Genomic DNA, 115,343 nt, shown 5'->3' with positions numbered 1-115,343 from the left:
TCAGTCTCCTGTTTTTGTTGTTTCGCCTTAACCTCAACAACGGATTTATCCTTGATTCGGCGTAGCCAGTAGGTATTGCGCGGTTTCACTTCTCCCGCAGCTTTCAGCGGTTGTCTGGTTTCAGGGTCTCGAACCAGTAAGCCTTTGCTGCTCGGCTTAACCTTAAATGTTCGCATTAGGTTGCATCCTCTAGTGCAAAGTGTTCTGCAGCCATCGCCAACAACTCTTTTTCGAGCTGTGGCGTCCAGCCGATAAACGTACGTTTGGGCATGTGATAGCTTCGTTTAGTGAGTATTCCCCCCTGCCACTGTCCCACCTTCGAGTCGAAGAAGCCGTTTACCCTTGTGGTGAAAGAGAGCTGAGCACCTTCATTGTGCTCACGGCCAATGACACCCACAGTGCCCTTTAGACCAACCTCAAATCCTTTGTCGCTCGCTCGTGTACGTAATGCCTGAGCAAAACCCAGCAGCATGTCTTTGTTGTTGGCTCCATCATCAAGCTGAGTCTTTGGCCTTCGGCTTTGATATGGGTTGTTGTTAATGTCTCGCTGCGCTCTGACTTGCTGCCTGAAAAACTGCCGAGCTCGGTTTGCCATTCGGCGGTTTAAGTCATGCTTTTCAGACGCTTTTATGACCAACGTATCTACTAGTTGAGTTAGCTGCTCTGGGCTTTCCAGCGTTTTCATGGCAAGTCCTTGGTATGGCCAACGAAGTAAACCAGCTCATTCAGTTCATCCGCCTGCGCAGCCGCCTCAAACTCGCTGATACACTCATATAGGATCCCTTGCTGCTTCCAGTTTCCTTGCTCACTTTCTGCCAGTGAATAGCTTTCTCTCAGGTCGATTTTTATCTTGATGTCACATTTGCCATCATCGAGCATCTGAGTCGCAAACGTCGGTGCTGGTAAGCCTTTCTCTGTTCGTTCCGGATCATGATTGTTGAGCCAATTCACCAAATGCATAAACAGAATGTGCGGTTTTAGTCTCGCGTTCTGAACAAAAACAATGGCGGTGTATTCCAGCTCATAACCGTCGACTAGTGGTCCTTGACCACAAAACAGAGCACCATCTTCTACCCAGATATCTAAGCTCTTCGAATCAGTAATGTGGCTTTTAAACAGCTCAGTCAGGCTATGCAGGGCTTTCATCACACCACCTCAAAGCAGTAGGTTTCGTGACCATGAACGAGCAGATCGATAGCCTGGCGATACTGGACTTCGCAATGCTGCTTTTTGTCTGTTAACGCTTCTTGTCGCTGCGCTGCTTCCGCTGTCGCATCCCCACTTAACTGAATACCGATCAACTCACTGGCGGTTAAAGCAAACACCGCTTGCTTGTAGAGCGTTACGCCTGCTTCTGCATCTTCAAACTTATCCTTAGAAAGTGCGTTTAGGTCATCGTAAGGCGCCATGACGCACTCCAACTCTTTGTGTACTTTGATACGCGACACGCTCGCTTGATGCAGAATGCCTGCCTCTGTTTCATTGCTCAAGAAATGAAACAGAGACTGAAACTCTGCCAGCTTCAACGCCGGATACTTTGCCGTAGCTGGTAGCTCTGAGTCGTAGGTTTCGCTTTTATCACCGACAAATTCCATCATGGTTCCTCGAGAGAAATGCGGGCAGACAAACACTGAACTCTGCTTCTGCCAAGGCTTCACAGATTAAGTGTTAGAGCCCGCATTGAGGGGGTGGTCGTTTAAGGGCTATACCCAGTTTTCGCCAATCTTCAGTTTGACGTTCTTAAATTCCATCGCGGCTGCTTTGCCGATTTCTTCAATGACGTAAGCCATGTTCATCGACTCGAAGTTTTCGATCTGATCTTTCTCGTCGTTCTTCTTACCCATTGAGCGACGAATCGAGCCTTCCTGAATGTAGATAGACAGGTTGTCGTAGCTGGTCACCATAATGCCGGTTGATGGGAAACCCGGAACCTTCACCGCAGGCAGACCGCCGTAGGTTCCAATGACCTGCACTTCCTGAATCTTGCTCTTCTCGCTTGGTGTATTGCCATGCGCTTCGTAGAACTTCGCTTTGTCGTAAGCCAGCAAGTCAGAGCCGATAATCGCAATCAGGTTTGAATCGTTTTCACACGCATCGTGAAGCAGATTCTTGGTGTTGAGCACCGCTAAATCGAGATTAATGAAGTCACCTCCTTCACCGATTCGGATCTCACCGGAATTCGGCTCGATTTCAGTAATGTAGCGCTCAGCGTTATAGTCACGCATCGCCTGAAACCAACCTTTATTGACGTCTTCACCGTTTGGGTTCGAACTCGCATTGGTGTTCTTCTCTACGCGCTCACCGTACCAACCAATGGTGATTTTGTTAGCGTCAATCTGCTCACGCGTATGAGCTGAGATGATTGAGTTGAAGCGCTTGTCGTGCGCCCAGGCATCAAGTTTGTCGTAACGAATAGCGGTATCAAAGTTAGTCTGCTCACACATGTACGGCATCGCACCCATGCCTGAGTAGTCTTTCGGTACACGGCGACCTTCACCGGAAGTATCGGTGCGACTGGCAATCATGCCCGTTACACCCAGACCGATGGATTCGCCTTTCTGGTTCTTCACCGGAATGATGTTGATCTTCTTCAGGAACCAGTTGCTCTCTCGCATCTGGCCAATGATTTTCTGCGTGCCGTTTGGCGTGACGTTAAACTTCTGGGTCGCGTCATCCACTTCATTTTGCTCAGCGACTTTCTTCACGTAAGCATTGAGCTTGATTTGCGTTTGTTTCTGCATAGTTTTACCTGTATCTCTTCGTCAGACTGGCGTTATAGGTACTGCTCTTCTTCGCTGTCCTGACCTGCTAGCTTGCGCGGTGTTTCGTCAGTGATTTGGCTAAGCGTTGTCGTCATCTCCGACATCTGAGTCGACAACTGCTCCACCTGACCTTTGAGTTCATCGAGCTGATTGCTTTCAGGCTCCTCTTGATCAACCTCTGGTTTTTTCTGTGCGGAAAGGCTTTCGACCAACAGGCCTAAGTTGGTACTGAGTACCTTGTTCTGCTCGATGCTTTGTTTGAGCAGCTCTTCAGTTTCTTTACTCATTTCGCTTTCTTCCTCTTGTTGCGAGAACTGCTCAGGAGACTTTTCACCGCTGAGCCAGCTTTTGAATTTCTGGAATAAGGAGGCATCACTTTCCGGTTCTTCTTGCGACAGCGCTTGAGGTTCGATAGTAAACTTTGAAAGTACGTGAACCTTGCCATCGTCCTTGCTAGAGAGATGGATTTGAGTTGTACCCAGTGATGCGGGTTTATCGGTCAGAGCCAGTCCGGTTAAATAGGCTTTCTCAGTGTTAGAAAACTTCTCAATGAACTCACAGGATGTATGAAGTAACTGGCCTTGTTCCGTCATGCGTAGCAAATGGGAGTTAGGTTTAATAACCGCAAACAGTTTGTCTTCACGCTTCTCTACCGACAGCACCGAACCGAATTTGTAGCTCCAGTCATAGTGCTCTTCATTAATGCGTGCGGTATACACCTCTGGGTTGTAGGTCTCTGCGATTTCATCAATGATTTTCTGTTCAATAACGCGACCATCAACGGTTGTCCCTGCCTGCAAAATACAAATCGGCTCTGACTGAAACATGTCTAAACTCTCCTGAATTCGATGATTTCAATCTAACGAAAGCCTTCCTCTTTTTGTATTCATCCTGATTCTAGATACCCGATATAGAACTCTCGCAAGCTGAGTAATGGCGGGCTCTGTAGCACTATGCTGGCATGGAGACGAATGCAGTAACCAATCTGAACCAGCCGCTATACACGCCAACGCAAACTCAAGCGTTTGGTTTGTTCTTACGCCAGCAAAAGCCGGCTGAAATCGCGGATAAAATCGGTGTTGCCACCCGAACGGTTCAGCAATGGGTATCAAAGTTTGGCTGGAAGGAAATGCGGGATGATTTGCCCGTAGAGCTCATGCTGCGTCAGAGGATCACGTATCTGATGTGGGTTGACCAAAAACTTGAGTGTCAGGAACGCGAGCTGAAGATGCTACTCGATCAGCACTACAAACGTGTTGAAGCGGAGAATAAGCGAAGCAGACCAGGCACATCCGTCGAAGGCAAAAGCCCTAGAGGTCGCAAACCTAACAAAGTTAAGAATGACGTTTCGCAGATCACCAAAGAGATGCTTGATGAATACCGTGAGCGTACTTTCTTTGAGTACCAGAAAGAGATACACGCTCACAAGCTCAATGATGACATCAACGAAACGCGTTTCTATCTGAAGTCGCGCCAGATTGGTCTCACCTTCTATTTTGCTTATGAAGCTTTCGAAGACGCTGTGCTTAATGGTGACAACCAGGTCTTTATCTCTGCGTCGAAAAAGCAGGCGTATATCTTCAAGAACTACATCCGTAAGTTTGCTCTCGAGATTGGTGAAGTCGACCTTAAGGGCAAAGATGACATCGAGTTAAGTAATGGCGCCAAGCTGGGCTTTATGTCGACCAACGTTTCCACTTCTCAAGGTTTCAACGGCCACATGTATTGGGATGAAGTGTTTTGGATACCCCGCTTCGCTGAGCTGGATGACTACGCAGGCGGCATGTCGATACAAGCTAAGTTCCGCACCACTTACATTTCGACGCCGTCCACGATGGCTCATGAAGCTTATCCGAAATGGGAAGGTAAGAAAGAGCACAGCATTGATATCAGCCACACCGCGCTGAAAGATGGGGCGCTAGGTCCTGATTTTATCTTCAGGCAGATGATCACCGTTGATGATGCGATGAAGAAAGGCGCGACCTTCTTCAACATGGAGAAGCTAAAGCGTAAATATCCAGTTAAGGAAATCTTCGACAACCTACTGCGATGCAAATTCTTGGATGACAGTGCTTCGTTCTTTTCACTAAAAGCTCTTCTCGCCTGCAAAGCGGATTCCTCTCTATGGAAAGAAATTGATCACAACAAGCCACGCCCCGTCGGTGACGCGGAAGTGTTAGTCGGTTATGACCCAAGAGGTGGTGGTCAAGGAGAAGGCTCAGATGATGCGGGTTTAGTGGTCTCACTCAAGCCAAAAATGAAAGGCGGGGTTTTCCGCTTCATCGAGCGCTTAAGACTCAAAGGTTCGAGCTATGAGCAGCAAGCTGAAGCTATTCGCGGGATCACCGAAAAATACAATGTAGTGCACCTCGCCATCGATACCAGTGGTGTAGGTTCTGCCGTGGCTGAATTGGTTAGAAAGTTCTATCCGTCTTTGCTCGAACTGAACTACTCACCAGAGGTAAAGCGGATGATGGCCTACAAAGCGCGAGAGATCATCGGCAATGGTCGACTGCAGTTTGATGCCGAATGGGATGACCTTGTGCATTCCTTCCTTATGATTCGCCAGCAGACCACCAACATCAGTAACCAGGTTACGTTTGTCTCTAACCGTAGCAAGATAGGGTCGCATGCTGACCTCGCCTGGGCTTCAATGCATGTTATGTGCTGGGAGCCAATTGATATTAACAATGACGACGATACCACCGTTGAAATTTTCTAAGCCAAAGAGCGGAGAAACGAAGTGATTGAGATTGAATTTTCTAACCCTGTCAGCGTGATGAACAGCGACATCCTAAGTTACCTTGAAACGGCTTTGGTTGATGGCTTGTATGAGCCACCTATTCCTTTCGACACCTTGGCCAAAGCGCTGCGCGTTAATCCGATGCACTCGAGCGCGATTGAGTTTAAGCGCAATACCCTCGCCTATGCTGTGAACGTTTCGCCAATATTATCCCGTCGCGACCTTAAGCGGTTTATCCAAGACTATCTCACCTTTGGCAACGGCTATTTTCAAATTGTTCGCTCACACGCGGGCAAAGGTCCTATCGTTCAGGTTAAACACATTCCCGCTTTGTATATGCGTCGCCGCGAGGACTTGGGTTATACCTACAAGCCTAAAGCTTACGAGGATGATGGCAGAGTTGATTTTAAGGAGGGGCAAATCTTTCATCTCTCTGAATACGACGTTGCTCAAGAGATCTATGGGTTACCCGGTCACGTAAGTGGGCTCACCTCCATCTGGCTTAATGACGATGCCACCTTGTTCCGCCGCCAGTATTACCGCAACGGCCAACACGCGGGTTACCTGCTTTATATGAATGAACCTAGCATGACGAAAAAGCAGGAAGACGAAATTAAAACCAAGCTTCAGGCAAAAGAAGGCATGGCGTTTAAGAATATGTTTGTGAATGCTCGAGGCAAAGACACTAAGGCACCAGAACTTAAACCGATTGGCCAAGTAGAAGCAAAGGATTCATTTAAGGAAGTGAAGAACCAAACTATGAATGATGTACTGGCTCTTCATCGCGTTCCTATTGAGCTGATGAGCGTTCGCCGAGAGAGTATTACCTCTCTCGACCTCAACAAGGTTGATTGGCTATTCCACAAGAATGAATTGCTGCCGATGATTGATGCACTTCAGGAGTTGAATGAGTTTGTGGGGCAGAAGGTGATGGCTTCTGAGCCGTATAAGAGAATCGATGAAGTGTAAGTAAAGCAAGTGTCAGCAGGTAAGATGCTGACACTTGTTAGGTAACCTAGATGCAGTCTTATCTGGATAATAAACTCACAACATCATAGATCGTCCAGACGATTGTCAACTAGTAACCTAAACGTGTAGCTGTAAAACTCACTTGCTCACTTTGCTCAATACCATTGCTGGTACAGGTCATTGTTCCGACGATGTAGTTTCGAGAGACGTATGTTAGTTCATAAGCCACATTACTAGCTTTTGCAGTGACTTTGTCATTTTCTAAACGCATAGTAGCACTACAGCTTGTCCTAGTACGATTTCGGTGTATGGAAATTCGACTGTTGCTCCCAATAGTTAGCCGTGTATTCCTGTAGTTATCTCCATTTAGCGAGATGCTCATCTCGAAAGTTCCAGGACTATTTTTCAAACTTTCAAACGCATTCGGATCAATTAAGCCATTTCCAAGGCCAATAAGCTGAGAATACTTGAGTTGACCGCTAGCCGTTACAAACAGGAGTTCATCGACACCATCACCGTTGAGATCTGCCATCGCGAAGCTTGTAACATCCTCTCCTGGTAAGAGAACTTTTGGATCACTGACAATGTAATCTGAAGCGAAGGCACTTGCTGAAAAAAAAGCGGTAACTGACAGGGCAAATATTGATTTTTTCATATTGAATACTCTATTTATTGATACAACACTCTAATGAGCATTCAGTATCATAACAAATCCAAATTAATCAATGAAAATATATGTATATCAGACACCTACAATTGGGACCGAATCCATGTTTGTAGCGATTGGAGTTGTTGCGCGTTTTCAGCACATATTTGAAGGTTCGCTACATCTTCGGCTAAGACTTCGGCATCTCGCTCATAACCTGAAGCGGCTGCGGCGGAACCATCAGAGACGGTGGTGGGTTGCTGAATACTGAGCGCTCTATTATGCGCTCGCACTGCGTTGGATCGGATGCGCAACCAGTCAGAGTCATTAACAACACACTGCTTATCACTGTTCTTTTGAGCATACTTGATCACCTCTTTTTCTATCTCTCGAAACTCAATTCGAATATCAGGCTTTTGGTTAGCCAGTTTTACGGCTAGTTGAAAAGCCTCGTCTTGTTTCTGTTCTACTTTGTCCCATAAGGCGTTTTGCGCTTTTAGGGCCTTAGTTTCTGTAGTCGTTACGCCGTAGTCGTAAGAAAGGTAAGCAACACCACCAAGAACGGTAGCAAAGGCAACGGCTTTAAACAGAGTTAGATAACTACTTAACATGGTTACTCTCCTTGCCAACCGTTTAGACAAACGTCTTGCTCTTTGCTTCGGCGCTTAGGAATACCGGCACAGTTGCTTTTTTCTAGTCGGCAATCTTTACCATTCACAAACACCCACCGCGGATACTCATTACAAGCACCAGTGCGATCACCGAGGTTAAATTTTTTCAGCAACGTAGAGCGAGCGAAGTTACCTGCACCAAGGTTATAAACAAAGCTCACCATCATGTCGTACTCGCCTTGGTTTGGTGTTTGGGTTATTCGCTTGTTAACTACACGTTCAGCAGCAGATACGCTTTCAACAAAGCTTTCAGCGGCTTGCTTTTCGGTAATATGTGTATCCTTGGTCACGCCTTTGGTATGACCTAGACCGACAGTCCAAACGTTCGCACTGCATTGGTAGGACTTAAGGCGGCAACCTTCCTCGTTAGCAATATGGCGTAAACCGTTTTCACTGACGTTTATCTCTGAGTCGATAGCAAAAACAATGGCAAGAACTGAAGTAACAGAGCACACCACCGCTTGTATTGCTTTGTTTTTTAGGCTCATGTTGCTCCGTCCTCTTGAGAGTTCAGTTTGTTGAGCTTGGCTTGATTGAGTTTGGTGGCAACGGCATAGTGGCGAATAGCCATAACACCTGAAACGATGCCTACTGAGATTGCGATAAGCTGTGCAATATCGTTCACACCAAAGCTGATTAGGGTTGCACTAACAGACGTTAGAATTTTCTTTAGCCCGGTAATATCTAGCAAAGAAACCACTAACGCTTTTACCTCTGTTTGATTCATTGATTTTTCTCTCGTAACTAGTGATTAGTGCCCCACAAAACCAGTTTATAGAGCTGAGGTTTAAAGGGTACTTATGGCATTTCTAGCGTGGAGATATAGAACTTTGGGAGGTAAAAAGAACAAACCCAGCGGTTGGGCTGGGTTTGGTAGTTAGTTGGTTGGCGCTTCCGGGTATGGGCTCTCTGCTTTGATTTTGGCTTCTAGCTCGTTGATGCGTTCAGAGAGCATTTGTACTTCATCGGTTTTACCTTGCCGCTGTTTACGCGCTAGCTCACTTTCTAGTGGGTCCGTGAGTTGGGTATAAAGCGCTGAGCGTGTTGCGTCCACTTGCGCATAATCATGAATGTATTTATTGCTTAGGTTAGTTACCCATACACCTTCAATGCGCTCATCAAATTCAGTTAGCGGTTTATCAGGTGTGAAGCCTTCTTTGATAGGGCCTAGTTCGGATACTACCTCTGACTTGGTGCAGTCTGATTCATCATAAATCGTTACACCTCGATGGTCTTCGATGTATTCCGAATCAATCGCTTTACCTGACTCATCTAGAACCGCTACCACTGCAAAGCTTTGTTTTGGTGGTAAAGGTTCTGATTGAAGTGCGTCTCTCGGTATGTGGTACATACCACCACGATATTCAGCCCTAACAGGTGCAAGAACTTCGTTAGTTTGCTTATCTATTGGATAGTAATACTTAGCTGCTTTACTCACACATCCCCCTTAAATTGCAATTGCCATTGGACGCGCAACATTCCTGCTTCGAGTTTCAGAACCAAAACGAACGTTACCATTAGTGCCATCACTCATAAGGTCACCAGTTTCGTGAGTGTTTTCTGAGTTCACTCCCATTGCATTTAACCCACCCGGAGAACAGTAAGACATACGCGGATCACCATAAGTGTGTTTATGACCTTGCATTTGGTCTAACTGAGGACTGTTTATCACTCGATTAGCATCAACACCTCTACCTTGATCAAGTACACGTAAGAACTCTGCCCGAATGTCACCAGTATTGATGGTATTGCCACTGACTAAATGCGGATAACGACGAGCCAAACGCCAGTACACAGCTACGGGTAAATCAACATTTATCTCCATCACAGCCCACTCTGGCGCGGAGGTATCCAGCCAGTAAAACGGCATACCAACCTGATCACCAGTGTACGGCACCCAATAAAACGGTTTGGTGTTATCTGACCAACCAATATGACGGTTAGCCTCTAGCAATGGTGACTTTCCAGCAATTGATTCGACATTTGAGTACCACTGCCAATAGGTTAGTTCATCAGTGGTTTGGTCTTTGGTGTAGCAAGTTTCACCCACGGAATAGATACGCTGTGGATCATAGGGAAAAAACTGAGCTATATCTTTGAGTGTGTATTTTGTGAGGTGTAGCTCGATCAATTCCGTTTCAGTGACAAACTCACTGTGTTTGAAAATGACTTGTCCTGCTTCACCCGAAATCGCCGCTTTGAGTGTTACCATGCCGCCAATGCCTTTCGGTAGGGCGACTTTCGGTGTCGAGCACTCGATCACGGATTGATTACTGCTATCAAGCACATGGATTTGATGTAGGTACTCATCAAAATGCTGCTCAATTGGCAGATTTAAGATAAAGGTTAAAACGCCATTGTCATCGTAGTAACTGGTTTCAATAGTGTTTTCATAAAATGAATACAGTGATTCACTTGAGGCGTCATGAGTTAACGCGCCAATGAGCCGATACTTGGTTACAGTATTTTTCAGCTCACTGTTTAAAATATCTATCCCGTGCTGAGTCGGAATAGCTTGCAGTGTGCTCATTCGGTGTCTCCTATTTCAAGTTGCCAAGTAATGGCAGTGCGGCACAAGATTTGAGTTTCAGCGTCTATTTCTAACTGTGAGCTCAACTCTGGCTTTATCGTTAAGGCGGTTGCCTGTTCTAATTGGGTTTCGGCTTCCAATGGGTAAAGCCAATGAAACTCGGTATGAGGCAATCGAACGTTTTCAAATGCGTTAATGGCTGTGCCATTGTCATAGCTGAAGAGGTCAATCAATATTAGATTGGGCCTTTTCACATCGTCATACACCAAGCCGTTTGAGCCCTTTGTCCCAAGCAGGCTTTGATAATCTCGAATCTTCCAGCCAAACCCTTGCTCTTCAAACTCCGTTAATAGTGATAATTCAATATCGTCATGGGTTTTCTTAAAGTCTTTCGCTATACCGTTAATGGTATTGGTCAGCTCTGCGTTCTCGGTGTCTTGCCAGTATTCGCCTTGAGGAAGTAACCCACGGTACGCATCTGCAAAATCACCTTCGCTGTATTCAATGATTAAGTCGGAGGTGTCCATGTGACGGCTCCTAGTACATGAATCTGGTTATTGTCGATAGCAACTTCGCCTACTGGGGCTTTGACAATAAAGTTGTTGGTCACGGTTGAAATGACTAACACAATTTCAGTGTTGGTGATGGATTCAGGCTTTTGGGTGTTTGGATCTATCTTGCCCATTTTCCCTTTGACAAAGTTTTCAAGGGCCGTGACCACATCATCACGAATCGCTAGGTCTTCAATGCCTTGAATCTCTATAGAGAGCGGCGCTTTTTCTGGGAGATGAGCAAACGGATGACAACCCGCGAGTCGGTTAGTGTCGAAGGTCTCTTGAACAAGATTGACCACTTCACCGCTTAACGTTGGGTCGTTCTCACGTGCGCCAATGTAGACCTCTACCATGCCGCGCTCTGGTGTGTTATCGAGTGCCCAAGCAAAATCAACATCAGAGTGAGCCGACACTGCCCACACTTCGTAATCTTCTGACTTGCCGATCAGCTCGTTCTTCTCGAATGCCACGATTACTCGCGCTCGCCAGTGCTCTAGCTCTTCGATATCTGCACCACCTTCAATACCAAGCGATAGGATATTATTAGGGTCGATACCGCTTAGCCCTTCGGTTAGGGTGAGTTTAGCGCCGTTTGGTAAATTGCTTGCTGTCCCTGATTCCAGTGCAATGACGTCTACAGGCACATTGCTGTACTGCTCCTTAGTGGTTTCGTACTCTCTATCACCGTAGATTAGGCGAGTACCTTTGGCGATCACCACGGTTCCACCTAGCTCAGTAAACTGCACTGTACCTTTTGCAAAGGTAGGTAACAGGCGTGGTGTTTTGTGGCGATTGGCATGCAGGTATAGCCACGCCTCAGAGCAGGTTTCAGGGTGCAATTGTCTGAAAAGCAAATCTTGATAGCCATATTGCCCATAGCTGACGCCAGCAATGGCAGAGGCTATGGATTTGGTGGCTGGATTACTTTGCCCTGTTGCTGCCGTCAGGTTGGCTTCAGCACGAGCGATTAAGCTCTCAAGGCTCACTTGTGTACTCATTTATCTACCTTCGATAGTGGAACATCAAATGTGGAGCCGTCCGTTAGGGTTATCATGACATTACGGCCCATTTGGTTTGGTTTCTCTCTCCAAACAGTGACGTCAATGGTTTTCGCGTGACCTTGTTGAATTAACCAGGCTAGTGCTTCTTCATAAAAACGTTTAGCAAGCCTTAAGGTTTCGTCAGTCAATTTGGCTCGTTTGAGAGTCCAATCACGTGAGCCAACAATCTCTATCAGTTCATTACTCCAAGTACCGCCGCGCTCATTGTTGTCCATTCGTGCGCGATCATTCTTGGTCGACTCGGCGTAGTTGTAGACGCTTTGCAATACCGCATGAGTCATGCCTTCTTTGGAACCCACCGACTCGGTAAGCGCGTTCAATTTAAAATGGCTCATGCTTTGTTGGGCTCCCGTGTCGTTTTGATTTCGCTATCGTCTTCATAGTCGTGGGCGTGCGTCTCGACTTTAACGCCGCCGAACGTACCAGACTGACCACCAACAGAACCTGCAACTTCTGCATTCTTCGCTACACTCAAATTGCCGCCTATATTTACATCTTTAGAAAACGTGGTTTTGTCAGCGATCACGTTCACCTGTGGCGCTTTGATAGAGACTTCATTCGCGGCTACAACATCGACCTTACCTTGGGTTGCGTAGACCTTAACTCCTTCGTTGGTTTGATGGATTAAATTGCCCTTGTCATCGAGCATGGCGACCTCACCGGGCTTTAAGTCGATTTGGTAGCGCTCATCTTCCACATTGACGGTAATACCACGCGCAGCCACACCACCGATAAACAGGTTGTAAGCCTTGGCCTCTGGTAGTGGTCGGCTCATAAAACCGTAGTTGTGTACGCGCTTAATTCGGTCATTGGTGCGGCCTGTTGCCGTTCTGATTTGCAACATGCCCGTGGTTGCGCCTGTCACTGTTCCTGTTCCAATCACGTTCTTGATGCGAGCCATTAATCGCTGTTGTTGCTGACGTTGAGCACTAGACATGACTTTGCTCCTTAAACGGTCTGACCAACTCAACGGAAGTGCTCGCGGCGCTTTCGGACACCGATAGGCCAAGAGACTTGATAACAAGCATTTCGCTAAAACTCTGCTCTTTGTCGATCACTCGAATCACTCGGTTTAATCCATCAATCGCAAGCTGAGGAAAGATATCTGCGACAGACGTTGAAGCGGTCAGGCTTTCCGCTATCGCTAAGTCACGTTCATAGTTGGCGCGAGATAAACACGCATCACTACTTTGCAGCTGGTCACAAGTAATCACCATAGTGCGCGAGCTATCAATGCTTGGGTTAGTGACTTGAGCGCTGGCATCATCCCACTGGCCCTGCACATCAATGGTATGAAACTGCGTATTGAAGGCGCGTTTTATCTTTAAGCTGTCTATGTTGTTGCTTGTTTCAAGGCCAACATTGTTAATCGTTGCATGCGCCGTGTTCTCTATAGTCAGCACACCATTTCGCTCAATGAGCATGTAACCTTGTTCACGGATTAGCTGAGCAACATTTTCAACCGGAGACTCGGCGTTAATCTGAAACTCTTCAATCTTCGGCATGCCTTTAACGAGGCTCTTTACCCCTAAACCAAATGGCTTTGCCAGTTTTCTAAGCAGCTCTTCAACATTGAGGTTGTAAAGCGCATCCATACTGATGCGCGAGTCAATCATGTTGGCGCTCTTGGAACGTCCGACTATTGGCATAGTTAAAGAGCTTGCACCTGTCTCGTTTTCTGCCTCATCTATCTGACCGATTAAGATGGATTGGTCATTGAGGAAGAACTCTACCGACAACGGGCGATCAATGTTCATGGGCTCAATAGAGCAGTTAAATGTGTGGGCCAGTTGCTCTGTTGAGTAGTTCAAGTTGGCTTGGTAGAAAGTATGCTGCTTGCCGTCAATGTACATCGTGAGTTGATTCATCGTGCATCCCTCACCGCGATATCACCACGGATAAATAAAGGGTGCTGAAGTGCATTCATTTTGGTAATGATGTTCTCATTGGTGTATTCGTCATGGGCAATCGTCAGCGCTGACTTAAAATGAGGGGATTGCACGGTTCTGTGTGCTTTGGTTCCCTCTGCTACTTTGTCGTACTGAGTCTGCACATTGCTTTTTAAGGAAGTGAGTGCGTCATAGAGCTCTATGCTTTCTTGCGTAGAGACTTGAGTCGTTTCCTTGATGCGGTCATCAACGTTGGCAGTTAGAGTTGAGAGATCACTTTGAATAATCTCTGGTTGCTTTTGGACTAAGGTGAGCTCAAAGCTGTCATGGGCTTCTAGGTCAGCAACGTCTTTACTCATCTTCACCGCACCCGTCACCATTTGTACATTGTGGTGTTTGGTTGGGCTATCGGTTTTTACTTCTCCAAGCATCAAAGCTTGAGCACTACGTGAGTTATCTACCGCTTCACTCTCGGAAGCTGGCTCTGATTGAACACCTTCAGACACCGTATCAACAGCGCTCGAAAACAGATCAGCGAACTCAGCAGGGTTAGTGCTCAAGCCGCTCACGGCTGAGAAGGCTCCATTTATCGCTAGGTTAATATCTTGCAGCGAATCATCGGCTAGGTTCAGGCGGTTAGTAATATCAACCAACGCATTGAGCGCACTGGTTGCGTTGTTTTGTACTTCGTTGATTTGAGAAACATCCAGCCCTTTCACCTCTTCAACAAATGATTGCTTAGACAGGCTTTCTACTATGTCAGCTTGTGCTTTGGTGCGTACTGTTGTCGGTGCAGTGATGGAAGACGAAGTGCCGGCACGGACAAACTTCAGGCTCAGTGTCACTACACCTTTCTTGGTGTTAATACTGAGGGAATGTTCCTCGAACACTAGCACCAACTCTCCTAACCAGGGATGCTCGAGTTCTCCTTTTGGTTGCTGCTCCAGGCTTTCAATGAATGCATTGGCGTCAGCTAGTGAGCTTGCACCTACGAATATAGATTCGATAGTAAATGTTCGGGCTTTGGTACCCATGACTTTGATGTGTGGTAGGTCTGCGTATGGGATTTCACTCACTTGCAGACGCTTACCACCATCAAAGGAGGTAGACAGGATGTTGAGCTTCAGCCCATTCCACCTAGCGTGCTCGTGTTGTCGTTCCCACATCAATAGCCTACCAATCGAAGAAGAGGTTTGGAGTTTAAAGAGCAGAGATTATTTAGGCGGTGAAAGTGGGCTTCCAGCCCTTGTTCGGACTCACCCCTCCCCCCGCGCTAAAATTCCGCACTGTAATTTTGCGCAATCAAGTGCGCAAACCGTTTCGGTGTAGACATTGGAACACAGCCCCCGCGCGCAGGACATCTAAGACTCTTTTAGATAGGCAATATAGAGATCCTCCCAGATCGTTTTTATGCGTTTTTCGCTTCGAAAACGATCAATCAGAAAACCGTGCGTGATAGTACTCCCAGTTTGCTGACCAATTTGCACAGCCTTAAGCAATTGATTTTATAATCACGCCCTTATTTCAATAATGAAAACGTTAGCTATATGGCAACTTTGGGAAATTGTTACATCGGCACAACCAAGCTTACACAGAAGAGTAAAAGAGCCGTTGCAGAAATTCGCGGAATAATGGAGAGCGGTAGTTGGTTTTCAGCTGCACTTGCGTCTGTTCCGGTTTACCAAATATTTTTTAGTCCAGGCGTTACGAAAAGCGCTTTTGAAACTGGTATTAACATCCGAGAGTATGACTGGGAACAGTACGCTAAAAGCATGGGTGCAGCCCCGAAGGTTGTTAGAGATAGAATTAGAAAGACCGCAGAGCCAATGACTTGGTATACATCAGGCAATGAAAATAAGTTTTGGAGGTGTGTAAGTGAAGCAGCTTTGTAACGCGATACTCATCGCTTCACTGCTAGGATGTACTTCGCCTAATGAGAATGCAGAACAATTGAGTGCAAACTGGGAGCAACACTACAATCAATGTGTTGACCTCGAGACAGCCAGCCAAGATGAGTTTGCTACTAATCAATGGTTCAACGAACTGCCTTTGGACGAAAAGAAATCCGTTGCTCTATACGTATACCAGAGCAACTTTTACGAGTGTCATAAAGGCGAGACCGAAGCATTCAAGTCGAAGTTAGTTAGTCTCAAAGCAGAAGAGCAATACTATTATTACAAGGGCATTGGGGCCTTTGACCTACCAGATGCTTCACTTATTTCAAACGTTGATAAGGCCAAAGTCGACCAGTTGATAAAACTACAGCCTGAGTCATTGAACTTAAGAAACTTGGGTTATCAACTAGGATTTGTGCAATAAACTCTTTAAACCAAAAGGCGCCATTTCGGGCGCCTTACTCAATTCCACTAAACATCTCCATCTGATCCAAATCCCCCTTGCACAACTCAGGCTGCAACTCTGGGTCAGGTTTATCACCGCTAGGCTCAATGATTCGATGTACTGAGGTGTAGGTTACAAAGACGGTACCGCAGTTTAGATTAAGGCACTGACAATACGCTTCTCGAGTTTCTTTACTCATCGCCCGGGAGGTAGCTATCCGGGCTTTGCTTTCACATTTTGGGCACGTGATTAACATGGCAACTCCTTTTCAGTAATTGCACTTAAAGCCTGAATTGCGGGCTTTCGACTTCATCAGCCATTTCAATAATGGCCTTAATCGCTTCTACTTTTTCGCTATCAAGCTCGCCTTGATTGTCAGCAACAACTAATCCCATTAAGTAAGCACCTGCCTGGGCGCGGTTTTCACCGTTAGTACTCAATGCGACCCCGTCGAGAATTAGCTCCAGTGCTTGCTGGAAAAGCTGTTTTTTATTAGACATATCAATATCCTTACCAATGACACTCAAAATATACTGTATATTTATACAGGTTTCTACCTACGTTTTGATGTCTATGTCACTGAATAAGACTCTTAGAAAACTGTTCAATCAACTCAATTGCTATTAAAAGTTCTATTCTCTCATCTGTCATACTGCTTTCAACGAAGTGAAACACAACTGTCACAATCCAGTCCTAAAGTGAGCACCGTTCAGCTAGATGTGTGTCTAACTCATAAGGAAAATGAGATATGAAAAACGTCAAACTCTCTATTGTCAGTTGGTTACGTAGCTTCTCGAAAAAGCTAATAGACCAAGCTTTGGACAAACTTGCGGTAAAGATACTTACTGTAGCAATCCTTTCTGTAGTCGAACTAATAACCAGCGCAGATCCTGAAAGTCAGCTCGCCGAAGTGTTAGGCAACATCATCGCCTACACTGTCTAGCTATATGGGTAGTCTGCATATATCAGACTACCCTTTGACATCTTTATGACTTTTGATAGGCATCCCACTTAAAGCGTCAATCTTTCCCATATCGATTTAGCCATAATTACACTGTTGAGTTTCCTTTAAGTATAAACATCCAGCTAGATAATCTGTCGATATACTAAGCCAGTAACTACGTTCTCTATCACTTGACTCTTGTATTGGTACTGACGAAGACAGAACGCTCTTCCAATAACATTTTTTATCAACAAACCGCTGGTATTCAAATTGATATCGTTCGTCTGCATGGCTTTTGATATCACTCATATCAATATCACGACACTCCATCGACCACCCTCTCGATCCCGCAGCCCAGAGCATAAACTTATCTACCTTTTGTCTCGCATCCTTCCCGTCGAATGTAATGCAGAACCTATTGTTTGAACTGGCATGCACTCCCCGCTCTTGAATTACTTGATGAAGCTTCTCAGCTTGCTTTTCTAGTCGTATGATCCGATTGTATAAGCGGTTCTGGTACTCCTCAGGTTTGTTCTGATTGATAGCAATCGACTTAGCTTTAATGGTTTGAGCTTTGGCCGCCTGAAGTTTCCGTACTTGTCTTTTAATCGGCTTCTTCCATTGCTCAAGCTTGTACCCCAACTCTTTTATGATTGCAGTCATGTTGTCGGCTTCAAAACTTGCTAACGTTTCCCAAGAAGGAGCTCTCGAGCATTTAGCAATCGAATACCGGTTTCCTTTAATTAATCCTTGGCTCTCATTGGCACCTTTTGCTGCATAGCCAACTGCCTTGATGATGTATGAGCCTGCAGCTTTAGGTTTTTTAATTCTCTCGAGCTTTGCGAATCCATGCCCCCATATTTTCTCAAGTCGTTTCGACCAGGAACTAAATAGATGCTCTGGTACAGTCCACCGGAGTAACAAATGCACGTGAGGATTTGGTTCGCCATCCTCATTGGCCGGACACTCAGCTACCCAAATATAGTGAAAGTCTGCCGGTGTGTTCATTGGTCCAATATCACTGGGTTGAACGTACTTTGGAACTTTAGTTTTGGTTAGGTCGCAATACTTGTAGCCTGACTCTGGATCAGTCTGAATCGTATGGTCTGCAAGCCACCCTCTTTGGTACATTTTCTTAGCTGCATCTAGAAACCTTGAAACTTCATGTCCAATCGTTGTCTCTAGAGTTTTTTCCATCGAAAACTCCTGCTCAGGCTTCTGCTTCAAATCACAGTATGCTCCAGCGATTACACCATCTGGGTTCATCTTTCTTGGTAAGGGGTTATCTTTGGTTGGCACCGTCCAATACTCACCACCGATATCAGTGATTGGATGCCAGATTTTCTTCTCAAGAGCGCGCGGATGAACAGTCACCATGTTCCGCTTATAAACAATTGGATGGTTAGCCCCCATTGAACGGCACTCATCTTCATCAAGCATTCCCCCAAACATGGCCAAACGCTTAGCTTTAGTAAACGTTAGGGTCAGGAACGTGGAAAAGCCACCATGACAGGCAGCAGTATAAGCACCCGCTTCAAAAATCTTAGTCACGGACCGAGAAGTTAACTTCTCTGAAAACCGCTCGCCCACATTGGCAGTTGGCGCTGCACTTGAGGGCGTCTCTGTTATTGCCTGAAACTTGTATGTATCGTTCCAAGCACGATGCATCAACTGCATTGAAATAGGTATTCTGCTCGTTTCTCCTCTCGCTCGTCGCCCATTCTCATTTAACACAGCTGGTTTGGAGCGCTCAGTAGTCTCATACAGTGCAGAATGGTTGAAGTAAGCCTCGGGAGAATTGAGCACTGACTTGGCTCTAAGAGACTTATTCAGAGTCCTGATTCTCTTAATTTGGCGCTCTTTCCGATCGCGAAATTTCTTTGTCGGACTTTTGCGCCCTTTGACTAGACTAAGCCTTTCGGCGATTCTCGCCGCCGCTTCGCGGTTGTGTTCTGAGCGTCGATTCCTGGATTTGTAGAAGTCGGTGCGCTCCTGAAGATCCCTTTCTCGTTTCGGTTTCCGGTCAGACACCTGATCATAGATCGGAATCTTTTTAACAATACCTTGGGCAAGGAGCTCTAGCTCCTGAATGCTATGTCCGGTAGGTTTGGGACCAAAAAAACCAGCATTAAAGCTGGCATCATTCCTTTGAATTCTGTCGAGGGGCATTACCGCCCCTGCAACATAGAGCAAATCACTATTTTTCATAAATCAAATGCAGTCTACCTAGTTAAAAACAACATCTCTGTAAATCCAGCACCATAAATTACTTAGCTTGTCTTGTTTCCATTGAAACTGTTGACAAAAAATTACCAGCCTCTTCCGCAAAGAATCGGCAATCCGCGATTTGACGTTCTAGGTCTGATGTTGTTAAACCTGCATTTTTTGTAATGTCGATACCCGTTTCCAAGCAGTCGGCGGCTTCGACTAAACGATCGCGCAAAAAGCCTAACAACGTAACGCTTTGAGTGAATGGGTCTTCTTGTGTTATCTGATTTGGTTTAAGTTGGTTATCCATGATTCCTTCCTTCGCTAAGACCAATTGCGTTTGATTCGTTTAGCGCGTTGATTGATAAGTGCTCGTTGATAGGAGCTTTCTGCCTGTTCATATTCTTTACGCAGGCTTGAAAGCATGCCCTCTCTCACTTGCGCTCGAACTTGTTGCAGCTTCTCAAGCCCTCGTTCTTTGTCTTCCTTTGACAAAGAGTGATGCGGTAGATCCGGGCAAGGCATATGGCATGGGTCGCTATAAACTGGAATGGTCATATTTGAACTAGCTCCTGTGTATCTACTACAATAAATCCCCCCTGCCCTTCGCCTTCGCTTAGTACTCCGTGGCGAACGTGGTTGCATTTCAGTTGCTCACAGGCTTGGCCAACGGCATCGTCTAGGGACTCAAACTCTCCAAGAGCCGTTGTTTCGGGCTCTTGAGTTTCTTCGTGGCGCTTCATCGCACCATCACCAAAAAGGCGGATTGCTACGTATTGCATGAAGCGTTCTCCTTCTTGGCGATAAGCATCTTCAATACATCGCCTGCTTGCGCGTGTATGTCTCTCCACAAACGAATGTGGGTGCTTTGGAGGTGTTGCTGCCCTTCAACAGGGTTATTTTTGTATTTACCAATGTTCAGCGCAGCGACATTTTGGAGGTGTAAAGCTTCTTCAGGGGTGTTAATTTCAATTGTAATCATTTCGAAACTTCCTATCTGTTTTCTTCAGTTAACTCAGCCCAGGGACTGGCGCACCGTTGGCAACAAAATCCACTCCCATAGCGAGGAAGGGAGACACGCCTTTAGTGCGTTCTTCGAGATCACTAATCAAAAGCACAAGGTTGCCGATACTGGCTTGCGCTTTCTGAATAATATTGTGTTTGTTGGTACGGCTTAGCCTTGTGTTTCCAGCCTGGTCCAAAGCCATTTGAGATAAGTCACCCGAGTGGATCGAGTTCTCTAAAGCTCGTTTGATGAAGGTTTCTTCACTCGCATTGAGTGGCACATGCGCCGTTACAACCCCTAACCCAAGTAAAAGGCTATTCACTATGGTGTGATTACCACTCACTTTGGTTATGGCGATAAGCTCAACACAAGTCAGAACATGAGGTTGCTCTGGATTGAGCTTGTTACGAAGCATCGTTGGGCTCATACCTGTGCTCTCGGCCAGCTTGGTCATATTCTCTGACTTCGCAAATGAACAACACGCTTCGTTAAATGCCAATTGTTTCGTGCCAATAAATTCGCACATTGAGTCACTTTCGTTCATAACCAATACTCAATTGCATACCAAGGAGATGAGAATGAAACCCCAACCGACGATATTGAGCCATAACGGGCAATACTCTTTGGTTGGAACCAGAGACGAAAAGCGCATGGTTTAACCTAAGTTCTGCATTGCTTCACGTGTAGCCATTTCTAACAATGCAACCATGTTGATCAGCGGTGTTTCCTTAGGTTTTGACTTGGCTTTGATAGGCAGACGACCATCAGATACCCAGTCCATAATGGTGCGTTTAGGCATACCCGAAAATTGCGAGTATTGGTCATAGGTCATGAAAGGCGTGTTTAGGACTACTTGATATGAAAGCATGGTGGTATCCTTGTAAGTTATTGAATGTGTATATAAGTAGTCAGAAGTTGCAGCTCGCTGACTACGCTTTAGCAAAGATTATTGATCGCTTATGCCAACTAATCAAGAAGAAATATCCGCTTTTGCGTATTTAAGTGGTAAGGACTTTGTTCAACGGTTGATCCAAGTAACAGAATCAAAGAGTCAACGAGTCCTTTCTGAGAAGCTAGGTGTGCCTACTTCAACTATTTCCACATGGGTTAAGCGTGGCTTAACTCCCCATGAAATTGCCGTTAGAGCTCATTTGCATACAGGCGTATCACTTAAGTGGCTTTTATTGGGTGAAGGAGAGGCATTTCCGAACAGAAGTTCGCACAAACATGACTCAGAGAGCGTGCAAACTAAGTTTCTGTTCGATGTCGACTGCTATAAAATCCTCAATGGCGAATTAATTGAGTCTAGAACGCTTACGTTCGACAAATCCTTGCTGGATGATCTTTCTGTTGTAAACGCTATAGCGATTCGTGAAGGCGACTTAACATCAATCATCGACAAAGGAGTTCACCAAGCCGTAAGCGGCACATATCTAGTTGATATGGACGGTCTACTTTCGCTAAACGAAATTCAACGCCTACCAGGTAAAAAACTGGCGATCAGCTTTAATGGTTCAACTCTGACTGTTGAAGAGGATGAGGTTAAGGTTGTGGGTAGAGTTGTGTTGGTGGTGGGGAAGAAGTGATGTTTACTGACTAAAAAGCACGAGTCGTACATTAGGCACTGTTTAGAAAATGGATGCGAAACTAAAAAACAGTTCGAGATTATCTTAAAACTGGCTAGGTATTAAAGCATACTTAAGCCATTAACCTTGTGGTTGTGAGTTTGAAATGGATTGATTCTTTCAACCCATTTTGAGTGGTATTCGTGTATCATTACCTTCAAGAAGTAACTAACTAATTTTTTTATGCTCGATAATTACAAAATTGTAGATTTATTCTGTGGCTGCGGTGGTTTTGGCTTAGGTGCAGAACTAGCAGGGTTTAACTCAATCGCGGCAGTAGATGTAGATGAAACTCTACAATCAGCATACAAGCTCAACTTTCCAAATGCGCGTGTTGTTAAAGGTGACTTAGCAACTATGGATAAGGATAGCTGGAAGCTAATTCTTCAAGACCAGCAAATAGATGGCGTTATTGGCGGGCCCCCTTGCCAAGGTTATAGTCGCATGGGTAAAAGAGAGTTAGGCGACCCTCGCAACGAGCTACTTCATCATTACTTCAGACACGTAAACATACTAAGACCCAAGTTCTTTGTTATGGAGAACGTTGAGGGCTTGCTCGATGAATGTTATCGCGACTCTTTCTTTGCTGCTTTGGATTCAGTTACAGACAACTACACTGTCCTAGAACCTGTTTTGGTAGACGCATCCGATTATGGCGCTGCTACAAAGCGTAAGCGTGTGATTGTTTTTGGGTACAAGCCAGAGTTCTTTGGTGAACTGACTCATAACGATATTTTTTCACCCTTAAATGATAACGCTAACGTTACTGTAAAAGATGTTATCGCTGATCTGCCCGAGCCGATACCTCAAACCAAAGACAAAACAGATTTTGGTTGGGCACAATATAATCGGAAAAGGAACCTATCTTCCTACGCACTCAAAATGAGAGCATTGCCACCAGAGCATCTAGGTTCGCAATTAGCGGTTAATAATTTAAAGAAAAAAATGCTGTCAGGCTTTTTTGATACTGTTCATACACAAAACGTGATGGATCGATACCTTGCTCTTGAGCCAGACTCTGTAGACAAAATTAGCCGTTCGAAGAAACTTGCCTGGGATGGCGTTTGCCCTACTCTAAGAGCTGGTACTGGTTCCGACAAAGGTAGCTATCAAGCTGTTCGACCGATACATCCAAGTAGCCCTCGGGTAATTACAGTACGTGAAGCTGCAAGACTCCAAGGTTTTCCTGATTGGTTCTGCTTCCACCCGACGAAATGGCATAGCTTTAGAATGATTGGCAACAGCGTATCGCCACTTGTGTCTGAAAATATAATGACAAACATCAAAAATCATTTGGATGGTGTTAGACAAGAGCAAGAGGCTTTGTTAAATAACTAATAATAAAAGAGTTAAGGGTAGATTAAATCTACCCTTATTTATTTGGCTAGGATTAAAAATGACTAAAGATAACCAACAAACAGCTATCGAAGCGTACCCTGCTAAACGATTCTTTGTAGATATGCTAACCAGAGATATTGAACTACTCGATGCCGTGCTTGACCTCATTGATAACTCTTTAGATGGAGCAATGAGAGAAGCCACTCGCAATGGAAAACAAGATGCTCCAGACAAATATAAAGGCTATAAAGCAGAGATAACATTCAACAGAGAGCATTTTTGTATAAAAGATAACTGTGGTGGGATTCCAAGGACTGTCGCAATCAATTCAGCCTTCCGAATGGGAAGACCAGCATCGGACATTGATGTAGATTTACCAACGGTTGGTGTATACGGAATAGGCATGAAACGCTCAATATTTAAGATGGGCAGGAAATGTAGTGTAATTAGCAAGACAAAAGAGACTACTTTAAAAGTCGATATGACTCCTGAGTGGATGTCTAACGACGAGAGTTGGACAATACCTTATAAAGAAGAAGCCCCAACACCGGACGACGTAGGTACAGAAATAATAATTGAAAACTTAGTACCTGGCATAAAAACGAGCTTTGATTCTGGCCCCTCATTCTTCCATGATCTCAAGGATGCAACCGAAGTTTACTACTCATCTTTTATCGAACGTGGCTTTCAAATAGTTATTAACGGGCAAACAATAACGCCTAGTGCTGACGTACTGGCTATTGAAGATAACTTTGATACTAAAGATGAAGCGATATCGCCTTACGTGTTTGTCGATAACATTGATGGTGTTGAAATATCTGTAATGGTTGGATTTTATCGAACATTTGCTTCTCAAGACGAAGAAGACAATGCCATGGAAGGTACTAGTAGTAAAGCAAGTACGTCTAAAGCAGGTGTGACCATCATTTGTAATGACCGCATCGTCATCCACGCAGATAAAACAAGAATGACTGGCTGGGGAGAAGCTGGCGTTCCAAGTTACCACACACAGTTCATATCTATAGCCGGAATCGTCAAGTTCCAATCGAACGATCCCGCGAAGCTACCTCTGACAACAACCAAGCGCGGTATTGAAGGAAACTCTGAATTATACTTGAAAGTCAAAGATCGCGTACGTGAAGGATTAAAACTATTCACATCCTTCACAAACCGCTGGAAAAGTCGTGATGGTAAGGAACAACTAAGCATACAATCTGGTGGCTCAAAAAACGTACCACTTACTGAAGTAGTCAATCTAATTCCTCAAGATAAATGGAAACCGGTTAGAGGAGCTGGTAATGAAAACGCTAAAAGGTTCGTTCCAAATCTGCCTATGCCCCCAAAAGAGTCTACAGATCAAAGAATTAGTTTTACTCGTCCAATAGAAGAGATCAAAACAATATCACAGTTCTACTTTGAGCATGATTTGGCATCACCTAAAGAAGTAGGTGAGCGCTGTTTTGATGAGGTACTACGGAGGACCAAGTAATGTCTTCCGGTTCAACTATTCCATATCATTTGAGACAAAATAAAGCGGTAGAGCGCGTTTTATTTGAGGAGCAATTAAAGCTGCTTTCTCCTTGGCTATCTAATAACGGCGCTCAGCCAATAGAGAATTATAGGTATATTGGATTTGGTGGTCCATTTCTAGAGGATTTTAAAAGTATTCATCGAAATCTAAAAATCCAAGATATGACTTCAATTGAGTATGATGAAAACACTTTAAAACGACAAGAGTTCAACAAACCTGTTTCTTGTATAAAGTTACTAAACAAACCTATGAGTTCAACTGAGTTCATTAATAAAGACGAATTCGAGAAAGAGTCTATCCTCTGGCTTGATTATGTAAACGTAAACTATGTCTCTCAGCTAAATGATATAAAAAACGCCATACAGAAGATGGCAGATTATGACATTTTGAAAGTTACATTTAACGCAAATGTAGCTAACCTTAAGCAGCAAGGGACCGGCAGTTTACAACAGCAGCGTTATAGATATTTCGATAGCTTGATTTCGAATGAATACTTGCCAGTAACTTTAGATCCTGATGACTTTACATTCAAAAGATTCCATAGAGTTCTTGCTGAAACAATAATAAACGCGATAAACAGTGGCCTTCGTAGCTCTTCAACTTTAAAAGCTAAAATCCTAAGTTCATTCTTATACAAAGATGGACAACAGATGCTTACGGTCAGTTGTATACTATTACCCACCGCTAAGATCGATGATTTTGAACTCAACTGTGACATAGTAAACTGGGACTTTTATTATGATCGAGATAGTATATTCGACATATCTCTTCCCTCACTATCAGTTAGGGAACGGGTCGAGTTAGAGCGATTGTTGCCACAAGGTGACCTACACGCAATAAAAAGCTGCTTAGGCTATCAAATTTCTAATGATGTCGTCGAGAATGATATTTTATTGAAGAACTTCATTGAATACCATGCTCGCTTCCCTTGGTTCGGCAAAATCGCAATCTAGTACACAAGCGGTCTTAAAATAGACCGCTTTTTCTTGCTCATGGATTGTTTGAGCAAATGAATTTTATAAGCTTAAAGGGACACACTTCAGGCTTCAAGGAGTAGGCTTTCCACAAGTCAAAGACTTCCCCCCTGCCTCAAAAATCACACTCTTCCTTATACAATGTGGCATTAGTTAAATAACTAATTGATTAATTAGGTGATATCCTAGATGAGAAATCCCATTGTGGTAGAACACATTAAACATCCTAAAAAGGCTTCTAATGAGTTCTACCACATAAGAATTTCTATATGTTCAAATATAAAATGGTGCAAGTTCTACCCAACATTTCTGTAGACATGAAAAATCACACAGGAAGCGAAGCGGCTGTTTACTTGGAGAATGTTGTCAACGAGTACGCCGAGGATGGATGGGAGTTCCACCGCATCGACAGGATTGGTGTAGAACTCCAGCCTGGATGTTTTGCTGCCTTGGGAGGTCAAAAGGCTGAGACCAACATTTACTATGTTATTACCTTCAGAATGGAGGTCTAGATTGGTCTGGTTCTCAATACGCTTTGACTGCGCTTAACACCCTAGCGCAGTTTGCGATTTCGCTTCCAGCATCCTTGCAACCAACGTCCGACCTTAAGCGCTAGACTTCCCACATGTTCGTTTTTCAACATTCAAACATTGCCTCCAATAGCGCCACCTATTAACCTGTATGAAAATACAGTATTGATATATTTTACCTATGTCTATTCGAAACCTAAAAGATGGCTCAAAAAAACCATGGCTATGTGAGTGCTACCCAAATGGCCGCTCTGGAAAGCGAGTCAGAAAGCGATTCGCGACAAAAGGTGAAGCTGCTGCCTACGAGCGTTTTGTCATGCGTGAAGTCGAAGACAAACCGTGGGCGGGCGACAAGCCTGATCACAGGAGGTTATCTGAGATCATCGGTCTCTGGTTTCAACTGCACGGTAAGTACCTGAAATCCGGGAATCATACAAAGGGAAGAATGCAGCATATCGTCAGCGCTTTAAATGACCCTATCGCGTCAAACTTAGCGGCTAAACACCTTGCACACTATAGAGCTAATAGAAAATCCCTATCTCATATCCACAGCCAAGCCAACAAAGAGATAGCCGTTAGCTCAAGCAACCGTGACATGACTTGTTTAAAGTCAGTCTTCAACAAGCTCATTGAGTTAGGCGAATGGTCTTTGCCAAACCCTGTCGAAAGTATTAAGGCAGCCAAAACTCCAGAATCCGAGCTGACGTTCTTGAGAGAAGCGCAGATTTTGACGTTGTTCAATACCATTAAAGGGACGCCTTTTGCTGATGAGCTTAGGCTTGTTTACAAAATATGTCTTTCTACAGGTGCGCGTATAAACGAAGCGATTCTGCTTAAAGGCGAGCATGTTTACGACAACAAGATCACTTACGTTAATACTAAGGGCAAGCGAAATAGAACACTCCCCATCTCACCTTATTTGTATAAAGAACTCAACCCTAGTTGCTCGGGAAGGCTTTTCAGCGTCAGCTATCAGACCGCACATAAATGGCTATCAAGGGCGCTGCCTGAATTACCTGACGGACAGGCAACTCACGTGCTACGCCATACGTTTGCTACTGCCTTTATGCGCAGTGGCGGAAACATCCTAGATTTGAAGGAAGCACTAGGCCATTCGAAGATAGAGCAAACGATGGTTTACGCGCATTTCTCCCCCCATCATTTGAAGTCGGTTGTTTCGCTTAATCCTATTGCTAACCTGCAACTCTAATGACGAATATTTTTAGTCGACATTTGCTTAGCGATAATTGTCGACCGAAGATAAACAACTACCAAAAATATGAGAACACAATCAGCTCAACGAGACATAAAAGTGGCGACAAAGTGGCGACAGCCAATGAAAAACACCGTTAAAATTCGATAACTATCGTGTTAGCTGATTTTCGTAAGATACTGGAAGAAAAGGGAATAGCAGGTCTCACGGGGTATAGAAGAAGAAAGGATAAGTCATGAACTGGAACATAGCCGAACACTCCTTGCTAATGACTTTCAATAGAGTGCCTTGAAGCGGGAAGAATTAAATTGACACAGTGCAATTTGTGATGATTAACCTCATAAAAAATCAGACTTTCGCGAGCAACTCCACGAGTTAATTATGTCGCTTATTTGGTAAAATTGTATAGATTACAGGCAAAAATCAATCAATAGATTTTACCTATCAAACCAAGAGGTAATTGCGACTTTATTTCCGACTTTGATTCGGGCATAGTTGCACGTAACAAAATAAAGGAGAAAGACAATATGTTCGTAGTTATCTTTGGTCGCCCAGCTTGCCCATACTGTGTACGCGCAAAAGAGCACGCAGAAACACTAAAAGCAAAGCGTGACGACTTCAACTACCGTTACGTTGATATCCACGCAGAAGGTATCTCAAAAGCTGACCTTGAAAAAACAGTAGGTAAGCCAGTTGAAACTGTTCCTCAAATCTTCGTAGATCAAGAGCACATCGGTGGCTGCGATGACTTCGAAGCTTATGCGAAAGAGCACCTAGGTCTTTTCGACGAGTAATCGTTCCAAATTGAAAGAAAGCCGCTGTAATAAGCGGCTTTTTTTTACTTTAAATTAAATCAATGTTGTGAATTCGTAGCCCAAGTCAGCTAATAGTAAATTATAAAATTTTTCACTTATCATTTTGCAATATTCAGATACAATTCGCACACTTAACTTATCCTCTGGCACTGACATAAGAGCTGCCCCGTGAACATCGACGTTGTAAATTTGCTTGAGCAAAACCCCATCCTCCTCATCTTTGTAGTACTCGCCACTGGCTTAGCTATCGGAAAAATTCGTTTTGGAAATCTGCAGCTTGGCAACTCAATAGGTGTTTTACTTACCTCTCTCATCATGGGACACCTTGGCTTTACGTTTAATGCCGATGCTTTAACCATTGGGTTTATGCTCTTCATTTACTGTGTCGGTATCGAGGCAGGGCCAAACTTCTTCGGTATTTTCTTCAGGGATGGTAAACACTACTTCATCCTAAGCATGGTGGTGCTAACGACCGCGTTATGTATCACTTATTTCGCTAGCCACAGCATGGGATTAGATTTTGGCTTGTCAGCAGGGATGATGGCAGGCGCGCTAACAGCGACCCCTGTATTAGTAGGTGCGCAAGATGCGCTCAACTCCGGTTTAGCCACCACTCCGCGTGGTATGGATTTTTCACAAGTTATTGAAAACTTGTCCGTTGGTTACGCTATGGCGTATCTGATTGGCTTGATCAGTATGATCACATTCGCCAAGCTGCTACCAAAACTTCAAAAGCAAAATCTATCCGATTCTGCTCAGCAAATTGCTCAAGAGCGTGGTTTAGGCAGTACTGGGCAACGAAAGGTTTACTTACCAATCATTAGAGCTTACCGCGTCGGTCAGGAATTGATCGACTGGATTGACGGTAAGAACCTACGAGAGCTCGGTATTTACCGACAAACTGGCTGTTATATTGAGCGTATTCGTCGAAACGGCATTCTCGCCCACCCAGATGGGGACGCCATTCTCCAAGAAGGTGATGAGATTGCACTGGTTGGCTTCCCAGATAGTCATGCGCGACTAGACCCTAGTTTTAGAAACGGCAAAGAGGTGTTCGACCGTAATCTACTGGATTTGCGGATTGTCGAAGAAGAGATCGTCGTAAAAAGTGATTCCATCGCGGGCAAACGCCTGTCAGACCTGAACCTGTCCGAATATGGCTGTTTTCTTAACCGGGTAGTACGCGCGCAGATAGAAATGCCGATGGATTTAGACATCGTCCTAGCTAAAGGTGATGTGCTGCAAGTGAGTGGCGAGAAGAGCCGCGTTCACGGCTTAGCAGAAAAAATCGGCTTCATCTCGATTCACAGTCAGATGGCAGATCTGTTGGCTTTCTGCAGCTTCTTCATCCTTGGTATCATGTTTGGCCTTATCACCATGACCTTTGGTCAAGTTTCGTTTGGCTTAGGTAACGCGGTTGGCCTTCTACTCTCTGGTATTACGCTAGGCTTCTTAAGAGCTAACCACCCTACGTTCGGCTATGTTCCTCAGGGCGCGCTGAATATGGTCAAAGATCTCGGCTTGATGTTCTTTATGGTCGGTATTGGCCTAAGTGCTGGCGGTAAGATGTTTGAGCACTTAGCGCAGGTTGGCCCACAGGTCATCGGTCTATCATTCCTTGTGAGTGTGGTTCCTGTCGCACTTGCTTACCTTGTGGGTGCTTATATTTTGAAAATGAACCGAGCACTGCTGTTTGGTGCCATTATCGGTGCTAGAACCTGCGCACCAGCGATGGATATCGTTAACGATTATGCTAAATCGACCATTCCAGCACTGGGTTATGCAGGAACTTACGCTATCGCAAATATTCTGATGACACTCGCGGGAACAGTGTTGATTATCCTCAGTTGATGAGTTCCAGATACAAAAAAGGCTTCCAATCGGAAGCCTTTTTAGGTTTTGAACCACGATTAGCTCAGCGGTCTCAAGTACGCTAGGAATCGCTTCTCAGCTAACTTGAAGCACCAGAGAATCATAAACGTCAGTGCCATGTAGAACAGTCCTGCAGTGAGGAAAGATTCGAACGGCGCATAATAGCGAGAGTTTACCAAGCGTGCTGCACCGGTAAGGTCAACAATCGTGACAATACCTGCAACGGCACTACCGTGAAGCATGAAAATGACTTCATTACTGTAAGCTGGTAATGCACGGCGTAATGCACTCGGCAAAATGATACGGCGGTAAGTCATAAATGTTCCCATACCATACGCTTTAGCGGCTTCGACCTCACCTTTCGGTAAGCCGTTTATCGATCCTCGAATGATTTCTGCTGTATACGCTGATGTGTTAAGCACAAACGCCACAAGCGCACAGAACCATGCGTTCTCCCACAAAGTATCTTTAACTGGGAAGAACTGATCCATACCGTAGTAGATCAGGTAGAGCTGAACCAGCAACGGTGTACCACGGAAAAAGTAGATAAATGCCCAGCTCGGTCCATTAATTAAGTAATTTGTGCTATTACGCGCCACACCAAGAGGAATCGCGACGCAAAGGCCAATAATCAGAGCTAAGCCCACCAGCCATGCCGTCGTCCATAACCCATCAAGATAAATTGGCAAACTTTCGATAATCAGTGAAAAGTCCATTTCTTACCTCGCATGAATACTGAATTTGCGTTCGACTAGCTTGAGTAAGCCCGTTGAGACACTGGTGAAGAAAAGGAAAATGATTGCAACAGCCATGTAGAAAGTGAATGGCATTTTCGTTGAGCCTGCGGCAAGCGAACTCATACGCACCATATCTTCCAGCCCGATAATGGAAACCAGTGCGGTTGTCTTAAGCAGTACCAACCAGTTGTTACCAAAACCCGGCAGCGCGTGGCGAATCATCTGCGGCAATAAAATGCGTCGGAATGCCAGTACTGGACTCATGCCATAAGCTTTCGCTGCTTCTAGCTCGCCCTTGTCTACTGCCATAATCGCACCGCGGAACGTTTCCGCCATGTACGCACCGAAAATGAAGCCAATGGTCAAAACACCAGCAACGAATGGGCTCACATCAATGTAATCTGGTAGATAAGACGTCCATTCATGATTTGGGTCGCTTGAAGCAAACCACTCATTCAAAGATTCATTAATGGCATACAAGCCGTTGTTGAGAAGAATTTGTCCGCCGAAGAAAATCAGCATCATTAAAACTAAATCGGGAATACCACGAATCACTGTGGTGTAAAGCGTTGCAATTGCGCGTGCCCAGCGGTACGGCGCCATTTTTGCCAATGCGCCCAGCATGCCTAAAACCATCGCAAGTAGCAGCGAGAGCAGCGCTACTTCTATGGTCACTATGGCCCCTTTAAATATAGAGGCTTCGTATCCTTGTAAATCCAGCATAGGTGAGTTCCTGATCCCTAGACTCAAAGCTTGCTTACTGACTTAAGAGCAATCAACAAGCCATAGATATAATTCGACCGCTGGCTACTTCTAGGAACTAGAACCAGCGGTCGCTTTCCGATGATTACTGACCGTAAACGTCGTAGTTGAAGTACTTAGCAGCAATCTCTTGGTAAACACCTTTCTCACGTAGAGACAGGATTGCAGCATCTAGCTTCTTAGTAAGATCTTTATCTTGCTTACGTACTGCGATACCAAAACCTTCACCGAACCATTTTGGATCCGTTAGTGACGGGCCAACAAATTCGTAAGCTTCACCACCAGCTTTATTTAGTACGCCTTCTTCAAGTGCAGATGCATCGCCAAGAACAGCGGCAACACGACCGTTTGCTAGGTCAAGGTATGCTTCGTCGAAAGAACCGTAACGTACGATCTCAACTTTGTCACCGTAGTTATCAGTTAGGTACTTATCGTGAGTTGTTGCACGTTGAACCGCGATTTTTTGACCATCTAGGTTGTCAAAATCTAGACCGGCGCCTTTTTTCGCGATGAATTTGTTAGGGATCAGAGCGTATTTGCCCGTGAAATCAACTTTCTTCTTACGCTCTTCAGTGATAGACATTGCTGCGATGATGGCGTCGTATTTACGCGCTAATAGAGAAGGAATAATGCCATCCCAGTCTTGTGCAACAATCTTACATTTAACCTGCATTTCCTTACATAGAGCATTTGCCATGTCTACGTCGAAGCCTTTAAGAGAACCATCAGCCTCCGTCCAGCTAAATGGAGGATACGCACCTTCAATACCAAAACGAACTGTCTTCCAATCTTTCGCTTGAGCTACACCTGTTGCTGCCGTAGCAGCCAAAGCTGCAACTACTAACCACTTTTTCATTTCCATACTCCTGTGATTGTGATTTTTATCTTGTATTGTGTCTGTCTTTCGCCTGCTATAAGAGCAAGCTTAGTAAATTGATGAGATGAACTGCTGTAGACGTTCTGAGTCTGGGTTAGTGAAGAGCTTAGCAGGGTCTCCCTGCTCTTCCACTAGACCTTGGTGCAAGAACATGACATGGTTAGAAACATCGCGTGCAAACGCCATTTCGTGCGTTACAACCAGCATGGTTCGACCTTCTTCAGCCAGATCTCGCATTACACCTAGCACCTCACCGACTAATTCTGGGTCAAGTGCTGAGGTAGGTTCGTCGAATAGCATGACTTCAGGATCGACAGCCAATGCACGCGCAATCGCTGCACGTTGTTGCTGGCCGCCAGATAAATGGCCTGGGTAGTAATCTTTACGCTCGTAAAGACCTACTTTCTTGAGCAGAAGTTCAGCATTTTCCAAAGCCTGAGCTTTTGGTACGCCTAGCACATGCACGGGTGCTTCTATGACATTTTCAAGCACCGTCATATGTGACCAGAGATTAAAACCTTGGAATACCATGGCAAGTCTGGAACGGATACGCTGTACTTGTTTTTCATTGGCAGGAACAGCCTCACCTTGGCGATTATTTTTCATTTGAATCAACTCACCGTTAACCCAAATTTCACCTTCAGTAGGCGTTTCAAGAAGGTTGATACATCTTAGGAAGGTACTTTTACCTGAACCTGATGAACCAATAATGGAGATAACGTCCCCTTTGTGTGCCTCAAGCGAGATACCTTTAAGGACTTCATTTTGCCCGAATGTTTTGTGCAGTTCCTTTATGTCCAGCGCTGGTACATCATTCATGCGCTAATACTCCCTGTCTTTATTATAATTGCCGACTCGATAAACGGCTTTTCCGCCGGCTAATTGCTGGGTTCCACCCACATTTCGCTACAAACTAGCACTCCCCAGACCAACATGCAACAAATTATTAACCTTCATTTTAGGGATATATAGCCACTTTATATGAGTAAACATTCATTTTATAGAGTAATTCGCTCCATAATACGCATAAATCATTTTAATAAACATATTATCTACCGAAGTGATAAATTAACATTTTTATAAAAACCAGATCTATCTCAACAATTCTCTCAATAATGGAAATTGAAGTGCTGTTTTTCCTCCAATCGAAAGTCATAAAACTCACAATGTGAAAATAATTTTCACTTTACAATTCAACGACTCGCTTATACGGCCTTAGCTGTGTAGTTTTCTTTCACATTCTTTCATAAAGTGATCTAAATCAATCACTCCTTAGGGGTAGCGCGTTACACTCGCGTCAAAGATAAAAGCCTCAATAAGCGAATTTTTGTCTTTTCTATCGTCTATGCTTAAGCACGTAAAATGCGCTCCACAGACGATAGCTCAAGGACCCAAATGCAGGACGCTAAGTCAGGTTTTTATAAGATCGCCCACCCACAATAATTACGGGCGACTCTTTGAAGAATCATTAACTTTTTAGAATATGAGGAATCTATGTCAGACGCAGTCAATAAACCGCACTCTGATTCGGATATCGAAAACAAGAGCTATCGTGAGCTGCACCGCCCAGCTTCCGAATTTGAGAGCCGTTCAGATTATCTAGATCATGAACTTCAGATCATGAAGCCTCGTCGCTTCGGTTTAAACTTACCTGGTCGTGACTTCCGTTTCGAGCTCGAAGACTTAGTACCCGCGCTAGCCGGCACTATCGGTATTATCGCGATGTACTCAGCGGTAATGATGTCTTGGGCTGAAGGCCTGACCGCTGCTTGGGATCACATCAACCTAGGCAAGGACTTCGCTATTGAGGTGGCACGAGTAGAAATGCTCATCCCTGCCCTTCTATTCTGTGTATTGGCGTCTGGTTTCATCAACCCGAAAGCAAACCTCGCAGGTAACCACGGGCCAATGATCCCTCTTATCGGCACCATCGCTTTAGCTGGCGCACACCCTCTTGCATTGGCTATCCTGATCGGTGTTTTCGGTTTACTGCTGAGCTTCCTGAAAGGCGGCTCCAAATTAGTAAACCTCACGTCAGAAGGTACTGCAGGTGGATTACTGATATTCCTAGGCCTCACCGGCACTATGAGCCAGATAAACTCTATCCAAGCTTGGGCTGTAGGTCTTCAATCGGACACAGTAGCCGCAGGTAGCATGGGCTATGTTGGTCTGATTGTCTTGGCCGTAACCATCGCTCTATATGCGTTTTTGGCAAAAGTAAACAAACGTTGGCTTGCTATTCCCGTTTGTGCATTTACAGGCTTAGCGATTGCACTCGTGCTTGGCGCAGGCTTTGACATCAAGTTCGTCACAGAAACTGGCTTACCGAACCTAAACCCAGTTTACTGGTGGGGCAGTACCGAAGAAGGTTGGATGCTTGGGCTACCAAACATGGAGCACTTCATTGCGTCACTACCTTTCGCCATTCTGGCTGTCGCTATGTGGTCTCCTGATTTCTTAGGTCATCGTATCTTCCAAGAACTGAACTACCCTAAAAAGACAGAAAAAGTACTGATGGATGTAGACGACACTATGACCATGTGTTCTGTTCGTCAGATGGTTGGTACAGCCGTGGGTGGCGGTAATATTACGTCATCTTGGGGCACTTACATGATCCCAGCTGCGATTGCGAAACGTCCTATCCCAGGCGGTGCAATCCTTCTTGGCCTATTAGTGATGATCATTGCAATTCTTGGCTTCCCGATGGACATCGCTGTATGGCCACCTGTGATGCGTGTAGCATTGCTTGTTGGTGTATCGCTGCCTCTACTTGAAGCAGGTATGCAGATGGTTAAAGACTCGAAAGACTCCCAAGCCGCAGGTATCTGTATCTTTGGTTCTGCTGTCGTTAACCCAGTATTGGCTTGGGCATTGACTATGCTTCTGGATAACAATGGCTTGATTGGTGATAAAGAACGTGCAGCTCGCTTGTCTTTCGTCGATAAAATCGTCATTCCAGTGGGCGTGCTTGTAATCTGTCTGATTGCGATGCTGGCAGTCGGTATGCTTGAAGGCCAATACGGCATTAAAGCCTGGCTATAGAAATTCAAAAAATTTGTGGGTGGCAAGCTATGCCACCCTCTTTTTATCGACTTTTTTGAGGATTTATTGATTTAGTTTAAGGTTTGCAATTTTTTTTTAGTTTAACCTTGAAACCAAGTTAATAAGAAACCATGTAAAAGTTAGTGACAATATTTATAGTTTAAAACGCACACAATGATCGATTTTAGAGACTATACATATTGTTATTCATAAAGAGTGTACCGCTCCTGTAAAGGAAAACTAACTAGCTCAATGGTTAGAAAGGTACGTGTTTTTTCTACTAAAAAGGTAGGTATGTCATGGCAGAGCAATTTGCTAAAGCTTGGGAAGGTTTTGCTGAAGGTGACTGGCAAAACGAAGTAAACGTTCGTGATTTCATTCAAAAGAACTATGCACCTTATGAAGGCGACGAATCTTTCCTTGTTTCTGAAGGTACTGAAGCAACAAATAAGCTTTGGGAAAAGGTAATGGAAGGTATTAAACAGGAAAACGCGACTCACGCACCTGTTGATTTTGATACTTCAGTTATCTCTACCATCACTGCTCACGATGCAGGCTACATCAACAAAGATCTGGAAACGATCGTTGGTCTTCAAACTGACGCCCCACTAAAACGCGCTATCATCCCTAACGGTGGTATTCGTATGGTGGAAGGTTCTTGTAAGGTTTACGGTCGTGAGCTTGATCCTAAGATCAAAGAAATCTACACAGATTACCGTAAAACACACAACGCGGGTGTTTTCGATATCTACACTCCAGACATCCTAAAATGTCGTAAATCTGGTGTTCTGACTGGTCTTCCAGATGCATACGGTCGTGGTCGTATCATTGGTGACTACCGTCGTGTAGCTCTGTACGGTATCGACTTCCTAATTAAAGACAAGCTAGCTCAATTCGCTTCTCTACAAGAGAAATTTGAGAATGGCGAAGATCTTCAAATGACTATGCAGCTTCGCGAAGAAATCGCAGAGCAGCACCGTGCACTTGGCCAAATGAAAGTGATGGCTGAGAAATACGGTTGTGACATCTCTCGTCCAGCTGAAACTGCACAAGAAGCTATCCAGTGGACTTACTTTGGCTACCTAGCGGCTGTTAAGTCTCAAAACGGCGCGGCTATGTCTCTAGGTCGTACTTCTACGTTCCTAGATATCTTCATCGAGCGTGATATTGCTGCAGGTAAGATCACTGAAGAACAAGCTCAGGAAATGATCGACCACTTCGTAATGAAACTACGTATGGTTCGTTTCCTACGTACTCCTGAGTACGATGACCTATTCTCTGGCGATCCAATTTGGGCAACAGAATCTATGGGTGGTATGGGTCTTGACGGTCGTACGCTAGTTACTCGTACTAACTTCCGTTTCCTAAACTCTCTATACACTATGGGTCCTTCTCCAGAGCCGAACATCACTGTTCTATGGTCTGAGCAACTACCTGAAGGCTTCAAGAAGTTCTGTGCGAAAGTATCTATCGATACTTCTTCAATCCAGTACGAAAATGACGATCTAATGCGCCCAGACATGGAGTCAGACGACTACGCAATCGCTTGTTGTGTATCTCCAATGGTTGTTGGTAAGCAAATGCAGTTCTTCGGTGCTCGTGCTAACCTTGCGAAAACTATGCTTTATGCAATCAACGGTGGTGTTGATGAGAAGCTGAAGATGCAAGTTGGTCCAGAAATGCCTAAGATCACTTCAGAAGTACTAGACTTCGACGAAGTGTGGAACAACCTAGACCACTTCATGGATTGGCTAGCGAAGCAGTATGTTGCTGCCCTAAACAGCATCCACTTCATGCACGACAAGTACTCTTACGAGTCTGCGCTTATGGCTCTACACGATCGCGACGTTTACCGCACTATGGCTTGTGGTATTGCAGGTCTATCTATCGCAGCAGACTCACTATCTGCAATTAAACATGCGAAAGTGAAGCCAATCCGTGACGAAGATGGTGTTGCAGTCGACTTCGAAATCGAGGGCGATTACCCTAAATTTGGTAACAACGATGCTCGCGTAGATGACATTGCTTGTGAACTGGTAGAAGTGTTCATGAACAAGATCCGTAAGCTTAAGACTTACCGCGATGCTGTTCCTACTCAGTCTATCCTTACTATTACATCTAACGTTGTATACGGTAAGAAAACAGGTAACACGCCAGACGGTCGTCGCGCAGGTGCTCCGTTTGCTCCAGGTGCAAACCCAATGCATGGCCGTGATGAAAAAGGTGCGGTAGCCTCTCTGACGTCTGTTGGTAAACTGCCGTTTGCTCACGCGAAAGATGGTATTTCTTACACCTTCTCTATCGTGCCAAACGCACTGGGTAAAGAAGAGACGTCACAGCGTGCTAACCTTGCTGGCCTGATGGACGGTTACTTCCACCACGAAGCAGGTATCGAAGGTGGTCAGCACCTAAACGTGAACGTACTTAACCGCGATACTCTAGAAGACGCTGTTAAGCACCCTGAAAAATACCCACAGCTAACTATTCGTGTTTCTGGTTACGCTGTACGCTTTAACTCTCTGACTGCAGAACAGCAACAAGACGTTATCGCGCGTACTTTCACCGAATCACTATAAGTTTGGTTGATTGACTTTAAAGCCCCGCTTAATTAAGCGGGGCTTTTTTATTGCGAAGCAAATCAAAAGTTAGACTCAAGCCACATTTATATTTCAATTTTCTTTCTTTCCTCTCTGATGAATACGATATGGAGTAATATCTAGGCTCCATTCAGAAATGATGTATTGAAATGAACCTATTACGCACTCTTCCTTTGATACTGTTAGCCTCAAGTGCTGTAGCTTCCGAGCGCTCAACCGTATCGTTTTCAATTGATAATGATGGCGTATTTGGTGTCGATCAGGATTATACCAACGGACTGTTTCTCACCTATACCTCGGGCGCTGTTACACCCAATTGGTTGACTAACCCCATGAGCTTATCATTCTGGGGCGGCGCCTCTCTGGACAAGTACGAATTTACACTTGGCCACAAAATGTATACACCGTCAGACATTAATGCCACCACACCAATGGTAAATGACCGACCTTATGCTGGTTATCTCCATGCTGAATTTAACTACATCAGCCTTCATCCTCAGCAAGCGCAACGTTTCAATCTTACACTAGGTACGACAGGTGAAAGCTCACTCGCGGATCAAGCACAAGATATCGTTCACGGCATTACAGGATCTGATGAACCTCGCGGTTGGGCATATCAGGTTGATGACGAGTTTGTTGGTAGCCTTGGTTACCTTAGCCACTTCAATCTTTGGCGTGAACGCGCCATCGCAAATACAGACTGGGAGATTTCAAACGTTTCCGAAGTGAACGCTGGTAATTTCCGCAGTGATGTATCAACAGGCTTCATGTTCCGTTGGGGAACGGACTTAGCGGGAAGCATGGGAGCGGCAAACATTGATAATGAAAACCCATTCCGCGCAGGTATGCTAGGCGCTTCACAAGGTGGTTGGTTTATATTTGGTGGTATTGAAGCTCGCTACCGCTTTAACGACATCACAATTGAAGGCGACCGCTCGGGTGTGGTCGACTACGCTAATCGCAACGGTGATAACCCAAGTATCTATGATGTAACTCTAGAAGAGAAACAAGCCAGCGCGGTGGCTGGCTTTGCTTGGTATAACGAGCATTTTGGTGCAACCGTTACGGCTACAGCGAAAACTCCTGACTACAAAGAAGCAAAAGATTCAATGTACGGCACAGGTGGCCTCGCATTATATGCTTTCTTTTAAATCGTAAACCTCTGGCAGTCACTATTAAGGCTGCCAGCTCTCTGCTCCACTACCTGACTGACAGAGCGCAGTTGTTCATTGTTTTCTTCTAACTCTTTCATTGCACTGGAAATCTGAGTCATACTGTCTGCCATAGATTGACTGGTCGTTGCTAATTCTTTAATGGACGCAAAGATGACGTCTGTCTGGTGCGAAGCTTCATCGGCTTTTTCTGTAATGGTGCGCAGTGCTTGCATCGCCTCATGGCCTTTTTCCTGCCCTGTTCGCATCGACGTTTCAGATTGACCAATGTACTGGATAACTTCAGCACTTTCTTTTTTCATCGTGTCTATGGTTTCAGAAATTTCGGCAACCGCATCAACGGTTCTTACCGCCAAACTACGAACTTCATCTGCCACGACGGCAAACCCACGTCCCTGCTCACCTGCTCGCGCCGCTTCTATTGCCGCATTCAAAGCCAGAAGGTTGGTTTGCTCTGCAATGCCGTTGATAATGTCCATGACCGAATCGACTTTGGAAGACGCTTCTTCCAACTGCTGAATATGTCCAGCCGCGGATGTAAGTATCGAACCAACTTCTTCAAGCGAGCCAATCGCGGCTCCAATGATTTGTGCCCCTTTCTCGGCTGAGTCAGTAGAAGAACGACTGATTTCTGATACAAATTCCAGTGAATTAGACACCTCTTGTGTCGTCACACTTACTTCTTCTGTAGCAGATGCCAATAACTGAGTCTGCCCCAGTACTTCAGACTGGTGATGAGCCAGCATATCTAGGCCTTGGTTAAGTTCAACTGCATTGCCAGACAACGCCTGCCCGCTGGATTGCACACCAGAGACCAGCTCACCCAAGTTTTCACAGCTTTCATTTATACTGATTGCCAGTTGGTTAAACTCATCATTGGGGTTCTTAGTCAAAGCCATCCGTTTCGACAAATCACCTGCCGAGACATTGTGCAAAATCTCACGAGTCTTGGTCAGAGATCGAGATAAGGAAGTGCTCTGCATGATGAAAATAGCTATAGTGAAGACGGCAAGAATGATACAAGCGACTAAGATGGACCATAACGTTTGCTCAGAAGACTTTTCTGCAGACAGTTGGTACTGTGAACTGATACCACCTAATTCACTTGTGACGGCTGCAATCAGTTGAGTCAATTGCATCTTGGTTGAAATTAGCTGCTGCTCGACACTGCCTAATTGTTTGGAAAGCTCACTCACTCGGACGAATGTCGCTTTGTATTGCTCTATCTCTTTCTCATACAAATCCAACATGGCGTAAACATTGGACATGCTTTCGAATGCACCCATGGCACGATTGAACAGCTTTAGGTTTTCTTCGTTCGGTTGTAGTAAGTAGTTTTGTTGTGACTTAACCATCGCTTGGAAATCTGAGTTGAGCGTTACCATCCCAGTTTCAGCAATTTTCTGCTCGATAATATTGGCAAGCTTTTTCAATTCCCCTAGCTTGCCTTCATCGATATTAAAACCGAGTTCTTGCTTGAGCTCTAACCAAGGATTAGCTGCAGCTTGGAAGTCTCCTATACTTTGTTCCAGTTCGTTGGCATAGCTCTTTAGGTTCAGTACATTGAGGAAAGCGACATCATTGTTAACGGCTTCAACAATATCGCTAATATCTTGTTTTGCTTTCGCGACCTGAGCGCCCTCTAGATTATCCAGCTCACTACTTAAGGTAAGAATTTTACTTTGGGTCTGATAGATTGAAATGGAGCCAGAAGAAATATCACCACTGGAATGATACTGCTCACTCATTTGAGTAAGCCTAGAGGAGGTAAACACTGCGAGTATGACAAATCCTATTGTCAGTACAATTAAAAACAGTGTGACTTTCTGTTTTTGCGATAGCGCAAGCATATCCATAAGAAATCCTTAAACATCAATCGGATGCAATTAAAACTTGCCTAGCCTGTTTGTTTATTAATTATTATAAAAACCATATTTGGCAACATTTTTATAACATACATTTTAGTCTATGTGCGCTTTTTTTATTAGTCAGTAAAATCTTGATGATAAAAACCTGAAATGCTATTTAAACCCTACTTTTTGTAATAAAATAACGAACAAATCACTAATTAGAGATGAGCACATGTCAGCAACCGGTCGTATCCATTCTTTCGAGTCCTGTGGAACAGTTGATGGCCCAGGAATTCGTTTTATTGTCTTTATGCAGGGATGTTTAATGCGATGCATGTATTGCCACAATCGCGATACATGGGACACTCATGGTGGTAAGGAAGTCACGGTTGAAGAGATCATTAACGAAGCGAAAAGCTATCGTCACTTTATGAATGCATCTGGTGGTGGTGTTACTTGCTCAGGTGGTGAAGCGATGTTACAGCCTGAATTTGTCCGCGACTTTTTCCGTTCCGCCAAAGCAGAAGGAATCCACACCTGTCTCGATACCAATGGCTATATTCGTAAGCATACTGAAGTCATAGATGAAGTACTTGAAGCCACAGATCTAGTCATGCTGGATCTAAAGCACATGAAAGACGAAGTGCACCATGACTTTATTGGCGTTTCTAATCGACGCACCTTAGACTTTGCCCGCTACTTGCACCGTATCGGCCAAAAAACATGGATTCGCTACGTCGTAGTACCTGGTTATACCGATGATGAAGAAGCCGCACATATGCTTGGTGAGTTCATCAAAGACATGGACAACATTGAAAAGCTCGAACTTTTGCCATACCACAAGTTAGGAGCCCACAAATGGGAAGCACTAGGGTTGGATTATCCACTAGAAGGCGTTAACCCGCCGTCCAAAGAAACCATGGACAATATCGTTTCAATCCTTGAGCAGTATCACTCAAACGTAAAATATTGATACCATCTACTAAACATTTCATAAAAAATACCAACCAGATCGCGGTTGGTATTTTTTTAAGAGGCCATTTTGCTACTTCCCGAACTCTTTGCATTGTTTTTCATACTGCTCTCAGTGAATTTTATCTGGAAGGATGTATTTCGCGTATTACTTCCGAAACTCTCGGCTGAAAGAGGATTTCAGCACCTGACATTTGCCGTAATCTTTGCACTGTTCGCTTTGTGGTCAGCACAAGCAGGGGTGAAGGAAGGTTTATCAATCCATTTTCTGGCACTGACATCTTTAACGTTAATGTATGGTTGGCGAAGCGCTTACGCCATCTCAATCGTCGTTGCGCTGCTGCTGGCCGTCTTTGGACAATTAGCATTTAGCGAGTTACCTGAATACATCTTACTTTCTTGCTTACTCCCAATATCAATCAGCTACTTAGTTTTTCTGGTAAGTTATCAATACTTACCGAGAAACATCTTTGTGTTCATCTTCGTTGCTGGATTTTTCAATGGAGCCTTCACAGGTAGTGCTCACCTTATTATCAACTCTGTCTATCATGTCGTTCAAGGCACTCACGACTGGGAAACCATATTCGACAATTATATGGTTTTTGTTCCTCTTCTAGCGTTCCCAGAAGGTCTACTCAATGGAATGACGATGGCAATGTTTGCGGTATTCAAACCAGAGTGGTTACGTGTTTTCTCCGACCGCGATTACATCTACAACCACTACCACAAGAAGTAACCATTTAAACTGAAATTTCTTTACATTTTTCATAATAAACATGTGTTGAGATCATGTTTCAGTGCGTAATGAAAAGATAACCTAAGCACATTAAAGATGTATTAGATTATTTTAGTGAGGCCACCATGGAAATGACCAACGCACAGCGCTTGATCCTATCTAACCAGTACTACTTGATGTCTCAAATGGACCCAGAAAACGCGGCAAAATACAGTCGTTTACAAACCATCGTTGAGCGTGGTTACGGGCTTCAGATGCGTGAACTGGACAAAGAATTTGGCTGTCTGAAAGAGGCAGAATGTCGCGAAATCATTGATATCATGGAGATGTTCCACGCAATGCAAGAATCTACAAAGATGCTATCCGAGGTGGAGCAAGCCGACGTAGATCAACGCCGCCTAATGTTCTTAGGTTTTGACATTGCAACAGAAGCCCAGCATGTAAATTACGTACGATTTCTTGTCGATTCTGAAGGTCTATATTCACAATTTGATAAAGGCGACCACCATTTTAATGCCCAGATGCCGATGCTGGAGAAGTACCGCCGCATGCTAACCACTTGGCGTAACTGCCCTCGTCAATACCATCTGTGCAACAACGAGTTAAAACAGATATTCAATGCTTAATCAGAGCGCATACAAAAAAGGGTTGCTCTTGAGCAACCCTTTTTATTATTCACATATTAACTCACTAAAATACGTAAGCGATGCCAATGTTGGCTGATGTTGTCACTCCACTTTCAATAAGAGGACTGCTCTCAATCGACCCTTCTAAGTTGGTATAACGAACCCCACCTGTTACTCGTACACTCGGCGTAATATGCAAATAGGCAGAAGCACTAATAAAATACTGACCATCCCAATCTGCTTCAAATGCACTAAAAGTTGGGTCGTATGCCTGTGCTCTTGCCGCTTCTGCTGCGCTTACACCGTATAAATGGTCATTGATCTTGTCACTGTTATACGCATATCCGATTGATGGAGTAATTCCCCACCCTTTTTGGCGAAACGGCAACCGCCAAGCAGCTTCAGCGTATAATCCATTATGAGTACCACCTAAATCCGTCCCAGCTGTAGCCTCCAGTACACCTGCCAAAGTGATTAACTGGTAACTAATTCCACCTAAAACAGTCGCTTTACGTTCATCCATTTGTTGGATAGCGCGATTATCAGAATCACTCGGTTTTAACGTTCGTGGATCGTAAGCTGCGCGAAAGATGATGTTTTGAGGCGAACCAGCAGGAAAAAGACGATAACCAGCACTAAACCCACGTAAGAATAAGTGCTCACCTTCATAACCCACTAGAGGGATCACGGTTTCATTGGACGGCGTGTCTTTGTACACCGCAGGGGAATAAGAAGCCGCAACACCTAAAGACCATTGAGAAATTTTTGCATGGGCAAGCGGAGCGATCGTAAGAGCAGTGACCGTCGCTAGTTTAAGCCAGGAAGTTTTCAATTTAATACCTAATTTATGATGGGATTGGACATCTGGGTGGCATTATACGAAACGACATACACCAAAACAACACCCTCTTGAGTGATTAATCACCTGTTTTAATGAGCAAAAACTATACCAATAAGAAAATACATTCACACCAAGGATATCAACTTATTTGCATTTAACAGGGCTCAAATTCCGCTTATCGTCAACAAGTGGTCAAACATCACAATTTGCAAATAAACACATATTTTTTAAGCAAAATTCTAAAAACCAACTAGTCTTTAATAGGAAAGGATTTGTTTTTTCTATGCGGGTTGATTGTCTATAAAGACAGGTTCAGAGGGGAATTCATTATGAGTATTTTCGACCATTACCAAGCGCGCTACGAAGCTGCCAAGGATGAAGAATTATCTTTACAGGAATTCTTGACGCTATGTAAAGATGATAAAAGTGCTTACGCTAATGCCGCAGAGCGTCTACTGATGGCTATCGGCGAACCAGAGCTAATCGATACTGCGCAAGATCCATGCTTAAGCCGAATTTTTTCAAATCGGGTCATTTCCCGATATGAAACCTTCAAAGACTTCTATGGCATGGAAGAAGCGATTGAACAAATCGTTTCTTACCTAAAACATGCCGCACAAGGCTTAGAAGAACGTAAACAGATTCTTTATTTGCTCGGCCCTGTAGGTGGCGGTAAATCCTCCCTTGCAGAGAAGCTCAAAGCGCTGATGCAACAAGTGCCTATTTATGTGCTTTCAGCAGACGGCGAACGAAGCCCAGTAAACGACCATCCGTTCTGCTTATTCGACGTCGGTGAAGATGGCGAACTGCTCAAACGCGAGTATGGCATCGAAAAACGCTATTTGCGTTCAATTATGTCGCCATGGGCGGCAAAACGTCTCCACGAATTTGGCGGCGATATCACTAAGTTTAAAGTAGTGAAAGTGCGTCCTTCTATTTTGGATCAGGTCGCTGTGGCGAAAACAGAGCCGGGTGATGAAAACAACCAAGATATTTCATCACTAGTCGGTAAAGTCGATATTCGTCAGCTTGAGCATTATTCTCAGGATGACCCAGATGCATACAGCTACTCAGGTGCTCTGTGTCGTGCAAACCAAGGCTTGATGGAATTCGTAGAGATGTTCAAAGCACCGATCAAAGTGCTTCACCCTCTACTAACTGCGACTCAGGAAGGTAACTACAATGGTACCGAAGGCCTATCAGCCTTGCCTTTCGATGGCATGATATTAGCCCACTCAAACGAATCTGAGTGGCAAACTTTCCGCAATAACAAGAACAACGAAGCATTCCTTGACCGTGTTTACATCGTCAAAGTGCCTTACTGTCTGCGTGTTGCGGAAGAAGTTAAGATCTACCAGAAACTGTTGGATCACTCTGAACTAGCAAAAGCTCCGTGTTCACCTAGTACGCTAGAGTTGTTGTCGCAGTTCAGTATTCTTTCTCGACTAAAAGAGCCTGAAAACTCATCTATCTTCTCCAAGATGCGTGTTTACGATGGTGAAACCCTGAAAGATACTGACCCTAAAGCGAAGAGTTACCAAGAGTATCGAGATTTCGCTGGTGTCGATGAAGGTATGTCAGGCCTATCAACACGTTTCGCGTTTAAGATCCTGTCTCGAGTCTTCAACTTCGATCAAACCGAAGTCGCAGCGAACCCAGTTCATCTGTTCTACGTTATTGAGCAGCAAATCGAACGTGAGCAGTTCCCTCAAGAAACCGCTGAGAAATATTTGGAATTCTTGAAAGGCTATCTGGTTCCGCGCTACGTCGAGTTCATCGGAAAAGAAATTCAAACCGCTTACCTCGAGTCTTACTCTGAATACGGACAAAACATCTTTGACCGTTACGTCACTTATGCCGATTTCTGGATTCAAGATCAGGAATATCGTGACCCAGAAACAGGCCAACTATTCGACCGTTCTGCGTTAAATAACGAACTTGAGAAAATCGAAAAAACAGCAGGCATTAGTAACCCTAAAGATTTCCGTAATGAGATTGTGAACTTTGTTCTTCGTGCTCGTGCTAACAACAATGGACAAAACCCAGTTTGGACTAGCTATGAGAAACTTCGCACTGTCATTGAGAAGAAAATGTTCTCAAATACGGAAGAACTATTACCCGTTATCTCCTTCAATGCGAAAACCTCTTCTGAAGACCAGAAGAAACACGACGACTTTGTCGCTCGTATGATGGAGAAAGGCTATACCGAGAAACAAGTCCGCTTGCTATCGGAATGGTATTTACGCGTACGTAAATCATCTTAATAGCTGAGACAACCTTCCTCTGAACGAGAGAGGAGAGCCAATGAAGTACCTGCCGGAGCATATTCTCTGGCAGGTTATTGGATGCGAACAAGATGCATGCGCTTGATAAGTGCATGTACCAAAAGAGGGGTGACTCATGGCGCAATTTATTGACCGACGACTGAACGGAAAAAATAAGAGCGCGGTAAACCGCCAGCGTTTCTTACGTCGTCATAAAGAACAAATCAAAGAATCTGTCGCAGACGCAGTCAATCGCCGTTCAATCACGAATACCGAGACAGGCGAGGATGTCGCGATTCCTCACAAAGACATCAAAGAACCAATCTTTCACCAAGGCAAAGGTGGTGTAAAAGAACGTGTCCACCCTGGTAACGATCAGTTCATTACTGGCGATAAAATCGAACGCCCTAAAGGTGGCGGTCAGGGCGGTGGCTCCGGTGAAGGCGACGCCAGCCCAGATGGCGAAGGTCAGGATGAATTCGTTTTCCAGATTTCAAAAGATGAGTATCTGGATATCCTGTTCGAAGATTTGGAGCTGCCAAATCTAGAGAAAAACCAAATCAACAAGATTACAGAGTGGAAGACTCACCGTGCGGGTTATCAAACCGCGGGTGTGCCAGCCAACATCGCGATTGTAAAATCCTTACAGCAATCTCTTGCGCGTCGGACGGCAATGACCGCGGGTAAAAAGCGTATGTTGAGAGAGCTGGAAGAAGAACTCGATCAAGTGAAAATGAGCGAACCTGCTCAACTACTGGAAGAAAAAAGACTCAAGAAGGAAATTAAAGATCTCAGACGAAAAATCGACACCGTCCCTTTCATTGATACCTTTGACTTAAGATTTAAAAACTACGAACGACGCCCAATTCCATCCAGCCAAGCTGTAATGTTTTGTCTGATGGATGTATCAGGCTCAATGGACCAAGCAACCAAAGATATCGCCAAGCGTTTCTACGTATTGCTCTACTTATTCTTGACCCGTACTTATGAAAACGTTGATGTCGTATTCATTCGCCACCACACTCAAGCAAAAGAAGTCGATGAGCATGAGTTTTTCTACTCTCAAGAAACGGGTGGCACAATAGTATCCAGCGCCCTAAAACTGATGAAGGAAATCGTTGAAGATCGTTATCCTGTCGGTGAGTGGAACATTTATGCGGCACAAGCATCTGACGGCGACAACTGGGCCGACGACTCTCCACGTTGTCGTGAGTTGCTTACCAAAAATCTATTACCAAATTGTCAGTACTACTCCTACATCGAAATCACACGACGCTCTCACCAGACCTTGTGGCATGAGTACGAGAAACTGGAAGGTGCCTTCGACAACTTTGCAATGAAGAATATTCGCAGCGTTGAAGACATATTCCCAGTATTCCGAGAGCTCTTCAGAAAAGAAACTGCTTAGGGAGGCCACTATGACAACAAAAACCAAAAAGCCAACCAAGAAAAAGACACTGCCAGATGGCCCAGATTGGACATTTGATCTCCTCGAACGCTATCACGTTGAGATAAAGCGTGTTGCAGAGCATTATCGATTAGATACTTATCCTAATCAGATCGAAGTCATTACTTCTGAGCAGATGATGGATGCCTATTCAAGCATTGGTATGCCAATCAATTACAATCACTGGTCATTTGGCAAGAAATTTATCCAAACCGAGCAGGGTTATAAGCATGGCCAAATGGGCCTAGCCTACGAGATCGTGATCAATTCCGATCCTTGTATCGCATATCTGATGGAAGAAAATACCGTCACCATGCAAGCTTTGGTGATGGCGCATGCTTGTTACGGACACAATTCATTTTTCAAAGGCAATTACCTATTCCAAACTTGGACAGATGCTAGCTCTATCATCGACTATCTATTGTTCGCCAAAAAGTACATTGCGGATTGTGAGCAAAAATACGGCGTAAAAGAAGTAGAAGAGCTTTTAGATTCCTGTCATGCCTTAATGAATTTCGGCGTAGACCGATATAAACGCCCAGAGAAAATCTCTATTGCGGAAGAAAAAATGCGTCAGGAGGAGCGCGAAGCGTATCTTCAATCCCAAGTGAACGATCTATGGAGAACCGTCCCTAAAGGTAAAGTCGAACAGGAAGAGTCCAAGATTCGCTTCCCTTCTGAACCTCAGGAAAACATCTTATACTTCATTGAAAAACACGCACCGCTGCTAGAATCATGGCAACGAGAGATCGTACGTATCGTTCGCAAAATCAGCCAATACTTCTACCCTCAGAAACAAACTCAGGTAATGAACGAGGGTTGGGCTACATTCTGGCATTACACCATTCTTAACCATATGTACGATGAAGGATTGGTGACAGAACGCTTCATTCTTGAGTTCCTACATAGCCACACGAGTGTTGTCGCGCAACCTGCGTACAACAGTCCTTATTTCAGCGGTATCAACCCTTATGCTCTTGGGTTCGCGATGTTCCGTGATATTCGTAGAATTTGTGAAGAGCCTACGGATGAGGACAAAGAGTGGTTCCCAGAACTGGCGGGGACCGATTGGTTAGAAGCAGTTCATTTTGCAATGAAAAACTTTAAAGATGAAAGCTTCATCAGCCAGTACCTATCTCCTAAGCTAATGCGCGACTTTAAACTCTTCGCTATTACTGATGATGACAGAAAGAACTACATCGAAGTCACCGCGATTCACAATGATCTGGGTTACCGAGAAATCAGAGAGAAGCTGGCAGGCCAGTACAACCTCAGCAGTTTAGAACCGAATATTCAGGTCTTTAACGTTGATGTACGAGGTGATCGCTCACTGACACTTCAATATGTCCCACATGATCGTATTCCACTCGATGATAGCTACGACGAAGTATTAAAGCACATGTATCGGCTATGGGGGTTTGACGTCATACTAGAAGAAGTTAAAGAGTCAGGGCGACGTGAAATTCTGGGTACATGCCCAAAACGTAACGACTATGATGGAAAGATATAGCAACTAAAAAGGCCCTAACGGGCCTTTTCTTTATTGATGAGCAATGAGCTTCCTCACTACTTCTAAATCTTCTGGAGTATCAACGCCAGCAGGTGGCGCTTGCTTAGCCACCTCGACATGAATTTTCTCACCATACCACAATACTCGAAGCTGCTCTAAACTCTCAATTTTCTCTAGAGCAGTTGGTTCCCAGTTGATATAGGTATTGATGAACCCCGCGCGATAAGCATAGATACCGATGTGACGCATCAGAGGTTGAGCAATCACCTTGCCACCATTGGCAAAGTTATCTCGATCCCACGGGATAGTCGCACGACTAAAGTACATCGCATAACCATCTTTATCTGTCAAAACTTTCACTGCATTCGGGTTAAAGACTTCGTCTTCATGGGAAATTTCAACTGCTAACGTTGCCATAGGAGCTTGGCTGCTCGCTAGATTACTCGCAACTTGCGTGATAATTGCTGGCGGAATCAGTGGCTCATCGCCCTGTACATTCACGATCACATGATCGTCCGGAATGTTCATGACTTTCACAACTTCAGCTAAACGCTCAGTTCCCGATTCATGTTCAGAGGATGTCATGCAAACCACACCACCGAATGCTTGTACCGCACTCTCCACTCGCGCATCGTCAGTCGCAACGACAACTTTCTCAGCACCAGCCTGCAGTGATTGCTCGTAGACCCACTGAATCATTGGTTTACCACCAATGTCAGCTAATGGCTTACCTGGTAAACGTGTTGATTCATAACGTGCAGGTATAACGACGGTAAATGACATTATCGCCCCTCTTCCATGCTCATTTGGCGCGCTTCAGGCTCCAGTAGGACCGGGATACCTTCTTTAATCGGGTAAGCAAGGCGGTCCAACTTGCAGATCAGCTCTTGTTTGTCTTTGTCGAACGTAAGCTTACCTTTGCATACAGGGCAAGCTACAATCTCAAGCAGTCGATGGTCCATACTTTTCTTTAACCTCTTTAATCTTACTTAAAATGCGCGTCTCATCTTGGGGACTAAAGCTAGCAGTCACTGGAAGATACCACCAGTTTTCTTCTGCGTAACTGGCACATTTTACTGCATCTTTTTCTGTCATGATCAGATGTTGTCCGCGGCTAGCCAAGGTTTGCAACTCTGATGGTTCAAAATTTTTATGATCGGAAAAGCCTTGAGTGACGACTGGGCTCGCACCGAGACTTTCTAATGTGTTAAAAAACCTCGGTGGATGACCAATGCCGGCCATAGCCACCAGCTGTTCAAGTTGACTGACAGGGGCTTTCTCTCGGGTTTTTAAGTTCACTGCCAAACTCGGTGTCAGAGCCATGGCGGCTTCGTTCTCGTGAGCTTTTCCACCATTAGTAATGATGAAATCGACTTCGCTCAACCGTTTCGTTGTCTCACGTAAGGGCCCAAGTGGTATCAGTTGCTCACTGCCAAAGCGACGATTACCGTCTACCACTGCGATTTCAATGTCTCTTTGTAACGCATAGTGCTGTAAGCCGTCATCTGTAATGACAATATCAACGCCAAGAGGCAATAAAGCTTTGACTGCATCACTTCGTACCGGAGATACCGCTACAGGAGCTGCCGTTCGTTTGAAAATTAACTTGGGCTCATCACCACAGTGCTTGGTCGGTGTTTGTTCTTCAACAATGAGTGGATAGCTCGGCGCTTTAGCACCATATCCACGAGACACCACCCCGGGGTTGTAACCCATGGATTGTAATTGCTCCACCAGCCAAATAACGACAGGAGTCTTGCCATTGCCACCAGCGGTAATATTACCGACCACAACAACAGGAACTGGTGCTTTGTAACTGGATTTACTCCCAGATACAAATGCCTGGCGCCTCGAACGACTGATAACTCCAAATACTAAACTGAGTGGCCATAACAATGGCCACAAAACATAGCGTAAAGGATGGTTTTCAAACCAGATTTTTTCAATCACGGTTTAAGCACCAAACTGTATCCGATGAAGCTGTGCGTAGGCGCCATCTTTTTCGATCAAAGTGCTATGGTCACCGCGCTCAACGATTTCACCTTCATCAACTACCAAAATCTCGTCAGCGCTTTCAATCGTTGACAGCCTGTGTGCGATAACAAGTACCGTTTTATTTTTCTGCAACTCATCCAACGCAGATTGAATCGCTTTTTCAGATTCAGTATCAAGTGCAGAGGTTGCTTCATCCAAGATCAAAACTGGCGCGTCACGTAACAAGGCACGCGCGATAGCGATTCGTTGGCGCTGGCCACCTGAGAGACTAGTACCATTTTCACCAATAACGGTATCAAGCCCATCGTCCATATTGTCGATAAAGTCCATTGCATAAGCTAAGCGAGCAGCTTCTTCAATCTGCTCTCGGCTGTATTCATCCGTCGCGGCATAAGCGATGTTGTTGGCAATGGTATCGTTGAATAAGTGGACATTTTGCGACACTAGAGCGAAATGGCTGCGTAGGTTAGTCAGTTTGTAATCACGTACGTCATGTCCGTCGAGCTCAATGTTGCCTGAATCTACGTCATAGAATCGAGTAAAGAGATTCGCAATGGTACTCTTACCGGAACCTGAACGACCAACAAGTGCGACCGTTTTTCCTTTCGGTATGTCAAAGCTGACATTACGCAGCGCTGGTGCTTCTTTGCCTTGGTAGGTAAATGTGACATTTTTAACTGCAACTTCACCACGCACGGCCTTAGCTTCGTACTTACCGTTATCTTGCTCTGTTTCCAGATCCATCAACGCAAATAAGGTCTGGCTTGCAGCCATACCACGCTGAAACTCCGACGTAACATTGGTTAGTGCTTTAAGTGGGCGCAGTAGACCGAACATCGCAGAGAAAACCACAGTAAACGTACCAGGAGTCAGTTGCTCTTTGATTGAATCAACACTCGCTAGAAACAAAACAACAACAAGAGCAATCGATGCGATTATCTGAATCACCGGATTTGCAATCGCCTGAGCCGCGACCAGCTTCATCGATTGCTGACGCATCTGGTTACTCACGGTATCAAAGCGCTCGCGTTCAACGTTCTGTCCACCATAGCTAAGCACCACTTTGTGCCCTTTAAGCATTTGCTCAGCGGAGGCCGTCACATGCCCCATCGTATCCTGCATACTCTTAGAGATCTTACGGAAACGTTTTGACACGATACCAATAGCCCAAGCGACGACAGGCGCCACAATGAAGAGCACTAATGAAAGCTGCCAACTGTTCCAGAACATTAGAACCAGTAAGCCTATGATACTCGCGCCTTCACGTACAATACTCACTAAAGCTCGGCTAGTCGCCCCTGCAACTTGCTCTGAGTCATAGGTAATGCGAGATAGCAATCCACCAGTCGATTCTTTATCGAAATAAGACACTGGCATGTGCATGAACTGGCTGAAAATTCGTCGACGCATCAACATCACAACATTACCTGAAACCCAGCTCAAACAATAAGAAGAGACGAAACCACTCAGCCCTCTAATAACCATCATACCGAAGACAATGAAAGGCAAAGTGCGAAGAAAATTAGATTCGGTATCGCCAAAACCTTCATCTAACAAAGGTTTTAGGAGTGACACCATATATGTGTCGGCTACCGCATTGATAATGAGAGCAACGACCGCTACAGCCAAACCTGCTTTGTACAAGCGAATGTAAGTCCATAAACGCTTAAAAGTTTGCAGGGTCGTTTCATCTTGATTAAGAGACATAGAACTGCTTATTTTTCTTACAATATTCGGTCTATTCTACTCCCTTACGTAGCATCTGCCTATACCAAGCCAGCCCTTTCCACTCTCTTATCGCGTCAATTTTCCAATGGTTTGAATAGAAATTGACACTAACTTGACCGTAAGACCCCGTATCAAACCATTGTACGTCTCTGTCTGTATAACGTTTGACCACATTAGGAGCTGGGAGTCGCCACTTTCCATACAACGCAGATGAAGCGATGGCCACCTTGGGGCTAACCGCTTCAATAAACCGCGGTATGGAAGACGTTTTACTGCCATGATGTGGGACAACCAAAACATCGCTACGAAGCGCATCAGGTTGTCTGACAAGAAGCCATTCGACAATCGCGTCGATGTCTCCGGGCAACAGAGTTGATTGTTTGTATTCTGGGTGGGACACTCTCACCACGCACGAATGAGGATTATAGGCACGTTGCACTGATTCAACCGGCCACAAAAACTCCAATGTTAACTCGCCCCATGCGAGTATATTCCCCTTTAGGCACATTTGAGCTCGGGTAAGTTGCTGGCTAGCCATTAGAAGTTCCGGCTGCCAGTCGCGTAGCAACACCTCTAGGCCACCTGCATGGTCACCATCGGTATGAGATATAATTAACATATCCAGTTTACTGACACCGTGATAATGAAGGAAAGGCGTAATCACCTGCGCAGCAATGCTGCTCCTCTCCCAAGCAATTCCGGTATCGTAGGCTATGGCTCGTGAACCTTGCTTCACTACAATAGCCAAGCCATGACCAACATCCAAAACGAAGACTTGCCATACCGGCTTCTCTTTCCAGTCGATAACCCAAACCAACGCACACAATATAAATAGCGCTTTCCCTTGGATGCTAAGAAAAGTAGAGAACAACAGCAGCAACAGCGCCCCGACGAACAAAACCGTCAGAAAGTGGCTTAATGGAACCCAACTGCTGTCAGCGAAAGAAAGTGCATAGAATACGGGCTCAATAGTGATATCAACCCATTGCCAGAACACTGATACATTAAAAACGGTTTCAGCCAGTAGTGCCAAGAGACTTAGCGGCACGACAACGAAGCTGAACCAAGGGACGAAGATAAGGTTGTATGCGAAACTGGCTAAGCTCAGGCCTTGAAACGATATTGCCACTATTGGTGTCATTCCAATAACCAAAGTCAGTTGCAGCACGAGCGCATTTACCCAAGGTGACCACAATCTATTCTGCAACGAAACAAACACCAAAATTATCGCGACTGCCCACATAGACAGCCAAAGACCTGATGATGCCGCTGCAAACGGGTCAGTCAGTAAAAGCCAAGATAGGATAATTAGCCATTTATAACTTGCTGGGAGGCGCTTAAATGAGCGGAGCAACAACACTGCCAGACAACACGTCCACAATGCTCGTTGGGTGGGGATAGAGAATCCAGCTAACCAAGCATAAAAATAAGCACACACTAATGCTATAACAAACGGAGCAGCTAATGCTGTGGGAAAAAGCCTAAGGAGTAATTTGCCAAAGCACCAGCCAAGGTAAAACACAATGCCAATATGCAAACCGGATATCGCGATAAGGTGACTCAGTCCGCTCGCTTTTAGCTGCTCTTTCAGCTCGAAAGACAAACTCTCTCGTACGCCAAACGTCAGTGCTAAAATCAAACCTTTACTTGGCAGAAACTCTACCGAGTTCAACACTTGTTGATACAGTTCATAACGCGTAGAATCAGCATGACGAGTCCAGTAAGGCGTTTTGATTACAACACTCGCTCTACCCACTACTCGCTGCTGTAATGCATATTTTTCTGCATCAAAGCCAACATCATTGAGTAGACCTACAATAGGCTTAAGCCTGACTCTGGCCCCAATCTCATCACCGGGAGAAAGCATCATTGGAGAAGCAAGCCTTATTCGCGGCTGAGCAAACGTGTTTAATTCTTCACCATTAATTGATCTCACCACTACTTCCCCTTGAAAGCCGTGACTTATTTGCTTAAAAAAGCTGTCAACCTCCGCATTTATGGTAATATCCTGACCTGCTTGGAAAAGCATTGCTTGCTGATGGCGTAAAAGGTTACTGTGTATCACTAGTATCAGGCATGCGAACACAGGACCAACACACCACCTTAGCGATTTTGACCTTATACTGAGTATCAGGGTCAAGATACAGGGAAACAACCACTCCCATGCTGGCATATACCACCAGAACTGAGCGGTTGATATAAGGAAAGAGAACGATATAAGCGTCCAGTAATTTAAGTAGAGAGTCATATTTCCCTATGCCAAGAAAATTCATCAAACGCTTTATGCCTGACCACGAAGTAATAAAGCGTCAGAAAGCACTCAAAATTTTTGGCAACGTGCTGTACAACCCAAATCTTTGGTGTCTCAATCGCCGTTCGGCTTCTGGGGCATTTGCCGTAGGCCTGTTCATGGCTTTCGTTCCTCTACCCAGCCAGATGATTATGTCTGCGGGTTTAGCCATTCTTTGTGGCGTAAACCTTCCGCTCTCCGTCGCCTTAGTATGGGTGAGCAACCCCATTACCATGCCTGTACTGTTTTACTTTGCTTATAAAGTTGGCGCTTGGGTGATGCATATCCCACCTCAGCCATTTCACTTTGAGCTTTCTTGGGAGTTCATCATGCACCAAATGAGTACCATTGGACCTCCTTTCCTACTTGGTTGCATGATTTGCGGTATCGTATCGGCTATTGCAGGCTACTTCGGTATCAAAGCTCTGTGGCGCTATTCCGTTGTTCGAAGCTGGCAGCAAAGAAAGATCAGATTAGGTGGACTACTTAAAAAGTAAAAATCGAATTGTTTAGCGTTCGACGGGGCAATCAAACAATTGCAATAGTGATGTTATTTAAAAATGAAAAAGGACCATAAAGGTCCTTTTTTGTTTTTAGCGGAAGTGTTATTTCGCACTAAGCACGCTCGCCGGATTGAGTTTGCTAGCACGCGATGCGGGGTACCAAGTAGCAAGCAAACTTAGCACTATCGCCGTCCCCGACACTAAGCAGACGTCTGATATGTTGACTTGAGAAGGAAGAAAGTCGACAAAGTAAATATCACCTGACAAGAACTGGTGACCAATTAAACTTTCTAGCCCTTTAATCAGCTTGGTTAGATTCATGGCAACCGCTACGCCAAGAATACTACCTACAACGCTGCCTAAAACACCAGAAAACACACCTTGCCAAACAAAGATCCGCTTAATTAGCCCATCGGTACCGCCCATGGTCCTCAATATCGCAATCTCTGAGGCGCGATCTTTCACCGCCATCATCAACGTCGACACAATATTGAAGCTAGCAACACCAATCACCAGAACCATCACCAAATACATAATTGTTCTGACGAGCTGTATATCTCGATATAAGAAGCCATAGTTTTGCTGCCAACTGCGTAAGTAGACATACACATTCAGCGTGTTTCCGGCCTCTCGCACAATTTGCGTCGCATTCAAAACGTCAGACACTTTCAACGACACACCTGTAACAGCCTCACCCAATTTGGCGTATTGCTGAGCATCTTGCAGAGGAACTAAAGCGAGGTTATGGTCAATCTGACCATTGAGTTTTAGCAACCCAGCGACTCTCACACGCACCCTCTTGGGAGCCTGAACTTTAGTTGCTGAACCCGAAGTTGGGATCATCAAGGTGATGTAGTCACCTCGCGACACCCCAAGCAAGTCAGCCACACCTTGCCCTAGTATCACTTGCTTATCGCCCGCTTTAAACTGAGACCAGACCGCTTTATCGATATACTGGCTCATATTCGAAACGGCAGATTCTTTATCTGGATCTATCCCTCGAACTTCAAGCGCTTTAAGTTGTTGGCCTTTCTCAGCCAATGCAGTGATCTTAACGTAAGGTGCTGCGGCTTCAACTTTAGGGTGCTTCTCTGCTTGCTCAATAACCGACTGCCATTCCTCGATCGGGCCACGAACCCCCTCAAACTCTCCATGAGCAATGACGGACAATACTCGGTCTTTGAGTTCACGTTCAAAACCATTCATCGCAGACAAACCGATGATGATCACCGCTACACCCACCGCGATACCAATCGTTGAAGACAGTGAGATGAAGGACACCATTTTATTACGCTGCTTAGCACGACTAAAACGGCCGCCAATAAACAGTGAAAGTGAAGAGAACAAATTACGCCTCCTCAACATTTAGCAACAGGCCATCTTGCATATGCAGTTGGCGATCCATCTTGCTCGCCAGTTCTCCATCATGTGTGACGACTAAAAATGCGGTCCCGGATTGTTCATTAAGCTCACGCATCAAATCGTAGATTGCCAACGCGGTCTTATGATCCAAATTACCGGTCGGCTCATCGGCCAATACCAAATCTGGGCTGTTAACCAATGCGCGTGCGATAGCAACACGTTGACGTTCACCACCAGACAGCTCAGACGGGCGGTGATCCGTGCGATGACTCAAGCCGACTTTATCCAGCAGTGCTTTTGCCGCCTCTTTCGCCTTAGCTGTTTTAGTTCCGCCAATAAGCAGTGGCATGGCAACATTTTCCAGCGCACTAAAGTCCGCCAAGAGATGATGAAACTGATAAACAAAGCCAAGATGCTGGTTGCGAAGCTTAGCTTGCTTATTCGAATTCAACTGGGCAAGGTTTTGGCCAAGAAAAGTAACTTCACCCTGAGTAGTATCATCCAAGGCACCCAAGATGTGCAGTAATGTACTTTTTCCTGAACCCGACGAGCCAATGATCGACACCAGCTCCCCCTTCTTTAAATCAAAGCTCACGCCTTTTAGCACTTGAGTATCAAGAGAGCCCTCGCGGTATGTTTTACATATATTGTGACATTGAAGCAGGTTACTCATATCTCAAAGCCTCAGCTGGTTTAACGGAAGATGCACGGTAAGAAGGGAAAAGTGTTGCTAATAGGCTTAGTGCAATAGCCAAAGCAACTACGATACTGATTTGAGTAGGGTTGATCACAATCGGTAGTTCGCCTCCTACGGCAAACAAAGCAATGCCCGCGCTCTCAAGTAGCGCATTAATATTACTGGCTAGCAGCACGCCTAAAGTGCCACCAAATATGGCACCAATGACTCCACTGCTTGCACCTTGAACCATAAAAATCGCTAAAACTTGTCTATCTGTCATTCCCTGCGTTTTCAAAATCGCGACTTCAGACTGCTTTTCCATCACGACCATAATCAGAGCTGAAATAATGTTGAATGCAGCAACACCCACAATCAAACCTAGCATTAAGCCCATCATATTTTTTTCCATACGGACGGCTTGAAACAGTTCGCCTCGCTGATCCCTCCAGTCTTGCCATTGCCAACCTTCGGGCAATGGCTGCTTACTCAGTTCGCCCACCACAAATGGGTCATCGAAAAACAAGCGCCACCCAGTGATGGTGTCCTTCTTGAAACGCAATAAGCGCGCGGCGTCATCAATATGAGTTAGCATGAGTTGACCATCAACATCTGAGCCTGTGTTGTAAATGCCTGCCACAGTAAAGATACGCTGACTAGGAATACGCCCCAGCGGTGTAAACTGACTCGCACTGGTCACCATCAGACGCACTTTATCACCAAGCGACACGTCCATCGCTCTTGCGAGGGTGTGACCAATGAACACCTGATACTTGCCAGCCTGAAGAGAAGACAACCGGCCTGCAATTAAATGGGATTCAATCGGGTCATGATCACTAGGCTTGATGCCAATAAGTAGACCCGCAGAAAGGTTGTCTGAGCTTTGAATCACCGCTTCACTTTGAACAATAGGCTCAGGATGCGCCGCAGTAGACAATTGTTTGGCAAAGTCAGGGATTGCGGTATAAGGCGTTTTGCTATCCGCTTCAGACACAATAGCCTGAGGCAGTACGCCCAAAATGCGACCTTTGAGCTGAGCTTCAAAACCGTTCATCACTGAAAGAACCGTCACCAGAGACATCACACCAATTGTGATACCTGCGGTCGACATATAGGAAACAAAACGACTAAACCTGTCACCGGAACGCCCGCGCAAGTAACGCAGACCGATAAAGGTGGAAACCGGATGGAACATATATAAAACCAATAACGTTTGATAGGCGTTACTGTAACGATTTATAGCAGGCGGTTGTAGCCCCTAATTGCTAATTAGGCGTCAAAATGTGTGATAAACAATGACATACCTTGATTAGTTGCTTCTTATAGCGATAATCAAAGGATAACTTAAAGGAATTTCCGCATGTCTGATCAAGAATACTTTACTGTACACCACAAAATGACCGTGAATGTTGAGCCTCTCACTCAAGATCAGGCATTTCCAAGCTTTGATCAGTTTGAAGGGGAAATTCCAGCACCGTTTTTGGTGGCCAGCGAGTTTAGCCATCTTGATCTTCTTAATGACAATGCACGTACTGAGTTGAAAAACAACGACTTCAGACATGTTATCGAACTGCTTGATACTCAAAATGCCAAGCTGAACTTGTTGCTGACGTTTATGCTGTCTCAACAAGATGATGAGCAGTATCGACACCTCACTCAGTCATTTGGTGCCAGCAAGTTCAGCTATACCGCTGACAGTGCACTGGCAGTCGATACCAAAACACGAGTCAAAATGTTTATGGAGCACCCATCAGCCGCTATTTATTGCTATGGCCATGTTGAAAGCTGCGAACAACAAGATGCTCAATACATTATTACGGTTAAATACGATTTATTGCGCGATCAGGATGAAGACCTCCTGATCAAAGCCGCTCTCTACCAGCAACAAAAATTACTTCGTCAGCGTTCACTAAATCGCGACAAACAATAATTCCATTATGTCTAATACATCGCTTTTTAATCTGGCTAACCCATCCGGAGCCGGAGACAAAAAACAGGTTGGCAATTTACAAGGGGCAAGTTTAGCCCTTGCGATTGCTGAACTTGCTAATCAACATTCTAGCCATACTCTGCTCGCTGTTGCTGACCCACAGACAGCCTTAAAACTGTTGCAAGAAATCGAGCAGTTTACTCAGCAGGAAGTTTCCCTTTTCCCTGACTGGGAAACCTTGCCGTACGATAACTTTTCTCCTCACCAGGAGATCATTTCGGATCGTATCGCACGTTTGTACCAGCTCCCGACACAAAACAGTGGGATTACCATCGTTCCCATCAACACATTGCTCCAAAGACAGTCTCCTAGAGACTTCCTAATGCAGCATACCTTGATGGTCAAAGTTGGCGACCTCTACTCGCTGGAAAAACTGCGTATTCAGCTAGAGAAATCTGGATACCGACACGTAGATCAAGTCTTTGGACCTGGAGAATATGCCAGCCGCGGTTCCATCTTAGACCTCTTTCCTATGGGGGCCAGTGACCCATTCCGCATCGATTTCTTCGATGATGAAATTGATACGATTCGTACTTTTGACCCAGAAAACCAACGTTCAATTAACGATGTAAAGGAGATCAGGCTGCTGCCAGCTCATGAATTCCCGACTTCAGAGAGTGCGATTGAAGACTTCAGGATCCGCTGGCGTCAGAGATTCGAAGCCAGACGTGAGCCCGAGTCCGTTTACATGCAGGTGTCTAAAGGAACTTGGCCTGCGGGTATTGAGTACTGGCAACCGCTGTTTTTTGGGCACACCGAAACCTTGTTTGACTACATTGCCGATGACAGCCAATTAATCACGGTCGGTGATTTAGAAGCAGCCATCGACCACTTCCTCAGTGATGTCGACTACCGATACGACCAACGCAAAGTGGATCCACTGAGACCTCTGTTGCCGCCAGAAGAGTTGTGGCTGAAGAAAGATGAGCTCTTTAGTCGCTTTAAAACGCTGCCTCAAATACAACTTTCTGCCGATGCGGTTGTGGAAAAACAAGGGCGTACTAACCCAACTATTCAACCATTACCAGAATTGGCTGTTCAGCACCAAAACAAGGAACCGATGTCGGCGCTACGCCAGTTTAGTGAAAACTTCACTGGTAAAATCGTTTTCTCCGTCGAATCTGAAGGCCGCCGCGAGGCACTCCTTGAACTGTTGCAACGCATAAAGCTTCGCCCGGTCGAACACGAAAGTTTCTCTGCCGCGACAGAAAGCAACGATAAATTCACTTTAGTACTAGGCGCCTCTGAACATGGATTCCTGTTTGGAGAGAATCAGGTTGCTTTGATATGTGAAAGTGACTTACTCGGTGACCGAGTTATCCAGCGTCGCCGTAAAGATCGCAAAACTACAAACAGTGATGCCGTCATACGCAACCTTGCCGAGCTTAAGCCCGGTCAGCCTGTCGTTCACATCGACCACGGTATCGGCCGCTACATCGGGCTGCAAACGCTGGAAGCAGGTGGAATGACAACCGAATACGTCACACTGGAATACCAAAATGACGCCAAGCTCTACGTACCGGTTGCGGCATTAAACTTGATCAGTCGTTACTCCGGTGGCGCAGAAGAGTCCGCTCCACTGCATAAACTGGGTGGCGAAGCTTGGGCGAAAGCGCGTCGCAGAGCCGCTGAAAAAGTGCGTGATGTGGCAGCAGAGCTACTTGATGTTTACGCGAAACGAGAGCTTAAGCCGGGTTATAAGTTTGCCCTTGACCGTGACCAGTACGCCACTTTCAAAGCCGGGTTCCCTTTCGAAGAAACCGATGATCAGTCCATGGCGATCAACGCGGTTATGTCTGATATGTGCCAAGCCAAAGCGATGGATCGTCTAGTATGCGGTGATGTAGGCTTTGGTAAAACCGAAGTGGCGATGCGTGCTGCCTTTCTTGCTACGGACAACGGTAAGCAAGTGGCTGTCTTAGTTCCTACCACACTGCTTGCCCAGCAACACTTTGAAAACTTCAGAGACCGCTTTGCTAACTTGCCGATTCGAGTCGAAGTACTGTCACGTTTCAAAACAGCGAAGGAGCAAAAGCAAGTACTGCAAGATATTGAAGACGGCAAAGTCGATTTGGTGGTTGGTACACATAAGCTGCTTTCTAACGACATCAAATTCAAAGACCTTGGCTTGTTGATTGTCGACGAAGAACACCGCTTTGGTGTACGACAAAAAGAGAAAATGAAAGCGATGCGCGCAGACGTTGATATTCTGACGTTAACAGCAACGCCTATTCCAAGAACGCTGAATATGGCTATGAGTGGGATGCGCGATTTATCGATCATCGCAACACCACCAGCAAGGCGACTGGCGATTAAAACTTTTGTTCGTCAACGCGATGATGCCGTTGTAAGAGAAGCCGTGCTGCGTGAAATCATGCGTGGTGGGCAGATATACTTCTTGCATAACCAAGTTGAAACCATCGAAAAAGTCGCTGCTGATTTAGAGAAGCTCATTCCTGAAGCGCGCATTACCGTGGCTCACGGTCAGATGCGCGAACGTGAGCTTGAGCGCATCATGAATGACTTCTACCATCAGCGATTTAATCTGTTGGTGTGTACGACCATCATTGAAACTGGCATCGACGTCCCGACTGCCAACACCATCATTATGGATAGAGCCGATAACCTCGGTCTGGCACAGCTGCACCAGTTACGTGGTCGCGTTGGTCGTTCACACCACCAGGCATACGCCTACTTACTCACACCTCACCCTAAAGCCATGACTAAGGATGCCATTAAGCGTCTAGATGCGATTGCATCACTGGAAGATTTAGGTGCAGGTTTTACACTCGCCACTCACGATCTCGAAATCCGTGGTGCAGGTGAGCTGTTGGGGGATGAACAAAGCGGGCAAATTCAATCTGTCGGTTTTACGCTGTATATGGAGATGCTGGAGCAGGCTGTTGAAGCGCTGAAAGAAGGGAAAGAACCTTCTTTAGACGAGTTACTCAGAGAACAGACTGAGGTAGAAATGCGTCTACCTGCCCTTCTGCCAGATGACTATATTCCAGATATCAACACGCGCTTATCTATGTATAAGCAGATTGCGAGCGTATCAGACAAAGCCGAACTGGACGACCTTAAGATTGAACTGATTGACCGCTTTGGACTATTGCCAGATGCAACCAAGAATCTCCTTTCTGTATCAGAAATGAAACTTGAAGCTGGTTCTCTAAAAGTGAAGAAAATCGAAGCCCACGACAAAGGTGGATTCATCGAGTTCTATCCGGACGCTGACATTAATCCAATGTATTTGGTTAAACTATTGCAATCTCAGCCACAAAAATTCGCGATGGAAGGCCCAACTAAGTTCAAGTTTACGGTACCATTGGTCGACAGACGTAAGAGAATTCAATTTGTTGGTGATATGTTGGGCGAGTTCCAGCAGAACCTTTTACCACAAGCCTGATTAGATCAGGCTTAACTATTTTCCAAGGTGCGCTCACCTTATGATGGAGTTGTAATGAAAAAGCTGATCCCGCTACTACTTCTTGTTGTCGCGATGCCTTCATGGGCCCAGCGCCAATTTGATATAGAAGTGATCATTTTTAAGCGTGCGGTAAACCCAGAACAAACCGCTGAGTCCTGGCCAAACTCTGTACCTGAAATTTCAATGAAACGAGTCGGCAATTTCAATGACGCTAGCTACCGCCAGCAAAAAGGCGTTGAAATGCTACCCGCTTCATCCTATGAGTTGAACCCTCAAGCTCAGAAGCTAAAAAATCACGCCGGCTTTAAGGTGCTCTTGCATACTGCATGGAGACAAGGCGACGGCAACCGCTATGTCGCGCCAACCTTCCATATTCAGGCCGGTCGAGATTTTTCTGGCCAATTCAATGCTGACGGTTCGCAGAAAGGTTCAGATATTGGTACAGAGGTCATTGACGGAGTCACCGAAGAAAGTATTGCAAAGCCACTTTATGAGTTGGACGGCAAGTTGCAAGTTTACGTCGAGCACTACCTTTATGCGGACGTTAAACTGGACTTGAAAGCACCAAGCGTGCGTGATGTGACATTCGAAGCAAAACCTCTTGAGTTCACACCCACAGACGACATGGTTGCCGAAGACACGGTTCAAGTCGGCTTGATGGAAGATGTGACGCCAACAGTGCATACCGAAGAGTTTCTAAAGAGCTACCGCATGGACCAAAAACGCCGTATGCGAAGCACCGAAACCCACTTCTTAGATCACCCTTTGCTAGGGATGATTATTCAGGTCCGCCGTGTCGCACAATAACCTGAATTAAATAGCGTTTCACAGCCCTTTCAAGGGCTGTTTTTCTATAAAGGAGCATTATGGGGCCGGATTACCACATCATCACACCCAGATTAGTTTTGAAACTGATTCCTCAAGAAGATGCTGAAAAGCTGGCTCAGTGTGTCGTTCAATCTCCCAGCCTTCACCGCTGGATAGATTGGTGCCATGATAAGTTCACGATTAAAGAGGCAGAACGCTTTGTTCTTGCCACTCGACTGAACTGGGTGAAATCAGAAGCCTACGGTTTTGGTCTTTATCGTCGCAGTGATAGTGCGCTGATTGGCATGGTCGCAATCAATGAGCTTTACCACACCTTTAATATGGCCAGTTTAGGCTATTGGCTCAACGACTCGTATCATAAACAAGGCTATGCGAAAGAAGCCTTAAATGCATTAGTCGAGTTTTGCTTCGCGCAACTTAAAATCACGCGTATTGAGGTCGTTTGCGATCCCGACAATATTCCAAGCCAAAAACTAGCCGAATCATGTGGTGCAGTATTTGAAGTAAGCGCCGCAAACCGCTATCTATTCAATGGACAGCCCAAGCAAGGGCTCGTGTATTCCATCATCCCAACTAACAACAAATAATCTCAAAAAAAGTGAATAACAATAACTTTAGAGATTTTAACGTTTAGTAAAGTTATTTAACTCTCCGCTCTTCAAAGATGTCAGATAGTATGATCGTCCAATTAAAAGAAAACTAAGAAAAACAATATGATCATCTTCAACTCAGACTCAGTAGGCTCACTGCTCAAACTACTCTTAGACGATACCAAAGTATCAAAAAGCTACTACTTCAATGATGGTTCGGAGAACCACAAATTGGCTTGTTTTGATGAAGTCACCGATTTGTTTGACGTAAACGGCTGTATGCAAAGTATCGTTACCAGTTACCAACTCCACTTTATTGGCGGACTATCACTAAAGGTCAAACGCCTAGGTAATGAGTACCAGATTGTCGGGAATCTGTCTCTCAATACAAAAAATAAAGAGGAGAGCCCGATCGCACATGTAGCGGAGTTCCATTTTTAAATATTCGTTAATTCACTGCCTTAGAATGAGTAAAGTAAAAATCCACCTGCATAGCAGGTGGCTTTGGTTGGCCCCCTATAAGGGGGCTCACTGCTATTTATCTAACCCTAGAAGCATTTGTCGCTCCTCTTCTTCTTTCCCCACACGATCTTGGTGCCTGACATATCTACGTATAATTTCCTCGTTCATCCCTACCGAATCAACAAAGTAACCTCGTTGCCAGAACTTATTACCCCAGAGCTTTTTCTTTCTCAAATACGGAAATTTGTTAAACAACCTAATCGCTGTACGACCTTTAACAAACCCCATGTAATTTGAGATACTCATGCTCGGCGGAAGCCTCACGACTAAATGGACATGATCAATTTGGACGTTAAGCTCGACAACCTTGCATTTCTTCATATTGCTGTAAACGTAGATACTTCGATACAGCTCTTTGCCTAAATTTCCTTTCAGAATCTTTAGTCGATATTTAGGTGTCCAAACAATATGATATTGGCACCGATGATAAACGTGTGAAGCGGATTCATATCTGCTCATGTTCGTTATTTCCTTCATTTGTTGGTTGCAAACGAGGACATCTTGAACATGAGCGTTCTTCGGGCAAAGCCCAAAAGAACGATCACCACCTTCTAAAGAAGGTGGTTTAGGGCCAGAAAACGAAAAAAAGAGCACCCTATGGTGCTCTTTCTTTTGGATATGATTAGTGCAGTTTAAGATTAGGGCGAAGTACTCGGTTTATCCGCCCCATCAAAATGATCAGAGCTGTTTTGAACAAGCCATGTAAAGCCATCTGATGCAAGCGATACAAGGAAATGTACACCACTCGAGCAATACGACCTTCTACCATCATAGAACCTTTGGTTAAGTTACCCATTAAGCTCCCCACGGTAGAAAACTGGCTCAAAGAAACCAAAGAGCCTTTGTCTTTATAAACATAAGCTTTCAGTTCGCGTCCATTGAGCTTAGCAACAATATTAGAAAATGCGCAGCTCGCCATTTGGTGCGCCGCTTGAGCTCTAGGTGGTACAAATGATCCATCAGCTTGAGTGCACTGAGCCAAATCACCAATTACGAAAATATCATCATCGAGAGTCGTTTGTAGTGTGTCTTTCACTATGAGTTGATTGATTCGGTTAGTTTCCAATCCACCAATATTTTTCACAAAGTCAGGAGCTTTAATCCCTGCAGCCCAAACCATAATCTGGGCAGGAATCTTTTCCCCATCTTTAGTAGTGAGGCCATCTGCACTCGCTTCCGTCACCATGGTTGTTGTGCGCACATTAACACCTAGCTTAGTTAACTCGTGGTGTGCAGCGCTGGAAATTCTGGCTGGCAATGCAGGTAGGATACGCTCACCAGCTTCGATCAGATTGACGTTTAGCTTGCTGGAATCGAGATCACCAAAGCCATAGGTTCGAAGCTCTTTCACGGCATTATGAAGTTCTGCTGATAATTCAACGCCTGTTGCGCCCGCACCTACAATTGCAATATCAACAGTGCCATGACCATGCTTGGCGTGTAATTTGAGGAACTCATTGTTCATCTCAGTTCTGAATTTATAAGCTTGCTCTGTACTATCAAGGAAAATACAGTGCTCTCTTACGCCTGGAGTATTGAAGTCATTAGAAGTGGAGCCCAACGCCATGATAAGGATGTCATATTCAAGCTCACGGCCTGGCATCAAAAGCTCATCATGTTCATCTCTTAGCTCGCCCAGCGTGATAACTTTGCGCTCTCTGTCGATGTCCTCAAGGCTACCCATCTGGAAATCAAAGTGGTGGTTTTTCGCATGGGCGCGATAGCTTAACGCATCAACACCCTCATCCAAAGAACCTGTTGCCACTTCGTGTAAAAGTGGTTTCCATAAATGACTGGCTTTGCGATCCACTAGGGTCACTTTTGCCCGTCTTTTTCGACCTAATGTACGACCTAGTTTGGTAACAAGCTCCAATCCGCCTGCACCGCCACCTACTACGATAATTCGAGTCACAGCAACTTTCCTCTAAAGATAAAAACTATGTTTCGAGTCGAAGAATTCGCCCCGATGAAATTGTGTAATGTTGGCCAATCTGCAGAATCAGTTTCAGTCTTACGATCAAAGGGCCATTAGAGGTTTTTTCGTCAAATACAACGCGATAATTGGAATAACAGTCTGAAGACTCAAGGCTAATGTGCTCAGGCATTAGCTCATAGTGGGCAAACTTATTGGTTTGCTCTCAATTTTTTTTGATATTTATCAAAAATTTTATGGTGGATTCATTATATAGGGCAAAGTGTGCCGCGCAACAAAAGATTACGTCAATCACACTTAATTTTTCCTTAATTTAAATTTGAATGAGTAAGAAAAAAGCGACGTGCTCAATTGACGTCGCTTTTGAAGAAATTTGGTTAGAAATGACGTTTAGCTGTCTGCTTTAAACGCTTTAATGGTCTGCAGATGTTGAGAGATTTTCTTAAACTTATGAGTCTCATTTTCATCCCAGATAATTTGGTAATGTTTCTCGAGTGCCTGAGCCGTTTGGCGGTTGTCATGAACCTCATCATCTTTAGATAGGATCACCAAACACTGGTCTTTGTTTTTACTACGAAATTCTTCAACACATTTTGTGGCGATATCTTCATACTCTTCAGGACGATCTATGCGTCCTTGCATGTTATTTTCCGGGTGCAAGTTAGGGTTAAAAATCACCTGCTTAATACCGCATAAGAAGCCGATTCGCTCAGACCAATAACCACCTAAGCCAACTCCACAAATAATGGCGTTACGATCACCAGATTGTTCTATCGCTTTATGCACTTCTTTTAACAAATGCTGCATATCATGCTTGGGATGCAAAGTGCTGTAGTTAATGAAACGGACGTCTTCATCAATGAACTGCAACTGGAGCACTTTTTCGTGGTTTCCCGGACTGGTGGAGTCAAAACCATGTAAGTAAATAATCATTCTATCACCCTCAATTCCTATCGGTTTAATCTACCACGAATACTAAGGTTTTAAAGTCAGCACATAGAATTATATCTATGAGGCATTCAAACAGTGATCTTAACTACAAAATGTGTCACGCAAAGCTTGCGCTTGGACAAGGTACTGCTCATCCCCCCAAAGCTGATAGGCAAGTAAATACCACAACATGGCCATCATAGTTGCTCTAGGTTGCCAAGCCATCACACCTTCAACCCAGTCATCAACACCCTCAATTTCCCTAAGTTGGCAATATCGATAAACCGACTCAAGCGGCTTTTCCCCCACCACCCCAATACTCAAAGTAAGATCCAACCTTGGGTCAGCCATCGAGGCATACTCCCAATCTATTACCATATTGCCTTTCGACTGCTTGACCATATTATAACCAGCCAAATCAAAGTGACATAAAGTGCTACCAATGTCAGCTAGGCTCGGAGCACTTCGCCACTGCTGGTAAATGCTCAGGTAATCATCAGACCTCAGCTCCTCTCGCAGCAACATCCAATAATGATCGACACGAGCGGTAAAGTTAAATGGAGCCACAGGGATTCGAGCCGTCTCTAAACTATGAATTTTGATCATTGTTTTAAGCAGAGAATCAAAAGGCAATCCATCAGTTAATGATTCACCTTCAATCCATTCCACCAACAACCCTTGTTCGTTGATGTGAATAGCTTTAGGTGCTAGGTGGGAATCTTCTATCGCTGTCAGGATTTGATATTCCTGAAAGCGTGAAATAGAAAAGGCTTTGGTTATCGAAGTATTGGGACGCCAGACAAAGCAATCGCCGCTTTGGGTAACAACCTTCCAGCAGCGATTAGTCAGGCCTCCGGTCAGCGTCTGAGCATAATCCGGAGAGATAGAAAAGAAGTGATCTAATGACTTCAATGAACCGTCTAGCTGACATGCCTCATGCCACGACATCCTTGCCATAAATCACTCCTCTATAGATTAAAGACCTAAGAAGCTCTTAGACTCTTGTTTGCGGATTTCAGTTTCATCTGCCCATTCAATCAGGCCTGTTTCCAAATCCATCAGACGCATTGTCATCTTGTAGTATACGTCTTTGTCACTACCACCAGCTTTAGCAATGCTCGATAGGTTGCCGTATAGCATGTACTGCGCACCAACCATTTTACCAAACTGAATCGCAGTGCTTTGGTTTACAAGCTCATCATTGTTTTGGAAGTTAAGTTGCTCGCGAACTGATTCAACGCGGTCCATATCAACAAAACGGAACTTACCAGAGTTCAACATCTTAGTACTGATGGTATCGGTAATCGACTCAGTATCAATATGCTCACTTGTCTTATTCTTGATACGTTCAACAAAAACAATCGGACGAGAGTCACGTGTAATGGCTGACACTGATCCTGACATCATCATGCTGTCAACCATTTCGCCCGCAATTTTCTGCAGGTCTGTTGAGCCAAAATCAATCGTTGTCGTCTCAACCGCCTGTGCATCACCGTAGCTGACTTTGTTCGAACAACCGCCCAGGATGACAGCCAAGCCAAGTAATGCGATAACACTTTTTTTCATTCTTGGTTCCTCAAATCTTTATAGAATCTTGTGTTATGAGTGTATGACTAAAGTTAGTGGACTTTAGTTCGATTTAGTTATCATTTTCGCGAATCTGAACGCGGAACTGCGTGCCATTCGGATTCACTGAAACTTCAGAAATAGCGATCGTTTCCATACCTCGAATGATCGCCTGACGCCATGGACCTAGCTTGTTGTTCACTTCTAGACCATTGTCGTCGTACCAGTAAAATCTGTACTGAATATGCTGGTCACCTTTGTATTGACTAGCGAGTCGAACAATACCTCGAGCACGACCATCAACCTGAGTAGTAGAGATATCTTCAATTTGTAGACGACCCGCTAACACGTTGTCTCCAAACAAAACGGTTTGCGACTCACCATCGATACGTAATCCAGCGGTGTTGCTAGAACAACCCACCATTATTAACGCAGCCACTGCTGCAATAAGCCATTTTTTCATCGAATTTTTCCTAACTGTTTATGCCAAATTGTAGCATTGCCTCCCTGACGAGAGATCCAAACGATAGCGGTTCGTCCCGCCTCAACGTCAAATTGATGTTGCTGTTCACCAACAACGATGGTTTGAGTACCCGGCTCAACTACAGCACTGCTGCTGCGAATTTCACCCGGTAATGTTAACCAACTGCGCGTATCTGGTTGCTCGGTCAATGTGTTCCAGATGTTCAATATTGCATTGCCTAATTCATCATCTTTCGCGGCACCTTTGCGTAATTCGTCTTTAGCCCAAACACGCAGCGCCTGACGGATGATTATGGTTGGCATTCGCTCTGACAAGTCGCGCTGTGCCATTAAGTTAACATCCGTCAGTAAGTCGCTTTGAAGCTTTTGACCATTAAGCTGCATAGGCGAAAATGATTGGCTTACTTGTTTAGGGTAATAAGGAAGCGCGATGGTATACAAAGCGCCGTTCCCACGACTGTCATAAAGTGGCAGAGTTTGCCTCCAACCTTGCAAAGCATCTACTACGCCCTGCTCTTCTAAAACTATGACTCTTGCTTTGTCGCTATTAAGGAAACTTGCTTTACCATAACGTTTCTCTAGCTGAACCAGGTCTTCGTTCATACCAAGGCGTTTAGCGACACGTTTCGCACCATCAATCACTTGTGCATTATCAGGCATCACAGCTAACGCGCGTCGATAGTCAACATAGGCATCATTCAGTGCATTATCGGCTTCGTACAAAAGCGCTGATAAATAAAGAAGATAACCATTTTGCACCGCCTGCAAGGTTTTACCTGCATCAGGATAATTAGACAGCACACTACCCAGGTTAGGACTTAACCCCTGCGCCTGCATGTCATTTTGTGCCGACTCAAGTTCTCTTTCGCGGTCTTTACGCGCTTGTTCTTGAACTTGATTAGCCCTGCGCATTTCAATCAAGGCACCTTCGAGGCTGTTTTTCTTAAGGTAGTTCAACCCTAGATAGAGATGTAAGAAGCCCAGCTCATAATCGGCAGGTTTATAGATATCTAAATTGTCGTTAACAGCTAAAGCACCAACACTGGCCGCCGTTTCTGTCACAGATATCGTAGCTTTGTCTTGTTGAACTCGAACTGCGGTATCGCTAGCTTCAAATGCTGACTTACTGTCATCATACTGCTGGTTAAGCAGATACACTCGCCCTTTTTCGAAGTTATCAAGAATGTCACCAGCCACCTCTTCAGGTAAGGCTTCTTCCGCCTTTTGATACTGACCTGTTTTGACCGCCTGATAGACTTCGTTGTTTTGAGCGCTGTAGTGGCTAAATAAGTTTCCAGCCGATAGATTGGCACATGCAGAAAGAGCAGCAGAGCTGAATATCACGAATGCGAGTCGAACGTGTTTACGCACTTCGTACTCCGAATTATTTATTAGAATTTCATCATCGTCGCGGTTGGACAACGGTATTGATAAAAAGTTTGCATGAATACCGCCGTCCTCATAAAAATGTGTAACCTTAGCTCATCAACATTGGGCCAAGTGGTCGTCCACCGACCAAATGCATGTGGATGTGATATACCTCTTGGCCACCATGAGAGTTGCAGTTAACAATCAATCGGTATCCATCCTCATCGATCCCTTCTTCTTTCGCCAACTTGCGAGCAACAGTAAACATGCGCCCCATTGTCAGTTCGTCTGCTTCTTCAATGTCGTTTGTTGTTGGAATCAACTTATTAGGAATGATCAAAATGTGACTTGGAGCACGTGGATTAATATCACGAAATGCCGTGACCAGATCATCTTGATAAACCACGTCGGCAGGGATTTCTTTGCGAATAATTTTACTGAAAATGGTTTCTTCGGCCATGAAGCACTCCATTAAGTGTTGTTTTCGTTGAACGTTGCAAAGGAGTATGCGCTAAGCTCGCTCAAATCACAATAAAAAACAGTGTTCACTTAACATATACACCGTACTGATAGTAGCAGATGGCTAAATTTGTATTATGCGTCATAAAATGCGTGTCTCGCTATCAATACAATGACTCTCTTTTTGTTAATTTTTTAAGACATTACGTATTATTTAGGGAGAGATCTATGAAGGGCTCAGTGATCAAGCGTATGTACGCTGGGTTTGCATTGATCATCATAATGTTTGTTATTTCAACCATTATGACAATGCGAGGGATGCAACAAATTCACTCCAATTTTGGCAGTGTATCTAACACCGCTTTACCTTTGGTATCGCAGTCTAACCAAACCAGTGTTTACTTACTCTCTGCCGACAAACTTTTTAAAGACTTTTTAACAACGCAGAGCTCTGATCGAATGGACGAAATTCGCGGTCAGTTCGAAGACGCTAAAAGTCGCTACGACCAAGCTCTGAAAGATTTGGCTAAGGCCAGTACCGGCAACTCGGAACTCCAGGCAAGCATCGAACAGCTAAAAGAAATGGAGCTGCGTTATTTTACCGAAGCCGATGCAGCTATGAATAATTATCGCAACATGTTTGCAGCTCAAGCTGATGTTCAGAAATCATCACGCCGCTTCCAGCGTCTTCATTCTGAGCTCGGAGTTGGAATGAAAGAGTATGTGGATGACCAGAGCAGTATTTCCGTCAAAGTAATGGCTAAAAGCTACTTTATTAAACTGAAGGACGCAGAGGTGATTACGTCCGACGCTCTCGCAAGCAGCGATTTAGAGCTGGTAAATAAAGCGGTCGCTAAAAACAAAAAAGCCGTCACACACCTTAATTACGCATACCGCGGCCTAACCACACAAATGCCTGAAATTAAAAAGGTGTTTGATGAGTCAGTACAGCAGTTCACCACAGATATTGGTAAAAAAGGCGGCGTACTCGATCAGCACGCTTCGTACTTACAAGCCAAAGCTGCATTGTATGCCAATATTGCTAACCTTACTCTGGAAGTCGATAACACGATGGCGGTGCTCACCTCCTTTAGTGAAGCCGCGCAACAAGGCCTACACGCTTCCCTAGCAGAGGCGAGTGAAGTCTATGACCAAGGGGTAATCAATTCAATCACATTGGGCATTCTTGTCATTGCCTTAGCACTCGGTATTGGCTACCACATCGCCCATAGTGTGCGCACGCCACTCACTCGTATCCTTTCAACACTTGAAAGCCTGACACAAGGCGACATGACCCAGCGCATAGAAAATCGCCACAACAACGAGTTCAGCCGTGTAAGTAGCCATATCAATTCGCTAGCAGACAATCTTCACGACATTTTGAAGAAGCTCAACAGCGCATCCGATAATCTTACTGATACCGCTAACATTAACCAGCAAACTTCCTCCAAAGCGCAATCGCAGCTCAGCCAGCAGCGTGAGCAAACTGCTAACGTTGCAACCGCTATGACAGAAATGGCGCATTCGGTTCAAGAAGTCGCGCAAAGTGCACAAAGCTCGCAGCAGATGGTTGAACAGGTTGAATCGGCCTCAGAATCAGGTCGTCAGATCATGAATGACAACATCACCACCATTAACCAACTTGAGAGTCGCCTCACCCAGTCAGTTGACGCCGTTAAAGACCTCCAGAGTATGAGCAGTCAGATTGGCTCGATTTTGGATGTGATCCGCAATATCGCAGAACAAACGAACCTACTAGCGCTCAATGCTGCAATTGAAGCTGCACGAGCAGGTGAACAAGGACGCGGGTTTGCCGTTGTAGCAGATGAAGTTAGGGTGTTGGCTCAACGAACGACGGAATCAACGTCAGAAATTGAAAACATGATAAGTAACCTACAGAACAGCTCTACATCGGCCAATAAAGTGATTCAAAGCTGTATGGATGATATGGATCAGTCAGTTGCTCAAGCTTCCAATGCCAATAGCGCAATGGAGGAAATTCAGGCATTGATTATTGAAATAAGCCAAATGAGTGGACACATCTCCCAAGCAGCTGCCGAACAAAGTGAAACCACAGGGGAAATTGCTCGCAACATTGATGAAATCAATCAGATTGCCGACACCAGCTACCAAGCCATGGCTCAAATCGCACAAACTAGTACGGATCTGACCCAGCTGGCCAACCAACAAGGTGAACTGGTGCATCGCTTTAAACTCTAGTTTTGTAAAGACAATGCAAATTATTCACTAAGGGCGGTTAATTTCATTAATCGCCCTTGTTTTTTATTTGCGCTGTCGTTATATGGTTATTAAGGCTTGCCCACTTCTAACTTCACATTTTTCGCAAGCCAAGCATGAGGAAGGTTTATGGCAGTTCATGTTGGCATCATTGATCAGGACCCAATCCGATTAGTCACTCCATTATTGGATAACCGGACCGTCAGTGATCACATTGTTTTTATTGGCGTTAAGAGCCAGAAAGATATGTATCATCGATTACATAGCGTTCTGGCAAAAAGAGACATTACATCAGAGTTTTTTGAGATTCCGAATGTCGCGAATACTTCACGAATCAAACGTGCTGTCGGCATTCTGGCTGACGACCTTAGTGCACGTGGAGAAGACGTTAAGTTAAACGCCAGTTGTGGACTGCGTCATCGTCTGCTGTCTGTTTACGAGGTGTTTCGTACTTTTCATTGGCCGATTTTTGTCGTAGAACCAAATAGTGACCGCCTTTGCTGGCTATACCCAGACGGTAAAGAAGATACTCAAGTAGAAGATCGAATTACGATTGACGACTACCTAACAGTATTTGGCGCTAGGGGCGAGTTTAATGACCAACAGCTTCCTCCACAGCTTGATCAGAAACTGTATGAGCTTGGAGAACGATGGGCAAGCAATGCACTTGAACTTGGTCCTGGTCTTGCGACACTTAACTATCTCGCTACTACGTGCCGTAAAGAGCAAAAGCTCGATGTCGCACTATCCGAGAAACAACAAGGTTACCGCGAGCTCAATATGCTGCTCAGTGACTTGGTCGAAGCCGAAATTGCAACTTATGAGCATGGTGTTCTCACCTTCGCAGATGAAGACGCCCGTCGCTTCTCAAATGGTGAATGGTTAGAGACGTTAGTTCACAGCACAGTGCGTCAGATCCAAAAAGATATGCCAACCATTCAGGATCATTCACTCAATGTGCAGGTTTATCGTCAGCTTGGTGATCGTGAAGTGCGTAATGAGCTTGATGTTGCCTCGGTCGCCAATAACAAACTTCATATCATTGAGTGTAAAACTAAAGGTATGCGCGATGACGGTGATGACACCTTATACAAGCTCGAGTCTTTGCGCGATCTGTTGGGTGGCCTTCAAGCGCGAGCCATGCTCGTCAGCTTCCGACCATTGCGCTACAACGATATTACACGAGCTGAAGATCTCGGATTAGCGCTAATTGGTCCAGATGAATTAAAAGACCTGAAAACGCACCTAACTAACTGGTTTAAAGAGGCGGGCGGATACGACGACTGCGATGTCTGCTAGATAAACTCGGATCTAAAAGACAAGAAACCCGCCAATTGGCGGGTTTTCTTTTATTCGATTACCATTCTTAGCTGTCATCTTCAGTGAAGCTTGTTGGCAGCGAGGTTTTCATCTCGTTCCAAATCTGCCCACTTTCAATACCATAGTGACGAACAACAACGATGATTCGGTCACGATCACCTGTTTCGCAAACTTCCAGTAGATCGCGGTAAAATTGCAGTGCTAGATTACGTGCTTCCGGGCTTGAGAAGTAGTAACTTCCTACGCGGTCGTACAGCTTTTTAAGACCGTTGAAAATCAATCCGTAAATCTGGTTGCCTGAATGGAACGCCAGACGTTGGAACAGCATGTAGTCATAGAAGTTAAAGGTTTTAGCAATCAAAGTTGCCTGACGCTTAGCTTCGTCCTTCTCACCGTCGTCTTTGATATGTTGTTGGATTTTCTCCGCATAAGGCGAAGACTCCATAAACGTATCCCAAGAGTCTGCAGCAAGCAGGCTCTCACAAGATTCTATAACACCACTAATGGTACGTTCTGCACTTTCTTTATTCGCTTTAAACGCGTAGCGCATAAAAATAGGGCTGATGTTTGTTCGTGCCGCAAGCAAATCTTCAACAATCGAAGTTGCGTTATCCGCATCCAAGGTCATTAGCGTGTCGAGGATATGTAACCCCGATGTTTCCATGAACTGGTTAACCTTGGTCGGTTTGCCGTGTTGGATGGTTAACCAGCCGTCACGCGCCAAGCGCTGTAGCACTTCACGCAGTGTCGTTCGGGTAACCCCTATTAATTCAGAGAGCTCGCGTTCAGCGGGAAGAATAGAACCTGGAGGGAAGCGCCCTTTCCAAATACTCTCAATGATGTATTTTTCTGCGAAACCTGCAGGGCTCTTTGCCTTGATGACCATTAATTTAACTATCCAATATTTTTATTTATAGGGTCGAATAGAACTCATCATACCACTAGTTCTTAGTTATCGGAAACAAACCGAAAGTAAACTTGACGCAAAACACCAATAGAGTTGTAGCTCTAATTTATACTGAGGGATTGCGTTATTATGTCTTTGAGTCAAAGCTAATTTATTATAAATTTAATAAAAACTTCACACTTGCTAGCCCTTATGGGTATTGACTTAGTTTGCAAAACATAAGTTTTTAATTTTGCAATATTAAACTGTCATTTCCATTCAATATAATGACATAATCTATCTTATTCGACCTTTTCGAGGCCGAGCTGCCATGAATTGTTTTTTTTCACAACTCTCATCCCGCCTTAACGCCACTTTGATCGCGTTTTTAAACAAAAGTCCACTGAGCGATTTATCAAGATAAACTTTATTATTGACTAAATTAACTTGAGGAGTACAGTTGCGACCAAAGTAAGGAGTGCTTGTCTTTCTCAGGGAGTGACTTGGCAAGGCCACATATCATTTTGCTTTATGTTGTTTTTCTAAGTCACTGTTGAATCAGGTCTGTTTCAGCGTTTTTTCTTGTCATTCGCCACGATTAATTTGGTGATGAGCTAAGCCCACAATGACACAGATATATAGATGCAAGCACACGCAGTGTCTATTCATAACAACATTTAAGAGTATTAGTATCATGCCGATGTCACTCGGGAATGCTTTCATTAAGAATTTCTTAGGAAAGGCCCCAGATTGGTATAAAGTTGCCATCATTTCATTTCTTATCATCAACCCGATTGTCTTTTTCCTTATCGACCCATTCGTAGCGGGTTGGCTTCTGGTCGCAGAGTTTATTTTTACTCTCGCGATGGCCCTCAAGTGTTACCCTCTTCAGCCGGGAGGCTTATTAGCCATTGAGGCTATTGCGATTGGAATGACCAGCCCAGAGCAAGTCAAACATGAGCTAGTCGCCAACATCGAAGTGTTATTGCTCCTGATCTTCATGGTAGCGGGCATCTACTTCATGAAACAGCTACTGCTGTTTATCTTTACAAAGATACTACTTGGCATTCGCTCAAAAAGCTTGCTCTCTGTAGCCTTTTGTTTTGCTGCAGCTTTTCTATCCGCTTTCCTTGACGCACTAACCGTTATTGCAGTTGTCATTAGCGTGGCGGTCGGTTTCTACGCGATCTACCACAAAGTCGCTTCAGGTAAAGGCTCAACAGCGTCACACGACCATACTCAAGACGACCATCTTTCAGAGCTAACGCGCGATGATTTAGAAAACTATCGTGCCTTTTTGCGTTCTTTATTGATGCATGCAGGTGTCGGTACGGCACTGGGTGGTGTAATGACTATGGTTGGTGAGCCGCAAAACTTGATCATTGCTGATCAGGCCGGCTGGCAGTTCGGCGAATTTATTATTCGTATGCTACCGGTTACGGCACCCGTTTTTGTCTGCGGCTTAATTACTTGTGTACTTGTTGAAAAGCTTAAAATCTGTGGATACGGTGCTCGTTTACCTGATAACGTTCGTCAAATCCTAGTCGACTTTGACAATGCAGAACGTAAAACACGTACTAAGCAAGATGTCGCGAAGCTGTGGATTCAAGGTGCAATTGCTATCTGGCTTATCGTCGGACTAGCACTTCACCTTGCGGCTGTTGGCTTGATTGGCCTGTCTGTCATCATTCTTGCTACCGCATTTACTGGTGTCATCGAAGAACATTCAATGGGCAAAGCGTTTGAAGAAGCGTTGCCGTTTACTGCCTTACTTGCCGTCTTCTTTGCCGTTGTTGCAGTGATCATCGACCAACAGCTATTTAAGCCTGTTATCGATGCGGTGTTACACGTCGAAGATAAAGGGGCTCAGTTGGCACTCTTCTATATTGCTAACGGCATACTTTCGATGGTGTCAGATAACGTATTCGTCGGTACGGTTTACATCAACGAGGTGAAAACTGCACTGATTGAGGGAGTAATCACTCGCGACCAGTTCGACCTACTCGCAGTAGCAATCAATACTGGTACCAACCTTCCTTCGGTAGCCACGCCAAATGGTCAGGCAGCCTTCTTATTCCTGTTGACCTCAGCTCTTGCGCCTCTGATTCGCTTATCTTATGGCCGCATGGTTATAATGGCTCTGCCTTACACGATCGTCCTTGCACTGGTTGGTCTTGCAGGTATTGTGTTCCTTGTTGAGCCGATGACAGCGTGGTTTTACGATGCAGGTTGGATTTCAGCACATGTAGGTGAGCTGACTCCAGCTGTCTCTGGCGGACATTAATCAAGAAAACTCAAAAGTTTTAGTTGAAGCCGAAACTTTTCCACGATAAAAAGCTCTGATTAGTCAGAGCTTTTTTTATAAACAGGATATCTCTGTGAACATTCTTTCTACCATTAAGTCTTTTTCCCAATCGCGCTTGTCTTGGTTACTGTTACTAGCCTTTGTCATCTTCTTTGAAGTTGCAGCATTATACTTTCAGCACGTCATGATGCTCGCACCTTGTGTTATGTGTATCTACGAGCGAGTCGCTATGCTTGGCATCGGCGCAGCAGCCATAATCGGTTTGATAGCACCGGATAACACAGCGGCACGCTGGCTGGGACTCGCGGCTTGGGGTGCGAGTTCATATAAAGGCTTAATGCTAGCTCTGGAGCACGTCGATTACCAATTCAACCCTTCTCCGTTTGCCACCTGCGATTTGTTTGTCACCTTCCCCGATTGGGCACCTCTCAACAAGTGGGCTCCATGGATGTTTGAAGCATTTGGTGACTGTAGCAAAGTCGTATGGCAGTTTCTTTCGCTCTCTATGCCTCAATGGTTGGTCGTTATCTTCGCAGCAAACCTAGCGGCATTGGTCGTTATCGTTATTGCACAGTTTGCGAAAGCTAGAAGCTAGAAGCTAGAAGCTAGAAGCTAGAAGCTAGAAGCTAGAAGCTAGAAGCTAGAGATTAAAAAGGGTTGGCACATATGTGCCAACCCTTTTTATTTTGGTCTCTCATCTATTGTTCAGATGGCATTAGTTCATCTCACGGCCAGGTGCAGGGGCTAACACTTCTCTATTTCCATTATGCCCCGGCGCACTTACAATCCCTTGAGCTTCTAATTGCTCAACGATGCGAGCTGCACGGTTATAGCCAATTTTAAAACGTCTCTGCACACCTGAAACAGAACCACGGCGTGACTGCACGACGTGCTCGACAACCTGATCAAACAGCGGGTCCATCTCTTCCTCACCTTCAGGTTTCTCACCCGGTAGTAGGCCTTCTGGTCCTTGATCGCCATTGGTGATTTCATCAATGTAGTTTGGCTTACCACGCGCTTTCCAGTTGTTTACCACAGCATGTACATCGTCATCCGAAGCAAACGCACCATGTACACGCACCGTGTGGCTGGAACCCGGAGGAAGGTAAAGCATGTCACCCATACCTAATAGTGATTCAGCACCACCTTGATCAAGAATGGTTCTAGAATCTGTTTTAGTTGATACAGTGAACGCAACACGGGTTGGGATATTGGCTTTGATTAAGCCAGTAATGACGTCAACAGATGGACGCTGCGTCGCGAGAATCAAGTGAATACCAGCGGCACGCGCTTTTTGAGCAAGACGGGCTATGAGCTCTTCGACCTTCTTGCCTACCACCATCATCAAGTCAGCAAATTCATCGACAATAACCACAATATAAGGCAGTTTCTCCAGCAGTGGTGGCGTTTCGTCCATGCTGTCACCCGGTTGCCACAGTGGATCGTGAATCGGATGCCCTGCTTCTGCGGCCATCTTGAGCTTGTCGTTAAAGCCTTTGATGTTACGTACACCTAGTGCAGACATTAGCTTGTAACGACGTTCCATCTCACCCACACACCAACGCAGCGCATTCGACGCATCTTTCATGTCAGTAACCACTTCAGATAGAAGATGTGGAATGCCTTCGTATACCGATAGCTCGAGCATTTTCGGGTCAATCATGATGAAACGTACTTCTTCAGGCGTCGCTTTGTACAGCATACTCAAGATCATCACGTTTACACCCACCGACTTACCTGAGCCCGTGGTACCCGCGACCAGAACGTGCGGCATCTTCGACAAATCTGCGACAACAGCCTCACCTGCGATATCTTGACCAAGTACGACCGTTGTCGGCGATTTGGCTTCAATAAAGTGCTGGCTACCAACAACATCTGAGAAGTACACTGTCTGGCGACTCATGTTTGGTAACTCAAGTCCTACGTATGGTTTACCTGGTATTACTTCAACAACACGAACCGCCATCGCTGACAATGAACGAGCTAAGTCCATAGAAAGGCCTGAAATACGGGAGACCTTAACCCCTGGCGCTAAGTCCAGTTCAAATCTTGTAATGACGGGACCTGGGAAGATATCGACGACTTCAGCCTTAATTTTGTAGTCGGCAAGCTTAGCTTCCACCAAGCGAGCAATCTCTTCCAACGCAGCGCGGTCAATAAAGTTCTCGCGTTTTTCTGGGTGATACAACAGCTCTAATGTGGGCATTGGCTCTTTTGGCGTAGGGAGATTAGCTTCTTGCTGAACAAGGAACGGGTTCTGCTGAGCAGCAACTTTTGCCTGAGCATCCGAGACAATGTTCTGGAACGCTGCGACATCCGCATCGCCCTCTTCAACATCTTCGACTTCTACGGAGGCGTTAATGTCACTGTCTTCATCAGCGACTTCAAATGACGAGATAACAGGGTCTTGATGGCTGCTGTCTGGTTCCACCTCAGTCGAGATCTGTTCGAGCTCTATAGGGTCAATTCGAGGCTGAACTATTTCTTGCTCTTCATGAACCTCTTCAGTGCTCCACGGCATACCTTGAATAGGGTCAGCGTTAACAGGAGACTCCACCGGTTCAGGTTCTCTATCTGCGACATCGATGTTTTCTTTTATGCTTTCTTGCTCTTGAAGCGCAAAATCATCTTCGCTTTGAGCTGCCGCTTCGAGTTCTTCTATCGTCGAACCAAGCTGTCTGGTGCGCTCTTCTTTTGGTTCTTTGTCATATACGTTGCTTTGAACGACTGGAGGTGCTTCGACAATGGGTTCAGGAAGTTCTTCTGGTTCAGGTTGGTACGAGCGAGGCTCAATGTCGATTCTCTCGACAACTGGGTCACTCACTGTTGGCTCTTTGCGAGAATCAGGCATGTGGATATTGAAACGGCGAGGTTCCTCATCCACATTCGCTGCAAATAACGCGTCTTCTGTTTCTGCATCATCTACCGGAGCTTGCTTTGTATCATCACGAGGTGTCGTTAATTGAGGTTCTATGAGTTCTTCTTTTTCACCACGAGCTTTGTTCACCAGGTTTGTTAGTAAGTGGATGGCACCTTCGCCCAGCCAATCTACTATCGATAACCATGAAATCCCAGTCAGTAGGGTGAAACCCGCTCCCCACAAAAAGAGAAAAACTAGGGTAGTTCCTAAGATGTTGAGAGTAGGTAACGATAAACTGGTCAGCACATCACCAATTACACCGCCAGAAGAGAAATACCAGATATCATCGAAGTTAATATCTGCAAGACCACAGCTCGTCAGGATAAGGATCGTTAAACCTAGAAGACGTGTGCCCCAAAGCATCAAGTCGATAGGTTCGTTTTCACCTCGCTTTCTCAACATGACCCAAGCGGTAATCGTGATAATGATTGGAATCGGATAAGCCATCGAACCAAAGGTAAAAAATAATGTATCGGCAACCCAAGCGCCGACCAAACCGCCTGCGTTATTGATGTCTCCACCCCAAGCGGTTTGAGACCAAGAGGGGTCAGCAGGATTAAACGTGAGTAAGGCGATGGACAATAATATAGAAGACAGCACAATCACGATAAGACTGCACTCTTTAAGGCGTTGAGGGCCATCAAGACGAGAAGACTGAGGCTCTTCTCCGGTTTTGATTATTGTTTCAACTTTATTTTTGTTCTCTTTGAACATAACCAACTTATCAACTACGTGATACTGACCCGAATGCAACACCCTTGCTTGAACATCCACCCGGCTAATCAGTAGGGAAAAAAATAGTCCGAGCAGCTATGCCACTCGGACTATCGATTTAACCATATCGGGACTTAAAACCCAATTACCTTAAGTCAGAATATCGAAAGGTATTACGCTACTCTGCAAAGATTAGCGTGTTTTGATAACTAACTGGTTTGTCTGTTTAACTTCTTCCATAACAACATACGTACGTGTGTCGTTAACACCAGGAAGACGTAGAAGCGTATCGCCAAGGAGCTTTCGATATGCACTCATGTCCGACACTCGAGTCTTCAATAGGTAATCGAAATCACCTGATACTAGGTGACATTCCTGAATATCATCGAGCTTCTGCACTGCTGCATTAAATTGTTCAAACACATCTGGCGCACCACGGTTTAGCGTAATTTCTACGAAAACCAATAGTGATGCATCAAGGAACTGCGGGTTTAACAAAGCTGTATAGCCCGTAATGTACCCTTGACGTTCCAGACGACGAACACGTTCTAAACACGGCGTTGGTGAAAGACCAACTCGTTTAGACAGTTCAACGTTTGAAATACGACCGTCTTTCTGCAGTTCGTTTAGAATGTTGCGATCGATACGGTCTAGATCCTTAGACGGCTTCTTATTGTTGTCTGCCATTTTTTATTCCACCTTATTACTTCCTTGCAAAAAAATATACTACAACTTTTTAATATTCAGTATCAAATTTTATTCAATCGTATCTATACTAGATATTAATTCGACAGAATTACCCTACACATAGTTAATACAACCAAAATAAAATGAGGAGTCAGGATGATCATTGGCGTACCTAAGGAAATCAAAAACCACGAGTACCGTGTTGGTATGATCCCAGCGAGCGTTCGCGAGCTAGTATCTCAAGGTCACCAGGTTTTTGTAGAAACCAATGCCGGTTCTGGCATCGGCTTTTCAGACGATGATTACATCGCTGTAGGCGCATCCATTCTTCCTACCGCTGCTGACGTTTTCGCGCAAGCAGAAATGATTGTAAAGGTTAAAGAACCTCAAGCTGTTGAGCGTGCTATGCTCCGCGAGGGACAAATATTATTTACTTATTTGCACCTAGCACCAGATTTTCCACAAACTGAAGAGCTAATCAAGAGCAAAGCTGTCTGTATAGCGTATGAGACTGTAACAGATAATATGGGTCGCTTGCCACTACTTGCTCCAATGTCTGAGGTAGCAGGTCGCATGTCTATTCAAGCGGGTGCACAAACTTTAGAGAAATCTCACGGTGGCCGTGGTCTTCTTCTTGGTGGTGTACCAGGTGTTGAGCCAGCAAAAGTTGTTGTTGTTGGTGGCGGCGTAGTAGGTGCAAACGCGGCACGTATGGCTGTAGGCCTACGAGCTGACGTCACTATCCTAGACCGCAATGTAGACACGCTTCGCCGTCTAGATGAAGAATTCCAAGGTCGTGCAAAAGTGGTTTACTCTACAGAAGATGCTATTGAGAAGCATGTTCTAGAAGCAGATCTAGTCATCGGTGCTGTTCTAATCCCAGGTGCTGCTGCACCTAAACTAGTGACTAAAGAGCACATCGCTAAGATGAAGCCAGGCGCAGCTGTTGTTGACGTTGCAATCGACCAAGGTGGTTGTTTCGAAACTTCACACGCGACAACTCACGCAGATCCAACTTACATTGTTGATGACGTTGTTCACTACTGTGTAGCAAACATGCCAGGCGCTGTTGCACGCACTTCTACTTTCGCTCTAAACAATGCAACACTGCCTTACATTGTGAAGCTAGCGAACAAGGGCTACCGCGAAGCACTTCTAGAGGACAACGGCTTCCTAGAAGGTCTAAACGTTATTCACGGTAAAGTAACGTGTAAAGAAGTAGCAGAAAGCTTCGACCTAGAATACGTAGACCCAGCGAATGCTATCGCAATGTTCAACTAATGTTGAATAGCAATATATAGCAAAAAAAACGCTCACTTCGGTGGGCGTTTTTTTTATGGGGATTAGGGCCGTTTTTTGGCTTCACCAGGTCTGCATCGGTTGATGAAACCTTTTCTTTATTCACAGCTTCTCAGAAAAGCCATTGTGATTAAAAATGAGGTGCTCTCAAGAAATCGCCGATGTGTTCTCTAAAACCAACGTTCCAGTGCGTTTTTGTCTAGCTGACGAAAAGCACGATTAAGAATTTGAGCCAGCTCTTTATAACGAGGGCGACTTTTCATCGGCTCTAACGCAAATCCACTCTCAACGATCTTTTGGTGAATTTCACGATACCAGCCCGCCAATGCTGGAGGAAGTTGGGTATTCGCACGACTGCCAAGCCACCACATACCCTGAATCGGTAAGCTAATGGCGAACAATGCCATAATCACCGCCTGGGGCATTGCTGAGTAGTTATTGAAGGCCATTTGGGTCAAAACGCTAATAGCAGCGATTGCAGGCATTACTTTTACGCCAAATTTAGTGGCTTTGATAATGCGTTGCTCTGGAAACAGTAAATTGAGTTCTTTGCGCATAGGCCACGTTTCCATGTACTTCTGCCCATCACGTAGGTTATGAACTAAACCGACTTTATTACTCATAGGACTCTCTCACTCCAGTATCGGGCCTTAAAAACTAAAATTCAGTTGAAAGATTCAACTTTCAGCGTAAAAAATTGATGAAAGTTAATATTCTTTCAAATTTTTTTGTTATTATTGGCTATTATCGTTATCCTTTGCAGGCCCACAATCTCATTGTTGCTGTTATTTACAATTTAAGCAACTCTCGGGACCCTTCTGCAGCGGATGCAAGAGCAGTGAGCGGGAATCACTGCTGTCTTTTATACGGAATTCGAAGTTTTTTTGACCAAGATTAGTACGCAGCCTTTTGAGCTTCGTCTATTCTTGTGATTAATTTTTTATCCTAATTGATTATTACAGGTAGTCACTCATGTCTAAGCTAGTTTTAGTTTTAAACTGCGGTAGTTCTTCTCTTAAGTTCGCGATTGTCGATGCAGAAAACGGCAACGAGCACCTAACAGGTCTTGCTGAATGTCTTCACCTTCCTGAAGCACGTATCAAATGGAAACTGGATGGTAAGCACGAAGCACAACTAGGTGAAGGTGCAGCACACGATGAAGCGCTTTCTTTCATCGTAGAAACTATTCTTGCTTCTAAGCCAGAACTTGCAGATCAACTGAAAGCAGTTGGTCACCGTGTTGTACACGGCGGTGAGAAGTTCACTCAATCTGCTCTTATCACTGACGACGTTCTTAAAGGTATCGAAGACTGTGCAACACTAGCACCTCTTCATAACCCAGCGGCTATCATCGGTATTAAAGCGGCTCAAAAAGCATTCCCTAGCCTGCCAATGTCAGCGGTATTCGATACGGCTTTCCACCAGTCTATGCCAGAAGAAGCGTACCTATACGCCCTTCCATACAACCTGTACAAAGAGCACGGTATCCGTCGCTACGGTATGCACGGTACATCTCACCTATTCATCGCTCGCGAAGCAGCTGAGCGCCTAGGTAAGCCTGCAGATGAACTAAACATCATCAACTGTCACCTAGGTAACGGTGCATCTGTTTGTGCAATCAAAAACGGTAAGTCTGTAGATACTTCAATGGGTCTAACTCCACTTGAAGGCCTAGTAATGGGTACTCGTTGTGGTGATATCGATCCTGCGATCATCTTCCACCTACACGACGCACTTGGTTACTCTGTAGAGCAAATCAACACTATGCTAACTAAAGAGTCTGGCCTTGCTGGTCTAACTGAAGTTACATCTGACTGCCGTTTCGTTGAAGACAACTACGGTGAGAAAGAAGAAGCAACTCGCGCGATGGACGTATTCTGCCACCGCCTAGCGAAGTACGTGGCTGGTTACACTGCGACTCTAGAAGGTCGTCTAGACGCGATCGTATTCACAGGTGGTATCGGTGAAAACTCTGGTCCAATCCGCGAGATGGTTCTTAACCGTCTAGGCGTATTCGGTATCGAAGTTGACGGAGAAGCTAACCTGAAAGCACGTTTTGGCGGCGAAGGTACTATCACTACAGCTGACAGCCGCATCCCAGCGATGGTTATCTCTACTAACGAAGAGCTCGTTATCGCTGAAGACACTGCACGTCTAGCAGGTCTTTAATTGACTCAACCGGCTGACTTTTAAGTCAGCCGGTTTTCTTACTAAGGGGCGTAACTCCTATTCCATCTCAGGGAATACGAAGTTGGGCTTTTATCTAAAATAGCTAAAGGTACTCTACGAATGTCTCGTACTATTATGCTTATCCCTGCCAGCGCTGGTGTTGGTCTTACTAGTGTAAGCATGGGTGTTCTTCGCGCAATGGAGCGCAAAGGCGTTAAGGTTTCTTTCTACAAGCCAATTTGTCAGCCACGCTCAGGTGGTGATCAACCAGATCTGACTTCAACGATCGTTGGTTATAACAGCGATATGAAGATCGGTGAACCTTTGGCAATGTCTGTAGCTGAGAGCCTGATTGGTAACGACAACATGGACGAGCTGCTGGAAACAGTAGTAGAGCGTTACAACCAGATCAACAAAGACGCGGACGTTACGTTAATCGAAGGTCTTGTACCTACTCGTAAGCACCCATTTGCGAACCAAGTGAATGCGGAAATCGCAGCAACACTTGGCGCAGAGATCGTACTTGTTGCGACACCAGGCACAGATAACCCTGCGCAGCTTAAAGAGCGTATCGAAGTCGCATGTTCGAACTTCGGCGGTACTAAGAACAAGAATATCTCCGGCGTAATCATCAACAAGCTTAACGCTCCAGTTGATGAAGCAGGCCGTACTCGCCCGGACCTGTCAGAAATCTTTGATGATGCAGACAGCGCGAAGCAAAACGAAATGAAAGTGATGGAGATCTTTAACACATCTCCAATCCGCGTTCTTGGCTGCGTGCCATGGAGCATTGACCTGATCGCTACTCGTGCAATCGACATGGCGAAGCACCTCAATGCAGACATCATCAACGAAGGTGATATCAACACTCGTCGTATCAAGAGCATCACGTTCTGTGCACGTTCACTACCAAACATGATTGAGCACTTTAAGCATGGCTCTCTATTGGTAACCTCTGCGGACCGCCCAGACGTAATTGTTGCAGCAGCACTTGCAGCAATGAATGGTGTGGATATTGGTGCGGTTCTTCTAACGGGTGGCTACGACATTCCTGAAGAAATCGTTGGTCTTTGTAAGCCAGCGTTTGACACCGGCCTTCCAATCTTCAAAGCACAAGGCAACACTTGGCAGACATCTCTGAACTTACAGAGCTTCAGCCTTGAAGTACCTGAAGATGATAAAGAGCGTATCGAGTTCATCAACGAACACGTTGCTGGCCACATCGATGGCAACTGGATTGAGTCTATGACGGAAGGCACTCAAAAGTCTCGCCGTCTAAGCCCACCAGCATTCCGTTACCAGCTTACTGAGTTCGCTCGTCGTGCAGGTAAACGTATCGTTCTGCCTGAAGGTGATGAACCACGTACCGTTAAAGCGGCGGCTATCTGTGCCGAGCGCGGTATTGCAGAGTGTGTGCTTCTGGGTAACCCAGAAGAGATCAAACGTGTTGCAGCACAACAAGGCGTTGAGCTAGGTACCGGTGTAACTATCATCAACTCTGATGAAGTACGTGAAAATTACGTTGCGCGTCTAGTTGAGCTACGTGGTGCGAAAGGCATGACGGAAGTTGTGGCTCGTGAGAAGCTACAAGATTCAGTATTCCTTGGCACTATGATGCTAGAAAACGATGAAGTTGACGGTCTGGTTTCTGGTGCTGTTCATACAACAGCAAACACGATTGTCCCGCCATTCCAGATCATCAAGACTGCACCAAATGCGTCTATCGTATCTTCAGTATTCTTCATGCTTCTGCCTGATCAAGTACTGGTTTACGGTGACTGTGCAATCAACCCAGATCCAACGGCTGAACAGCTTGCTGAAATCGCTATCCAATCGGCGGATTCTGCAGCGGCATTTGGTATCGACCCGCGTGTTGCAATGATCTCATACTCTACTGGTGAATCTGGTAAGGGTGCAGACGTTGATAAAGTACGTGAAGCGACGAAACTAGCTCAAGAGAAGCGTCCTGATCTTGTCATCGATGGTCCTCTTCAGTACGACGCGGCTATTATGGAAAACGTGGCAGCATCTAAAGCGCCAAACTCTCCAGTAGCAGGTAAAGCGACCGTATTTGTATTCCCAGACCTAAACACGGGTAACACGACTTACAAAGCGGTACAACGTTCAGCAGACCTAGTCTCTATCGGTCCAATGTTGCAAGGTATGCGCAAGCCTGTAAACGACTTGTCTCGCGGTGCACTAGTAGACGATATTGTTTACACAATCGCTCTGACGGCAATTCAGGCAGACCAAGAGCAAAACTAAGCTCTATTGGTTTATGTTGATGAAAAAGCAGCAGTATTTTACTGCTGCTTTTTTTTATTGCTACACTTATCCCAAACGTCATGCTTGGGTTTCAAATGTCAGTAAAGCTATTTTCCTCACAAGCCTCACTCGAACAAAATGTTCTGAAAATCACCAGCTTTTTTCTGGCGATCACAGGCACAGGCTTTACGATTGTTAACTTTTTTTTCTGGGACTTACCAAAGTTCGGTGTTATCGACTCTATCTATACCGCTATCTGTATCTACGTGTATTTGAGAATCGAATTTGGCCATTACAGGCCTTGGCATTCGGCGCTACTGATTTCTGGTCTCACTGCCCTGCTTATCTACAGCATGGCAGTTGCAGATGGCTACTCTGTTCTGGTTTTTTGGGCATTTTGTTTTCCCGCTTTGTACCACATATTTTTTAACCGTTATATCGCTTCAGCCATCACATTCGCCTTCTATTTAGTTGCGATTTCTATCCTTGCCTCATATCCACCACTAATCAATTCGACACCCTATACCTTAATCAACTTCACCATTCCTTACTTTCTAATTTGGGCGATCTCTTTTGTTCATGAGGATATGCAAACCAAGATCAAAGGCAAGCTCAGTGATGCAGCTCTCCTAGATCCATTGACCGGAGCAAAAAATCGCTTAGCTCTTGAAGCAGACACGTCCGACAATCCGGATTTGGTTCACAATCACTACCTTGTACACTTTGACCTCGACCACTTTAAACGAGTCAATGACAACTATGGCCATGCCGCAGGTGACACAGTATTAAAAATGGTCGCTAAAATCGTAGGTCAGCAAGTACGCCAAGATGCATTTTATCGAGTTGGCGGCGAAGAGTTTTGCACTATTTTTTCAGCGCCCGACAAAGAAAGCGCGTTCAGCATTGCCAACGCACTGAGAGAGAAGTTAAGTCAGACACCCATATCGATTGGAGATCAAACTCTGCAAGTGACGCTTAGTGGAGGATTATGCGAATTGGTCGTCGAGGAAGGTACCGTCCGAATTGACGAAACAATGAAGATAACAGATGCGGCCCTGTACCAAGCGAAAGCACAGGGCCGTAATCAGGTTATTGCTATTTAAATACTCTCTCGACCGTGAGCAGATTCTAGGTCAAGCTCGGGGCCTTTGGGAACCACTTGCGTTGGGTTGATTCCTGTGTGGCTAAAGTAGTAATGACGCTTGATATGATAAAAGTCGGTCGTGTCTGCAATCCCTTCTACCTGATACAACTCTTTCATATACCCGTGCAAGTTTGGATAGTCGGCAATGCGCTTTTTATTGCATTTGAAGTGACCGACATACACGGCATCAAATCGAATCAATGTTGTAAACAATCGCCAATCCGCTTCAGTGATAACATTACCTGCAAGATAACGGTGGGTTGCTAAATACGTGTCGATCCGATCAAGCGCTTCAAACAAATTGTCGTAAGCTTCTTCGTAGGCTTCCTGAGCCGTTGCAAACCCGCAACGATATACACCATTATTCACATTGGGATATATGTAATCATTCCACTCGTCCACCAACGTTCTTAACTCATCCGGGTAGTAGTCATCTTGATTGCCCGTGAGTTCGTTAAACTCTGAGTTAAACATGCGGATAATCTCTGAAGATTCGTTGCTCACTATCGTATTATGCTTTTTATCCCACAGCACTGGCACCGTAACGCGCCCCGTGTAATCTGATTTAGCTTGAGTGTAGATTTGGTGCATTCGAGTATGCCCAAATAAAGGCTCAGGCAAGCCCATTTGCCAACCCTCTCCCATCATATCTGGGCACACCACAGTCACATCAATATGCTCTTCTAGCTTTTTCAGTTTTCGGAATATGAGGGTACGATGAGCCCACGGGCAAGCGAGCGATACGTATAAATGATAGCGACCTGATTCAGGCTGAAACTTGGCATTAGGCTTATTTTCCACCCATTCTCGAAACCCAGCATCTTCTCGGACAAACTTACCGCCACTGGTTTTAGTGTCATACCAAACGTCTTGCCATTTACCTTCTACTAACTTGCCCATATCACACTCTCAACTGATTAATATCTATAGACTAAGTATAAAAAAAGCCAGCTTACTCTAAAGCAGAATAAGTTGGCTTTGTTGTTCGAATTATTTGAAGTAAAAAAAGCGCGACTCCCGAAGGACGCCGCGCTTAAGCCCGTCACAGGCTGAATCGGCTAGACACTGACATGCAGGCAAGATACGGCATGAACATCACTGCCCTGTATAGACGGTTTCGTATTAGCACACGCTTCTGTTGCCTGAGGGCAACGAGTACGGAATACACAACCAGACGGCGGGCTGATTGGAGATGGTAGATCACCTTCCAGCATTTCGATCTGCTTATTGCGTTCAAGGTGCGGATCAGGAATTGGTACCGCTGACATCAAAGCGCGTGTGTAAGGGTGCTTAGGATCAGCGAATAACGATTCAGCTTCACCCAGCTCTACAGCATTACCCAAATACATAACCAATACGCGGTCAGAGATATGTTTAACTACTGATAAATCGTGTGCGATAAAGACAAGGGATAACCCTAGCTCTTTTTGCAGCTCTTTCAGAAGGTTCACAACCTGAGCCTGAATAGACACATCCAAAGCAGAAACGGGCTCATCACAGATGATCATCTTAGGCTTGAGGATAAGTGCACGAGCGATACCAATTCGCTGACACTGACCACCTGAGAATTCGTGTGGGTAGCGGTTGATTACGTTAGGCAGAAGACCTACTTTGGCCATCATCTCTTTAACGCGATCTTTTACTTCTTCTTTTGACAACTCAGGATAGAAAGTCTCCAGAGGCTCGGCGATGATGTCCCCAACCGTCATACGCGGGTTAAGCGATGCTAGCGGATCTTGGAAGATCATCTGAATTTCTTTACGCGTTTCGCGGCGCTGTACGTCTTGCATCTTAGTCAGGTCTTGACCCAACCAAACCACTTCACCATCTGTCGCTTCAACCAAACCGATAATGGCGCGTGCAAACGTCGATTTACCGCAACCCGACTCACCTACTACACCTAATGTTTCACCTTCATAAAGGCGAACATTAACACCGTCAACGGCTTTCAGGTTCGATGGCTTAGACCAAGGCCAAGCGGATTTAGACGCAATGCTGAAGTGAACTTTAAGATCCGATACATCCAGAATTAATTTTTTATCTGCACTCATTTTTCCCAAGCCTCCCATTCTGAAAAACATGCACGCTGACGACCATCACCAAATGGTGTCAGGATTGGCGCTTCACGCTTACAACGATCCATAACACGGTGACAACGCTCTTGATACGGACAACCAGTTGGCAGACGTAGCAAGTTTGGCGGGTTACCCGGAATCGTCGGCAAAATCTCACCTTCCGTATCTAAACGAGGGATGGCTTTGAGTAGGCCTTCAGCATAAGGGTGGCTTGGTTTGTAGAAGATTTCATCGACAGTACCGTACTCCATCGTACGGCCAGCATACATAACAAGCACTTTGTCACATGACCCAGCAACCACACCCAGATCGTGAGTGATCATGATGATGGCTGTATTGAATTCATCTTTCAGCTCATTAAGCAGATCCATAATCTGCGCTTGAACGGTTACATCTAGTGCCGTTGTCGGTTCATCTGCAATCAGTAGTTTAGGGCGACATAGTAATGCCATTGCGATCATTACACGCTGGCGCATACCGCCTGAAAACTCGTGCGGGTACATAGTGATACGCTTACGTGCTTCCGGAATTTTCACGGCTTCAAGCATGCGCACCGACTCTTCAAACGCTTCTGCTTTACCCATACCTTTATGAAGCATCAGTACTTCCATAAGCTGGTCGCTAACTTTCATGTATGGGTTCAAAGACGTCATTGGGTCCTGAAAGATCATCGCGATCTGTTCAGCACGTACTTTATTCAGTTCTTTTTCTGGAAGGTTAAGGATTTCCTTACCTTCAAATTTAGCACTACCAGAGATAATGCCGTTTTTTGCCAGCAATCCCATGATAGAGAATACTGTTTGCGATTTTCCTGAACCAGATTCACCCACGATACCGAGAGTTTCGCCTTGGTTCAGAGAAAAGTTTAGATCGTTAACTGCGGTAACAATACCATCTTGAGTGGTAAATTCGACACGCAGATCTTTGACATCTAATAAGCTCATCATTGCTTCCTTAATCTTTATAGATTTTATAATTTATTGCTTTTTACTTATCTGTCTTTTGGATCCAGCGCATCGCGCAGACCGTCACCGACGTAGTTGAAACAGAACAAAGTTACAACCATGAACGCCGCTGGGAATGTTAGCTGCCAAATAGCAACTTCCATCGTTTGTGCACCCTCTTGAAGTAGTGCGCCCCAGCTTGTCATCGGCTCCTGGACACCAAGACCAAGGAAGGATAGGAATGACTCAGTCAGAATCATGCTTGGGATTAGCAGCGTCGAGTATACGGCTACAATACCCAGAACGTTTGGAACAATGTGACGAGTGATAATTTTCCACTTGCTCACACCACAAACATGGGCTGCTTCAATGAACTCTTTGCTACGTAGACTAAGGGTTTGACCACGTACGATACGCGCCATATCCAGCCATGCAATTGCACCGATCGCAACGAAGATCAAGATGATATTACGACCGAAGAAGGTAACCAGTACGATAACTAGGAACATGAATGGTACAGCGTACAGAATTTCCAGAATACGCATCATGATACGGTCCACTTTACCGCCGATGAAGCCAGAAGCCGCACCGTAAAGCGTACCAATCAGTACCGCAACCAACGCGCCCATAACACCAACCATCAACGAGATTCGGCCACCGATAAGTGTACGCACGTATAGATCTCGACCTAGGCTATCAGTACCAAACCAATGATCTACACTTGGACCTACATGCATTGCATACCAGTCTGTGTCATCGTAGGCATAAGGGGCGATCATTGGCAGAACAATAACCGCCAATGTCATTACAAATAGGATAAACAAGCTCACCATTGCCGCTTTGTTACGCATAAAGCGGATACGGGCGTCTTGCCATAAACTGCGACCTTCGATCTCTAAGTTTTCAGAGAACTTCTCAATCGCTTCAAGGTTTTCTTTTTTCGTTAACATAACCAAACTTCCCTGTTAGTAGCGAATTTTCGGGTCAATCATTGCAAGTAAGATATCTACAATCGCGTTGAATAAAATGAATAGGAAACCAATCAGAATGGTTACACCCATTACTAGCGAGTAGTCACGGTTAAATGCAGCGTTAACGAAAAGCTTACCGATACCTGGCAGGCCGAAGATAGTTTCAATAACTACCGAACCTGTGATGATACCTACGAATGCTGGGCCCATGTAAGACACAACAGGGAGAAGTGCTGGCTTAAGAGCATGCTTTACAATTATGTAGCGGTAACTTAGACCTTTTGCACGAGCAGTACGGATAAAGTTACTGTTCAGCGTTTCAATCATCGAACCACGTGTAATACGGGCGAATGTCGCTACGTAGAGTAAAGACATACCAATGACAGGAAGTACAAGATACTTAAAGCCACCATCATGCCAGCCACCCGCAGGGAAGATATTCCAGTGCAGGGAGAATAGATAAATCAGAGCTGGGGCCAGTACAAACGATGGCATTACAACCCCTAGCATTGCAGTCGACATTATGGTGTAGTCGACCCAAGTATTCTGCTTCAGCGCAGCAATGGTTCCGACGGTCACCCCCATAATCACGGTAAAGATAAAGGCGATAAAACCAACCTTTGCCGATACTGGAAGCGCCACCGAGATTAGCTCATTTACAGAGTAATCTAGGTACTTAAATGACGGTCCGAAATCACCTTGTAGAACGTTGGTCAAATAAGTGGTGTATTGCTCAAATACTGGCTTATCCAGGCCGTATTTAGCTTCGATGTTTGCCATAACTTCTGGCGGAAGAGGACGCTCGCTCGAGAAAGGGTTACCCGGTGCGAAACGCATTAGAAAGAAAGATACTGTGATCAATACCAACATAGTTGGGATCGCTTCAAATATCCTTTTTGCGATGAATTTAAGCATAAACTCACTCTTTCAGTCTGTGACGGTTAAAAAGAAAAGGATCAGCCCATATTCCATAAATTTGGACTGAAATAAGGCGCTACATGTGATTTCTCACATGTAGAGCCAAATTTTTTATAGTTCTATCTGCTCAGAATTATTGAGCTTTGATGTAAAGATCTTTTGAGTAGATCTTCTCTTCAGCGTTGTTCGCTGGGAAACCACCAACTTCAGTTGATAGTAGACGAGAACGTACGTACTGGTAGATTGGAGCGATAGGCATTTCTTTCGCCATCATCTTTTCAGCTTCTAGGTAGATCTTAGTACGCTCTTCCTCAGAAGTAGATTTCAGCGCTTTTTCAATCAACGCATCGTACTCTTTGCTACCCCAGTGCTGACCACCGGTAGTGTTCGAGCTCACCATTAGAGTTAGGAATGAAGTTGCTTCGTTGTAGTCACCACACCAGCCAGCGCGTGCTACTTCGAAATCACCTTGGTCTTTAGAAGATAGGTAAGTTTTCCACTCTTGGTTTTCTAGAGTAACTTCTAGACCAAGTGTTTTCTTCCACATTGAACCTAGCGCTACCGCAATCTTCTTGTGGTTTTCGTTAGTGTTGTATAGAAGGTTGAACTTAAGTGGGTTATCTGGACCGAAGCCAGCTTCTTCAAGAAGACGTTTCGCTTCAGCGATACGATCTTTCTGAGACATTTGACCGTAAGCAGGCAATGTTGGGTTGAAGTTAGCTGTAATTTCCGGAGTTAGGAAATAAGCTGGCTTCTGACCTTGGCCTAGAATCGCATTTGCTACGATGTCACGGTCAATTGCGTAAGAAATCGCTTTACGTACGCGTACATCATCAAACGGCTTTTTAGCTGTGTTGAATGAGTAGTAGTAAGTACATAGGCTGCCTTCCACTGATACTTCTTGTGGGTGCTCTTTCTTAAGACGCTTGAAGTGCTCTGTAGGAAGAGTAGAAGTGAAATCGATCTCACCAGATAGGAAACGGTTCATTTCCGCTACTTGGTTTTCGATAGGTAGGAAAGTGACCTTATTAAGAACCGTTTTGTCGTTGTCCCAGTACTGGTCGTTACGAGTTAGCTCTAGACGCTCGTTCACTACCCAGTTGTTTACAACGAATGCACCGTTACCAACGAAGTGCTCAGGTTTAGTCCACTGATCACCATACTTCTCAACTGTCGCTTTGTGAACTGGCTTCATCGTTGTGTGGCCAGTCATCATTACGAAGTAAGGAACCGCGGTTTCAAGCTCAACAACTAGAGTGTGGTCGTCTGTTGCTTTAACACCTAGAGTGCTCTTGTCCTTTTTACCAGCGATGATGTCTTTCGCGTTCGCCATCTTGGTGTATTCCATGTACCAAGAGTATGGTGAAGCTGTTGCTGGGTCTACAGCACGTTGGAAGCTGTATACGAAGTCACCGGCAGTTACAGGGTCGCCGTTTGACCATTTAGCATCTTTACGTAGGTGGAAAGTGAATGTTTTGTTGTCCGTTGTTTCCCAAGACTCCGCAACACCAGGGATAGTGTTACCGTCCGCGTCTTGGTTCACCAAGCCTTCTAGAAGATCACGAATCACGTGAGACTCAGGAACACCCTGAGATTTATGCGGGTCGATCGTCGCAACTTCAGTACCGTTACCACGAACTAGTTCTTGTTTTTCTGCTAACTTAGTTCCTGCAGGGACATCTGCAGCGAGTGTTGCGGTAGAAGTAGCGGCCACTGCCAGACCAGCACCCAGAAGAAGGGCTTGAGTGATTTTGTTCTTATACATGAGTAAAACTCCAAGTTTTTCATTTGCATCCATGACTTCTTCGTAAGGCCACTAGAACGGACAGTGATTTAGATCTGTTTAGCGCAAAATTTAAGCACAAAAATCTAAAACCCTACAAAGATTGCAGCACACATTATCAATCATCGGTGTAATTTGCCATAAAAATGTAGCGAAAAATCGTTTAATTCTCCGACCAGTGCAACATTTTGGTAAAAAACACTACTAAAGAAAGGATTTCCAGTTTATTAGAATAAGAAATTCTTCAGATTTAGATTGAAGTGCCGATTCATCTAATAAGGCGCTAGTTTTTAGCATCTTATTCTAAATATTGTGCAAAACTTTTAACAAAAGTTATGTAAGCGACATAACATTTAACTACTTTCCTCTTACCAAAATAGCATTCTGTGAAGTTAATCACTCTGTTGCACAAGTAATGTGCTCCATGCCCCATTTTGGTCCGATCGCCTCAAAATACCCAAAACATTAACATCTTGATAACAATAGTTAAGTTTATAAAAAATATGGATTTTTAGTTTTTTCTTAGCTTTTTTTAAGCTTAATCATTTGTGAGAGAGGTACATGCGCATTGATATACCGCTACCCCCACAACTGTATAGGCACCTCTATTATGAGAAAGCTCAATATACTAGCTGTATCACTATCTGCCGCATTTATACTCGCTGGCTGCGATGGTGAAGAAAGCACAACAGAAAACATTGCGGTAGAAGTTCCTTTTGCATTAAACGATATCCCGATGCCAAATGATGGCTATGGATACGATGACGATGGCTCCATTTCCCTACCCGATGAACCATCATCTCCTCAAAGTTACTCGACTAATGAAGAGTACGAGGCCTACTACCAGAGTTTTGAAACCAGTTACGCTGCGGTTGACGGTTGGGGACTTTGTGTTGAACCAATAGAGATTCCACTGGATAGTGTAAATTCAGGTCAGGTGCCCGCTATTGACCAGTCTTCGCTGGATGGGAATGTACTGCTAATAGATAGTCAGACAAACAACGTATTTGACGGCGGACTCAAATTATCTAGTGATGGTCGGAAATTGGTTGTTGAATGTGGATCTGCACTTCAACCAAGTACTACATATCACCTCATTGTCACAAGCGGTGTGAAAACAACTGAAGGTATCTCTCTCCAAGCATCAACTGCATTCACAGAGCTGTTAGATGCCAATCCAGAAGATATAGATGAGAAGCAAACCAACCTACAACAACTTACTAAAGACGCTATAAGCGCATATCAGGAGTTAGGTGGTGCAAATGGTATCGCTTACGCTGCAACGTTCAAAACTCAGAGCAGTTATGCAGGCATCGATAACATTGTTCAGCAAACTCTTGAAAACAAGCCTTCTCTAGATCTAGAAAATCTAACTGTAGAAATTAAGGGGACGGTTAAAAAGTACGCGGTAGTAACCGGCGCAACACTCACCACCAATAACTACCTTCCTTTCACACAAGACATAGCCAATAGAGAAAGCTGTGTACTAAACAGCTACGATCCTATTGCTGGTTGCCCATCAATGTTTAAGTGGATGGCTGGTGAGAATGGCGAACATCTGACTCAAAATTTCTTTGAGAATGGAGGCAAAATTGACGTACACGAAGATCCTACCACTTTGATTCCTGTAGATTTTTATTTGCCTGATCTCTTCACAGATAAAAACGAAAAACTGCACTCAGCAATTGCTAAACAGTACATAGAAAATACAGCGAATCCTACAGTTTTATTTATTCATGGTATCACCGGTGACCGTGGCTCTGCGTCCCTAGTCGCCAAAGACTACGTTACAGGTATAGGCAAAAAATATGTATTCGCTGCTATCGATATGCCTTATCACGGTGATCGAATCATTTGTGACACCTCAGGCTACAGTGACGATACAACAATAACTTACTGTCCAGGACCAGCATTTGGTAAGCCCATTAGTGCTCGAGCAGACAAATCGTACTTTATCAATATCACGTCTCCATTGGCTCTTCGTTCCAATATTCACCAGTCGGTCAGTGACTTTATCGGACTAAGATCAGCCCTGAACTTTGGTGAGCTCTCTGGCCGAGAAGCGCACCTAGTTGGCGTATCGCTAGGAGGTATTATGTCGGTTATGACAACAGAAGCCACCTATGACCAAGATAGTAATCCGATAAGAAAACTGCAGTTCGAAACCGCTAACTACGCGGTTCCAGGCCAAGGTCTAGTTAACCTGACTCTGTCATCACTAACGCTTGGTTCGGAGATGGAAGAGTCAGTCAAGAAATCAGCGGATGTTCAGCGCGCCATCGCAGAAACCTTGATACCTAATTTGTGTACTGTTGAAACAAGCAATGAAGAGTGTATCACTCAGCTCAATAACCATAGTGATCAGTTGAGTGACAGTATTGAAATGCTGGAAGACGAGATTTATGACGCTCTAATTCCAGTTTTAAAGCATGGTGTCCAGCAAACAATTGATGGGGCTGACCCAGCAGGCAAAGTCGCTCGCCAACGCGAAGCCAAGCAGCCAACTTTGCTTATTGAAGCTGTTGGTGATTGTGGTACCGAATGTGAAGTCGGCGAATACATGCCTGATACCGTAGTTCCAAACAATGCCGATAACAATATCATGACGGGGACAGATCCGCTGATTAGTGCTCTAGGTCTTGACCCAATTTTGGAGACTACAAGCAATGCAAGCGGAATACGAGGTGTCATTAAGGCAACAGTTGGTGGCCATGGTACTTTCCTATTCCCATACGAAGGCCCAATGGATGAAAGTGGATTACCATCCACAGAAAATCTTGGAGATGTTGAAAGTTCACGCAAAACGCAACAAGAAGCCGTTTTGGATATGGTCAAGAGTAAGGGAACCGATATTGTTCTCAACGAAAGTGATGATTACATCAATATCGTAGATGAACATGAAGTTGAAAAGGACAATTAATCCATGAAAAAGCTCGTAATCTACACATTACCTCTCGTTGCTCTGCAAAGCCACGCCGCTGGCTTCCAACTTAACGCGCAATCTGCAACTGGCTTGGGCCGCGCATACGCGGGTGATGCAATCATTGCTGATAATGCCTCAGTTGTAGCGAAAAATGCTGCTGCTATGAGTTTAATCGACAAGCCGATGATCTCTGTTGGTGCAGTGAATATTGCCAGCCAGGTAGACTTCAGCAATATTCGTTACACGCCGCCTAGTTCTACGACACAGGAAATTGGCGATACTGGGCTGGATAACAACACCTTTATTCCTAATGCTCACGTGGTTTACCCATTAGAGGGTACAAACTGGACGCTAGGCGCGACGGTTCACTCAAACTTTGGTACCGACGTTGAGTTTGAAGATAGCTTTGAAGCTCCGATCTTTGGTGGAAAAACTTACCTTAGCAGCATCAATGCTGGCTTTTCAGCGGCCTTCCAGCTAAATGAAGCTTGGTCACTTGGTGGTGGCATCGATATTATTTACGGTGAAGGCGAGATATCTCGGACACCTAACAGCGCTAACCCTCTGCGAATTGATGCAGACGGCATAGGGCTTGGTTTCAATCTAGGTGTAGCCTATGTGGTCGATGAAAACAATCGATTTGGTTTGTCATACCGATACAGCCCTGAGCTAACAGCCGAAGGCGATGTCTACGCTTGGGAACAAGGTAAGACTGATAGTGTTGATATTCCCCTTCCGGACATCATTGAGTTCTCCGGTTACCACAAACTCAACGCTAAGTGGGCCGCACACTACAGCCTACAATACGTCGCTTGGTCTGAGTTTGATAAGCTGACTTCAGAGAACTACAGCGCATCGATCAAAGATTACGAATGGAAGAATGCAGGCCATGTTTCTGTTGGGGTTACGCATTATCTAAATAAGGACATCGAGTTACGCGCAGGCTACATGTATGACCTTTCACCTGTCGACCAAATCAGCTCACTGTCTATTCCTGACACTGACAGACACTGGTTTACATTCGGTGGTTCATACGCAGCAACGGATCAGCTAACGCTGGATCTGTCCATTGGTTACCTGACTGGTGAGCAAGCGGCAATCAATGAATCTCAAACTGTTGTTGATGAATACAACATCGAAGCAACGGTCAACACCAGTGCTTGGTTAGTTGGAGCTCAGTTGAACTACGCGTTCTAATCGGCTCAGCAAAAACAACCATTCAAAGCCAGCGCAATAAGCTGGCTTTTTCTTTCCTGCGGTTAGGCAGGCTATTTATATAATGATAAACTTAAGCATGAGCTATCGTTATCTTCTGACTCGGTGAATAATGCCCCCATTCTTTGTGCTAATTGTCGCAATTTTTATTTCCACTCTCCCCCTGCCCGCTATGTCAGCGTGCAATATCCAGACAGATAGCGATTATCTCTACTCACATACGAACGCCAAGCAAAAGGCAATGCTGACCTTTTACTACGACTCACTTTGTAAACCAGGACAAGTCGACCTTTCACATATTGAATTGCCGCCAAACGCGTCTGCGTCTGAGCAGGCTCTTTATTACTTTGGCCTCAAAAATCTTCGTAAATATGAAGGATTACAAACGCCTCGCATACCCGATTTGCTTTCACTCGGCGACGACAGTCGTATTGAATGGGTCAGTGCAGAAGCAACACTCAACAAAGCTATTCACTTAATCGAGTCTGATCTACTTTTGGAAGGGGAATTCTTACTGCATGAAGTCGTCCCGATTGCGAGAGACATTGGTTATAAGCGGCTATTGGGTCGTACCTATCGTTGGTTGGGTAACGTTAAGATTCAGCGTTCGAATCTTAAGTCCAGTCTCAGTTATTACAAAACCGCATATGAGGTGATGACAGAGATTGGAGACAACTTTCAGACCACAATGACGCTCAATAATATTGCCACTGTCTACATGCAGTCTGAAGAATGGAAACGTGCTAATAAATACATCAAGCGTGCATTGGATCTTTATCAAAAACACGGTTATGACAATAGCTTGTTTGAAGCCATTATGTACTCAAATGCCAGTGCCATCTATTTTGCGTTGGGCAAAGAGGAGCGCTCGGAACAATACATGTTGAAAGCACTCAAGGAGGCCGACAAAACTGGGTCAAACAAGATTAAGTTTTCAACATTATCAAATATGTCACAGCGTTACAGTGACGTTGGAAACTCACAAGAAGCTTTAAAACTCGCCAGAAAATGTATTGAAGAAAGCCAGGTTCTCGATACCAAGTCAAACATCACCTTAGCCACATGTTATGAAGCCTATGCCGAGGCCAGTTTTGTCGCTCGTGACTATCAAAAAAGCATCGACTACGCCAAACAAGTCATCGAAGTACTGCATACCTCAGAAAGCAACGAAGTGGTTTGGGAAATTCAAACTCTGGAGACATTGGTCAAAGCTTATGAGGCGCAAGGAGATTATCAACAAGCTTTGGCTTACATGAAACAACAATCACAGGTACGTCAAAACTTCTATCGGCAGACATACGACGACGAGATTCTGAGTGAGAAAAATGCTCTGGAAAGGCAATTAAATAAACGGGAAATAGAGTTGCTTGAGGCTCAAAATGAATTGCAGCAAACCAAGCTGCGGTCTCAACGTACCCGTGAGATTCTATTTATTACCCTGTTTTTCGCATTAGCATATCTTGTCATTCGACGCCTGTGGAAGATGAAGCGAATTACTAAAGAGCTAGAGAGTCAAAACACCACGGATCCACTCACTGGCTTAGCTAACCGTCGCTATATCGAAAACTGGTTGTCGCAGTCTGATAATGTGCAACAACATAAGTCTTATGCTCTGAGTGTGATCGACATTGATCACTTCAAGCAATTCAACGACACTCACGGCCATGACGTGGGTGATACTGTACTCAAAGCAACGGCGAATCAGTTAAAGAACAATACTCGCAGCCATGACATTATCGCTCGCTGGGGCGGTGAAGAGTTTGTCATGATCATTCCTATCGATAACGTACATACAGTTGAAGAAACCTTAGAAAGGCTTAGAAAGAGCGTTGAAAGTCATAAGATTCATATCGATGAAGATAGCCTTGCTGTAACCATTTCAGTCGGAACTCAGCTGTGCCATTACCAAGACATTGAAACGGATTGGGATCGTGTTTTTAGAAAAGCAGATAAAGCCCTATACCAAGCGAAGCAGAGTGGGCGAAACAAGTGTATTACGTTCCATTATCAAGATTGACGGAAAGAAATGTTTATTGGCAATTAACCGACATCAATAGCTGTTCAACGTACTCTGAGTTACGTTCTATCCAAGTCTTCGCAGCCCCTTTAACATCAAAATGTTCGACATCGACTAATGTAGCCGCCAACGCGATATCTCTATTGTTAAGTTGGAAGCGTTGAACTACGTCGTAAGCGCATTGAGAACGGCTTTTAAGCTGATTGGAAATCGCTATCTTCAGCCAACCACCCGATGGATTACCACAATCCCACAAATACTTGGGATTTGATCCCCAAGAAGGATCTTTTTCACACTCATGTGTATAGGTAGGGAACTCAATAAAGCTTCCCGAATACACAGACTCAACCCAGTTGGGCGTCCAATTAAAGATAAGCAGAGGTTTTTTGTCTTTAACATATTGATGGATTTTCTGATTAATTGCTTGCCCGGTTGGTAGAACAACGACTTTAAAGTTGAGATTAAGGGCACGTATTCTAGCGTTGTCGGGTTTCTCCCAAGGCCCCGTATAAAAAGTACCGACTTGCTCACCCTCTTCAGAAAATACAGAAAAACACGACTCCAGCGCCTCCCAATCAGGTAGACCGGGGCACAAAGATTCAACATAGTCTGGATACCACCATTCCTCTCGGGTCTTTGCTTGATGGGTTGTTCCCTCTTCAATCAAAGATTTGTCCAGCAATTCTTGGTATTGTGGCCCCATTGACCCTTCCCAAACCTCTACCTGAATATCCGCTTTCCCTGTACTCAAGTACATCCATTGTGGTGTTGAAGGAATGGTGATGACTTCAGTATCGACGTGCTTTGACTGTAATATCTCTGCCAACACGTGTGTGAGGACACGCTGACTTGACCAGTCAAGCTCAAGCAGCCGGACGGTTTCAGCACCAACACTAGATGAACAACAGTAGGTTAAGCCGCAGAAAATCGATACAGCGTTTATCTTCATAGCAACAGACGAACAAATCTTCATATATAAAGATTAGTTCATCCGTTACCACGTAGTGATTAAAACAGCTGTTCTATGGGTCCTTATACGAATAAGCGGCAATACTCATCAATTTGCTTTCGAGATGTATATGGATTGAGAAACACTGCCTTCTCACCCGGCAAGGCTATACAGTGTCCTTGAAAGTCGTAATCTGTATGAGCGATAGATTCGACCCAGTTTGTATTCAGCCCTTGCCCTTGCCGCTTAAGAAAATGATTGCGATGAAACAAAGTATTTTGAATCAACTCATCAACTGCGGCATCACTGTTCTTAATTGCGAGCTCACGTTCAAAGGCATGGAGAACGGAAGGCGTATGCTTTGGGTATAACCTCAGCGCAACCGCCGGGCCATGGTTACCTGCACATACCACCTTACAACCGGGTAACTGGCCCAGCCTCATTCGCAAATAGTTCGCATTCTGTAGGCCATGAGCTAATACTACTTGATAGCCTTCCTTGCCGAGAAATTGCATCGCTGAATAAGCAGAAAAAACACCTGCGGCCCCTCGCGAGCACTCGATTGTCGATTGCAGGTGGGTCTTTTGTTTGAGTTGAGATTCAAAGTAAGAGAAGTAGCTCGGTTCCTGCCGGAGAGCTTCAAAATCCTGCTTATCTCGTACCATCAATAAGCTCGAGGTATAAGGTGCGTAGCCCCACTTCTGAAAGTCGACGGCAAAAGAATCTGCTTCTTTCAGACCAGCCATCATTTTCTTTAAGTAACGCAAACTGGTCAGCGTGGCACTATTGATCGACAAAGGATTCGCTTGGATATCGTAGTCAAGGAAAAACAACAAACTCCAGCCTACTGCCGCATCCACATGGATATGAGGAGAGCGAACGATTTCATGCTTTCGGCACAAGCGTTCTGACAGTTGGCGAACTTGCTGAATGTCATCAATCGCAAAGGTATCAGTGGTGCCGCAAGTGAGCATAATCGTCGGCACCACAGTTCCCTGCTTAAAGCATGTCTCTAGTTGCCGTTCCAAATCATCGAGACAAATTTGGTTATCTCGATTGATACGAACCCGAATGACCTGCCTATCAAGATCAATACCCAGTAAAGACAGGTTGGTCATATTTGAATAATGACCAGACTCTGAATTGAGCATACAAAATCGGCGACCTGCCACCCCTTCAGACTTGGACTTTGGGAACGTTTTGCGTAAACCAAACAAGTAGCCATAAAGATTGCAAAACGTGCCGCCTTGCGTAAACAGGCCTCCAGCAGTTTGAGGATCATAACCAGCTAAATGAGCAATCTGGCGGACTACCATTTTCTCCAGCTCCACGGCCATGCCCGCATATTCGCTATAAACCAAATTGGGATTTTTCATCGTTGCGAGCATCGCTCCATGGATCGCCGGATCACAGGGTGTTGAAATGACATTCTCAACCGATCTTGGATCCTGCCAGTCTTTACAATGATGGGCCACAAATAACGCTAGTGGATCAAACGCATCAATAGGAGCATTCATTCGGTCAGGAATATCTTCACGTTCGCGAAGTGCTTTTTCCAGCTGACGATAATCTTCAGTAGAAAATGGAGAGTTTCTACTTGCAAGCATGCTCACTTCTGGGGAAGCAAACAGAGGCCATAACCGTTTATCACGACTAAAAAAACGGCGGATCACCTCATTATATTTCTCTACATAACAAGGTGATAACGCGTTCGCTTTTAAGCCATCTTTCTCGAGTGTTGCTGCATGATTCATACATCACCTCCTGGTGGCTTAAAAGTGTCATCGTAATTTAAAGTTGGCGACTAACCTTTCTAGTTCATGGTTGGATTCACTCAGCGATTCTGTTGCTGAAACTGTCTGCTGGCCGCTGCTTACTAGCGATTCAACGATCTCTCTAATCGAAAGCATGTTGCGGCTTAGCTCTTCTGCAACCGTACTTTGCTCTTCGGTTGCAGCCGAGATCTGTGTGCTGACATCATCAATCTCTTTGACTGAAACTGTCATCATGCCAAGGCTTTCAGATACCTCTGACGTTTTCTCAGCAGTAGACTGACACTGATCTTTGGTTGCTTCCATAGCGCGAACCACACTCTCGGTACCATCAAGTAGCTGACTGAGCATATCGGAGATTTCTGTTGTACTGTTTTGCGTTCTTGCAGCAAGTGCCCTAACCTCATCCGCTACTACGGCAAAGCCTCGGCCTTGTTCACCAGCACGTGCTGCTTCTATCGCCGCATTAAGCGCCAGCAAGTTAGTTTGCTCCGAGATTTCACCAATTACGGTCAACACTTCGCTAATGCGATTCGCATCCTGCTTCATGCTGACAATACGGTTTGCCATATCATCCACTTCCGTCACCAACGCGCTCACCGTTGATACTGCGTTATTCACGATATCCAGTGACGATTGTGCCTCTCCACTGGCGGCTTCGGTGATTCGATTGGATTGATGAACATTTTCGGCTACCGTTCGCGCACTTTCACTCATCTCAGTAATTGCTGTGACGACTTGTTCCGTTTCACTGGAGTGCGTAAGTAACTTGGATTCATTCTCTTTCGCGGTTTGACCTAACTGAACCAGACTAGAAGAGATGCTTTCACTGGCATTTGAAATTTGTAACATCATCTGCTGAAGGTTTTCTACAAACTGATTAAAACCCTGGCTGATCTGCCCGAGATCATCGTTACTGCTCACTTCAAGGCGCTGGGTTAAATCACCATTCCCCTGAGACAGATCCAATACAGCAGACTTTAGGCCAAGCAAAGGCTTGTAGGCATAGTGAAGAATGACAAAGATAGCGCCAAAACTGACAAGGAACAGCAAAAAGCCCGTAATGATTGATTCTTGCTCGGCTTTGTCAACGTGCGCTAACGCTGTGGCTTGGTCGACGAATACCATCAGAGTCCAGTACATGTTGTCTGTCAGATTTACTCTCTGGAAATAACCATCAAACTGAATACCAAGGTAAGGAAAAGTCAGATGACCATTTTGCTGACTGCTGAACATCCGCTCCATCTCAATAAAGTTCGGACTCACTTGAGAAGGTGTCCGACCGATATCATTAGGATCATCACTGGCAAAAAATACTGCGTTCTGATCAGTCAGCGTTGCCGCCCCACCAGCAAAGCGCATGTTGCTAACCGTACTGATGATTTCACCTAACTGGATATCACCAAGCAATACACCAACAACCTGACCGCCTTGTTCAACGGGCATGGTCGCACTGACCACTTTTTCTCCAGTAACTTTGTCTTGATAAATATCCGTCAATGCCACTGAGGAAGCTACTTTTGCCGCTTTGTACCAATCACGAGTTCTGAAGTCGAATTGATTGCTACTCTCGACAGACATAAAGTTCCGTCCATCTTCATAGGTCATGATGACATTGGAAATCCCTGTGCTTTTGGCAAGTAGATTGACCAATTTCTGATTATCAGCATCAGACAAGCTAGGGTCGAATTGCTCTGCACCAGTCGCAATTGCATTGATACGAAACTGCATCAATTGTTCGAGTTCGGTCACATGGAAACTCAGTTTGTTTTGAGTTTCATTTACCAAGGACGTGACCATTTTTTCTTTCATAGATAGGATGTTAAGCGTGCCAAGAACAATCAATGAGATCGTCACCAGCAAACCCACACCGAGATAGATACGCGTTTTAAAACCTATATTCATTACGCCTCCTCACTACATGAACGAGCGATAAAAAGAACGTAAGGATGAATTCCGGTCTGCATTTTAATTTGTATATTGGTTGCTGAATTATCAGCAAATCGTGAGCTTGTGCCCATCATCAAACCGTCTATACACCCAGCCAACACAATTACCTTAGCTTGATATCACAAATATATGCAACCATTATTATATAAATTTATTATCTTTAAAAAGGAAGAAGCGACGAGAAAATCGGGGAAGTCTATATTCTTTTACAATTTAATTCAGTGGCTTAAACAATATAAAAGCTAGATAAGATGGCCCCATATAGAGCCATCAATAATTTGCTCTTAGCGTGTAGAGGCTTCAAGCGTGACGCCATTAAACGAAGAGTATCCATTTAGCAAAACATGGTAAGTACCCGGTGTGGCATTACTGAATGTACAAGTTTCGCTATTTCCATAACGGTATGGTCGGCAGTCCCAATTCTGTTTACTGGCTTCCGAACCAAACTTAACGTAAAGATCCACATCACCAGAGCCACCGGAGGTCTTAATATCAAGTGTTTTAGAAGAAGTCAGTTCGAAACTGTACGCGACCTCGCTGCCAGTTGCTCCCGATAAGCCAGTCACTGGCACACCATCCTGAAGGACGTTATCAGTAGGAGGAGGTGTTGTTCCACCAGATGCATTGCCCATCTCGACTGCGTAAGCAAGACCAAGCTTAGTAAATTTGGTTGCGTGAGCACCGGTGGGATCCGAATTCTCTAAGGTGTCCTGTGAAGTGTGAATCTTAGGGTTGTAGTCATTAAACTTTGACTCAAAAGGCATCGCAGCAGAATACCCAGCGTTGTGCCAAGAAGCGTGGTCTGAACACGCATAGCCACAACGATCATAGCCATAACTCAACGCTGGCAGATATTCGTCAAGCAAGTTAGCTAAGAACTGAGTCAGGCTGCTGTCAGTGTAATCGGTAATGAAGACGATATCTTGAGCAGAGCCTTGATAGTTGGTCATATCCAACTGAAGGGCAGACACGACATTTTTACCCTGAGATTTGTAGGAGTTGGCGATATCCTGAGAGCCACGCAGCCCTACTTCTTCTGCTGCGTAAGCCATAAAGGCCATCGAGCGTTTAGGCTTGAAATTGTTCTCAGCCAGAACACGAATTATCTCCGTCACACTTGCGATGCCCGACGCATCATCGTCAGCACCGGGGGCAATTGTGTGTTCATCCGTTCTTGAGCCAATAGTGGAATCTAGATGACCACCAATCACAACCCATTCATCAGGGCTTTCTGAACCCTGAATCGTCAAGATCACAGATTTCTGGTTGTAACCTGAGTGAGAGAACTGCTCAACACTGGCATTAGACAACCCTGAAATCAAGGAGCGCCACTCGCTGGCAATCCAATCAGACGCTTGCGCACCAGAGGTGGTAGTGTAAAAACGGTTGTTGAAGCTCGTCAGCGAAGTGATTGTGCCAGTGATCTGCGCCGAATCCACTTGCGGCAGCCATGCATTAACGGTTGTTTGTTGAGAAATATCAGGGATTGCAAAAGTATTGAGGGCCAGTGGCATCGCGCTTGCCGCCATTGCACTCTGAGCGGAAGGGTGAACCATGTAGCCCCCACAACGATGATGCTCTTCATGCATGTTGTGAGACAATTCTGCTAGTTCCGTTTCATCAACCTGCCCGACCCAAACACTCCCACTGCTAGCCAGTGAATTCGGCAGCACAGCTTGCGCCCCTGATTTCGCCACTGTTTTGGATGCATCAGCACCGATTGATATCCATACTTTGTCTTCTGCGTGTGCATTCATGAAAGCCGTGGAAAGCGCCATAGCCAAAAGCGTTTTAGTGTAGTTCATTATCTCCTCCATGGAGTTTTATAAAATCACCAAAACTTAGGATATTTATTTACATTTTGAGAATTATTCGATTTACATCAGGTCGTAACAATATGTTGTCACTTTTATATCAATACAGAGAATGGTTAATAAGGGCACCGAAGTGCCCCAGGCTTGACTCAGACTATTTTGCCGTTACGGACAAGGTTACGCCTGAAAAATTGCTGTAAGCATTGAGCATGACGTAAAGATCTTCACTCGCATTCACTGCATCACATGACTCCGTATTACCAGAGCGATATGGTCTGCAGTCGTAGGCACTCCTAGTTGGTTGAAGTCCTGAACGAACATACAGATCAGCATCGCCCGATCCAGATGCAATAGACACTGTGACGTCAGAAGCACGTTTATCTGAGCGAAGGACATACATTTTCTGCTCACCTTTCGCTAAAGCAAGACCAGACAACGGCGTATCTAGGCTCAGCTCAGTGATATCACTTCCTGGTTGTTCAACCATGCCATCGGGCAGAGTGTTGTTAAAATGGCTCGCCACTTTTGGCCAGATTTTACTGATTTTCACCCCTTGGTTTTCGCAGCCACCAAAGTGATGCAGCGCAATCGCTTTGTTACTGCTGGTTTTGAGCACTGGTGAACCAGAAGAGCCACCAATAGTGTCACAGAAGTAACCTGTATCGGTGTTCACTCCACGGCCATTGGCCGAAGCAACATCAATTTGACACAGTCCGGAACCATTCTGATCGCTTTCAATCGCGAGCTCTTTCGGGTTACCTGAACCGTGTTGCGGAATATAAATACCGTCACCATAAGTCGGCTCGGAAGCATCCAGACCCAGGTAACCAAACGAGGCGATCTTGGCGAAATCATCAACGGTAAACAGCGTGTAGTCCAGCTCATAGTCTGTGCTGAGCATTTGATCACCCATCACTTTGACGGTCGTAGACATCGAACCATTACAGGTCGAGCGCTGATAGTTAAACCAGACTTCGGTATTTTTCAGTTCCGTTTCACTCTCAACACAGTGGTTGTTGGTAAACATACGGTTATCCGGGCCTACGCGCCATGCGGTACATAAACTACGACCGTTAATCAATAACCTCGCGACTGGCGTTGTCCAAGCGACTTTCTCTGGGTGTGAATCTTCCCAACACGCCACATCTTTCCGCTCATTAACCCCACAGGTGGAAAGTGTCGACATCTCTTGCTCTGCCGTATCTTTACCTGCCATGTAGTAATCGAGCTCAAACTGTCCTTGCTGACCTTTAGCATTCGCTATCAGTTCAATAACAAGTGCATCGCCTGAGATAGATTGTGCAAACCAATCTAGCTGGCTGTCAGTGTACTCAACCATCTCATCCGTAGTAGCGGATTTAACACGTAAAACCGCCCCTTTTGGTAGTGAAAGCTGTTTGAAGTGCAACTTAATGAACGCAGCCCCTTCATGCTCCACTATCTGGCTCAAGTGCTGACCTGAAACACCGGTCAATTCTGCATCTGACATAGTGAATTTCACTTCATCAGCAATGACAGGCAACACTGTATCTGCCATCGCGACTGGAGTGATAAAACATGCAATAGCCAACCCAACGTTGCATAAATTTGTCTTCATTGTTTTTTCCTTTTTTGTTTATTTGTGTTGTCCCAAAAACAAACATATGCGGAAAAAACAAATAAGCAATCAATTGCATATTTGTTTTTGAGTAAAGAAAATTGAACAGGTCGTTTTATTGGGGTGAATAAAAAGGCACTCAAAGAGTGCCTTAATCAAGATATAATTTATTGAAATATCAGAGCTTAAATGTCGAAACCTTGGCCATTAATTCGCCAGAAAGTCCCTTCACTGTACCCGCTTCCTGCGAGCTTTCCCGAGCACTATGAACTAACTGATCAGCGACATCTTTAATTGAAGTAATATTCTGCGTAATCTCATTCGTTACATGGGTTTGCTCTTCAGCCGCTGTCGCGATTTGTGTCGCCATGTCACTAATGGTTTGAACGGCAGTATTAATCTCTTCCAATGCCACACTCGCCTTGTCCGCATCTTCCACAGAATGCGTCGCCAGAGCGGAACTATTTTCCATCAACTTAACGGCATTACCGGTAGTAACTTGCAGCGTATCGATCGTCGCTTTTATTTCTTCAGTTGAATCATGAGTACGCTGAGACAGCACTCGAACTTCATCAGCGACAACCGCGAAGCCTCGTCCTTGTTCACCTGCACGCGCAGCCTCAATCGCTGCATTCAGTGCCAGCAAGTTTGTTTGCTCAGCAATACCCTGAATCGTCGCCAGAACGGTTGAAATATCCTGAGAATGGCGGTTTAACTCTCCAACAACATTGCTTGCTTCTTGCAGCTCATTGGCGAGACGGTTAATGGAGTTTTTGTTCTCCAGAACAACAGCACGTCCATTCTCAGTATTTTTCGCTGAGCCTTGTGCAGAGTGAGCGGTTTGTTCTGCATGGGAAGCAATCTCGGCAGTTGCGGAAGCCATCTCTGTAACAGCCGTCGCCACCATAGTGATTTCCTGCTGCTGGTGATTGATCTCATCCACATTTCGATTAGCACGTTGATTGCTGACTTCTGATTGCTGAGACAACTGCTGGGACTGCTCGCGAATATGGGCGATGAGTTGACGCATACTGCCAACAAATGTGTTGAAGTTATTAGCAAGCTGACCCACTTCATCATTGCTGTCCACTTCAAGTCTCTGAGTAAGATCACCACTACCGTGCGCTATTTGTTCCAGTGCGTTTGATACATTCTTTAGCGGACGGAACAAAATGCCACACAACATGTTAAACAAGAAAGTACAGACAATGACCACCAAGATAGTCACTGCAATTTGTCCCCAGACTGCACTGTACAAAGGAGCCACTAACGACTCGCGATTAAGCACAGTAACTGTAATCAGTGGCGTTCCTTGAATCGACGCTGCGTAGACGACGCTTAACTCGCCATTAACGTCGGTATAGACATCACTGCCCGAGCTCATCGCCTGCTGGATAACACCGAAGTCTAAGCCAAGCTGTTGCACAGGTTGGTTTAGCAGTTTGGTATCTTTATGAGTAAATACATTACCTTGCTGATTGGCAATAAACATGTAGCCTTCACCTGGAAGAATTACTTTGTCCAACCCTGAGATAATATCGGTAATTTCTACATCTGCACCCAACACAACGTTTTCGCCACCTAGGCTGACCACGCTACCTAAAGAGACCACATTTGCACCTGTCGCCGCCGCTACCGTTGGGTTGTCCATAAAGACTTTTGACGGGTTCTTCATCGCATTGATGTACCACCCCCACTTACGCGGGTCATCATTACCAGGCGGTAAGACGACGCCATCAGCGTTCTCCTGAGAGCCGTCGGGGTAAGCAAGAAATACATTGTCCAAACCTGCTGAATTCTTCACCTGTTTGAGGTTACTGACAATCGAACTCATATTGGCATCAGGCACGATTGACGTCAGCGCCCTTTCTTTGGATTCGATCCAGTCTGATACGTATTGATTGTAAGATGCCGATGAGCTCTCAAGCCGCTGAGTCACTTCAATATCCAGACGTTGTAAAGACGCTCGAAAAGAGAGCAGCTCCACCAGCAAACCACCAACGATGATGGCAACACTGGCTGACAACGCCAGTTTGTTCTTTAAAGACAAGTTTTTAAACATAGGACAACCTTGTTTGATCATTTTTATCGTCATGCAGTACTAAGCTGTAGTTGCTCGCCTACACAATTGCAAAGATAACTCACCCGCTTTGTGCGCCCCACTTCAAGAGCAATTCTTTGTATGGTTATCACGGATTTATTTCACACTTTAAAATAAAACAATCATATGAACTATTTTTATTGCTAAATCTCAACTTAATGCTTAGGTATGAATCTGAGTAAATATTGGTAATCAAATTTATTTGAAGTGACTCGAAAGGAAAATCAGCGGCCAACAGCGCATTACTTTTCCATGCGGACAATGTGGCAAATTGACATCAAAACGACGACTTATTAATCACTTAAATGAATATTTTATAAAATTCTTGCTAGGTTGAGATCGCTGTCTGCACGTCGTAGGTGCTTTCAGATGATCGATAACCATTATAAGGAAAGATTATGAAATCTTATTTGAATGTCAGTTTTGCTACCCTAGCCGGCCTAACGGCCCTCACATCAGTCAATGTCCATGCTCATGGCTGGGTCGAATATCCAAGTGCTCGTCAGAATACTTGCTACCTAGATGGGGGGTTCTGGGACGATCAGATTCCGAATGCTGCTTGTCAGGCAGCCTTTGATCAGTCCGGTGCCTACCCTTTTGTTCAACGTAATGAAGTGGCAGCTAATGTGGCTAACTATCGAGATATGGCACACGTACATGCCATTGTCCGAGATGGCACACTGTGTAGCGCTGGTGACAGTGCAAAAGCAGGGCTAGATGTCGCTTCCCCACATTGGCAGAAAACGGCACTGTCGCTAGATGCCAACAACCAATTCGAATTGGTATTTAACGCCACCGCTCCGCACAACCCGTCTTATTGGCAGTTTTACTTGAGCAAGCCGGAATACGATAGCAGCCAGCCTTTAACTTGGTCCGACTTGGATCTGGTGGATACTGCGGGTAACGTCGCAGTCGGTTCGGATAAAAAGTACCGCATCAAAATAACATTGCCCTCTGACAGAACAGGCGAAGCGGTTCTCTATACCCGCTGGCAACGTGAAGACCCAGCTGGTGAAGGTTTCTATAACTGTAGTGACATTACCTTCAATGGGGATGGCAGCACGCCTACCGACCCGACGGACCCAACCGACCCGGGCAATAACCTCTCTGTACTTGGTTACTATGTCCCGCAAGGATTTGGGCCAGTGGAATCTGGTGATACCATTCGTTTCCGTACCTTTGATCAGAACGGCAGCGAACAGCACGATATCTCATTGGCGATCACAGCTAACAATACCAGTGAAGAAATTTGGTCTGCTGAGTTGGCTGGGCAATTTAACAGCCTGACAGCGGGGGCTTGGTTTATTGGCATCTGGCATGCCGAAATGAACCACTATATGTATGACTCTTCGAATATCCATGCAAATCAAGTCCATGCTCCAACCGCAAACTTCAGCTATCAATTGTCCTTGGTGAAAGGTGATACGCCACCACCAACGCAACCGGATAATGCGTGGTCTGCCGACAGCACTTATGAGCAAGGTGATGTGGTGACTCATAACGGCCGTCCTTGGACAGCACAGTGGTGGACACGTGGTGAAGAGCCGGGCACTACCGGAGACTGGGGTGTATGGCGCTAGTCTAGACTCTACATCTGCTTGTGCTAATCCAAATCCCCATGATTCCTTGGGGGTTTGGATTTTGATAAATCAGGCTCATAAAAGTCAGCATATCCCGTTATCTCAAACGGAAAACTAGAAGTGACACTGAAACGCGACCAAATTAAGGTTCACTTTGTTTAAAAAGCAAAGACATCCCATCTCTACTCATTACTTTTCTGCTGTGATTTAGCAAACTCAGCCATGGTTTCAACCAAATTAATCGGCATTGGGAAAATAATAGTTGAGGTTTTATCGGTCGAGATTTCCGTTAGCGTCTGCATATATCGAAGCTGCAACGCATTGGGCGCTTGATTGAGTATCTCTGCCGCTTCTCTGAGTTTATTCGAGGCCTCTAGCTCACCAGTCGCATGTATAATCTTCGCTCGCCGATTACGTTCGGCTTCCGCTTGCCGAGCCAGAGCTCGTACCATACTGTCATTGAGGTCTACATGTTTCACCT

At 45.0% G+C, this 115,343-nt stretch carries 105 protein-coding genes (2 of these 105 running past the window's edge); 39 read left to right on the top strand and 66 right to left on the bottom strand.

The window, feature by feature from the left end; genetic code table 11:
• The 6 genes from FIU99_RS06005 to FIU99_RS05980 form a co-directional block, all read right to left on the bottom strand.
• A protein-coding gene (locus FIU99_RS06005) for a DUF2635 domain-containing protein (RefSeq protein WP_152472119.1) crosses the window boundary here: on the bottom strand, positions 1-176 show its 5' portion. Its footprint begins 7 nt before the window's first position; 176 of the gene's 183 nt are visible here — the first part of the coding sequence; it begins with the start codon at positions 174-176; its stop codon lies off the left edge, out of view.
• Complete coding sequence (locus tag FIU99_RS06000; protein WP_152472118.1) at positions 176-685, bottom strand: phage virion morphogenesis protein; 510 nt, start codon at positions 683-685, stop codon at positions 176-178. Before FIU99_RS06000 ends, FIU99_RS06005 begins: the two co-directional genes overlap by 1 nt.
• A complete protein-coding gene (locus FIU99_RS05995) occupies positions 682-1,146 on the bottom strand; it encodes a phage tail protein (RefSeq protein WP_152472117.1) in 465 nt (154 codons plus the stop codon). Before FIU99_RS05995 ends, FIU99_RS06000 begins: the two co-directional genes overlap by 4 nt.
• Positions 1,146-1,595, bottom strand: coding sequence for a head completion/stabilization protein (locus tag FIU99_RS05990; protein WP_152472116.1), 450 nt, complete (start codon positions 1,593-1,595; stop codon positions 1,146-1,148). The genes FIU99_RS05995 and FIU99_RS05990 overlap by 1 nt, the downstream gene beginning before the upstream one ends.
• Positions 1,596-1,703: 108 nt before the next feature.
• Complete coding sequence (locus FIU99_RS05985; RefSeq protein ID WP_043010143.1) at positions 1,704-2,741, bottom strand: phage major capsid protein, P2 family; 1,038 nt, start codon at positions 2,739-2,741, stop codon at positions 1,704-1,706.
• Positions 2,742-2,773: 32 nt separating this feature from the next.
• Positions 2,774-3,589, bottom strand: coding sequence for a GPO family capsid scaffolding protein (locus tag FIU99_RS05980; RefSeq protein ID WP_021455676.1), 816 nt, complete (start codon positions 3,587-3,589; stop codon positions 2,774-2,776).
• Positions 3,590-3,723: 134 nt separating this feature from the next.
• Here FIU99_RS05980 and FIU99_RS05975 point away from each other — a divergent pair, with 134 nt between their 5' ends.
• Positions 3,724-5,484, top strand: a complete 1,761-nt coding sequence (locus tag FIU99_RS05975) for a terminase family protein (protein WP_152472115.1) — start codon at positions 3,724-3,726, stop codon at positions 5,482-5,484.
• A 21-nt stretch (positions 5,485-5,505) separates the two neighbouring features.
• Positions 5,506-6,474, top strand: coding sequence for a phage portal protein (locus tag FIU99_RS05970; RefSeq protein WP_152472114.1), 969 nt, complete (start codon positions 5,506-5,508; stop codon positions 6,472-6,474).
• A 109-nt stretch (positions 6,475-6,583) separates the two neighbouring features.
• Here the strand turns inward: FIU99_RS05970 and FIU99_RS05965 are convergent, their stop codons facing one another.
• The 12 genes from FIU99_RS05965 to FIU99_RS05910 form a co-directional block, all read right to left on the bottom strand.
• Entirely contained in the window at positions 6,584-7,129 is a 546-nt protein-coding gene (locus FIU99_RS05965; RefSeq protein ID WP_152472113.1) for a hypothetical protein, read from the bottom strand.
• Between the two features lie 95 nt (positions 7,130-7,224).
• Complete coding sequence (locus FIU99_RS05960) at positions 7,225-7,731, bottom strand: hypothetical protein (protein ID WP_152472112.1); 507 nt, start codon at positions 7,729-7,731, stop codon at positions 7,225-7,227.
• Positions 7,732-7,733: 2 nt separating this feature from the next.
• On the bottom strand, positions 7,734-8,279 hold the full coding sequence (locus FIU99_RS05955; RefSeq protein ID WP_152472111.1) for a lysozyme: 546 nt from the start codon (positions 8,277-8,279) through the stop codon (positions 7,734-7,736).
• A complete protein-coding gene (locus tag FIU99_RS05950) occupies positions 8,276-8,518 on the bottom strand; it encodes a hypothetical protein (protein WP_152472110.1) in 243 nt (80 codons plus the stop codon). Before FIU99_RS05950 ends, FIU99_RS05955 begins: the two co-directional genes overlap by 4 nt.
• Positions 8,519-8,668: 150 nt before the next feature.
• Positions 8,669-9,229 carry a hypothetical protein gene (locus tag FIU99_RS05945; protein ID WP_152472109.1) on the bottom strand — a complete coding sequence of 187 codons (561 nt, stop codon included), beginning with the start codon at positions 9,227-9,229 and terminating at the stop codon, positions 8,669-8,671.
• Between the two features lie 9 nt (positions 9,230-9,238).
• Entirely contained in the window at positions 9,239-10,321 is a 1,083-nt protein-coding gene (locus FIU99_RS27485; protein WP_216651100.1) for a hypothetical protein, read from the bottom strand.
• Complete coding sequence (locus FIU99_RS05935) at positions 10,318-10,848, bottom strand: hypothetical protein (RefSeq protein ID WP_152472108.1); 531 nt, start codon at positions 10,846-10,848, stop codon at positions 10,318-10,320. The genes FIU99_RS27485 and FIU99_RS05935 overlap by 4 nt, the downstream gene beginning before the upstream one ends.
• Entirely contained in the window at positions 10,830-11,873 is a 1,044-nt protein-coding gene (locus FIU99_RS05930) for a baseplate J/gp47 family protein (RefSeq protein ID WP_152472107.1), read from the bottom strand. Before FIU99_RS05930 ends, FIU99_RS05935 begins: the two co-directional genes overlap by 19 nt.
• Positions 11,870-12,271 carry a phage GP46 family protein gene (locus tag FIU99_RS05925; RefSeq protein WP_152472106.1) on the bottom strand — a complete coding sequence of 134 codons (402 nt, stop codon included), beginning with the start codon at positions 12,269-12,271 and terminating at the stop codon, positions 11,870-11,872. Before FIU99_RS05925 ends, FIU99_RS05930 begins: the two co-directional genes overlap by 4 nt.
• Positions 12,268-12,873, bottom strand: a complete 606-nt coding sequence (locus FIU99_RS05920) for a phage baseplate assembly protein (protein ID WP_152472105.1) — start codon at positions 12,871-12,873, stop codon at positions 12,268-12,270. The genes FIU99_RS05925 and FIU99_RS05920 overlap by 4 nt, the downstream gene beginning before the upstream one ends.
• Positions 12,866-13,804: a phage tail protein gene (locus tag FIU99_RS05915; RefSeq protein ID WP_152472104.1), complete on the bottom strand. Its 939-nt coding sequence runs from the start codon at positions 13,802-13,804 to the stop codon at positions 12,866-12,868. The genes FIU99_RS05920 and FIU99_RS05915 overlap by 8 nt, the downstream gene beginning before the upstream one ends.
• On the bottom strand, positions 13,801-14,991 hold the full coding sequence (locus FIU99_RS05910) for a DNA circularization N-terminal domain-containing protein (RefSeq protein ID WP_152472103.1): 1,191 nt from the start codon (positions 14,989-14,991) through the stop codon (positions 13,801-13,803). The genes FIU99_RS05915 and FIU99_RS05910 overlap by 4 nt, the downstream gene beginning before the upstream one ends.
• Positions 14,992-15,700: 709 nt before the next feature.
• On the opposite strand from FIU99_RS05910, the gene FIU99_RS05900 reads away from it, so the two are divergent.
• On the top strand, positions 15,701-16,144 hold the full coding sequence (locus FIU99_RS05900) for a hypothetical protein (protein ID WP_095560569.1): 444 nt from the start codon (positions 15,701-15,703) through the stop codon (positions 16,142-16,144).
• A 34-nt stretch (positions 16,145-16,178) separates the two neighbouring features.
• Here FIU99_RS05900 and FIU99_RS05895 read toward each other — a convergent pair whose 3' ends face one another.
• Together FIU99_RS05895 and FIU99_RS05890 are read right to left on the bottom strand one after the other, a co-directional pair.
• Positions 16,179-16,421 carry an ogr/Delta-like zinc finger family protein gene (locus FIU99_RS05895; protein ID WP_045985106.1) on the bottom strand — a complete coding sequence of 81 codons (243 nt, stop codon included), beginning with the start codon at positions 16,419-16,421 and terminating at the stop codon, positions 16,179-16,181.
• 25 nt (positions 16,422-16,446) lie between these two features.
• Positions 16,447-16,665, bottom strand: coding sequence for a hypothetical protein (locus tag FIU99_RS05890; protein WP_031342464.1), 219 nt, complete (start codon positions 16,663-16,665; stop codon positions 16,447-16,449).
• A gap of 248 nt (positions 16,666-16,913) precedes the next feature.
• Between FIU99_RS05890 and FIU99_RS05885 the strand changes: the two genes are divergently transcribed.
• A complete protein-coding gene (locus FIU99_RS05885; protein WP_152472102.1) occupies positions 16,914-17,108 on the top strand; it encodes a hypothetical protein in 195 nt (64 codons plus the stop codon).
• A gap of 96 nt (positions 17,109-17,204) precedes the next feature.
• Here FIU99_RS05885 and FIU99_RS05880 read toward each other — a convergent pair whose 3' ends face one another.
• The 7 genes from FIU99_RS05880 to FIU99_RS05850 all read right to left on the bottom strand — a co-directional run bounded on the left by FIU99_RS05880 (position 17,205) and on the right by FIU99_RS05850 (position 21,190).
• A complete protein-coding gene (locus FIU99_RS05880; RefSeq protein WP_152472101.1) occupies positions 17,205-19,316 on the bottom strand; it encodes a hypothetical protein in 2,112 nt (703 codons plus the stop codon).
• A gap of 58 nt (positions 19,317-19,374) precedes the next feature.
• Entirely contained in the window at positions 19,375-19,626 is a 252-nt protein-coding gene (locus FIU99_RS05875; RefSeq protein ID WP_253899452.1) for a hypothetical protein, read from the bottom strand.
• Positions 19,627-19,640: 14 nt separating this feature from the next.
• Positions 19,641-19,874, bottom strand: a complete 234-nt coding sequence (locus FIU99_RS05870) for a hypothetical protein (protein ID WP_019275356.1) — start codon at positions 19,872-19,874, stop codon at positions 19,641-19,643.
• The gene (locus tag FIU99_RS05865; protein ID WP_152472100.1) at positions 19,871-20,098 is read right to left on the bottom strand and encodes a hypothetical protein; all 228 of its coding nucleotides are present in this window, start codon (positions 20,096-20,098) and stop codon (positions 19,871-19,873) included. Before FIU99_RS05865 ends, FIU99_RS05870 begins: the two co-directional genes overlap by 4 nt.
• On the bottom strand, positions 20,086-20,298 hold the full coding sequence (locus tag FIU99_RS05860; protein ID WP_152472099.1) for a hypothetical protein: 213 nt from the start codon (positions 20,296-20,298) through the stop codon (positions 20,086-20,088). The genes FIU99_RS05865 and FIU99_RS05860 overlap by 13 nt, the downstream gene beginning before the upstream one ends.
• A 28-nt stretch (positions 20,299-20,326) precedes the next feature.
• Positions 20,327-20,866, bottom strand: coding sequence for a phage regulatory CII family protein (locus tag FIU99_RS05855; RefSeq protein ID WP_021455699.1), 540 nt, complete (start codon positions 20,864-20,866; stop codon positions 20,327-20,329).
• Between the two features lie 111 nt (positions 20,867-20,977).
• A complete protein-coding gene (locus tag FIU99_RS05850) occupies positions 20,978-21,190 on the bottom strand; it encodes a hypothetical protein (protein ID WP_019275486.1) in 213 nt (70 codons plus the stop codon).
• Positions 21,191-21,281: 91 nt separating this feature from the next.
• Here FIU99_RS05850 and FIU99_RS05845 point away from each other — a divergent pair, with 91 nt between their 5' ends.
• From FIU99_RS05845 to FIU99_RS05810, 8 genes are all read left to right on the top strand, one after another.
• Entirely contained in the window at positions 21,282-21,908 is a 627-nt protein-coding gene (locus tag FIU99_RS05845; RefSeq protein ID WP_152472098.1) for a phage repressor protein CI, read from the top strand.
• A gap of 222 nt (positions 21,909-22,130) precedes the next feature.
• Positions 22,131-23,285: a DNA cytosine methyltransferase gene (locus tag FIU99_RS05840; protein ID WP_152472097.1), complete on the top strand. Its 1,155-nt coding sequence runs from the start codon at positions 22,131-22,133 to the stop codon at positions 23,283-23,285.
• Between the two features lie 58 nt (positions 23,286-23,343).
• A complete protein-coding gene (locus tag FIU99_RS05835) occupies positions 23,344-24,774 on the top strand; it encodes an ATP-binding protein (protein WP_152472096.1) in 1,431 nt (476 codons plus the stop codon).
• Complete coding sequence (locus FIU99_RS05830) at positions 24,774-25,769, top strand: O-methyltransferase (protein WP_152472095.1); 996 nt, start codon at positions 24,774-24,776, stop codon at positions 25,767-25,769. The genes FIU99_RS05835 and FIU99_RS05830 overlap by 1 nt, the downstream gene beginning before the upstream one ends.
• Before the next feature lie 290 nt (positions 25,770-26,059).
• Positions 26,060-26,302 (top strand): DUF4177 domain-containing protein, encoded by a 243-nt coding sequence (locus tag FIU99_RS05825; protein WP_152472094.1) that lies wholly within the window; start codon positions 26,060-26,062, stop codon positions 26,300-26,302.
• A 199-nt stretch (positions 26,303-26,501) separates the two neighbouring features.
• Positions 26,502-27,530 carry a tyrosine-type recombinase/integrase gene (locus tag FIU99_RS05820; protein WP_152472093.1) on the top strand — a complete coding sequence of 343 codons (1,029 nt, stop codon included), beginning with the start codon at positions 26,502-26,504 and terminating at the stop codon, positions 27,528-27,530.
• A 530-nt stretch (positions 27,531-28,060) separates the two neighbouring features.
• Complete coding sequence (locus FIU99_RS05815; protein ID WP_006959039.1) at positions 28,061-28,327, top strand: GrxA family glutaredoxin; 267 nt, start codon at positions 28,061-28,063, stop codon at positions 28,325-28,327.
• A gap of 189 nt (positions 28,328-28,516) precedes the next feature.
• The gene (locus FIU99_RS05810; protein WP_006959040.1) at positions 28,517-30,199 is read left to right on the top strand and encodes an aspartate:alanine antiporter; all 1,683 of its coding nucleotides are present in this window, start codon (positions 28,517-28,519) and stop codon (positions 30,197-30,199) included.
• A 59-nt stretch (positions 30,200-30,258) separates the two neighbouring features.
• Here FIU99_RS05810 and FIU99_RS05805 read toward each other — a convergent pair whose 3' ends face one another.
• The 4 genes from FIU99_RS05805 to FIU99_RS05790 form a co-directional block, all read right to left on the bottom strand.
• On the bottom strand, positions 30,259-30,936 hold the full coding sequence (locus FIU99_RS05805) for an ABC transporter permease (protein ID WP_006959041.1): 678 nt from the start codon (positions 30,934-30,936) through the stop codon (positions 30,259-30,261).
• Positions 30,937-30,939: 3 nt separating this feature from the next.
• Positions 30,940-31,680: an ABC transporter permease gene (locus FIU99_RS05800; protein ID WP_006959042.1), complete on the bottom strand. Its 741-nt coding sequence runs from the start codon at positions 31,678-31,680 to the stop codon at positions 30,940-30,942.
• Between the two features lie 124 nt (positions 31,681-31,804).
• Positions 31,805-32,575 carry an ABC transporter substrate-binding protein gene (locus FIU99_RS05795; protein WP_006959043.1) on the bottom strand — a complete coding sequence of 257 codons (771 nt, stop codon included), beginning with the start codon at positions 32,573-32,575 and terminating at the stop codon, positions 31,805-31,807.
• 69 nt (positions 32,576-32,644) lie between these two features.
• Positions 32,645-33,415 carry an ABC transporter ATP-binding protein gene (locus FIU99_RS05790; protein WP_006959044.1) on the bottom strand — a complete coding sequence of 257 codons (771 nt, stop codon included), beginning with the start codon at positions 33,413-33,415 and terminating at the stop codon, positions 32,645-32,647.
• A 675-nt stretch (positions 33,416-34,090) separates the two neighbouring features.
• Between FIU99_RS05790 and FIU99_RS05785 the strand changes: the two genes are divergently transcribed.
• From FIU99_RS05785 to FIU99_RS05775, 3 genes are all read left to right on the top strand, one after another.
• Positions 34,091-35,638 (top strand): DUF3360 family protein, encoded by a 1,548-nt coding sequence (locus FIU99_RS05785; RefSeq protein ID WP_006959045.1) that lies wholly within the window; start codon positions 34,091-34,093, stop codon positions 35,636-35,638.
• 299 nt (positions 35,639-35,937) lie between these two features.
• A complete protein-coding gene (gene pflB / locus FIU99_RS05780) occupies positions 35,938-38,214 on the top strand; it encodes a formate C-acetyltransferase (protein ID WP_006959046.1) in 2,277 nt (758 codons plus the stop codon).
• Between the two features lie 170 nt (positions 38,215-38,384).
• On the top strand, positions 38,385-39,386 hold the full coding sequence (locus FIU99_RS05775) for a lipid A deacylase LpxR family protein (RefSeq protein WP_039951642.1): 1,002 nt from the start codon (positions 38,385-38,387) through the stop codon (positions 39,384-39,386).
• Here the strand turns inward: FIU99_RS05775 and FIU99_RS05770 are convergent.
• Complete coding sequence (locus FIU99_RS05770) at positions 39,383-41,263, bottom strand: methyl-accepting chemotaxis protein (RefSeq protein ID WP_006959048.1); 1,881 nt, start codon at positions 41,261-41,263, stop codon at positions 39,383-39,385. The two genes, FIU99_RS05775 and FIU99_RS05770, sit on opposite strands and share 4 nt — an antisense overlap.
• Before the next feature lie 226 nt (positions 41,264-41,489).
• Here FIU99_RS05770 and pflA point away from each other — a divergent pair, with 226 nt between their 5' ends.
• The 3 genes from pflA (at position 41,490) to FIU99_RS05755 (ending at position 43,591) form a co-directional block, all read left to right on the top strand.
• Positions 41,490-42,230 (top strand): pyruvate formate lyase 1-activating protein, encoded by a 741-nt coding sequence (gene pflA / locus FIU99_RS05765; RefSeq protein WP_029236135.1) that lies wholly within the window; start codon positions 41,490-41,492, stop codon positions 42,228-42,230.
• Positions 42,231-42,344: 114 nt separating this feature from the next.
• Positions 42,345-42,965 (top strand): energy-coupling factor ABC transporter permease, encoded by a 621-nt coding sequence (locus FIU99_RS05760; protein WP_236612175.1) that lies wholly within the window; start codon positions 42,345-42,347, stop codon positions 42,963-42,965.
• 125 nt (positions 42,966-43,090) lie between these two features.
• Entirely contained in the window at positions 43,091-43,591 is a 501-nt protein-coding gene (locus tag FIU99_RS05755; RefSeq protein ID WP_006959051.1) for a YfbU family protein, read from the top strand.
• A gap of 64 nt (positions 43,592-43,655) precedes the next feature.
• Here FIU99_RS05755 and FIU99_RS05750 read toward each other — a convergent pair whose 3' ends face one another.
• Positions 43,656-44,423: a MipA/OmpV family protein gene (locus FIU99_RS05750; protein ID WP_006959052.1), complete on the bottom strand. Its 768-nt coding sequence runs from the start codon at positions 44,421-44,423 to the stop codon at positions 43,656-43,658.
• Between the two features lie 338 nt (positions 44,424-44,761).
• Here FIU99_RS05750 and FIU99_RS05745 point away from each other — a divergent pair, with 338 nt between their 5' ends.
• The 3 genes from FIU99_RS05745 to FIU99_RS05735 all read left to right on the top strand — a co-directional run bounded on the left by FIU99_RS05745 (position 44,762) and on the right by FIU99_RS05735 (position 49,653).
• Positions 44,762-46,696: a PrkA family serine protein kinase gene (locus FIU99_RS05745; RefSeq protein WP_006959053.1), complete on the top strand. Its 1,935-nt coding sequence runs from the start codon at positions 44,762-44,764 to the stop codon at positions 46,694-46,696.
• A 136-nt stretch (positions 46,697-46,832) separates the two neighbouring features.
• On the top strand, positions 46,833-48,104 hold the full coding sequence (locus FIU99_RS05740; RefSeq protein WP_006959054.1) for a YeaH/YhbH family protein: 1,272 nt from the start codon (positions 46,833-46,835) through the stop codon (positions 48,102-48,104).
• Between the two features lie 10 nt (positions 48,105-48,114).
• Entirely contained in the window at positions 48,115-49,653 is a 1,539-nt protein-coding gene (locus FIU99_RS05735) for a SpoVR family protein (protein WP_006959055.1), read from the top strand.
• 30 nt (positions 49,654-49,683) lie between these two features.
• On the opposite strand, the gene kdsB is transcribed toward FIU99_RS05735, so the two are convergent.
• Genes kdsB through FIU99_RS05710 form a run of 5 tightly spaced genes read right to left on the bottom strand, consistent with a single transcriptional unit; the run spans position 49,684 to position 55,624 of the window.
• The gene (gene kdsB / locus FIU99_RS05730) at positions 49,684-50,436 is read right to left on the bottom strand and encodes a 3-deoxy-manno-octulosonate cytidylyltransferase (protein WP_006959056.1); all 753 of its coding nucleotides are present in this window, start codon (positions 50,434-50,436) and stop codon (positions 49,684-49,686) included.
• On the bottom strand, positions 50,436-50,615 hold the full coding sequence (locus FIU99_RS05725) for a Trm112 family protein (protein ID WP_006075338.1): 180 nt from the start codon (positions 50,613-50,615) through the stop codon (positions 50,436-50,438). Before FIU99_RS05725 ends, kdsB begins: the two co-directional genes overlap by 1 nt.
• Positions 50,596-51,603 carry a tetraacyldisaccharide 4'-kinase gene (gene lpxK / locus FIU99_RS05720; protein ID WP_006959057.1) on the bottom strand — a complete coding sequence of 336 codons (1,008 nt, stop codon included), beginning with the start codon at positions 51,601-51,603 and terminating at the stop codon, positions 50,596-50,598. The genes FIU99_RS05725 and lpxK overlap by 20 nt, the downstream gene beginning before the upstream one ends.
• A gap of 3 nt (positions 51,604-51,606) precedes the next feature.
• Entirely contained in the window at positions 51,607-53,355 is a 1,749-nt protein-coding gene (gene msbA, locus FIU99_RS05715; RefSeq protein WP_006959058.1) for a lipid A ABC transporter ATP-binding protein/permease MsbA, read from the bottom strand.
• A 31-nt stretch (positions 53,356-53,386) separates the two neighbouring features.
• A complete protein-coding gene (locus FIU99_RS05710; RefSeq protein WP_006959059.1) occupies positions 53,387-55,624 on the bottom strand; it encodes a DNA internalization-related competence protein ComEC/Rec2 in 2,238 nt (745 codons plus the stop codon).
• An 8-nt stretch (positions 55,625-55,632) separates the two neighbouring features.
• On the opposite strand from FIU99_RS05710, the gene FIU99_RS05705 reads away from it, so the two are divergent.
• Complete coding sequence (locus FIU99_RS05705) at positions 55,633-56,163, top strand: DUF2062 domain-containing protein (RefSeq protein ID WP_006959060.1); 531 nt, start codon at positions 55,633-55,635, stop codon at positions 56,161-56,163.
• A 108-nt stretch (positions 56,164-56,271) separates the two neighbouring features.
• Here FIU99_RS05705 and lolE read toward each other — a convergent pair whose 3' ends face one another.
• From lolE to lolC, 3 genes are read right to left on the bottom strand one after another with little or no spacing between them, the layout of a single operon-like run.
• Complete coding sequence (gene lolE, locus FIU99_RS05700) at positions 56,272-57,516, bottom strand: lipoprotein-releasing ABC transporter permease subunit LolE (protein ID WP_006959061.1); 1,245 nt, start codon at positions 57,514-57,516, stop codon at positions 56,272-56,274.
• Position 57,517: 1 nt separating this feature from the next.
• Positions 57,518-58,204, bottom strand: coding sequence for a lipoprotein-releasing ABC transporter ATP-binding protein LolD (lolD, locus tag FIU99_RS05695; RefSeq protein WP_152472092.1), 687 nt, complete (start codon positions 58,202-58,204; stop codon positions 57,518-57,520).
• Positions 58,197-59,402: a lipoprotein-releasing ABC transporter permease subunit LolC gene (lolC, locus tag FIU99_RS05690; protein WP_006959063.1), complete on the bottom strand. Its 1,206-nt coding sequence runs from the start codon at positions 59,400-59,402 to the stop codon at positions 58,197-58,199. Before lolC ends, lolD begins: the two co-directional genes overlap by 8 nt.
• A gap of 165 nt (positions 59,403-59,567) precedes the next feature.
• On the opposite strand from lolC, the gene FIU99_RS05685 reads away from it, so the two are divergent.
• From FIU99_RS05685 to FIU99_RS05665, 5 genes are all read left to right on the top strand, one after another.
• Positions 59,568-60,137, top strand: a complete 570-nt coding sequence (locus tag FIU99_RS05685) for a hypothetical protein (RefSeq protein WP_006959064.1) — start codon at positions 59,568-59,570, stop codon at positions 60,135-60,137.
• A gap of 7 nt (positions 60,138-60,144) precedes the next feature.
• Positions 60,145-63,606, top strand: a complete 3,462-nt coding sequence (gene mfd / locus FIU99_RS05680; protein WP_006959065.1) for a transcription-repair coupling factor — start codon at positions 60,145-60,147, stop codon at positions 63,604-63,606.
• 54 nt (positions 63,607-63,660) lie between these two features.
• On the top strand, positions 63,661-64,434 hold the full coding sequence (locus tag FIU99_RS05675; RefSeq protein WP_006959066.1) for a peptidoglycan binding protein CsiV: 774 nt from the start codon (positions 63,661-63,663) through the stop codon (positions 64,432-64,434).
• Positions 64,435-64,493: 59 nt separating this feature from the next.
• Complete coding sequence (locus tag FIU99_RS05670; RefSeq protein ID WP_006959067.1) at positions 64,494-65,042, top strand: GNAT family N-acetyltransferase; 549 nt, start codon at positions 64,494-64,496, stop codon at positions 65,040-65,042.
• 126 nt (positions 65,043-65,168) lie between these two features.
• Entirely contained in the window at positions 65,169-65,486 is a 318-nt protein-coding gene (locus FIU99_RS05665; RefSeq protein ID WP_006959068.1) for a hypothetical protein, read from the top strand.
• Between the two features lie 93 nt (positions 65,487-65,579).
• Here FIU99_RS05665 and tnpA read toward each other — a convergent pair whose 3' ends face one another.
• The 8 genes from tnpA to hinT all read right to left on the bottom strand — a co-directional run bounded on the left by tnpA (position 65,580) and on the right by hinT (position 72,307).
• Complete coding sequence (tnpA, locus tag FIU99_RS05660; RefSeq protein WP_039951144.1) at positions 65,580-66,026, bottom strand: IS200/IS605 family transposase; 447 nt, start codon at positions 66,024-66,026, stop codon at positions 65,580-65,582.
• 163 nt (positions 66,027-66,189) lie between these two features.
• Complete coding sequence (locus FIU99_RS05655; RefSeq protein WP_006959069.1) at positions 66,190-67,479, bottom strand: NAD(P)/FAD-dependent oxidoreductase; 1,290 nt, start codon at positions 67,477-67,479, stop codon at positions 66,190-66,192.
• A 411-nt stretch (positions 67,480-67,890) separates the two neighbouring features.
• Positions 67,891-68,433: an alpha/beta hydrolase YcfP gene (ycfP, locus tag FIU99_RS05650; RefSeq protein ID WP_021455149.1), complete on the bottom strand. Its 543-nt coding sequence runs from the start codon at positions 68,431-68,433 to the stop codon at positions 67,891-67,893.
• Positions 68,434-68,532: 99 nt separating this feature from the next.
• Positions 68,533-69,387, bottom strand: coding sequence for a phosphotransferase (locus FIU99_RS05645; RefSeq protein WP_006959072.1), 855 nt, complete (start codon positions 69,385-69,387; stop codon positions 68,533-68,535).
• A gap of 18 nt (positions 69,388-69,405) precedes the next feature.
• Complete coding sequence (gene lpoB, locus FIU99_RS05640; RefSeq protein WP_006959073.1) at positions 69,406-69,996, bottom strand: penicillin-binding protein activator LpoB; 591 nt, start codon at positions 69,994-69,996, stop codon at positions 69,406-69,408.
• A gap of 73 nt (positions 69,997-70,069) precedes the next feature.
• Positions 70,070-70,459, bottom strand: coding sequence for a YcfL family protein (locus FIU99_RS05635; protein WP_006959074.1), 390 nt, complete (start codon positions 70,457-70,459; stop codon positions 70,070-70,072).
• Complete coding sequence (locus FIU99_RS05630) at positions 70,456-71,850, bottom strand: COG3014 family protein (protein WP_006959076.1); 1,395 nt, start codon at positions 71,848-71,850, stop codon at positions 70,456-70,458. The genes FIU99_RS05635 and FIU99_RS05630 overlap by 4 nt, the downstream gene beginning before the upstream one ends.
• A 106-nt stretch (positions 71,851-71,956) precedes the next feature.
• Positions 71,957-72,307 (bottom strand): purine nucleoside phosphoramidase, encoded by a 351-nt coding sequence (hinT, locus tag FIU99_RS05625; protein ID WP_006959079.1) that lies wholly within the window; start codon positions 72,305-72,307, stop codon positions 71,957-71,959.
• A 227-nt stretch (positions 72,308-72,534) separates the two neighbouring features.
• On the opposite strand from hinT, the gene FIU99_RS05620 reads away from it, so the two are divergent.
• A complete protein-coding gene (locus tag FIU99_RS05620; protein ID WP_006959082.1) occupies positions 72,535-74,526 on the top strand; it encodes a methyl-accepting chemotaxis protein in 1,992 nt (663 codons plus the stop codon).
• 147 nt (positions 74,527-74,673) lie between these two features.
• The gene (locus FIU99_RS05615) at positions 74,674-75,843 is read left to right on the top strand and encodes a DUF1887 family protein (protein WP_006959084.1); all 1,170 of its coding nucleotides are present in this window, start codon (positions 74,674-74,676) and stop codon (positions 75,841-75,843) included.
• Between the two features lie 67 nt (positions 75,844-75,910).
• On the opposite strand, the gene fadR is transcribed toward FIU99_RS05615, so the two are convergent.
• The gene (gene fadR / locus FIU99_RS05610) at positions 75,911-76,750 is read right to left on the bottom strand and encodes a fatty acid metabolism transcriptional regulator FadR (RefSeq protein ID WP_006959086.1); all 840 of its coding nucleotides are present in this window, start codon (positions 76,748-76,750) and stop codon (positions 75,911-75,913) included.
• A 694-nt stretch (positions 76,751-77,444) separates the two neighbouring features.
• Between fadR and nhaB the strand changes: the two genes are divergently transcribed.
• A complete protein-coding gene (gene nhaB / locus FIU99_RS05600) occupies positions 77,445-79,034 on the top strand; it encodes a Na(+)/H(+) antiporter NhaB (RefSeq protein WP_006959088.1) in 1,590 nt (529 codons plus the stop codon).
• A 94-nt stretch (positions 79,035-79,128) separates the two neighbouring features.
• Positions 79,129-79,650 (top strand): disulfide bond formation protein DsbB, encoded by a 522-nt coding sequence (gene dsbB, locus FIU99_RS05595; protein ID WP_006959090.1) that lies wholly within the window; start codon positions 79,129-79,131, stop codon positions 79,648-79,650.
• A 120-nt stretch (positions 79,651-79,770) separates the two neighbouring features.
• Here the strand turns inward: dsbB and FIU99_RS05590 are convergent, their stop codons facing one another.
• On the bottom strand, positions 79,771-82,689 hold the full coding sequence (locus FIU99_RS05590; RefSeq protein ID WP_039951773.1) for a DNA translocase FtsK: 2,919 nt from the start codon (positions 82,687-82,689) through the stop codon (positions 79,771-79,773).
• A gap of 192 nt (positions 82,690-82,881) precedes the next feature.
• Positions 82,882-83,376, bottom strand: coding sequence for a leucine-responsive transcriptional regulator Lrp (lrp, locus tag FIU99_RS05585; protein ID WP_006959094.1), 495 nt, complete (start codon positions 83,374-83,376; stop codon positions 82,882-82,884).
• A gap of 156 nt (positions 83,377-83,532) precedes the next feature.
• Here lrp and ald point away from each other — a divergent pair, with 156 nt between their 5' ends.
• Positions 83,533-84,657 carry an alanine dehydrogenase gene (gene ald / locus FIU99_RS05580; RefSeq protein WP_006959097.1) on the top strand — a complete coding sequence of 375 codons (1,125 nt, stop codon included), beginning with the start codon at positions 83,533-83,535 and terminating at the stop codon, positions 84,655-84,657.
• Between the two features lie 188 nt (positions 84,658-84,845).
• On the opposite strand, the gene yfbV is transcribed toward ald, so the two are convergent.
• Entirely contained in the window at positions 84,846-85,298 is a 453-nt protein-coding gene (gene yfbV, locus FIU99_RS05575; protein ID WP_006959098.1) for a terminus macrodomain insulation protein YfbV, read from the bottom strand.
• A 349-nt stretch (positions 85,299-85,647) separates the two neighbouring features.
• Between yfbV and FIU99_RS05570 the strand changes: the two genes are divergently transcribed.
• From FIU99_RS05570 to FIU99_RS05560, 3 genes are all read left to right on the top strand, one after another.
• On the top strand, positions 85,648-86,844 hold the full coding sequence (locus FIU99_RS05570) for an acetate kinase (protein ID WP_006959100.1): 1,197 nt from the start codon (positions 85,648-85,650) through the stop codon (positions 86,842-86,844).
• A 120-nt stretch (positions 86,845-86,964) separates the two neighbouring features.
• The gene (gene pta, locus FIU99_RS05565; protein WP_006959102.1) at positions 86,965-89,109 is read left to right on the top strand and encodes a phosphate acetyltransferase; all 2,145 of its coding nucleotides are present in this window, start codon (positions 86,965-86,967) and stop codon (positions 89,107-89,109) included.
• Positions 89,110-89,204: 95 nt separating this feature from the next.
• Positions 89,205-90,212 (top strand): GGDEF domain-containing protein, encoded by a 1,008-nt coding sequence (locus tag FIU99_RS05560; RefSeq protein ID WP_006959103.1) that lies wholly within the window; start codon positions 89,205-89,207, stop codon positions 90,210-90,212.
• On the opposite strand, the gene FIU99_RS05555 is transcribed toward FIU99_RS05560, so the two are convergent.
• The 6 genes from FIU99_RS05555 to FIU99_RS05530 all read right to left on the bottom strand — a co-directional run bounded on the left by FIU99_RS05555 (position 90,209) and on the right by FIU99_RS05530 (position 96,926).
• Positions 90,209-91,153, bottom strand: a complete 945-nt coding sequence (locus tag FIU99_RS05555) for a glutathione S-transferase family protein (protein ID WP_006959105.1) — start codon at positions 91,151-91,153, stop codon at positions 90,209-90,211. The genes FIU99_RS05560 and FIU99_RS05555 overlap by 4 nt on opposite strands.
• A gap of 158 nt (positions 91,154-91,311) precedes the next feature.
• Positions 91,312-92,304, bottom strand: a complete 993-nt coding sequence (gene oppF, locus FIU99_RS05550) for a murein tripeptide/oligopeptide ABC transporter ATP binding protein OppF (protein WP_006959108.1) — start codon at positions 92,302-92,304, stop codon at positions 91,312-91,314.
• The gene (locus FIU99_RS05545; RefSeq protein WP_006959110.1) at positions 92,301-93,272 is read right to left on the bottom strand and encodes an ABC transporter ATP-binding protein; all 972 of its coding nucleotides are present in this window, start codon (positions 93,270-93,272) and stop codon (positions 92,301-92,303) included. The genes oppF and FIU99_RS05545 overlap by 4 nt, the downstream gene beginning before the upstream one ends.
• A 47-nt stretch (positions 93,273-93,319) precedes the next feature.
• The gene (gene oppC, locus FIU99_RS05540; RefSeq protein WP_006959112.1) at positions 93,320-94,222 is read right to left on the bottom strand and encodes an oligopeptide ABC transporter permease OppC; all 903 of its coding nucleotides are present in this window, start codon (positions 94,220-94,222) and stop codon (positions 93,320-93,322) included.
• A gap of 15 nt (positions 94,223-94,237) precedes the next feature.
• A complete protein-coding gene (oppB, locus tag FIU99_RS05535; protein ID WP_006959114.1) occupies positions 94,238-95,158 on the bottom strand; it encodes an oligopeptide ABC transporter permease OppB in 921 nt (306 codons plus the stop codon).
• A gap of 136 nt (positions 95,159-95,294) precedes the next feature.
• Complete coding sequence (locus tag FIU99_RS05530) at positions 95,295-96,926, bottom strand: ABC transporter substrate-binding protein (protein WP_006959116.1); 1,632 nt, start codon at positions 96,924-96,926, stop codon at positions 95,295-95,297.
• Positions 96,927-97,554: 628 nt separating this feature from the next.
• On the opposite strand from FIU99_RS05530, the gene FIU99_RS05525 reads away from it, so the two are divergent.
• The 3 genes from FIU99_RS05525 to FIU99_RS05515 all read left to right on the top strand — a co-directional run bounded on the left by FIU99_RS05525 (position 97,555) and on the right by FIU99_RS05515 (position 103,099).
• Positions 97,555-99,864 carry a lipase gene (locus tag FIU99_RS05525; protein ID WP_006959117.1) on the top strand — a complete coding sequence of 770 codons (2,310 nt, stop codon included), beginning with the start codon at positions 97,555-97,557 and terminating at the stop codon, positions 99,862-99,864.
• A gap of 3 nt (positions 99,865-99,867) precedes the next feature.
• Positions 99,868-101,064 (top strand): outer membrane protein transport protein, encoded by a 1,197-nt coding sequence (locus FIU99_RS05520; protein ID WP_006959119.1) that lies wholly within the window; start codon positions 99,868-99,870, stop codon positions 101,062-101,064.
• A 259-nt stretch (positions 101,065-101,323) separates the two neighbouring features.
• Positions 101,324-103,099 carry a tetratricopeptide repeat-containing diguanylate cyclase gene (locus FIU99_RS05515; RefSeq protein WP_152472091.1) on the top strand — a complete coding sequence of 592 codons (1,776 nt, stop codon included), beginning with the start codon at positions 101,324-101,326 and terminating at the stop codon, positions 103,097-103,099.
• Positions 103,100-103,112: 13 nt separating this feature from the next.
• On the opposite strand, the gene FIU99_RS05510 is transcribed toward FIU99_RS05515, so the two are convergent.
• From FIU99_RS05510 to FIU99_RS05485, 6 genes are all read right to left on the bottom strand, one after another.
• The gene (locus tag FIU99_RS05510; protein WP_052126509.1) at positions 103,113-104,072 is read right to left on the bottom strand and encodes an ABC transporter substrate-binding protein; all 960 of its coding nucleotides are present in this window, start codon (positions 104,070-104,072) and stop codon (positions 103,113-103,115) included.
• Positions 104,073-104,131: 59 nt separating this feature from the next.
• On the bottom strand, positions 104,132-105,802 hold the full coding sequence (locus FIU99_RS05505) for a pyridoxal-dependent decarboxylase (protein ID WP_006959124.1): 1,671 nt from the start codon (positions 105,800-105,802) through the stop codon (positions 104,132-104,134).
• Between the two features lie 27 nt (positions 105,803-105,829).
• Positions 105,830-107,725: a methyl-accepting chemotaxis protein gene (locus FIU99_RS05500; RefSeq protein WP_006959127.1), complete on the bottom strand. Its 1,896-nt coding sequence runs from the start codon at positions 107,723-107,725 to the stop codon at positions 105,830-105,832.
• A gap of 329 nt (positions 107,726-108,054) precedes the next feature.
• Complete coding sequence (locus FIU99_RS05495) at positions 108,055-109,575, bottom strand: M28 family metallopeptidase (RefSeq protein WP_006959128.1); 1,521 nt, start codon at positions 109,573-109,575, stop codon at positions 108,055-108,057.
• Positions 109,576-109,738: 163 nt separating this feature from the next.
• The gene (locus FIU99_RS05490; protein ID WP_006959130.1) at positions 109,739-111,181 is read right to left on the bottom strand and encodes a serine protease; all 1,443 of its coding nucleotides are present in this window, start codon (positions 111,179-111,181) and stop codon (positions 109,739-109,741) included.
• A gap of 178 nt (positions 111,182-111,359) precedes the next feature.
• Positions 111,360-113,243 (bottom strand): methyl-accepting chemotaxis protein, encoded by a 1,884-nt coding sequence (locus FIU99_RS05485; protein ID WP_006959133.1) that lies wholly within the window; start codon positions 113,241-113,243, stop codon positions 111,360-111,362.
• A 437-nt stretch (positions 113,244-113,680) separates the two neighbouring features.
• Between FIU99_RS05485 and FIU99_RS05480 the strand changes: the two genes are divergently transcribed.
• Entirely contained in the window at positions 113,681-114,862 is a 1,182-nt protein-coding gene (locus tag FIU99_RS05480; RefSeq protein ID WP_006959135.1) for a lytic polysaccharide monooxygenase, read from the top strand.
• A gap of 182 nt (positions 114,863-115,044) precedes the next feature.
• Here FIU99_RS05480 and FIU99_RS05475 read toward each other — a convergent pair whose 3' ends face one another.
• On the bottom strand, positions 115,045-115,343 hold the 3' end of the coding sequence (locus FIU99_RS05475; RefSeq protein ID WP_006959137.1) for a slipin family protein. 472 nt of this gene lie beyond the right edge of the window; 299 of the gene's 771 nt are visible here — the last part of the coding sequence; its start codon lies off the right edge, out of view; the stop codon is at positions 115,045-115,047.

The sequence above is a fragment of the Vibrio sp. THAF64 genome (assembly GCF_009363455.1).
GTDB lineage: Bacteria > Pseudomonadota > Gammaproteobacteria > Enterobacterales > Vibrionaceae > Vibrio > Vibrio coralliilyticus.
Note: the sequence above shows the minus strand (reverse complement) of the source record. Positions and strands in the feature narration are given on the sequence as shown.

Excerpts from the sequence above, each read along its gene's own strand:
- FIU99_RS06000 (WP_152472118.1), bottom strand. The coding sequence starts at position 685 with ATGAAAACGCTGGAAAGCCCAGAGCAGCTAACTCAACTAGTAGATACG.
- FIU99_RS05995 (WP_152472117.1), bottom strand. The coding sequence starts at position 1,146 with ATGAAAGCCCTGCATAGCCTGACTGAGCTGTTTAAAAGCCACATTACT.
- FIU99_RS05990 (WP_152472116.1), bottom strand. The coding sequence starts at position 1,595 with ATGGAATTTGTCGGTGATAAAAGCGAAACCTACGACTCAGAGCTACCA.
- FIU99_RS05985 (WP_043010143.1), bottom strand. The coding sequence starts at position 2,741 with ATGCAGAAACAAACGCAAATCAAGCTCAATGCTTACGTGAAGAAAGTC.
- FIU99_RS05980 (WP_021455676.1), bottom strand. The coding sequence starts at position 3,589 with ATGTTTCAGTCAGAGCCGATTTGTATTTTGCAGGCAGGGACAACCGTT.
- FIU99_RS05975 (WP_152472115.1), top strand. The coding sequence starts at position 3,724 with ATGGAGACGAATGCAGTAACCAATCTGAACCAGCCGCTATACACGCCA.
- FIU99_RS05965 (WP_152472113.1), bottom strand. The coding sequence starts at position 7,129 with ATGAAAAAATCAATATTTGCCCTGTCAGTTACCGCTTTTTTTTCAGCA.
- FIU99_RS05960 (WP_152472112.1), bottom strand. The coding sequence starts at position 7,731 with ATGTTAAGTAGTTATCTAACTCTGTTTAAAGCCGTTGCCTTTGCTACC.
- FIU99_RS05955 (WP_152472111.1), bottom strand. The coding sequence starts at position 8,279 with ATGAGCCTAAAAAACAAAGCAATACAAGCGGTGGTGTGCTCTGTTACT.
- FIU99_RS05950 (WP_152472110.1), bottom strand. The coding sequence starts at position 8,518 with ATGAATCAAACAGAGGTAAAAGCGTTAGTGGTTTCTTTGCTAGATATT.
- FIU99_RS27485 (WP_216651100.1), bottom strand. The coding sequence starts at position 10,321 with ATGAGCACACTGCAAGCTATTCCGACTCAGCACGGGATAGATATTTTA.
- FIU99_RS05935 (WP_152472108.1), bottom strand. The coding sequence starts at position 10,848 with ATGGACACCTCCGACTTAATCATTGAATACAGCGAAGGTGATTTTGCA.
- FIU99_RS05930 (WP_152472107.1), bottom strand. The coding sequence starts at position 11,873 with ATGAGTACACAAGTGAGCCTTGAGAGCTTAATCGCTCGTGCTGAAGCC.
- FIU99_RS05925 (WP_152472106.1), bottom strand. The coding sequence starts at position 12,271 with ATGAGCCATTTTAAATTGAACGCGCTTACCGAGTCGGTGGGTTCCAAA.
- FIU99_RS05920 (WP_152472105.1), bottom strand. The coding sequence starts at position 12,873 with ATGTCTAGTGCTCAACGTCAGCAACAACAGCGATTAATGGCTCGCATC.
- FIU99_RS05915 (WP_152472104.1), bottom strand. The coding sequence starts at position 13,804 with ATGAATCAACTCACGATGTACATTGACGGCAAGCAGCATACTTTCTAC.
- FIU99_RS05910 (WP_152472103.1), bottom strand. The coding sequence starts at position 14,991 with ATGTGGGAACGACAACACGAGCACGCTAGGTGGAATGGGCTGAAGCTC.
- FIU99_RS05895 (WP_045985106.1), bottom strand. The coding sequence starts at position 16,421 with ATGTTAATCACGTGCCCAAAATGTGAAAGCAAAGCCCGGATAGCTACC.
- FIU99_RS05890 (WP_031342464.1), bottom strand. The coding sequence starts at position 16,665 with ATGTCTAATAAAAAACAGCTTTTCCAGCAAGCACTGGAGCTAATTCTC.
- FIU99_RS05885 (WP_152472102.1), top strand. The coding sequence starts at position 16,914 with ATGAAAAACGTCAAACTCTCTATTGTCAGTTGGTTACGTAGCTTCTCG.
- FIU99_RS05880 (WP_152472101.1), bottom strand. The coding sequence starts at position 19,316 with ATGAAAAATAGTGATTTGCTCTATGTTGCAGGGGCGGTAATGCCCCTC.
- FIU99_RS05875 (WP_253899452.1), bottom strand. The coding sequence starts at position 19,626 with ATGGATAACCAACTTAAACCAAATCAGATAACACAAGAAGACCCATTC.
- FIU99_RS05870 (WP_019275356.1), bottom strand. The coding sequence starts at position 19,874 with ATGACCATTCCAGTTTATAGCGACCCATGCCATATGCCTTGCCCGGAT.
- FIU99_RS05865 (WP_152472100.1), bottom strand. The coding sequence starts at position 20,098 with ATGCAATACGTAGCAATCCGCCTTTTTGGTGATGGTGCGATGAAGCGC.
- FIU99_RS05860 (WP_152472099.1), bottom strand. The coding sequence starts at position 20,298 with ATGATTACAATTGAAATTAACACCCCTGAAGAAGCTTTACACCTCCAA.
- FIU99_RS05855 (WP_021455699.1), bottom strand. The coding sequence starts at position 20,866 with ATGAACGAAAGTGACTCAATGTGCGAATTTATTGGCACGAAACAATTG.
- FIU99_RS05850 (WP_019275486.1), bottom strand. The coding sequence starts at position 21,190 with ATGCTTTCATATCAAGTAGTCCTAAACACGCCTTTCATGACCTATGAC.
- FIU99_RS05845 (WP_152472098.1), top strand. The coding sequence starts at position 21,282 with ATGCCAACTAATCAAGAAGAAATATCCGCTTTTGCGTATTTAAGTGGT.
- FIU99_RS05840 (WP_152472097.1), top strand. The coding sequence starts at position 22,131 with ATGCTCGATAATTACAAAATTGTAGATTTATTCTGTGGCTGCGGTGGT.
- FIU99_RS05835 (WP_152472096.1), top strand. The coding sequence starts at position 23,344 with ATGACTAAAGATAACCAACAAACAGCTATCGAAGCGTACCCTGCTAAA.
- FIU99_RS05830 (WP_152472095.1), top strand. The coding sequence starts at position 24,774 with ATGTCTTCCGGTTCAACTATTCCATATCATTTGAGACAAAATAAAGCG.
- FIU99_RS05825 (WP_152472094.1), top strand. The coding sequence starts at position 26,060 with ATGTTCAAATATAAAATGGTGCAAGTTCTACCCAACATTTCTGTAGAC.
- FIU99_RS05820 (WP_152472093.1), top strand. The coding sequence starts at position 26,502 with ATGTCTATTCGAAACCTAAAAGATGGCTCAAAAAAACCATGGCTATGT.
- FIU99_RS05815 (WP_006959039.1), top strand. The coding sequence starts at position 28,061 with ATGTTCGTAGTTATCTTTGGTCGCCCAGCTTGCCCATACTGTGTACGC.
- FIU99_RS05805 (WP_006959041.1), bottom strand. The coding sequence starts at position 30,936 with ATGGACTTTTCACTGATTATCGAAAGTTTGCCAATTTATCTTGATGGG.
- FIU99_RS05800 (WP_006959042.1), bottom strand. The coding sequence starts at position 31,680 with ATGCTGGATTTACAAGGATACGAAGCCTCTATATTTAAAGGGGCCATA.
- FIU99_RS05795 (WP_006959043.1), bottom strand. The coding sequence starts at position 32,575 with ATGAAAAAGTGGTTAGTAGTTGCAGCTTTGGCTGCTACGGCAGCAACA.
- FIU99_RS05790 (WP_006959044.1), bottom strand. The coding sequence starts at position 33,415 with ATGAATGATGTACCAGCGCTGGACATAAAGGAACTGCACAAAACATTC.
- FIU99_RS05785 (WP_006959045.1), top strand. The coding sequence starts at position 34,091 with ATGTCAGACGCAGTCAATAAACCGCACTCTGATTCGGATATCGAAAAC.
- pflB (WP_006959046.1), top strand. The coding sequence starts at position 35,938 with ATGGCAGAGCAATTTGCTAAAGCTTGGGAAGGTTTTGCTGAAGGTGAC.
- FIU99_RS05775 (WP_039951642.1), top strand. The coding sequence starts at position 38,385 with ATGAACCTATTACGCACTCTTCCTTTGATACTGTTAGCCTCAAGTGCT.
- FIU99_RS05770 (WP_006959048.1), bottom strand. The coding sequence starts at position 41,263 with ATGGATATGCTTGCGCTATCGCAAAAACAGAAAGTCACACTGTTTTTA.
- pflA (WP_029236135.1), top strand. The coding sequence starts at position 41,490 with ATGTCAGCAACCGGTCGTATCCATTCTTTCGAGTCCTGTGGAACAGTT.
- FIU99_RS05755 (WP_006959051.1), top strand. The coding sequence starts at position 43,091 with ATGGAAATGACCAACGCACAGCGCTTGATCCTATCTAACCAGTACTAC.
- FIU99_RS05745 (WP_006959053.1), top strand. The coding sequence starts at position 44,762 with ATGAGTATTTTCGACCATTACCAAGCGCGCTACGAAGCTGCCAAGGAT.
- FIU99_RS05740 (WP_006959054.1), top strand. The coding sequence starts at position 46,833 with ATGGCGCAATTTATTGACCGACGACTGAACGGAAAAAATAAGAGCGCG.
- FIU99_RS05735 (WP_006959055.1), top strand. The coding sequence starts at position 48,115 with ATGACAACAAAAACCAAAAAGCCAACCAAGAAAAAGACACTGCCAGAT.
- kdsB (WP_006959056.1), bottom strand. The coding sequence starts at position 50,436 with ATGTCATTTACCGTCGTTATACCTGCACGTTATGAATCAACACGTTTA.
- FIU99_RS05725 (WP_006075338.1), bottom strand. The coding sequence starts at position 50,615 with ATGGACCATCGACTGCTTGAGATTGTAGCTTGCCCTGTATGCAAAGGT.
- msbA (WP_006959058.1), bottom strand. The coding sequence starts at position 53,355 with ATGTCTCTTAATCAAGATGAAACGACCCTGCAAACTTTTAAGCGTTTA.
- FIU99_RS05710 (WP_006959059.1), bottom strand. The coding sequence starts at position 55,624 with ATGACTCTCTACTTAAATTACTGGACGCTTATATCGTTCTCTTTCCTT.
- FIU99_RS05705 (WP_006959060.1), top strand. The coding sequence starts at position 55,633 with ATGCCAAGAAAATTCATCAAACGCTTTATGCCTGACCACGAAGTAATA.
- lolD (WP_152472092.1), bottom strand. The coding sequence starts at position 58,204 with ATGAGTAACCTGCTTCAATGTCACAATATATGTAAAACATACCGCGAG.
- lolC (WP_006959063.1), bottom strand. The coding sequence starts at position 59,402 with ATGTTCCATCCGGTTTCCACCTTTATCGGTCTGCGTTACTTGCGCGGG.
- FIU99_RS05685 (WP_006959064.1), top strand. The coding sequence starts at position 59,568 with ATGTCTGATCAAGAATACTTTACTGTACACCACAAAATGACCGTGAAT.
- mfd (WP_006959065.1), top strand. The coding sequence starts at position 60,145 with ATGTCTAATACATCGCTTTTTAATCTGGCTAACCCATCCGGAGCCGGA.
- FIU99_RS05675 (WP_006959066.1), top strand. The coding sequence starts at position 63,661 with ATGAAAAAGCTGATCCCGCTACTACTTCTTGTTGTCGCGATGCCTTCA.
- FIU99_RS05670 (WP_006959067.1), top strand. The coding sequence starts at position 64,494 with ATGGGGCCGGATTACCACATCATCACACCCAGATTAGTTTTGAAACTG.
- FIU99_RS05665 (WP_006959068.1), top strand. The coding sequence starts at position 65,169 with ATGATCATCTTCAACTCAGACTCAGTAGGCTCACTGCTCAAACTACTC.
- tnpA (WP_039951144.1), bottom strand. The coding sequence starts at position 66,026 with ATGAGCAGATATGAATCCGCTTCACACGTTTATCATCGGTGCCAATAT.
- ycfP (WP_021455149.1), bottom strand. The coding sequence starts at position 68,433 with ATGATTATTTACTTACATGGTTTTGACTCCACCAGTCCGGGAAACCAC.
- FIU99_RS05645 (WP_006959072.1), bottom strand. The coding sequence starts at position 69,387 with ATGGCAAGGATGTCGTGGCATGAGGCATGTCAGCTAGACGGTTCATTG.
- lpoB (WP_006959073.1), bottom strand. The coding sequence starts at position 69,996 with ATGAAAAAAAGTGTTATCGCATTACTTGGCTTGGCTGTCATCCTGGGC.
- FIU99_RS05635 (WP_006959074.1), bottom strand. The coding sequence starts at position 70,459 with ATGAAAAAATGGCTTATTGCAGCAGTGGCTGCGTTAATAATGGTGGGT.
- hinT (WP_006959079.1), bottom strand. The coding sequence starts at position 72,307 with ATGGCCGAAGAAACCATTTTCAGTAAAATTATTCGCAAAGAAATCCCT.
- FIU99_RS05620 (WP_006959082.1), top strand. The coding sequence starts at position 72,535 with ATGAAGGGCTCAGTGATCAAGCGTATGTACGCTGGGTTTGCATTGATC.
- FIU99_RS05615 (WP_006959084.1), top strand. The coding sequence starts at position 74,674 with ATGGCAGTTCATGTTGGCATCATTGATCAGGACCCAATCCGATTAGTC.
- fadR (WP_006959086.1), bottom strand. The coding sequence starts at position 76,750 with ATGGTCATCAAGGCAAAGAGCCCTGCAGGTTTCGCAGAAAAATACATC.
- nhaB (WP_006959088.1), top strand. The coding sequence starts at position 77,445 with ATGCCGATGTCACTCGGGAATGCTTTCATTAAGAATTTCTTAGGAAAG.
- FIU99_RS05590 (WP_039951773.1), bottom strand. The coding sequence starts at position 82,689 with ATGTTCAAAGAGAACAAAAATAAAGTTGAAACAATAATCAAAACCGGA.
- lrp (WP_006959094.1), bottom strand. The coding sequence starts at position 83,376 with ATGGCAGACAACAATAAGAAGCCGTCTAAGGATCTAGACCGTATCGAT.
- ald (WP_006959097.1), top strand. The coding sequence starts at position 83,533 with ATGATCATTGGCGTACCTAAGGAAATCAAAAACCACGAGTACCGTGTT.
- yfbV (WP_006959098.1), bottom strand. The coding sequence starts at position 85,298 with ATGAGTAATAAAGTCGGTTTAGTTCATAACCTACGTGATGGGCAGAAG.
- FIU99_RS05570 (WP_006959100.1), top strand. The coding sequence starts at position 85,648 with ATGTCTAAGCTAGTTTTAGTTTTAAACTGCGGTAGTTCTTCTCTTAAG.
- pta (WP_006959102.1), top strand. The coding sequence starts at position 86,965 with ATGTCTCGTACTATTATGCTTATCCCTGCCAGCGCTGGTGTTGGTCTT.
- FIU99_RS05560 (WP_006959103.1), top strand. The coding sequence starts at position 89,205 with ATGTCAGTAAAGCTATTTTCCTCACAAGCCTCACTCGAACAAAATGTT.
- FIU99_RS05555 (WP_006959105.1), bottom strand. The coding sequence starts at position 91,153 with ATGGGCAAGTTAGTAGAAGGTAAATGGCAAGACGTTTGGTATGACACT.
- oppF (WP_006959108.1), bottom strand. The coding sequence starts at position 92,304 with ATGAGTGCAGATAAAAAATTAATTCTGGATGTATCGGATCTTAAAGTT.
- FIU99_RS05545 (WP_006959110.1), bottom strand. The coding sequence starts at position 93,272 with ATGAGCTTATTAGATGTCAAAGATCTGCGTGTCGAATTTACCACTCAA.
- oppC (WP_006959112.1), bottom strand. The coding sequence starts at position 94,222 with ATGTTAACGAAAAAAGAAAACCTTGAAGCGATTGAGAAGTTCTCTGAA.
- oppB (WP_006959114.1), bottom strand. The coding sequence starts at position 95,158 with ATGCTTAAATTCATCGCAAAAAGGATATTTGAAGCGATCCCAACTATG.
- FIU99_RS05530 (WP_006959116.1), bottom strand. The coding sequence starts at position 96,926 with ATGTATAAGAACAAAATCACTCAAGCCCTTCTTCTGGGTGCTGGTCTG.
- FIU99_RS05525 (WP_006959117.1), top strand. The coding sequence starts at position 97,555 with ATGAGAAAGCTCAATATACTAGCTGTATCACTATCTGCCGCATTTATA.
- FIU99_RS05520 (WP_006959119.1), top strand. The coding sequence starts at position 99,868 with ATGAAAAAGCTCGTAATCTACACATTACCTCTCGTTGCTCTGCAAAGC.
- FIU99_RS05515 (WP_152472091.1), top strand. The coding sequence starts at position 101,324 with ATGCTGACCTTTTACTACGACTCACTTTGTAAACCAGGACAAGTCGAC.
- FIU99_RS05510 (WP_052126509.1), bottom strand. The coding sequence starts at position 104,072 with ATGAAGATTTGTTCGTCTGTTGCTATGAAGATAAACGCTGTATCGATT.
- FIU99_RS05505 (WP_006959124.1), bottom strand. The coding sequence starts at position 105,802 with ATGAATCATGCAGCAACACTCGAGAAAGATGGCTTAAAAGCGAACGCG.
- FIU99_RS05500 (WP_006959127.1), bottom strand. The coding sequence starts at position 107,725 with ATGAATATAGGTTTTAAAACGCGTATCTATCTCGGTGTGGGTTTGCTG.
- FIU99_RS05495 (WP_006959128.1), bottom strand. The coding sequence starts at position 109,575 with ATGAACTACACTAAAACGCTTTTGGCTATGGCGCTTTCCACGGCTTTC.
- FIU99_RS05490 (WP_006959130.1), bottom strand. The coding sequence starts at position 111,181 with ATGAAGACAAATTTATGCAACGTTGGGTTGGCTATTGCATGTTTTATC.
- FIU99_RS05485 (WP_006959133.1), bottom strand. The coding sequence starts at position 113,243 with ATGTTTAAAAACTTGTCTTTAAAGAACAAACTGGCGTTGTCAGCCAGT.
- FIU99_RS05480 (WP_006959135.1), top strand. The coding sequence starts at position 113,681 with ATGAAATCTTATTTGAATGTCAGTTTTGCTACCCTAGCCGGCCTAACG.